Origin of the sequence: Moorella sp. E308F (genome assembly GCF_006538365.1) — a bacterium.
Lineage (GTDB): Bacteria > Bacillota > DSM-521 > Neomoorellales > Neomoorellaceae > Neomoorella.
The window spans coordinates 604,982-718,011 of record NZ_BJKN01000001.1 but is presented as its reverse complement, the minus strand read 5'-3'; the positions used below and the strand labels follow the sequence as shown (position 1 = coordinate 718,011).

135 protein-coding genes, 4 tRNA genes and 3 other annotated features (2 of these 142 running past the window's edge) are annotated in these 113,030 nt (G+C 54.9%); of the genes, 132 read left to right on the top strand and 7 right to left on the bottom strand.

Features of this window, described 5'->3' with window-relative positions:
• From jag to E308F_RS03510, 8 genes are all read left to right on the top strand, one after another.
• Positions 1–386 carry the 3' portion of an RNA-binding cell elongation regulator Jag/EloR gene (gene jag, locus E308F_RS03545; protein ID WP_141263576.1) on the top strand. It extends 235 nt beyond the left edge of the window, so 386 of the gene's 621 nt are visible here — the last part of the coding sequence; its start codon lies beyond the left edge, outside the window; its stop codon occupies positions 384–386.
• A 94-nt stretch (positions 387–480) separates the two neighbouring features.
• On the top strand, positions 481–1,857 hold the full coding sequence (mnmE, locus tag E308F_RS03540) for a tRNA uridine-5-carboxymethylaminomethyl(34) synthesis GTPase MnmE (protein WP_141263575.1): 1,377 nt from the start codon (positions 481–483) through the stop codon (positions 1,855–1,857).
• Positions 1,858–2,004: 147 nt separating this feature from the next.
• A complete protein-coding gene (gene mnmG, locus E308F_RS03535) occupies positions 2,005–3,897 on the top strand; it encodes a tRNA uridine-5-carboxymethylaminomethyl(34) synthesis enzyme MnmG (protein WP_141263574.1) in 1,893 nt (630 codons plus the stop codon).
• Complete coding sequence (gene rsmG, locus E308F_RS03530) at positions 3,887–4,609, top strand: 16S rRNA (guanine(527)-N(7))-methyltransferase RsmG (RefSeq protein ID WP_141263573.1); 723 nt, start codon at positions 3,887–3,889, stop codon at positions 4,607–4,609. Before mnmG ends, rsmG begins: the two co-directional genes overlap by 11 nt.
• A gap of 79 nt (positions 4,610–4,688) precedes the next feature.
• A complete protein-coding gene (locus tag E308F_RS03525) occupies positions 4,689–5,450 on the top strand; it encodes a ParA family protein (protein ID WP_141263572.1) in 762 nt (253 codons plus the stop codon).
• Positions 5,443–6,327, top strand: a complete 885-nt coding sequence (locus E308F_RS03520) for a ParB/RepB/Spo0J family partition protein (RefSeq protein WP_141263571.1) — start codon at positions 5,443–5,445, stop codon at positions 6,325–6,327. Before E308F_RS03525 ends, E308F_RS03520 begins: the two co-directional genes overlap by 8 nt.
• Before the next feature lie 129 nt (positions 6,328–6,456).
• The gene (locus E308F_RS03515) at positions 6,457–7,011 is read left to right on the top strand and encodes a pyruvate kinase alpha/beta domain-containing protein (protein ID WP_141263570.1); all 555 of its coding nucleotides are present in this window, start codon (positions 6,457–6,459) and stop codon (positions 7,009–7,011) included.
• A gap of 33 nt (positions 7,012–7,044) precedes the next feature.
• On the top strand, positions 7,045–7,734 hold the full coding sequence (locus tag E308F_RS03510) for a DUF554 domain-containing protein (protein WP_253256425.1): 690 nt from the start codon (positions 7,045–7,047) through the stop codon (positions 7,732–7,734).
• Positions 7,735–7,782: 48 nt separating this feature from the next.
• On the opposite strand, the gene larC is transcribed toward E308F_RS03510, so the two are convergent.
• Both larC and larE read right to left on the bottom strand, forming a co-directional pair.
• Complete coding sequence (larC, locus tag E308F_RS03505; protein WP_141263568.1) at positions 7,783–8,973, bottom strand: nickel pincer cofactor biosynthesis protein LarC; 1,191 nt, start codon at positions 8,971–8,973, stop codon at positions 7,783–7,785.
• 15 nt (positions 8,974–8,988) lie between these two features.
• The gene (larE, locus tag E308F_RS03500) at positions 8,989–9,831 is read right to left on the bottom strand and encodes an ATP-dependent sacrificial sulfur transferase LarE (protein ID WP_141263567.1); all 843 of its coding nucleotides are present in this window, start codon (positions 9,829–9,831) and stop codon (positions 8,989–8,991) included.
• 200 nt (positions 9,832–10,031) lie between these two features.
• Between larE and E308F_RS03495 the strand changes: the two genes are divergently transcribed.
• The 4 genes from E308F_RS03495 (at position 10,032) to E308F_RS03480 (ending at position 12,605) form a co-directional block, all read left to right on the top strand.
• A complete protein-coding gene (locus tag E308F_RS03495) occupies positions 10,032–10,550 on the top strand; it encodes a DUF4446 family protein (protein WP_141263566.1) in 519 nt (172 codons plus the stop codon).
• A gap of 12 nt (positions 10,551–10,562) precedes the next feature.
• Positions 10,563–11,489, top strand: coding sequence for a M23 family metallopeptidase (locus tag E308F_RS03490; protein ID WP_141263565.1), 927 nt, complete (start codon positions 10,563–10,565; stop codon positions 11,487–11,489).
• Complete coding sequence (locus E308F_RS03485) at positions 11,461–11,829, top strand: bactofilin family protein (RefSeq protein WP_172613478.1); 369 nt, start codon at positions 11,461–11,463, stop codon at positions 11,827–11,829. Before E308F_RS03490 ends, E308F_RS03485 begins: the two co-directional genes overlap by 29 nt.
• Positions 11,830–11,963: 134 nt before the next feature.
• Positions 11,964–12,605: a phosphoribosyltransferase gene (locus E308F_RS03480; RefSeq protein WP_141263563.1), complete on the top strand. Its 642-nt coding sequence runs from the start codon at positions 11,964–11,966 to the stop codon at positions 12,603–12,605.
• Positions 12,606–12,607: 2 nt separating this feature from the next.
• On the opposite strand, the gene yyaC is transcribed toward E308F_RS03480, so the two are convergent.
• Entirely contained in the window at positions 12,608–13,237 is a 630-nt protein-coding gene (yyaC, locus tag E308F_RS03475; protein WP_141263562.1) for a spore protease YyaC, read from the bottom strand.
• A gap of 113 nt (positions 13,238–13,350) precedes the next feature.
• Between yyaC and E308F_RS03470 the strand changes: the two genes are divergently transcribed.
• Positions 13,351–14,370, top strand: a complete 1,020-nt coding sequence (locus E308F_RS03470) for a YkvI family membrane protein (RefSeq protein ID WP_141263561.1) — start codon at positions 13,351–13,353, stop codon at positions 14,368–14,370.
• A gap of 75 nt (positions 14,371–14,445) precedes the next feature.
• Positions 14,446–15,468: a GerMN domain-containing protein gene (locus E308F_RS03465; protein WP_141263560.1), complete on the top strand. Its 1,023-nt coding sequence runs from the start codon at positions 14,446–14,448 to the stop codon at positions 15,466–15,468.
• On the opposite strand, the gene E308F_RS03460 is transcribed toward E308F_RS03465, so the two are convergent.
• Complete coding sequence (locus E308F_RS03460; protein ID WP_141263559.1) at positions 15,465–15,881, bottom strand: Hsp20/alpha crystallin family protein; 417 nt, start codon at positions 15,879–15,881, stop codon at positions 15,465–15,467. The genes E308F_RS03465 and E308F_RS03460 overlap by 4 nt on opposite strands.
• Positions 15,882–16,093: 212 nt before the next feature.
• Here E308F_RS03460 and selA point away from each other — a divergent pair, with 212 nt between their 5' ends.
• The 12 genes from selA (at position 16,094) to pnpS (ending at position 28,085) form a co-directional block, all read left to right on the top strand.
• Positions 16,094–17,512 carry an L-seryl-tRNA(Sec) selenium transferase gene (selA, locus tag E308F_RS03455; protein ID WP_141264085.1) on the top strand — a complete coding sequence of 473 codons (1,419 nt, stop codon included), beginning with the start codon at positions 16,094–16,096 and terminating at the stop codon, positions 17,510–17,512.
• Between the two features lie 257 nt (positions 17,513–17,769).
• A complete protein-coding gene (gene selB / locus E308F_RS03450) occupies positions 17,770–19,674 on the top strand; it encodes a selenocysteine-specific translation elongation factor (protein ID WP_141264084.1) in 1,905 nt (634 codons plus the stop codon).
• A gap of 77 nt (positions 19,675–19,751) precedes the next feature.
• Entirely contained in the window at positions 19,752–20,951 is a 1,200-nt protein-coding gene (locus tag E308F_RS03445) for an ABC transporter substrate-binding protein (RefSeq protein WP_141263558.1), read from the top strand.
• Positions 20,952–21,044: 93 nt separating this feature from the next.
• Positions 21,045–21,938: a branched-chain amino acid ABC transporter permease gene (locus tag E308F_RS03440; RefSeq protein ID WP_172613479.1), complete on the top strand. Its 894-nt coding sequence runs from the start codon at positions 21,045–21,047 to the stop codon at positions 21,936–21,938.
• Positions 21,939–22,901: a branched-chain amino acid ABC transporter permease gene (locus E308F_RS03435; protein ID WP_277997548.1), complete on the top strand. Its 963-nt coding sequence runs from the start codon at positions 21,939–21,941 to the stop codon at positions 22,899–22,901. It begins immediately after the preceding gene.
• Positions 22,882–23,676, top strand: a complete 795-nt coding sequence (locus E308F_RS03430; protein WP_141263555.1) for an ABC transporter ATP-binding protein — start codon at positions 22,882–22,884, stop codon at positions 23,674–23,676. The genes E308F_RS03435 and E308F_RS03430 overlap by 20 nt, the downstream gene beginning before the upstream one ends.
• Positions 23,651–24,358, top strand: coding sequence for an ABC transporter ATP-binding protein (locus E308F_RS03425; protein ID WP_141264083.1), 708 nt, complete (start codon positions 23,651–23,653; stop codon positions 24,356–24,358). Before E308F_RS03430 ends, E308F_RS03425 begins: the two co-directional genes overlap by 26 nt.
• 56 nt (positions 24,359–24,414) lie before the next feature.
• Positions 24,415–24,514, top strand: a tRNA-Sec gene (locus E308F_RS15705).
• Positions 24,515–24,603: 89 nt separating this feature from the next.
• On the top strand, positions 24,604–24,918 hold the full coding sequence (locus E308F_RS03420) for an MTH1187 family thiamine-binding protein (RefSeq protein WP_141263554.1): 315 nt from the start codon (positions 24,604–24,606) through the stop codon (positions 24,916–24,918).
• Positions 24,919–25,127: 209 nt separating this feature from the next.
• Complete coding sequence (locus E308F_RS03415; RefSeq protein WP_172613693.1) at positions 25,128–25,322, top strand: DUF1858 domain-containing protein; 195 nt, start codon at positions 25,128–25,130, stop codon at positions 25,320–25,322.
• 72 nt (positions 25,323–25,394) lie between these two features.
• Positions 25,395–26,597 carry an HD-GYP domain-containing protein gene (locus E308F_RS03410; protein ID WP_141263552.1) on the top strand — a complete coding sequence of 401 codons (1,203 nt, stop codon included), beginning with the start codon at positions 25,395–25,397 and terminating at the stop codon, positions 26,595–26,597.
• A gap of 3 nt (positions 26,598–26,600) precedes the next feature.
• Entirely contained in the window at positions 26,601–28,085 is a 1,485-nt protein-coding gene (pnpS, locus tag E308F_RS03405; RefSeq protein WP_216364436.1) for a two-component system histidine kinase PnpS, read from the top strand.
• A 211-nt stretch (positions 28,086–28,296) separates the two neighbouring features.
• Here pnpS and E308F_RS03400 read toward each other — a convergent pair whose 3' ends face one another.
• Complete coding sequence (locus tag E308F_RS03400) at positions 28,297–28,503, bottom strand: hypothetical protein (RefSeq protein ID WP_141263550.1); 207 nt, start codon at positions 28,501–28,503, stop codon at positions 28,297–28,299.
• A 334-nt stretch (positions 28,504–28,837) separates the two neighbouring features.
• Between E308F_RS03400 and E308F_RS03395 the strand changes: the two genes are divergently transcribed.
• The 17 genes from E308F_RS03395 to ychF all read left to right on the top strand — a co-directional run bounded on the left by E308F_RS03395 (position 28,838) and on the right by ychF (position 40,974).
• Positions 28,838–29,623, top strand: coding sequence for a phosphatase (locus tag E308F_RS03395; RefSeq protein WP_141263549.1), 786 nt, complete (start codon positions 28,838–28,840; stop codon positions 29,621–29,623).
• A 21-nt stretch (positions 29,624–29,644) separates the two neighbouring features.
• Complete coding sequence (gene radA, locus E308F_RS03390; RefSeq protein WP_141264082.1) at positions 29,645–31,003, top strand: DNA repair protein RadA; 1,359 nt, start codon at positions 29,645–29,647, stop codon at positions 31,001–31,003.
• Between the two features lie 54 nt (positions 31,004–31,057).
• A complete protein-coding gene (locus E308F_RS03385) occupies positions 31,058–31,540 on the top strand; it encodes a CarD family transcriptional regulator (protein WP_141263548.1) in 483 nt (160 codons plus the stop codon).
• Between the two features lie 71 nt (positions 31,541–31,611).
• Positions 31,612–32,763, top strand: a complete 1,152-nt coding sequence (locus E308F_RS03380) for a PIN/TRAM domain-containing protein (protein ID WP_141263547.1) — start codon at positions 31,612–31,614, stop codon at positions 32,761–32,763.
• Complete coding sequence (gene ispD, locus E308F_RS03375; RefSeq protein ID WP_141263546.1) at positions 32,751–33,440, top strand: 2-C-methyl-D-erythritol 4-phosphate cytidylyltransferase; 690 nt, start codon at positions 32,751–32,753, stop codon at positions 33,438–33,440. Before E308F_RS03380 ends, ispD begins: the two co-directional genes overlap by 13 nt.
• A complete protein-coding gene (gene ispF, locus E308F_RS03370; RefSeq protein ID WP_141263545.1) occupies positions 33,440–33,931 on the top strand; it encodes a 2-C-methyl-D-erythritol 2,4-cyclodiphosphate synthase in 492 nt (163 codons plus the stop codon). Before ispD ends, ispF begins: the two co-directional genes overlap by 1 nt.
• A 41-nt stretch (positions 33,932–33,972) precedes the next feature.
• Positions 33,973–34,203, top strand: a binding site (T-box leader).
• Between the two features lie 42 nt (positions 34,204–34,245).
• Positions 34,246–34,962, top strand: a complete 717-nt coding sequence (gene cysE, locus E308F_RS03365; RefSeq protein WP_216363856.1) for a serine O-acetyltransferase — start codon at positions 34,246–34,248, stop codon at positions 34,960–34,962.
• Positions 34,910–36,340: a cysteine--tRNA ligase gene (cysS, locus tag E308F_RS03360; protein ID WP_141264081.1), complete on the top strand. Its 1,431-nt coding sequence runs from the start codon at positions 34,910–34,912 to the stop codon at positions 36,338–36,340. Before cysE ends, cysS begins: the two co-directional genes overlap by 53 nt.
• A 12-nt stretch (positions 36,341–36,352) precedes the next feature.
• Positions 36,353–36,733: a Mini-ribonuclease 3 gene (locus E308F_RS03355; RefSeq protein WP_141263542.1), complete on the top strand. Its 381-nt coding sequence runs from the start codon at positions 36,353–36,355 to the stop codon at positions 36,731–36,733.
• Positions 36,734–36,749: 16 nt separating this feature from the next.
• Positions 36,750–37,433, top strand: a complete 684-nt coding sequence (gene thyX, locus E308F_RS03350; RefSeq protein WP_141263540.1) for an FAD-dependent thymidylate synthase — start codon at positions 36,750–36,752, stop codon at positions 37,431–37,433.
• Complete coding sequence (gene rlmB, locus E308F_RS03345) at positions 37,433–38,173, top strand: 23S rRNA (guanosine(2251)-2'-O)-methyltransferase RlmB (RefSeq protein ID WP_141263538.1); 741 nt, start codon at positions 37,433–37,435, stop codon at positions 38,171–38,173. The genes thyX and rlmB overlap by 1 nt, the downstream gene beginning before the upstream one ends.
• A gap of 14 nt (positions 38,174–38,187) precedes the next feature.
• Positions 38,188–38,694 (top strand): NYN domain-containing protein, encoded by a 507-nt coding sequence (locus E308F_RS03340; protein WP_172613483.1) that lies wholly within the window; start codon positions 38,188–38,190, stop codon positions 38,692–38,694.
• A gap of 119 nt (positions 38,695–38,813) precedes the next feature.
• Entirely contained in the window at positions 38,814–39,464 is a 651-nt protein-coding gene (gene sigH / locus E308F_RS03335; protein WP_062280853.1) for an RNA polymerase sporulation sigma factor SigH, read from the top strand.
• A gap of 72 nt (positions 39,465–39,536) precedes the next feature.
• Positions 39,537–39,622 (top strand) — tRNA-Tyr (locus tag E308F_RS03330).
• A gap of 10 nt (positions 39,623–39,632) precedes the next feature.
• Positions 39,633–39,708, top strand: a tRNA-Met gene (locus tag E308F_RS03325).
• A gap of 1 nt (position 39,709) precedes the next feature.
• Positions 39,710–39,785 (top strand) — tRNA-Thr (locus E308F_RS03320).
• 115 nt (positions 39,786–39,900) lie between these two features.
• On the top strand, positions 39,901–40,974 hold the full coding sequence (gene ychF, locus E308F_RS03315; protein WP_141263534.1) for a redox-regulated ATPase YchF: 1,074 nt from the start codon (positions 39,901–39,903) through the stop codon (positions 40,972–40,974).
• 822 nt (positions 40,975–41,796) lie between these two features.
• Here ychF and E308F_RS03310 read toward each other — a convergent pair.
• Positions 41,797–42,423, bottom strand: a complete 627-nt coding sequence (locus E308F_RS03310) for an NUDIX hydrolase (RefSeq protein WP_141263532.1) — start codon at positions 42,421–42,423, stop codon at positions 41,797–41,799.
• A gap of 83 nt (positions 42,424–42,506) precedes the next feature.
• Complete coding sequence (locus E308F_RS03305; protein WP_141263530.1) at positions 42,507–42,860, bottom strand: SMR family transporter; 354 nt, start codon at positions 42,858–42,860, stop codon at positions 42,507–42,509.
• Positions 42,861–43,106: 246 nt separating this feature from the next.
• On the opposite strand from E308F_RS03305, the gene tuf (E308F_RS03300) reads away from it, so the two are divergent.
• From tuf (E308F_RS03300) to wecB, 89 genes are all read left to right on the top strand, one after another.
• On the top strand, positions 43,107–44,309 hold the full coding sequence (gene tuf, locus E308F_RS03300) for an elongation factor Tu (protein WP_141263504.1): 1,203 nt from the start codon (positions 43,107–43,109) through the stop codon (positions 44,307–44,309).
• A 184-nt stretch (positions 44,310–44,493) separates the two neighbouring features.
• Positions 44,494–44,643: a 50S ribosomal protein L33 gene (gene rpmG, locus E308F_RS03295; protein ID WP_141263528.1), complete on the top strand. Its 150-nt coding sequence runs from the start codon at positions 44,494–44,496 to the stop codon at positions 44,641–44,643.
• Between the two features lie 14 nt (positions 44,644–44,657).
• Positions 44,658–44,891, top strand: a complete 234-nt coding sequence (gene secE / locus E308F_RS03290; protein ID WP_141263526.1) for a preprotein translocase subunit SecE — start codon at positions 44,658–44,660, stop codon at positions 44,889–44,891.
• A gap of 8 nt (positions 44,892–44,899) precedes the next feature.
• A complete protein-coding gene (gene nusG / locus E308F_RS03285) occupies positions 44,900–45,427 on the top strand; it encodes a transcription termination/antitermination protein NusG (protein WP_141263524.1) in 528 nt (175 codons plus the stop codon).
• A gap of 14 nt (positions 45,428–45,441) precedes the next feature.
• Positions 45,442–45,876: a 50S ribosomal protein L11 gene (rplK, locus tag E308F_RS03280; protein WP_141263522.1), complete on the top strand. Its 435-nt coding sequence runs from the start codon at positions 45,442–45,444 to the stop codon at positions 45,874–45,876.
• 53 nt (positions 45,877–45,929) lie between these two features.
• Positions 45,930–46,625 (top strand): 50S ribosomal protein L1, encoded by a 696-nt coding sequence (rplA, locus tag E308F_RS03275; protein ID WP_141263520.1) that lies wholly within the window; start codon positions 45,930–45,932, stop codon positions 46,623–46,625.
• 19 nt (positions 46,626–46,644) lie between these two features.
• Positions 46,645–46,779, top strand: a sequence feature (ribosomal protein L10 leader region).
• Between the two features lie 15 nt (positions 46,780–46,794).
• A complete protein-coding gene (rplJ, locus tag E308F_RS03270; protein ID WP_141263518.1) occupies positions 46,795–47,325 on the top strand; it encodes a 50S ribosomal protein L10 in 531 nt (176 codons plus the stop codon).
• A 30-nt stretch (positions 47,326–47,355) separates the two neighbouring features.
• Complete coding sequence (rplL, locus tag E308F_RS03265) at positions 47,356–47,736, top strand: 50S ribosomal protein L7/L12 (protein WP_054938433.1); 381 nt, start codon at positions 47,356–47,358, stop codon at positions 47,734–47,736.
• A gap of 216 nt (positions 47,737–47,952) precedes the next feature.
• Positions 47,953–51,405 (top strand): DNA-directed RNA polymerase subunit beta, encoded by a 3,453-nt coding sequence (gene rpoB / locus E308F_RS03260; protein ID WP_141263516.1) that lies wholly within the window; start codon positions 47,953–47,955, stop codon positions 51,403–51,405.
• 29 nt (positions 51,406–51,434) lie between these two features.
• The gene (gene rpoC, locus E308F_RS03255; protein ID WP_141263514.1) at positions 51,435–54,938 is read left to right on the top strand and encodes a DNA-directed RNA polymerase subunit beta'; all 3,504 of its coding nucleotides are present in this window, start codon (positions 51,435–51,437) and stop codon (positions 54,936–54,938) included.
• A 38-nt stretch (positions 54,939–54,976) separates the two neighbouring features.
• Positions 54,977–55,228 carry a ribosomal L7Ae/L30e/S12e/Gadd45 family protein gene (locus E308F_RS03250; RefSeq protein ID WP_141263512.1) on the top strand — a complete coding sequence of 84 codons (252 nt, stop codon included), beginning with the start codon at positions 54,977–54,979 and terminating at the stop codon, positions 55,226–55,228.
• A 21-nt stretch (positions 55,229–55,249) separates the two neighbouring features.
• Complete coding sequence (gene rpsL, locus E308F_RS03245) at positions 55,250–55,624, top strand: 30S ribosomal protein S12 (RefSeq protein WP_141263510.1); 375 nt, start codon at positions 55,250–55,252, stop codon at positions 55,622–55,624.
• A gap of 20 nt (positions 55,625–55,644) precedes the next feature.
• Positions 55,645–56,115 carry a 30S ribosomal protein S7 gene (rpsG, locus tag E308F_RS03240; protein ID WP_141263508.1) on the top strand — a complete coding sequence of 157 codons (471 nt, stop codon included), beginning with the start codon at positions 55,645–55,647 and terminating at the stop codon, positions 56,113–56,115.
• Positions 56,116–56,205: 90 nt separating this feature from the next.
• Positions 56,206–58,284, top strand: a complete 2,079-nt coding sequence (gene fusA / locus E308F_RS03235; RefSeq protein ID WP_141263506.1) for an elongation factor G — start codon at positions 56,206–56,208, stop codon at positions 58,282–58,284.
• A 218-nt stretch (positions 58,285–58,502) separates the two neighbouring features.
• Positions 58,503–59,705, top strand: a complete 1,203-nt coding sequence (tuf, locus tag E308F_RS03230) for an elongation factor Tu (protein WP_141263504.1) — start codon at positions 58,503–58,505, stop codon at positions 59,703–59,705.
• 62 nt (positions 59,706–59,767) lie between these two features.
• A complete protein-coding gene (gene rpsJ / locus E308F_RS03225; protein WP_141263502.1) occupies positions 59,768–60,076 on the top strand; it encodes a 30S ribosomal protein S10 in 309 nt (102 codons plus the stop codon).
• Positions 60,077–60,090: 14 nt separating this feature from the next.
• Positions 60,091–60,720: a 50S ribosomal protein L3 gene (gene rplC / locus E308F_RS03220; protein ID WP_141263500.1), complete on the top strand. Its 630-nt coding sequence runs from the start codon at positions 60,091–60,093 to the stop codon at positions 60,718–60,720.
• Between the two features lie 6 nt (positions 60,721–60,726).
• Positions 60,727–61,383, top strand: a complete 657-nt coding sequence (gene rplD / locus E308F_RS03215) for a 50S ribosomal protein L4 (RefSeq protein ID WP_141263498.1) — start codon at positions 60,727–60,729, stop codon at positions 61,381–61,383.
• Positions 61,384–61,437: 54 nt separating this feature from the next.
• Positions 61,438–61,728 carry a 50S ribosomal protein L23 gene (gene rplW / locus E308F_RS03210; protein WP_141263496.1) on the top strand — a complete coding sequence of 97 codons (291 nt, stop codon included), beginning with the start codon at positions 61,438–61,440 and terminating at the stop codon, positions 61,726–61,728.
• Between the two features lie 24 nt (positions 61,729–61,752).
• Positions 61,753–62,583 (top strand): 50S ribosomal protein L2, encoded by an 831-nt coding sequence (rplB, locus tag E308F_RS03205; protein WP_141263494.1) that lies wholly within the window; start codon positions 61,753–61,755, stop codon positions 62,581–62,583.
• A gap of 24 nt (positions 62,584–62,607) precedes the next feature.
• Positions 62,608–62,892 carry a 30S ribosomal protein S19 gene (gene rpsS / locus E308F_RS03200; protein ID WP_106006341.1) on the top strand — a complete coding sequence of 95 codons (285 nt, stop codon included), beginning with the start codon at positions 62,608–62,610 and terminating at the stop codon, positions 62,890–62,892.
• 11 nt (positions 62,893–62,903) lie between these two features.
• Complete coding sequence (gene rplV, locus E308F_RS03195) at positions 62,904–63,242, top strand: 50S ribosomal protein L22 (RefSeq protein WP_141263491.1); 339 nt, start codon at positions 62,904–62,906, stop codon at positions 63,240–63,242.
• Between the two features lie 4 nt (positions 63,243–63,246).
• Entirely contained in the window at positions 63,247–63,906 is a 660-nt protein-coding gene (gene rpsC, locus E308F_RS03190) for a 30S ribosomal protein S3 (protein ID WP_141263489.1), read from the top strand.
• Positions 63,906–64,340, top strand: coding sequence for a 50S ribosomal protein L16 (gene rplP / locus E308F_RS03185; protein WP_141263487.1), 435 nt, complete (start codon positions 63,906–63,908; stop codon positions 64,338–64,340). The genes rpsC and rplP overlap by 1 nt, the downstream gene beginning before the upstream one ends.
• Positions 64,330–64,533, top strand: a complete 204-nt coding sequence (rpmC, locus tag E308F_RS03180) for a 50S ribosomal protein L29 (RefSeq protein ID WP_141263485.1) — start codon at positions 64,330–64,332, stop codon at positions 64,531–64,533. Before rplP ends, rpmC begins: the two co-directional genes overlap by 11 nt.
• A 33-nt stretch (positions 64,534–64,566) precedes the next feature.
• Complete coding sequence (gene rpsQ, locus E308F_RS03175) at positions 64,567–64,821, top strand: 30S ribosomal protein S17 (protein WP_141263483.1); 255 nt, start codon at positions 64,567–64,569, stop codon at positions 64,819–64,821.
• A gap of 30 nt (positions 64,822–64,851) precedes the next feature.
• On the top strand, positions 64,852–65,220 hold the full coding sequence (gene rplN, locus E308F_RS03170) for a 50S ribosomal protein L14 (RefSeq protein ID WP_106006335.1): 369 nt from the start codon (positions 64,852–64,854) through the stop codon (positions 65,218–65,220).
• Between the two features lie 21 nt (positions 65,221–65,241).
• On the top strand, positions 65,242–65,568 hold the full coding sequence (gene rplX / locus E308F_RS03165; protein WP_141263481.1) for a 50S ribosomal protein L24: 327 nt from the start codon (positions 65,242–65,244) through the stop codon (positions 65,566–65,568).
• 23 nt (positions 65,569–65,591) lie between these two features.
• Positions 65,592–66,134 carry a 50S ribosomal protein L5 gene (rplE, locus tag E308F_RS03160; RefSeq protein ID WP_141263479.1) on the top strand — a complete coding sequence of 181 codons (543 nt, stop codon included), beginning with the start codon at positions 65,592–65,594 and terminating at the stop codon, positions 66,132–66,134.
• 15 nt (positions 66,135–66,149) lie between these two features.
• On the top strand, positions 66,150–66,335 hold the full coding sequence (locus E308F_RS03155) for a type Z 30S ribosomal protein S14 (RefSeq protein WP_141263477.1): 186 nt from the start codon (positions 66,150–66,152) through the stop codon (positions 66,333–66,335).
• A 35-nt stretch (positions 66,336–66,370) separates the two neighbouring features.
• Positions 66,371–66,763, top strand: coding sequence for a 30S ribosomal protein S8 (rpsH, locus tag E308F_RS03150; RefSeq protein WP_141263475.1), 393 nt, complete (start codon positions 66,371–66,373; stop codon positions 66,761–66,763).
• Positions 66,764–66,779: 16 nt separating this feature from the next.
• Positions 66,780–67,331 carry a 50S ribosomal protein L6 gene (gene rplF / locus E308F_RS03145; protein ID WP_141263473.1) on the top strand — a complete coding sequence of 184 codons (552 nt, stop codon included), beginning with the start codon at positions 66,780–66,782 and terminating at the stop codon, positions 67,329–67,331.
• Positions 67,332–67,342: 11 nt separating this feature from the next.
• Positions 67,343–67,708: a 50S ribosomal protein L18 gene (gene rplR, locus E308F_RS03140; RefSeq protein WP_141263471.1), complete on the top strand. Its 366-nt coding sequence runs from the start codon at positions 67,343–67,345 to the stop codon at positions 67,706–67,708.
• A gap of 18 nt (positions 67,709–67,726) precedes the next feature.
• The gene (rpsE, locus tag E308F_RS03135; protein ID WP_141263469.1) at positions 67,727–68,227 is read left to right on the top strand and encodes a 30S ribosomal protein S5; all 501 of its coding nucleotides are present in this window, start codon (positions 67,727–67,729) and stop codon (positions 68,225–68,227) included.
• Between the two features lie 12 nt (positions 68,228–68,239).
• Positions 68,240–68,422 carry a 50S ribosomal protein L30 gene (rpmD, locus tag E308F_RS03130; protein WP_141263467.1) on the top strand — a complete coding sequence of 61 codons (183 nt, stop codon included), beginning with the start codon at positions 68,240–68,242 and terminating at the stop codon, positions 68,420–68,422.
• Positions 68,423–68,434: 12 nt separating this feature from the next.
• On the top strand, positions 68,435–68,875 hold the full coding sequence (rplO, locus tag E308F_RS03125) for a 50S ribosomal protein L15 (protein WP_141263465.1): 441 nt from the start codon (positions 68,435–68,437) through the stop codon (positions 68,873–68,875).
• A complete protein-coding gene (secY, locus tag E308F_RS03120; RefSeq protein WP_141263463.1) occupies positions 68,876–70,138 on the top strand; it encodes a preprotein translocase subunit SecY in 1,263 nt (420 codons plus the stop codon).
• A gap of 21 nt (positions 70,139–70,159) precedes the next feature.
• Positions 70,160–70,813 (top strand): adenylate kinase, encoded by a 654-nt coding sequence (locus E308F_RS03115; protein ID WP_141263461.1) that lies wholly within the window; start codon positions 70,160–70,162, stop codon positions 70,811–70,813.
• Positions 70,810–71,556 carry a type I methionyl aminopeptidase gene (gene map, locus E308F_RS03110; protein ID WP_141263459.1) on the top strand — a complete coding sequence of 249 codons (747 nt, stop codon included), beginning with the start codon at positions 70,810–70,812 and terminating at the stop codon, positions 71,554–71,556. Before E308F_RS03115 ends, map begins: the two co-directional genes overlap by 4 nt.
• A 22-nt stretch (positions 71,557–71,578) precedes the next feature.
• A complete protein-coding gene (locus E308F_RS03105) occupies positions 71,579–71,863 on the top strand; it encodes a KOW domain-containing RNA-binding protein (protein ID WP_141263457.1) in 285 nt (94 codons plus the stop codon).
• Positions 71,864–71,878: 15 nt separating this feature from the next.
• Positions 71,879–72,097 carry a translation initiation factor IF-1 gene (infA, locus tag E308F_RS03100; protein WP_141263455.1) on the top strand — a complete coding sequence of 73 codons (219 nt, stop codon included), beginning with the start codon at positions 71,879–71,881 and terminating at the stop codon, positions 72,095–72,097.
• 16 nt (positions 72,098–72,113) lie between these two features.
• Entirely contained in the window at positions 72,114–72,227 is a 114-nt protein-coding gene (rpmJ, locus tag E308F_RS03095; RefSeq protein WP_141263453.1) for a 50S ribosomal protein L36, read from the top strand.
• Between the two features lie 18 nt (positions 72,228–72,245).
• Positions 72,246–72,617: a 30S ribosomal protein S13 gene (rpsM, locus tag E308F_RS03090; RefSeq protein ID WP_141263451.1), complete on the top strand. Its 372-nt coding sequence runs from the start codon at positions 72,246–72,248 to the stop codon at positions 72,615–72,617.
• 12 nt (positions 72,618–72,629) lie between these two features.
• Entirely contained in the window at positions 72,630–73,019 is a 390-nt protein-coding gene (rpsK, locus tag E308F_RS03085) for a 30S ribosomal protein S11 (protein ID WP_141263449.1), read from the top strand.
• 70 nt (positions 73,020–73,089) lie between these two features.
• Positions 73,090–73,716, top strand: a complete 627-nt coding sequence (gene rpsD, locus E308F_RS03080) for a 30S ribosomal protein S4 (RefSeq protein ID WP_141263446.1) — start codon at positions 73,090–73,092, stop codon at positions 73,714–73,716.
• A 38-nt stretch (positions 73,717–73,754) separates the two neighbouring features.
• Positions 73,755–74,696, top strand: coding sequence for a DNA-directed RNA polymerase subunit alpha (locus tag E308F_RS03075; protein WP_141263444.1), 942 nt, complete (start codon positions 73,755–73,757; stop codon positions 74,694–74,696).
• A gap of 15 nt (positions 74,697–74,711) precedes the next feature.
• The gene (gene rplQ / locus E308F_RS03070) at positions 74,712–75,050 is read left to right on the top strand and encodes a 50S ribosomal protein L17 (protein WP_141263442.1); all 339 of its coding nucleotides are present in this window, start codon (positions 74,712–74,714) and stop codon (positions 75,048–75,050) included.
• A 3-nt stretch (positions 75,051–75,053) separates the two neighbouring features.
• On the top strand, positions 75,054–75,884 hold the full coding sequence (locus E308F_RS03065) for an energy-coupling factor transporter ATPase (RefSeq protein WP_141263440.1): 831 nt from the start codon (positions 75,054–75,056) through the stop codon (positions 75,882–75,884).
• Positions 75,860–76,711, top strand: coding sequence for an energy-coupling factor transporter ATPase (locus E308F_RS03060; RefSeq protein WP_141263437.1), 852 nt, complete (start codon positions 75,860–75,862; stop codon positions 76,709–76,711). The genes E308F_RS03065 and E308F_RS03060 overlap by 25 nt, the downstream gene beginning before the upstream one ends.
• Positions 76,712–76,715: 4 nt before the next feature.
• Positions 76,716–77,504 carry an energy-coupling factor transporter transmembrane component T family protein gene (locus tag E308F_RS03055; protein ID WP_141263435.1) on the top strand — a complete coding sequence of 263 codons (789 nt, stop codon included), beginning with the start codon at positions 76,716–76,718 and terminating at the stop codon, positions 77,502–77,504.
• A 97-nt stretch (positions 77,505–77,601) separates the two neighbouring features.
• Positions 77,602–78,342: a tRNA pseudouridine(38-40) synthase TruA gene (truA, locus tag E308F_RS03050; RefSeq protein WP_141263433.1), complete on the top strand. Its 741-nt coding sequence runs from the start codon at positions 77,602–77,604 to the stop codon at positions 78,340–78,342.
• A 63-nt stretch (positions 78,343–78,405) separates the two neighbouring features.
• Positions 78,406–78,840, top strand: coding sequence for a 50S ribosomal protein L13 (gene rplM / locus E308F_RS03045; protein WP_141263431.1), 435 nt, complete (start codon positions 78,406–78,408; stop codon positions 78,838–78,840).
• An 18-nt stretch (positions 78,841–78,858) separates the two neighbouring features.
• The gene (gene rpsI / locus E308F_RS03040) at positions 78,859–79,251 is read left to right on the top strand and encodes a 30S ribosomal protein S9 (protein WP_141263429.1); all 393 of its coding nucleotides are present in this window, start codon (positions 78,859–78,861) and stop codon (positions 79,249–79,251) included.
• 15 nt (positions 79,252–79,266) lie between these two features.
• The gene (scfA, locus tag E308F_RS03035) at positions 79,267–79,413 is read left to right on the top strand and encodes a six-cysteine ranthipeptide SCIFF (RefSeq protein ID WP_141263427.1); all 147 of its coding nucleotides are present in this window, start codon (positions 79,267–79,269) and stop codon (positions 79,411–79,413) included.
• Positions 79,414–79,467: 54 nt separating this feature from the next.
• Entirely contained in the window at positions 79,468–80,883 is a 1,416-nt protein-coding gene (gene scfB, locus E308F_RS03030; RefSeq protein ID WP_253260381.1) for a thioether cross-link-forming SCIFF peptide maturase, read from the top strand.
• Between the two features lie 157 nt (positions 80,884–81,040).
• On the top strand, positions 81,041–82,468 hold the full coding sequence (locus E308F_RS03025; protein ID WP_141263423.1) for a M23 family metallopeptidase: 1,428 nt from the start codon (positions 81,041–81,043) through the stop codon (positions 82,466–82,468).
• A gap of 322 nt (positions 82,469–82,790) precedes the next feature.
• Positions 82,791–83,705 (top strand): thioredoxin-disulfide reductase, encoded by a 915-nt coding sequence (gene trxB, locus E308F_RS03020; RefSeq protein ID WP_141263421.1) that lies wholly within the window; start codon positions 82,791–82,793, stop codon positions 83,703–83,705.
• 93 nt (positions 83,706–83,798) lie between these two features.
• On the top strand, positions 83,799–84,005 hold the full coding sequence (gene copZ / locus E308F_RS03015) for a copper chaperone CopZ (protein WP_141263419.1): 207 nt from the start codon (positions 83,799–83,801) through the stop codon (positions 84,003–84,005).
• A gap of 139 nt (positions 84,006–84,144) precedes the next feature.
• Entirely contained in the window at positions 84,145–85,017 is an 873-nt protein-coding gene (locus E308F_RS03010; protein WP_141263417.1) for a peptidase MA family metallohydrolase, read from the top strand.
• Between the two features lie 331 nt (positions 85,018–85,348).
• The gene (locus tag E308F_RS03005; protein ID WP_172613811.1) at positions 85,349–86,488 is read left to right on the top strand and encodes a S1C family serine protease; all 1,140 of its coding nucleotides are present in this window, start codon (positions 85,349–85,351) and stop codon (positions 86,486–86,488) included.
• Positions 86,489–86,494: 6 nt separating this feature from the next.
• A complete protein-coding gene (gene rlmH / locus E308F_RS03000; protein ID WP_141263413.1) occupies positions 86,495–86,977 on the top strand; it encodes a 23S rRNA (pseudouridine(1915)-N(3))-methyltransferase RlmH in 483 nt (160 codons plus the stop codon).
• A gap of 216 nt (positions 86,978–87,193) precedes the next feature.
• Positions 87,194–88,504, top strand: coding sequence for a putative manganese-dependent inorganic diphosphatase (locus E308F_RS02995; protein ID WP_141263411.1), 1,311 nt, complete (start codon positions 87,194–87,196; stop codon positions 88,502–88,504).
• 155 nt (positions 88,505–88,659) lie between these two features.
• Positions 88,660–90,000 (top strand): MFS transporter, encoded by a 1,341-nt coding sequence (locus E308F_RS02990; protein WP_141263409.1) that lies wholly within the window; start codon positions 88,660–88,662, stop codon positions 89,998–90,000.
• Positions 90,001–90,047: 47 nt separating this feature from the next.
• Positions 90,048–90,326 (top strand) — a binding site (T-box leader).
• Positions 90,327–90,430: 104 nt separating this feature from the next.
• Positions 90,431–91,495, top strand: a complete 1,065-nt coding sequence (gene aroF, locus E308F_RS02985; protein ID WP_141263407.1) for a 3-deoxy-7-phosphoheptulonate synthase — start codon at positions 90,431–90,433, stop codon at positions 91,493–91,495.
• A 171-nt stretch (positions 91,496–91,666) separates the two neighbouring features.
• Positions 91,667–92,110, top strand: coding sequence for a DUF1934 domain-containing protein (locus E308F_RS02980; protein ID WP_373995945.1), 444 nt, complete (start codon positions 91,667–91,669; stop codon positions 92,108–92,110).
• 43 nt (positions 92,111–92,153) lie between these two features.
• Positions 92,154–93,836 carry an arginine--tRNA ligase gene (argS, locus tag E308F_RS02975; protein ID WP_141263403.1) on the top strand — a complete coding sequence of 561 codons (1,683 nt, stop codon included), beginning with the start codon at positions 92,154–92,156 and terminating at the stop codon, positions 93,834–93,836.
• A gap of 32 nt (positions 93,837–93,868) precedes the next feature.
• On the top strand, positions 93,869–95,482 hold the full coding sequence (locus E308F_RS02970; RefSeq protein WP_141263401.1) for a CTP synthase: 1,614 nt from the start codon (positions 93,869–93,871) through the stop codon (positions 95,480–95,482).
• A complete protein-coding gene (locus E308F_RS02965) occupies positions 95,479–96,567 on the top strand; it encodes a lipid II:glycine glycyltransferase FemX (protein ID WP_141263399.1) in 1,089 nt (362 codons plus the stop codon). Before E308F_RS02970 ends, E308F_RS02965 begins: the two co-directional genes overlap by 4 nt.
• Before the next feature lie 36 nt (positions 96,568–96,603).
• Positions 96,604–97,842: an alanine racemase gene (gene alr, locus E308F_RS02960; RefSeq protein WP_141263397.1), complete on the top strand. Its 1,239-nt coding sequence runs from the start codon at positions 96,604–96,606 to the stop codon at positions 97,840–97,842.
• 114 nt (positions 97,843–97,956) lie between these two features.
• Positions 97,957–98,307: a response regulator gene (locus tag E308F_RS02955; protein WP_141263395.1), complete on the top strand. Its 351-nt coding sequence runs from the start codon at positions 97,957–97,959 to the stop codon at positions 98,305–98,307.
• 149 nt (positions 98,308–98,456) lie between these two features.
• Positions 98,457–99,131, top strand: a complete 675-nt coding sequence (locus tag E308F_RS02950; protein ID WP_141263393.1) for a hypothetical protein — start codon at positions 98,457–98,459, stop codon at positions 99,129–99,131.
• Positions 99,132–99,174: 43 nt separating this feature from the next.
• Positions 99,175–100,047, top strand: a complete 873-nt coding sequence (locus E308F_RS02945; RefSeq protein ID WP_141263391.1) for a class II fructose-1,6-bisphosphate aldolase — start codon at positions 99,175–99,177, stop codon at positions 100,045–100,047.
• Between the two features lie 37 nt (positions 100,048–100,084).
• Positions 100,085–100,237, top strand: coding sequence for a DUF1540 domain-containing protein (locus E308F_RS02940; protein WP_141263389.1), 153 nt, complete (start codon positions 100,085–100,087; stop codon positions 100,235–100,237).
• 234 nt (positions 100,238–100,471) lie between these two features.
• Entirely contained in the window at positions 100,472–101,119 is a 648-nt protein-coding gene (gene fsa / locus E308F_RS02935; protein ID WP_141263387.1) for a fructose-6-phosphate aldolase, read from the top strand.
• A 19-nt stretch (positions 101,120–101,138) separates the two neighbouring features.
• Positions 101,139–102,419 (top strand): transcription termination factor Rho, encoded by a 1,281-nt coding sequence (rho, locus tag E308F_RS02930; protein WP_141263385.1) that lies wholly within the window; start codon positions 101,139–101,141, stop codon positions 102,417–102,419.
• 191 nt (positions 102,420–102,610) lie between these two features.
• Complete coding sequence (locus tag E308F_RS02925; RefSeq protein WP_141263383.1) at positions 102,611–103,507, top strand: peptidoglycan DD-metalloendopeptidase family protein; 897 nt, start codon at positions 102,611–102,613, stop codon at positions 103,505–103,507.
• Positions 103,508–103,631: 124 nt separating this feature from the next.
• The gene (rpmE, locus tag E308F_RS02920) at positions 103,632–103,832 is read left to right on the top strand and encodes a 50S ribosomal protein L31 (protein WP_141263381.1); all 201 of its coding nucleotides are present in this window, start codon (positions 103,632–103,634) and stop codon (positions 103,830–103,832) included.
• A complete protein-coding gene (locus E308F_RS02915) occupies positions 103,822–104,763 on the top strand; it encodes a DUF1385 domain-containing protein (protein WP_141263379.1) in 942 nt (313 codons plus the stop codon). Before rpmE ends, E308F_RS02915 begins: the two co-directional genes overlap by 11 nt.
• Before the next feature lie 129 nt (positions 104,764–104,892).
• On the top strand, positions 104,893–105,963 hold the full coding sequence (gene prfA, locus E308F_RS02910; protein ID WP_141263377.1) for a peptide chain release factor 1: 1,071 nt from the start codon (positions 104,893–104,895) through the stop codon (positions 105,961–105,963).
• Between the two features lie 4 nt (positions 105,964–105,967).
• A complete protein-coding gene (gene prmC, locus E308F_RS02905) occupies positions 105,968–106,825 on the top strand; it encodes a peptide chain release factor N(5)-glutamine methyltransferase (protein WP_172613810.1) in 858 nt (285 codons plus the stop codon).
• The gene (locus tag E308F_RS02900; RefSeq protein ID WP_141263375.1) at positions 106,779–107,927 is read left to right on the top strand and encodes an L-threonylcarbamoyladenylate synthase; all 1,149 of its coding nucleotides are present in this window, start codon (positions 106,779–106,781) and stop codon (positions 107,925–107,927) included. Before prmC ends, E308F_RS02900 begins: the two co-directional genes overlap by 47 nt.
• A 14-nt stretch (positions 107,928–107,941) precedes the next feature.
• The gene (locus E308F_RS02895) at positions 107,942–108,526 is read left to right on the top strand and encodes a manganese efflux pump MntP (RefSeq protein ID WP_141263373.1); all 585 of its coding nucleotides are present in this window, start codon (positions 107,942–107,944) and stop codon (positions 108,524–108,526) included.
• Between the two features lie 3 nt (positions 108,527–108,529).
• Positions 108,530–109,093, top strand: coding sequence for a low molecular weight protein arginine phosphatase (locus tag E308F_RS02890; RefSeq protein WP_141263371.1), 564 nt, complete (start codon positions 108,530–108,532; stop codon positions 109,091–109,093).
• Between the two features lie 137 nt (positions 109,094–109,230).
• On the top strand, positions 109,231–109,689 hold the full coding sequence (gene rpiB / locus E308F_RS02885; RefSeq protein ID WP_172613809.1) for a ribose 5-phosphate isomerase B: 459 nt from the start codon (positions 109,231–109,233) through the stop codon (positions 109,687–109,689).
• Between the two features lie 17 nt (positions 109,690–109,706).
• Positions 109,707–110,303 carry a TIGR01440 family protein gene (locus E308F_RS02880; protein WP_141263368.1) on the top strand — a complete coding sequence of 199 codons (597 nt, stop codon included), beginning with the start codon at positions 109,707–109,709 and terminating at the stop codon, positions 110,301–110,303.
• A gap of 199 nt (positions 110,304–110,502) precedes the next feature.
• Positions 110,503–111,753, top strand: a complete 1,251-nt coding sequence (gene glyA, locus E308F_RS02875) for a serine hydroxymethyltransferase (RefSeq protein WP_141263366.1) — start codon at positions 110,503–110,505, stop codon at positions 111,751–111,753.
• A 170-nt stretch (positions 111,754–111,923) separates the two neighbouring features.
• Entirely contained in the window at positions 111,924–112,331 is a 408-nt protein-coding gene (locus tag E308F_RS02870) for a deoxycytidylate deaminase (RefSeq protein ID WP_141263364.1), read from the top strand.
• Between the two features lie 81 nt (positions 112,332–112,412).
• Entirely contained in the window at positions 112,413–112,721 is a 309-nt protein-coding gene (locus E308F_RS02865) for a MazG-like family protein (RefSeq protein WP_141263362.1), read from the top strand.
• Between the two features lie 38 nt (positions 112,722–112,759).
• Positions 112,760–113,030, top strand: the beginning of a protein-coding gene (gene wecB / locus E308F_RS02860) for a non-hydrolyzing UDP-N-acetylglucosamine 2-epimerase (RefSeq protein ID WP_141263360.1). Its footprint extends 887 nt past the window's final position; the window shows 271 of its 1,158 coding nt (coding positions 1–271); the start codon lies at positions 112,760–112,762; the stop codon falls past the right edge of the window.

Sequence of the window (113,030 nt, the reverse complement as noted above, 5' to 3'; positions counted from 1 at the left end):
CAGACATCGAAATCCGGCAGCGGGAAGGATACTTTTTTGTCAGTTTTCATGGTAAAGAGCTGGGTATCTTAATCGGCCGACGGGGCGATAACCTGGATGCCCTGCAGTATCTATGCAACCTGGCTGTAAATCGGGTATTAAAAAATAAAGTTAAGATTATCTTGGATGTAGAAGGTTATCGCAAACGACGGGAGCAAACATTAATCAATCTTGCCCGCCGCTTGTCGGCGCGGGTAAAAGCAACCGGGAAAAGGATTGTCCTTGAACCCATGAATCCCCAGGAGCGGCGCGTCATCCATACCGCACTGCAAAACGATAATGAGATCTTGACCTTTAGCGAAGGGCAGGAACCGAACCGCAAAATTGTTATTGCCTTGCGCCAATAAGTTTTTTGCGTTAAAATAGAATCACTTAGGTATTTATCTGTGGCCCAGTGATACCATAAGTATTACTGGGTCTTATTATGTGGGGAGGAAAGGAATGCTGGCCGACACCATAGCCGCAGTAGCAACCCCGCCGGGTGAAGGCGGCATCGGTATTGTACGCCTGAGCGGCAGCGATGCTGTTGCCATCGCCAGTAAAATATTTAAAACCCGCCAGGGACCGCATTTTTCTGCCAGTCGCAGCCATACCCTGCGGCTGGGAGTGATTATCGATCCCGAAACAGGGGAAACCATTGATGAGGTACTGGCATGCATAATGCGAGCCCCCCACAGTTATACAGCCGAAGATGTAGTGGAAATTAACTGCCATGGTGGTGCCCTGGCAGTAGCCAGAGTTTTACAACTTGCTTTACGCCATGGAGCCAGGCTGGCCGAGCCGGGAGAGTTTACGCGGCGTGCCTTTTTAAACGGCCGTCTCGACCTGGCCCAGGCTGAGGCTGTGCTAGATGTAATTCGCGCCAGGAGCAGCCAGGGACTCTCTGCTGCCATAAGCCAGCTAGAGGGCAAACTGTCACAAAAAATAACGGTGATAAACGATTCCCTTACCGGTGTACTGGCAGCAATTGAAGCCAGCCTGGATTTTACCGAAGAAGTCGGCGAGGTAAGTGCCAGCGAGCTGGAGAAATTGAAACATGCCCGGGAAGAGGTATTAAAACTCTTGGCCACCTGGGAAGAAGGTCGTCTCCTTAATGAGGGCCTGAAAATAGCCATTGTTGGCCGGCCCAATGTCGGCAAGTCCAGCCTTTTAAATGCCTTATTGCGGCAGGAAAGGGCTATTGTCAGTCAGATCCCGGGTACCACCAGAGATACCATAGAAGAAACTTTACTCCTGGGCGGCTTTGCCTGCCGGCTTATCGATACGGCGGGCTTGCGGGAAACTGCCGACACGCTGGAGAGTATCGGTGTGGCGCGGACAAGGCAGGCTGTCAAGGAGGCCGACCTGGTCCTGATGGTCGTCGATCTAAGTACCGGTATCTTGGCTGAAGATAAGCGCATTCTGGAGGAAGTTACAGGTAAAAATGTAATTATTGTCGGTAATAAAGTTGACCTGATAGGTGAAAAAGAGAACGGGCTGAAAACTTTTGCCGCCAGTTACCCCTGGGTGACTATTTCTGCCAGGGAAGGTAAAGGATTGGATGAACTGGCCAGAAAGATAAGGGAGGTCGTTCTCAGCGGTAAGGTGGCAAGGACGGGGGAAGAGCCCATCCTTACCCGGGCCCGCCACCGCGACGCCCTGGAAAAATGCCTGGAGCACCTTAACGCTGCCATAGCCGCCTGGGAGAATGGTATACCCGGCGATTTAATCGCCGTTGACCTCTGGGCGGCCCGCGATTTCCTGGGTGAAATCACAGGAGCCACAGCTCGGGAGGATCTCCTGGACCGGATTTTTAGCGACTTCTGTATTGGTAAATAGATGGCAAGACCCTTATACCGCAAACGCGGTACTATCAAAAGAATGAAAATAAATATACTGGCATTTGTTTGGCGCGAGCTAAAACAATGCCAGCAAGGAGCGAAGTTATTTTCATAGTAGAAATTAAGAAGAAAGAAGGTGAAAAGGATGTACAACGCCGGAGATTACGATGTCATTGTCATTGGCGCCGGTCATGCCGGCTGTGAAGCCGCCCTGGCAACGGCAAAGCTTGGCTGCCGTACCCTGGTGCTGACCATCAGCCTGGATAATATTGCCATGATGCCCTGCAACCCTTCGGTAGGGGGGCCAGCCAAGGGTCACCTGGTACGGGAGATTGACGCTCTGGGCGGCGTCATGGGCTTAAATACCGACCGCAGTCGCATCCAGATCCGCCGTCTCAACGGCGGTAAGGGACCGGCAGTCAGGGCCCTGCGGGCCCAGGCAGATAAAAAGCTTTACCAGCAACTGATGACCCTTAACCTGGAAAGGCAAGAGAATCTCGAAGTTAAGCAGGGTGAAGTCACACGTCTAGTGGTGGAAAATGGCCGTGTCAAAGGTGTCTTGACCAGGACAGGAGCTTTCTTTACCTGTTCTGCTGTTGTTTTAACTACCGGCACTTATCTAAGGGGACGGATAATTATTGGCGATGTTGCCTATTCCGGCGGTCCTAACGGCCAGTTCCCGGCCATTGAACTGGCAGCGAGTTTAAAAGACCTGGGTCTCACCATGGGCCGCTTTAAGACCGGTACACCACCCAGGATCAGCAGCCGTTCCATTAACTGGGACAAGTTGATTGAGCAACCCGGTGACAGGGAGCCCTTAAATTTCTCTTTCTGGGAGGACAACAGCCACCGGCCCAATGTCTCCTGCTGGTTAACCCATACCAATGAGACAACCCATCGGATTATACGGGATAACCTGGACCGAGCGCCGCTGTTTAGCGGAATGATAGAAGGTAAAGGACCGCGCTATTGCCCGTCAATAGAAGACAAAGTGGTACGTTTTGCCGACAAACCGGCGCACCAGATCTTCCTGGAGCCAGAAGGGCTAGGAACGGAGGAGTGGTACGTCCAGGGTCTGTCCACCAGCCTGCCGGAAGACGTCCAGCTGGCCGCCCTGCACAGTATACCGGGGCTTGAAAAAGCAGAATTGATGCGGCCGGGTTATGCCATTGAGTATGATTACCTGGACCCGACCCAGCTCAAGGCAACGCTGGAATGCAAGACTATAAGTGGTTTATTCACTGCCGGACAGATCAACGGTACCTCGGGTTATGAAGAAGCCGCAGCTCAGGGGCTAGTAGCGGGAATAAATGCTGCTCGTCTGGTAAAGGGAAAAGAGCCGTTTATTCTAAGGCGCGATCAGGCCTATATCGGTGTCCTTATCGATGACCTGGTAACCAGGGGTGTGACCGAACCCTACCGCATGCTTACGGCGAGGGCCGAACACCGCTTGCTGCTGCGAGAAGATAACGCCGACCTGCGCCTTGCTGCCCTGGGTTATGAAATAGGGCTTCTGGATGAAGAAAGGTACAGGAAGCTCCAGGCCAAAGAAAAAGCCATCAAAGCAGGAATAGAACTTTTACAAAAGCAGCATGTTGGTAGTAACAATGAAAACATCCAGGAAATACTCCACCGCCGCCGGGAGACGCCGCTGAAGGGAACAGCCAGCCTGGCCGATCTCCTGAAAAGGCCTGGAATAAAATATCAAGATCTAGCAGAAGCCGGCCTGGCGCCAGACCTTCCAAATGACATTGCCGGGGAAATCGAAATGATTCTCAAGTACGAAGGCTATATTGCCAAGGAAAAAGCCCAGGTAGAGCGGATGTTAAAACTGGAGGGACGGCGTTTACCAGATAATCTTAATTACCGGGAAATCCGTGGCTTATCCCGGGAGAGTATCGATCACCTGGAAAGGGTAAGACCACGTTCCCTGGGACAGGCCCTGCGTATACCAGGCGTCACACCGGCAGATATCAGTATCTTGCTAGTCTATCTAGAACAAAAAAGGCGTGAAGGTGTAAATACCTGTGCTGGATAAAAATAAAATCATAAACAACTTAAGTCAAAATACGGGCATAGATATAACGGTTGAACAAGCTGCTGCCATAAAAGCTTATATCGATCTCCTTGTAGAATCTAATCAACAGATGAACCTAACGGCTATTGTTGAGGAGGAAGAAATCTGGCGGAAACACATCCTGGATTCCCTCCTCATTTTTTGTGCCTTGGCAATTCCGACAGGTGCCAGGGTTATCGACGTTGGTACCGGCGCGGGAATACCCGGCTTTATTCTAAAAATATACCGGCCGGACCTGCAGCTTACACTTCTGGAAGCCCAACAAAAAAAGGTTAAATTCCTGGAAAAGGTAGTAAACAAGTTAGAATTAAAAGGAGTTGAATGCCTGTGGAGTCGGGCCGAAGAGGTAGGTCAAAATAAAAATTACCGGGAAAAATATAACCTGGCCGTAGCCAGGGCTGTAGCGCCTTTAAATACCCTGGCGGAATACTGCCTGCCACTGGTAAAGGTAGAAGGTTTTATGGTAGCCTATAAAGGACCGGCTGGGGAGCAAGAATTAAAGGCGGCCGCAGGGGCGATAAACCTCCTAGGAGGTGGTGCGACAAAAATATGGCAGCGTAAGCTTCCAGGGGGGGAAGAAAAACGCCTTCTTGTTATAATCAAAAAGGAAAAGGTCACTCCGCCAGCTTACCCGCGCCGCCCTGGACTGCCCGCCAAACGGCCCCTTAAGTGAAGGAAAATAAACAGGGTCGGCAGGAACCCTAACAAACATGCCGAAATAAAGAAAAAAAGTCAAGGGAGAGGTCAATCCCATGGGCAAGGTTATGGCCATTGCCAATCAAAAGGGAGGGGTTGGTAAAACTACCACAGCCGTCAATTTAAGTGCCTTTTTAGCCCAGGCAGGAAAGCAAGTGCTCCTGGTAGATATTGATCCCCAGGGTAACGCCACCAGCGGTCTGGGTGTTGATCGCCTGCACATCGAGCACTGTATCTATGATGTTATTATTAACAGCGTGCCTATAGCAGGAATCATTATTTCTACAGGAGTACCCCATCTCGACCTGGTGCCGGCAACCATTGAACTGGCAGGTGCTGAAGTTGAACTGGTGACAGCAATTGCCAGGGAGCAGAAATTAAAGAAAGCATTGCAGGACGTCAAAGATAAATATGACTACATAATTATCGACTGCCCGCCATCCCTGGGTTTGCTCACCATCAATGCTCTGACGGCCGCCGAAGGCGTCTTAATACCAATCCAGTGTGAATATTATGCCCTGGAGGGGCTGGGCCAGCTGATGAACACCATCCAGCTGGTTACCCGTCACTTAAACCCCCGCTTGAAAGTAGAAGGGGTTGTTTTGACCATGTTTGATCCACGGACCAATTTATCAATGCAGGTAGTTGATGAAGTAAAAAACCACTTCCCCGAAAAAGTCTTCAAAAGCATTATCCCACGTAATGTGCGGCTAAGTGAAGCGCCAAGCTACGGCCAGCCGATAAGTCTTTATGATCCTCGTTCCCGCGGGGCCGAAGCCTATAAAGAACTGGCCCTGGAGGTGATGAACAATGGTTAAAAGAGGCCTGGGCCGGGGCCTGGAAGCTTTATTGCCTGCAATCGAAGAAAACGAAGTTCTGACCGGAGAAGTAACCCGGGTAGCAGTGGACCGGATTGTCGCCGGGCGACACCAGCCAAGGCGCGATTTTGATGCCACAAAGTTAGAGGAACTGGCACAGTCAATTAAAAGTCACGGCGTTATCCAGCCCATTGTTGTTAAGCCTATTGGAGATGAACGTTATGAACTCATTGCCGGTGAACGCCGCCTGCGGGCCTGTAAAATCGCCGGGTTAAGGGAAATACCAGCAATCATCAAAGACCTGGATGCCAGGGAAACAGCCGAAATAGCTTTGATAGAGAATTTACAGCGAGAAGATCTGAATCCTATGGAAGAAGCTGAAGCTTACCAGGCGCTAATAAACGAACATAATCTTACCCAGGAAGAAATAGCCCGTCGCGTAGGCAAAAGCCGACCGGTAATCGCCAATGCCCTGCGCCTGTTCCAGTTGCCGGAGGAAATCCAGGAAATGCTCCGGAAGAGTGAAATATCAACAGGTCATGCCAGGATAATACTGAGCTTGAAGGATAGAGAACAACAGTTAATGCTGGCAAGAAAAATCAAAGAAGAGGGGCTGGCGGTAAGGGAGACAGAAATAATTGCTAAAAAGTTGCAAGCTTCAATTGATCAACCTACAAAAAAGGAGCGCAAGAACGAAAAGGTTGATTTAGAAGTCAAGCAGCTAGAAGATAGACTACAACACATTTTAAGCACAAAGGTTAAGCTATCTCACGGGAAAAATAAAGGTAAAATAGAAATATATTATTTTGGAACTGAGGACTTAGAAAGAATTATAGCCGTATTAACCAGGAATAATGTTTCACGTGAAACATTTTAAAGTTTGCGCTCGGGCGTCTGCTGGAAAAAAGGGTGACCCGGTCTCAGGTGGAGTTTAAGAGTGGGGGCATGGTCGAGGACGAGAATGTCCGGAGCCGGCCTATGAGGCAAAGATAAGGAGGATGAAGAGATGACAACATACTGGCAAGCGAAAGGAAAGACTAATACAGAAGGTACAATTAAACTGGCCCTGGAACGCGCCAGGCAGCTGGGGCTAAAGGATGTTGTCGTTGCCTCGGCAACGGGCTACAGCGCCTTACTGTGCCTGGGAAATAATGATTTAAATATCGTTTGTGTAACCCACCAGGCCGGTTTTAAAAAACCGGGGGAAATAGAGATGGATGCGGCCACGCGCCGGCGCCTTGAGGAGGGGGGGATTAAAGTTCTGACCACCACCCACCTGATGGCCGGCCTTGACCGTGCCGTGCGTTTCGCCTTCCAGGGTATTTATCCAGCTGAAATTATTGCCAATACCCTGCGCCTCTTCGGCCAGGGCACCAAGGTGGCTGTCGAGGTTGCCGGCATGGCCCTGGATGCCGCCCTCATACCAGCAGGGGTGGATGTCATTGCCCTGGGCGGGAGCAGCGAAGGTGTAGATACGGCCCTGGTTTTACGTCCGGCCCATTCCCAGGACTTTTTCGCTACTAAAATTAAAGAGATAATTTGCAAACCAAGGGAGTTTTAAAGCAAAAGGTACCGAACGTAACCTGAAATCGGGGTGAAGAACTTGTGGGGTACGTGGGTTAATGTCCTGGCCATCCTGGCCGGTTCCCTTCTGGGAACCCTAATTGGCCGGCGTCTTTTTCAGCGCTTGCTGACAACAGTTACCCAGGCCACCGGCCTGGGTATATTGCTGGTTGGGTTGACCATGGCCATCCAGAGCCAAAATATCGTCCTGGTGATTGTCAGCCTGGTAGCCGGTGGCATTAGCGGAGAACTTTTGGATATTGAAGGGCGCCTGGCCGGACTAGGGAAGCGCCTTGAATCACTCCTTTCCCGCGGCGGCAGGGGGGAGATTACCCGAGCCTTTGTAAGCGCCAGCCTTCTCTACTGTGTCGGTGCCATGGCCATTATAGGTTCCATGGATGCAGGTTTACGCGCTAATTACAATACCCTCTATGCCAAAGCTTTACTGGACGGCATCCTGGCCGCTAGCATGAGCACCACCATGGGCTGGGGAGTAGCCCTGTCGTCCCTCCCGGTGCTTGTTTATCAGGGCAGTTTGACCCTGATGGCAACCTGGATGCAAAATTATCTAACCCCGGCTGTAGTGACCGAAATTACGGCCAGCGGTGGTCTGCTGATTATTGCCATTGCCCTAGACGTTTTAAAGATAAAAGAAATTCATGTAGGCAATCTTTTACCGGCTATTTTCTTTGCGGCCATCCTGTCACTATGGTGGCACTAAAAAAACAAACCCCTTGTCCTGTGGCTGCAGGCAAGGGGTTTGTTCAGGTCACCACATCTTTACAGCACGGGCGGCAGCCAGGGCGGCGGCGTAGACTTCCTTCACCGGCACGCCTGCGGCCAGGGCGGCCCGGCGGCAGGATTCATATTCCGGGGCTACGTTAGTGATTGCCCGGCCTTCAGGATCTTTGTAGCGACCCCACTTGACGGTTACCGGGCCGTAAGGCGTTAGCACCTCTGTTTGCTGCCGCTGGCAGACCAGGCGCTGGTCGCGGCGGAAGCGCAGGCCCAGGGTGCTGGAATGGCGGAAAATAGCTGCCGCCACTGCAGCAAGGTTGGTTTCCGGGCAGAGGGCTGTAAAGAGGACGCCGGGCCGGCCCTTTTTCATTTGCACCGGGGTAAAGTAGGCATCAACTGCTCCGGCAGCCAGGACCTGTTCCTGGAGGGCGGGGAAAAACTCGGGGTTCATGTCATCAATGGTCGTCTCAATGACCAGGCTGCTCTCGTCTCCCTCCAGCTGAGTTGAGGTGATTTCTCCCAGGGCCAGGCGCAGGAGATTGGGATGCGCTAAAGACGTCTTTCCGGCGCCAAAGCCGACGCTGATCAAATTCATTGCCGGGAAAGGACCGAAAGTTTCGGCCAGGGTGGTGATGAGGGCTGCACCGGTGGGGGTTACCAGCTCAGCTTTATCTTCGGTGCCGTAAACAGGATAACCCCGGAGCAGGTAAAGGGTGGCCGGTGCCGGTACCGGCAGTTTGCCGTGATGGCATTCGATCCATCCGGAGCCCAGGGGCAGGGGCGAGGATATAATCCGCTCAATACCCAGGAGGTGCAGACCCAGGACGGTGCCTACAATATCGATAATGGCATCGACGGCTCCAACTTCATGGAAGTGTACTTTTTCCGGACTGATGCCGTGAACCTGGCCCTCAGCCCGGGCTAGGTTATGGAAAACGGCTGTTGCTTTTTCCCGCACCGGCAGGGGCAGCGGGCTGTTGTCGATTAGCTCCAGGATATCTTTCAGGTGGCGGTGAGGGTGGCGACCGGTCACCTGCACAGCTACATCTATGGCCGCAATACCATGCTGGCTGGTCTCCCTGATCTTTAATTCCCATCCGTCCAGGGCAAGCTCTTTTAACCGCTCTACCAGTTCATCCTTGGGAAGGCCATTGGCCAGCAGGGCCCCCAGGCACATATCACCGCTGATACCGGAAAAGCAATCAAAGTAGGCAACTTTCATCTTTCTCACCCTGCTCTAATGTTTGTGCCTTACTACCCGTTCCTCCGGGCTAAGAACAGCATTCATGCTGCCGCTGCGGAAGCCTTCTAAATCCAGGGTGATATAGGTAAACCCAAGTTCGTGGAGACGGTTAACCAGCTTTTCCCTGACATTAGCATCAATGAGGAGGGCAAAGGCAGTTGGGTTTACTTCCAGGCGGGCAATGGCACCGTGGTGACGTACCCGGATTTCTCTTAGACCCAGCTGGCGTAAGAATGCTTCGGCAGCAGCTACTTGTTCCAGTTTTTCCGGCGTAATGGCCTGGCCGTAGGGGATACGGGATGAAAGGCAGGCCATTGAAGGCTTATCCCAGTTGGGCAGGTTTAAATGCCTGGCCAGCTGGCGGATCTCCTCTTTGGTCAGTCCTACTTCCTGCAGGGGGCTGCGGACACCGAATTCCCTGGCCGCCCGGCTGCCAGGACGAAAATCGCCGCTATCATCGGCATTGGCGCCATCAACGATTACTTTCAGGCCGTATTCCCGGGCCAGTTCTTGCAGTTTAGCAAAAAGTTCCTTTTTGCAATGATAACAACGTTCCGGCGGGTTAGCAGTAAAGGCGGAATCTTCCATTTCGTTGGTATTTATTACCAAATGCTGAAGCCCAAGTTCCTGCGCCAGCCGGGTAGCGGCGTCTATTTCCACCTGGGGATAAGTGGGCGAAGCGGCCGTAACTGCCAGGACTCTGGCCGGCGTCATACTGGCTACCTTGAGTAAAAGGCTACTGTCGACACCGCCGGAATAAGCCACAAGGACGGCTTCCATGTCCGTTAAATTTTTTTGTAGGAGTTCCAGTTTGGCAGCTAAAGCATCAGGTAACATTGAAATCACCACGCTTTAAATTTTTTAAGATCAAATTTTTCTCCATGGGCCGAGAGAAATCCTGCTGGCTTAATCTTTTTCAGTGCTGAAAAAAATTGCCGGTTTACTAAATTTAGGCGCGCAAATGAAATACGCGCAGGAAAATGGCATTTCATGTGGAAATAAATCTTTTGCTGTAATTTAGTAGGGAGGATTTAACTTTGGCGGTACTGACTTCTTTATTGGCACCCTATAATATCCCTATCCTCCTGGGGCTGGCCCTCCTGCAACTTTTTATTATCTTTTTTCTCTGGTATAACCATGCTGAGGTTAGGCGCCTGGAGGGACGCATCAAGCGTTTGATTGAAACCGGCGAAGGCCACGACCTGACCGCCGTTCTGGAGCGCTTCCACGACGTGGGGCAGATAAAGAAGGCCCTTGACCAGGTGCAGGAAAAGGTAGCCGACCTTCAGGTGGGTTTGGAGAAAAGTTTTAGCCGCATAGGTTTGATCCGCTTTAATGCCTTTCCAGATACGGGTAGTGATTTGAGTTTTGCCCTGGCACTCCTTAACCGGGAAGCCAATGGTTTTATCCTCACCAGTCTTTATGCCCGGGACGAGACCCGTGTCTTTATTAAACCCGTTCACAGCGGGCGTTCTACTTACCGCTTGAGCGAAGAGGAAGAAAAGGCCCTGGCCATGGCCCTGGGCCTGCTATCCCCGGGAGAGGCAGCCAGTTAGGGGGAACTGGGTTTGCAGGGTATCCGGCGTGATCGTTATTTTACGCTGATGCTTGTCCCGGAAGGGCGGAGAATTTATCGCTTTTTTCTCCCGGCGTGGTTTTTCCAGGTCGCAGTCGTACTGGCCATATTGCTTATCATAGCCTTAATTGCAGCTATAGGAGCAGTATACCACCTGCAAAAAAGGGTTGCCGAGCTTAGAGCTGTTGACCAGATCAACGCCAGGCAGGCCGCTCAGATTCTGCAGCTGGAGGAACAGGCCAGGGCTTTGCAGGAAAAGATTCAGGGCATCGACGAACTGGACGCCCGGGTAAGATCCTTGCTTGGCCTGGGCCAGGGTGGCGGGGAGCGCCCCGGCGTAGCTTCCCGGGGCGGTCGTTTAAGACCAGGAGAACAGGAACAAACTTTAAAGCAGGTACGTTTAATCCTTAGCAGCGTCGCCCGGGACACTCCTCGCCAGGAGGTTAAAATAAAAGAACTGGCCCGGGAAATGGAGCAGCACCTGGCTTACCTGGCAGCACTGCCCTCTCACTGGCCGGTACGAGGGCCGGTTTCTTCCCCCTTTGGCTACCGGGATTCCCCCTTTGGCCGGCGAGAAGAATTTCATGACGGTATTGATATTGCCGCTGCCTATGGCGCGGAGGTTCAGGCTGCCGGCAACGGTCGGGTAGTTTTCGCGGGCTGGATGCCAATTTACGGACGTACTATTGTTATTGATCACGGCTATGGTTTAACCAGTATGTATGGTCATAATTCTGAACTCTTAGTTAAAATAGGGGAACAGGTAGCGAGGGGCCAGCCTATTGCCAGGGTGGGCAGCAGCGGCCGCAGTACTGGTCCCCACCTGCACTTTCAAGTGAAACTGAATGACCAGCTACAGGATCCCTTAAAATATCTTACAGGAGGAGAGGGTGCCGGAAGTGCTGGGGAGAAAGAATGACAATGTTGCGGCAACGGTAGACACGGTCATTGGTAAGGGAGCTAAAATAACCGGGAAACTGGTGGCGGAAGGAGCCGTCCGCATCGACGGCGATTTTGAAGGTGAGGTAAGTACCGAGGGTGACCTGGTGGTCGGGGAAAGCGGCCAGGTGGTAGCCACGGTCAGGGCGCGTAACCTGCTGGTGGTAGGAACCATCAAAGGTGATGTGGCCGCCACAGGGCAACTGGAAATTGCCCCGACGGGTAAAGTAGAGGGCGACGTCCAGACGGCGCGGCTAATTGTCGAACCCGGCGGTTTGCTCCAGGGCCACTGCCAGATGCCAGTACCGGCGGATGCCTAGCCTGGAATGAGCTTATCCAGGGTAGGTATGGCCGGCCCCCCTGGAATTGCTGTGCCTCCGGCCAGGAGAATACATAGTCACATATAAATAAGGGAAAAGCTATTACTACTTCTTTTTCCGGGGGTTATAACCGCATGCTCTTTAAAAACCGCCACGATGCCGGTTGCCGGCTGGCCAGGGCCTTGCAGGACTACCGGGGCCGGCAACCCCTGGTGCTGGCTATACCCAGGGGCGGGGTGGTAGTCGCTGCGCCCATGGTCGCGGCCCTGGCAGGAGAACTGGATTTGATTATTTCCCGCAAAGTGGGCTTGCCGGGCAGTCCAGAACTGGCCGTAGCCGCTGTGGCGCCAGATGGTACAGTTTTATATAACGAATCCGTTATGCGTTCTTTAAACCTGGTACCGGCCGATCTTAAATCCTTCATCGAGGGTGAAGTGGCGGAAATCAAACGGCGGCTGGAGGTTTACCGGGGTCACGCCGGTGAACCGGAAATCACAGGAAGAGTTGTTATTGTAGTAGATGACGGGGTCGCCACCGGCCTGACTACCGAGGCGGCCCTGCGGTCGGTTAAGCAGGCCAATCCCGCCAGGCTGGTCCTGGCCGTGCCGGTGGCCCCGCCGGAGACTGCGGAACGCCTGCGGTCTTTAGTAGACGATTTAATCTGCCTGGCAACTCCGGTACCCTTTTACGCCGTTGGCCAGTTCTATGAAGATTTCAGCCAGGTTTCCGACGATGAGGTAAAAAATATTTTAAAGAAATACAAACGTACTTTTTAATTCTACTGCAGGCCCCGGGCAACGGCAATATTGCGATGCTTGTAAACCAGGCACACGCCTTGGTAAATGGAGCTGGCAATTTGCTGGGCCATGCGCATGACAATGGACAGGCGGGTATTCTGGAGGACAAAATATTCCATGTAGCCGCCGACGTTGACGATGCCCGTAAAGTGAATGTCTCCCACAGCAGGGAGATTTTTATTGACCCCGGCGCCTGGTTTTAAAGCCCCCGGGGCCAGGGTAATAGCACCGACATTTTCCGCCTGTCCCAGGCAGGCATCAACGGCGATGATTATGGGATCAGGATGGTTGGTCTTAATATAGGCCAGTTTCTCCGTCAGGTTGCTGGCATGAACTGGTTCATCCAGGGTTCCGTATACGGCAAAGGGTAAATTGGGCATATGCAAAAGATTGGTACCCACCAGAGGGCCCAGGCAGTCACCCGTTGAACGATCAGTTCCGATGCAAACGACGACAAGAGGTTGTTTGCCCTCGGGATTAAGTTCCTGCAGGTGACTGGCCAGAATCTGGCTTAATTTTTCCACCGCCAGGGGGTCCTGGTAGTAATATTTAATTTTCGCAGGCGGCATTGCCTCAGGCTGATTAGAGGTGAAAAAAGGTAATAGAGCCATACCTTACCTCCTGAGAAACCTTGTGCCTAGAGTATATGCCGGTTTCTGCTTTTTTATACTATTAGACGCCCCTCCCGGCATATTAATGTACAAAGGTTGCGGGAAGGGTGGTCGTGATCCTTAAGGATGAACTGGCAGTAGCTATAGCTGTCGTGGGAACTATGGTCGGCGCCGGTTTTGCTTCCGGCCAGGAACTGGTCCAGTTTTTCGTGATGCTGGGGTCGGAGGCCCCGGCGGCCGTAATGTTAATGGGGACGCTATTAATCCTGGCTGCCAGCCAAGTACGCCGCCTGGCGTTGAAATGGCGTACTAATTCTTACCGAGATTTCCTGGTAGTGCTCCTCGGAAAATGGGAAAAACCGGCTGATATGGTCACTGGTGCCTTTCTGTTCGGCGGTCTGGCTATTATGCTGGCCGGGTCCGGGGCCGTAGTCAAAGAGCATTTTGGCCTCGCACCCCTCACCGGAATCATCGCCTGTGGCGTCCTGGCTTTCCTGGCCAGCTTGGGCAAGGGCCACGGTTTCTTGCTTTTAAATGCCCTTATGGTACCGGTTATGATGGTAATTATAATTGTAGCCGCTTTAATTGCCGTTTTCTCCCAGCCGGGGCCATTCCATGTTTCCCCACCTGCATCACCAGGGGGGCTCATCAGCAGTAACTGGATCCTCAACGCTTGCCTTTACGTTACATATAATATGGCAGGAGTTGCGGTTTTACTAACCTCTCTGCCGGCTTCCCGCAAGGGGGTCCTGGGGGCGGGCGTGGGCGGGCTTTTTTTAGGAGGCCTGGCGTACTTACTGGTGAAAGCCCTAAGAGGCTTGAGTCCTGCGGGCCTGCAGGCAGAACTGCCCTTGTTGTACCTGGTGTCCGGCCTGCAACCCGGGCTGGTTCACCTTTATGCCCTGGCCCTCTGGTTGGCAGTAGTGACGACGGCGGCGAGTAATCTTTACGGACTGGCGACAAGGTTGGGTCAAATTCCCGCCCTTCCAACCTGGCGAGCAGCGTTGCTAATGCTTATCCTTGCTTTACCGGTGGCCACCTGTGGTTTTATCAACCTGGTGAGCTGGATTTACCCTTTTTTCGGTTACATAGGCCTGTTTTTGCTGCTCCTTGCCTTGGTATGTCGTCTGTAAAATTCAGGACAGGCAGGATTTTAGCTTTTGTTTGTAGAAAAAATCTCTAAAAACCCCTGGAGGGAGTGAATGATTATGAAGGCAGACCACCCAGGAAACTGGAGCTGGGGGTGGTCGCGCACAGTACTGGTATTATTGCTACTGGTGCTAGCTGTGCTTAACAGTGGTTGTTTCAACAAACCCAAACCTGCTATCCAGGATTTGCCCGGCAAAACTGCCAAAGGAAGACGTCCATTATTAGTTGATAGAGAATTGAGCCAGGTTTTGGTGTATTACCTGACCCAGGATGGTTCTTATCTGGTACCAGTTACGATTACCTTTACCCCCACTCGCGAAGTAGCTAAAGTAGCGGTGGAAAAACTCCTCGCCGGTCCCCAGGTGGATGGTTTAAAAGAAGTAATGCCCGATGGCGTAAAGCTACGGGATATTTATATTTTAGATGACCAGCAGACGGTATATGTAGATTTAACAAAAGAATTTTTGCAGATGGAGGATAATGGACAGGCAGAAAGGGCTATTAAAGCCCTGGTTTTAACTTTGACCAGTCTGGATAATGCTCGCTACGTGCAGGTTCTGATCGAGGGGCAGACTGTACCGGAGGTTGGCGGGGTAAAGCTTGATACACCTCTTGCTCGGCCGGCAACAATTAACAGCCTCTTAAAAAAAGATAACCAGCAGGGCGTTCAGGTCTATTTTAATGATGCCAGCGCCAGATTTCTGGTGCCGGTTACAGTGGCGCTGCCGCCCGGAGCTGCGGGAAACGATCTGCCCCGGGCGGCTGTGCTGGCCCTGCTGGCAGGGCCGCCGCCGGACAGCAACCTGGTACGGACCATCTGGCCCGGGACCAGGCTCCTGGATCTGAAGATTGAGCACGGGTTGGCCACTGTAAATTTCAGTCGCGAAGTAACAGGCTATGGCGGGGGTACGTCGGCCGAAACAGCCCTCCTTGATTCCCTCCTTTTTACCTTAACCCAGTTCCCGGAGATTGACAGGGTGCAGCTGTTGATTGAGGGGCAGAAACGTGAATATTTACCCGAGGGCTCAGCTATTGACAAACCCCTGTCCCGGCCGGAGCAGTTAAATTTTCTTAAATACTAGTGGAGATTGATGGGGATACGCCGCTGCCGCTGGTTTTCCGCCTTGGGCAGGCGGACCTCCAGGATACCGTTTTTATAAGTCGCCGTCGCTTTTTCCGGTTCTACCTTGGCCGGCAGGCTGACGGTCCGGGCAAAGGTACCGTAAAAGCGCTCGGCGCGGTGATAATCCTGTTCCCCTGTTTCTTCGCTGCGGCGAATTTCACCCCGAATGGCAAGGGTATCCTCGGTGGCGGTGATTTCTACATCGTCCCTGGAAGTCAGGCCCGGTAATTCTACTGTGGCTACCACTTCCCTTTCGGTCTGGTAAATGTCAAAGCGGGGGCCGATTTCCCAGAAGCCGGGCATGAAGTTACGGAACAAGGCCTCGCGGATATCGGCCAGTTCGCGCCAGGGGCGCCATGGACCAATACTCATGGAAAAACCTCCTTTGGCAAGTCTTCTTAAGCTATATTTTCTAACCAGCAGCCGGAGTTTATAACCCGGCGTGGGAAAGTGGGAAAACTTTATGCGGAACTGGTACGCTGTACCGGTTCCACATTTTTAGCTTATGGTTATAATAACCTTAGTTTGTTTTTGTAAGAGCGCAGTTTTCTTACATTGCGTTTGGAGGATTGCAGCAAGTAACCATGGAACAGCCCCAAAGCCTTTTGCGGCAATTACCGGCAGTAGACCAGATCCTGCGGCACCCGCTGCTCCGTGAATTATCCCAAACGGACCATAACCTGGTGGTTGCCTGTACTCGCCAGGTCCTGACCAGCTGGCGGGAGAGAGTACTGACCGCAGGAATTGAGCCGCCTGGTCTGGAAGAATTGGCGCGGGAAATAAAGAAAAGGTACGAAGCCAGCAGCCGTAGCAGCTTGCGGGCGGTCATTAATGCTACCGGGGTGGTTTTACACACCAACCTGGGCCGAGCTGTTTTAAGCCAAGCGGCAGCGGAAGCAGCCCTGATGGCGGCCCGGCGCTATACCAATCTGGAATTTAACTTGGAGTCGGGACAACGTGGTAATCGTTATGAACATGTGGCCGGTTTGCTCAAGGAGTTGACCGGTGCCGAAGCAGCCCTGGTGGTTAACAACAACGCTGCTGCCGTATATTTAAGCCTGGCCGCCCTGGCTGCCGGCAAGGAGACCATTATTTCCCGGGGTCAGCTGGTGGAAATCGGCGGTTCCTTCCGGGTACCGGATGTTATGGCCCAGAGCGGTACCAGGCTGGTGGAAGTAGGTACTACCAATAAAACCTACCTGCAGGACTATGAAGCGGCCATGGGACCGGATACAGCTCTGCTTCTCAAGGTTCACCCCAGTAATTATCGCATCCAGGGTTTTACCCATGAAGTGACTACGGCCGAACTGGTTGACCTGGGTCGGCGCCGGCAGGTACCCGTCATGGAGGACCTGGGCAGCGGTTTTCTGGTGGACTTGGAGAACTACGGTATTACCGGCGAACCGAATGTTCAGGCCGAAATTAAACAGGGGGTAGACCTCTTAACCTTCAGCGGGGATAAATTGCTGGGCGGGCCCCAGGCCGGGATTATCCTGGGTCGGCGGGAGCTGGTGGCCACTATTGCCCGCCATCCTTTAACTCGCGCCCTGCGGGTTGATAAAATGACTCTGGCTGCCCTTGAGGCAACCTTGCGGGCTTATCGCAACCCGGACCGGGCCGTCCGGGAGATCCCTACCCTGGCTGCCCTGGTAGCCCGGCCGGAGGACTTGCGGCGCCGGGCGGAACAGCTGCAGGCCTTGCTGGCGGAAGTGCTGGGTTCCCGGGCGCGGGTAGGCATAAAAGCAATCACCTCCCAGGCCGGAGGCGGTTCCCTGCCGTTAACCGAACTGCCGTCCTGGGGCGTAACCGTTGCGCCGGCCCAGGTTACGGTAGAAGAACTGGCCAGGCGCCTGCGGCAAATTGAGCCCCCGGTCCTGGTGCGGGTTCAGGAAGATACCTTAATCCTCGACGTCCGCACCCTCCTGCCCGGTGAAAGTGAAGAACTGGCTCGCGCCCTGGTAGAGGCCCTCGATGGGATTAACGACCCCACCGGGGAAACCTGAAAAAGTGGGCCAGAGCTATGCGCTGGAGGGTACAGGCGGAAGGCGACTTGGTTCGAGGCGATAGCAAACTCAGCGAAGCCGAAGAGAGGCGGCGGTGAACGGGAGGGGTATCGTAACGCAGCTTTAGGAACGAGAAGTATCACGCTCCGCCACCCCCGCCGCCGAGCAAGGCTGAGCGTCAAGTTTGCTAGCCGAGAACCACGAGCCAGCTAATAATCGCCTAATTTTGTAGATCCCTTTGGAGGAGCGTATGTTTGGTGGAATATATTATTGTCGGGACAGCCGGTCATGTCGACCACGGCAAGACGGTACTGGTCAAGGCCTTAACCGGCGTTGATACAGACCGGCTCAAAGAAGAAAAGGAACGCGGCATATCCATTGAGCTGGGGTTTGCTCCCCTGACTTTACCCAGCGGGCGCCAGTTAGGCCTGGTGGATGTACCCGGCCATGAACGCTTTATTCGCCAGATGCTGGCCGGTGTCGGCGGTATGGACCTGGTCATGCTGGTGGTGGCGGCCGACGAAGGGGTGATGCCCCAGACCAGGGAACACCTGGCCATTATTGACCTGCTGCAGATCAAGCAGGGTATCATCGTGGTTACGAAAATCGACCTGGTGGATGCCGAGTGGCTGGAACTGGTCCGGGAAGAAGTGCGCCAGGTCGTTCAGGGGACGGTGCTGGCTGAGGCCCCCATCATCCCTGTGTCCGCTCTGACCGGCGAAGGGATACCAGAGCTCCTGGCCCGGCTGGATGCCCTGGCGGCAGCAACGCCAACCCGGCCGGCACAAGGAAGGGTAAGGCTCCCCATCGATCGGGTTTTTTCCATTACCGGTTTTGGCACAGTAGTTACCGGCACCCTCTGGTCGGGAACCATCCGCGTAGGAGACGATCTGGAGGTCCAGCCGGAAGGTATAAAAACTAAGGTCCGCAATCTCCAGGTTCATGGTAAGAATGTTAAAGAAGCCCTGGCCGGCCAGCGAGTAGCCGTAAATTTAGCCGGCATAGAAAAGGAAGCCGTTAGCCGGGGCAGCTCCCTTCTAACTCCAGGCTTTTTACGTCCAACCTATCGCCTGGATGCCAGTTTTAAGCTTCTGGCAGGCGCCCGTACCCTGGCCAACCGCAGCCGCATCCGTTTTTACCTGGGCACGGCCGAGGTTTTAGGGAGAATTATCCTCCTTGATCGAAACGAATTAAAGGGCGGGGAAAAGGCCTTTGTCCAGCTGCTCATGGAGGAGCCGGTGGTGGCTACGCGGGCCGATCGCTTTATCTTGCGCAGCTATTCGCCTATGCAAACCATTGGCGGCGGGCTGATCATTGACCCGGCGCCCCCCCGGCATCGCCGCTTTGAGCCATCCGTCCTGGCTTCCTTAGAGAAACGCCTGGAAGGTTCGCCCCAAGAAATCCTGGCGCAGGTTGTCCAGGAGCACCGGGATGGCCTGGACTGGCAGGAAGCGGCAGCCAGGGCGGCTTTAACGCCGCAAGAAACCAGGAAATTGTTGCATGAAATGGCTGCTGCGGGACAGCTCACCTTGCTTGCTGCTGATAACGACCTGTACGCAGTAAACAATGAGCGCATGACTGCGTGGTGGCAGGCGGCGGTACGGGCCCTGGCTGATTTTCACCGCCAGTATCCCCTGCGCCCCGGCCTGGGGAGGGAAGAATTGCGTTCCCGTTATTTCTCCCACCTGCCGGCGCGGGTTTTTCAAGCCTTGCTGGAACGATGGTCCCAGGAAGGCCGTATTCAGCTGACGGCAAGTAACGTGGCCCTGTCTGATTTTAAGCCCGAGATTAGCCCCCGGCAAAGAGAACTTTTACAGGCCCTGGCAGAGTGTTATCGGTCGGCTCGCTGGCAGCCGCCGGGTTTTAATGAAGTAGCAGCTGCTTATAACCTGGCCCCGGCAGAGCTGGAAGAGCTCCTTCACTACCTGACGCGGGAAGGAGTTTTGGTTAAAATCAACGACGAATTTTACTGGCACCGGGAGGCCTTTGAAGAGGCCGTGGCGGTAGTGAAAAAATTAAGCCTCGCCGGCCCCTTCGGCCTGGCTGAAGTAAGGGACGCCCTGGGCAGCTCCCGCAAATATGTACTGCCCTTTTTAGAGTACCTGGACCGGATAAAACTTACCCGGCGTCAGGGGGACAGGCGAATGGTTATTGCCAATTGACAGTTATTCAAAGGCAGGTTTATAATAAATTCAAATGTGCCTGTCAACGGCAAAAAAATTGGAGGAGGTCCTTTAAAGTGGGGAGGATTAAAAAAGTTGCCCTGTTTACCGTGGCCTTGCTCTTGGCAGCGGCAATAATCGCCGGTTGCGGCCAGCAAAAATCAGGGGCGGAAAAACAGGGGGCTTCCGGCGGCGATACCATTAATATCGGCGTCAACTATGAACTCTCAGGCGATGTAGCTACTTATGGTACTAATTCTAAGGACGCCATCCTGCTGGCCTTTGAAGAAATCAACCAGAACGGCGGTGTCCTGGGTGGCAAGAAGTTCAACCCTATCGTGCTGGACAATGGCGGTAAAAGAGAAGAAGCCATGAGTGCGGCTGCGAAATTGATTACGGAGAATAAAGTCGTCGCCCTCCTGGGCCCGGCTACTTCCGGTGCCACCATGGCGGCGGCGACCATGGCTACTAAATATAAAGTACCTATTATTAGTCCCTCAGCGACGAATCCAGATGTAACTGTCGATCCCCAGACCAAGAAAGTGCGCGACTACGTGTTCCGTGTCTGCTTTATCGATCCCACCCAGGCCATTGTGGGCGCGGAATTCGCCATCAAAGATCTTGGAGCTAAAAAGGCTGCCATTATTTACAGCAACTCTGATGAGTACAGCAAGGGTTTATATAAGGTATTTAAAGAGGAATTCGTTAAAAACGGCGGCCAGGTTGTGGCGGAAGAGAGCTTTAATTCCGGCGATCAGGATTTCCGTCCCGCCCTTACCAGGATTAAGGATGCCGGTGTCGACCTGATTTATGTTCCGGCCTATTACGGTGACGTGGGCAAGATTGTTAACCAGGCGCGGGAACTGGAAATAAAGGTTCCCATGCTGGGTGCTGACGGGTGGGATTCTCCCAAACTGGCTGAGTACGCCGGCGGGGCAGCGAACCTGAATAATACTTACTTTACCAACCATTACGCTGCCAGTGATCCCAACCCGCGACTTCAGGCCTTTATTAAAGCTTTTAAGGCCAAATACAACAGGGAACCGGACGCCTTTGCTGCCCTCGCTTATGATACAGCTTACCTGCTGGCCGATGCTATCAATCGGGCCGGGTCGGCCGATCCGGAGGCCATCCGCAATGCCCTGGCCAGTACGAAGAATTTTGACGGCATTACCAGTAAGATTACCATTGATGAAAACCACAACCCGGTTAAAGATGTAGCCATTATTGCCATGGTAGACGGCAAGCAAACGCTAAAGAAAAAGATTACCCATTAAAATCCTGGCCTAAAAAGGTGCCAGACCAACCAATGGGGGGGTTCTAACCCCCTCATTGGAGTTTATTTTAGGGCAGAGTTGGGAGTTGGCAGCATGGCCGTATTTCTCCAGCAGATAATCAACGGGCTGTCCCTGGGCAGCATCTATGCCCTCATTGCCTTGGGCTATACCATGGTTTATGGTATCATCCAGTTGATTAATTTTGCCCATGGCGACATTTTAATGGTGGGCGCTTATATTGCCTTTTTTGTGGTAGTTTATCTCAAATTAAATATCTGGCTGGCCTTTATCATTTCCATGATCGGTACTGCTATCCTGGGGGTTCTCATTGAGCGGGTCGCCTATAGACCTTTACGTAACGCTGGCCGCCTGGCACCCTTGATTACAGCAATCGGCGTGTCCCTATTTCTGGAGAACGGGGGCCTGATGGTCCTGGGAACCGAAATTCGTTCCTATCCGGCGGGGCTGATCACCAGCGCCCAACTGCCTTTGGCGATATTTGGCATAAAACTGACAGCCACCACCCTGCAGCTTTTAATTCTAGCCATTACAATCGCAATGATGGTCATATTGCAGTATATTGTCCATTATACCTGGGCCGGTAAAGCCATGCGGGCCGTCTCCTACGACCCGGATGCTGCCAGGCTCATGGGAATTAATGTTGATAACACTATTTCCCTGACCTTCGCCATAGGGTCGACCTTTGCGGCCGTGGCCGGGGTCCTGCTGGGGCTCTATTACAACACCATTCAGCCCTTAATGGGTATTATGCCCGGTTTAAAGGCCTTCGTGGCGGCGGTTATTGGCGGCATCGGCCTGATTCCCGGCGCCATGGTGGGGGGCTTTGCCCTGGGTATTTTTGAAACCATGGTCAGCGGTTACTGGAGCAGTAAATTACGGGACCCCATTGTGTTTCTCCTCCTTATCTTAATCCTGCTGGTCAAGCCGTCCGGCCTGCTGGGAAAGAACAATACTGAAAAGGTGTAGGTGAAACAGGTGCGATTTAGCAAAAAAAATCTAATCTCCCTGGCCGGCGCAATCCTAATTTATTTTTTGGTATACTGGCTGCAAGCAGCGGGTGTAATCAGTGCCTTCCAGGAGATTAATTTAATGATGATGGGGATCAATATTATCCTGGCAGTCAGCCTTAATCTCATTGTGGGCTTTACCGGCCAGTTGGCCCTTGGCCATGCAGGCTTTATGGCCGTGGGTGCCTATGTGTCCGCTATTCTGACTACCAACTTGGGCCAGCCTTTTCCGGTGGCTATCCTGGCCGGAGCCTGCGCGGCGGCCGTTGCCGGGATTATCATCGGGTTGCCCACCTTGCGCTTGCGGGGAGATTACCTGGCTATCGCCACTCTGGGGTTTGGAGAAATTATCCGGGGAGCAGCCAACAATATTAACTATATCGGCGGCGCCGCCGGGATGATTGGTATTCCCCAATTGACCAATTGGACCTGGCTTTACCTGATGATGGTCCTGACCATCCTGGTTATTGTCAATTTCCTTAATTCTACCCACGGGCGGGCCTGTGTGGCTATCCGGGAAAATGAGATTGCCGCCGAAACCATGGGCATCAACACCACTTACTATAAAGTCCTGGCCTTTGCCATAGGCGCCTTTTTTGCCGGGATTGCTGGGGCCCTTTATGCCCATTATTTTTACCTCATCCAGCCGACCACTTTTACCTTTTTCCGTTCCTTTGACATTCTGGTCATGGTAGTTTTTGGCGGTCTGGGAAGCGTCACCGGCTCCATCATTGCTGCGGCAGCCATCACCCTTATTAACGCCGCCCTCCAGGACCTGGCCGTTTTAAGGATGGTTATCTACGCCGTACTATTGATTGTCATCATGGTTTTCCGCCCCCAGGGTTTAATGGGTAACAAGGAACTTACCCTGGACCGCTGGGTGCCGAAACGAGGTGAAGCCAGTGGCTCTGCTGGAAACTAAGGAATTGACAATTTCCTTTGGCGGCCTGATGGCGGTAGCCAATGTGAACCTGCGTTTACAGCAGGGAGAACTGGTAGGCCTGATCGGCCCCAACGGAGCGGGAAAAACGACGATTTTCAACCTGCTGACCGGTGTTTACCGCCCCACCAGGGGAGAGATTATTTTTAACGGCCGCAGTCTGGTAGGACTGAAACCCTATCAAATTACCCAGCAAGGGATTGCCAGAACTTTCCAGAATATCCGCCTTTTCGGCAATCTGAGTGTCCTTGACAATATCCGGATAGCTTACCACTGGCACAGCCGTTATGGCGTACTTGACGCCATTCTACGCCTGCCTTCCTATCACCGGGGCGAGGCGGAGGTACTGGCACGGAGCCAGGAACTGCTGCGGATATTTAAACTGGAACCCTATCAAAATGAAAAAGCCAAAAATCTGCCTTACGGCGAGCAGCGCCGGCTGGAGATTGCCCGCGCCCTGGCGGCACGCCCTAAACTCCTTTTGCTCGACGAGCCGGCAGCCGGGATGAACCCTCAGGAAACAAAGGGATTAATGACTTTGATCAACTGGATACGACAGGAGTTTGACCTGACGATTTTATTAATCGAGCACGACATGTCCCTGGTGATGGGTATTTGTGAGCGCATCTATGTCTTGGATTACGGCCAGGTTATTGCCGAGGGACCGCCGGAGGCCATTCGCAACAACGAGCGGGTTATTGAAGCTTACCTGGGACGGGAGGTGAACGGTGTTGCTCCTCAAGGTGGAAAATCTTAATGTCTATTACGGCGCCATCCATGCCCTGAAGGGTATTTCCCTGGAAGTAAATGAAGGCGAAATTGTAACCCTGATCGGGGCTAATGGTGCCGGTAAAAGTACTACCTTGAAAACAATTTCTGGTCTTTTACGGCCCCAGAGCGGTACCATTACCTACCAGGGCCAGAATATTAACGGCTTGCCGGCCCAGGCCATAGTAAAGATGGGCATTTCCCAGGTGCCGGAAGGCCGGAGGATTTTCCCCAATCTCACAGTAAGGGAAAATTTGGAGCTAGGTGCCTACCTGCACCGGGACCGGGAAGGAATAAATAAAAGTATACAGGAAGTTTTCCGGCGCTTTCCCCGTCTCAAGGAACGCCAGAAACAATTGGCCGGTACCTTAAGCGGCGGTGAACAGCAGATGCTGGCCATCGGCCGGGCGCTGATGTCCAGGCCAAAACTTATGCTACTGGATGAGCCGTCCATGGGCCTGGCACCTATCCTGGTGCAGGAAATCTTTAATATCATCAGGGAGATTAACGAGCAGGGAACGACGATTTTACTGGTAGAGCAGAACGCCAACATAGCCTTGAGCGTGGCCCACCGCGGTTATGTTTTAGAGACGGGACGGATAACCCTGACAGGCAACGCCGCCGATCTGGCCAGCAGTGAAGCCGTCAAAAAGGCCTACCTGGGCGGCTAAATTTGCATGCCATGCAGGTTGCTTGACTTAGCCAGCCGGCGGTCGTATAATAGCGTGGGAGTGGATCGGGCCTGGTGGCCTGCCTGGACTTCAAATCCAGCCGGCGCGCGGGTGAGGCCCGGGCGCGGTGGGTTCGATTCCCACACACTCCCGCCAGAAGTGGAGATTTAACTAGGGTCGTACTATTCGCGCCATTTATGTCGCGGGCCGGGTTTTGCTTAAAAACAGGGAAGGAGGTTCAAACTGTGGCTGTTCTGGAAGTAGTCATAGCCCCCGTGGGAACAGGCAGCACCAGCATCAGCCAGTATGTGGCCGATGCCCACAGGGTCCTGCAGGAAACACCGGGAATCAAGTACCAATTAACACCTATGGGCACTATTGTCGAAGGAGAACTAGAAGTATTATTTCCCCTGCTGGCGCGGCTGCATGAGGTACCTTTCGAAAAGGGCGCCCGGCGTTCTATGACCATTATCCGCATTGACGACCGGCGCGATAAGGAATTGACTATGGAAGGAAAAGTTAAATCGGTAGAAGAAAAACTGAAGCAGGTAAAAGATTAATTCCTCTATAATGTGCTGAGGCCGGACCTTTATTCTTTTTGCTATTATCTGTTGGAAGGAAAAGGGTTTAATATAGAGAAAAAGATGGTATTCCGCTGGCTTTTGTGCTATTTTCTTTACAAACCCCCTTTAACCGATTATAATGATAAACATGATGGGTATTAGACCTTTTTTAGGAGGTGAATCCTGTGGCCACCATTACCAAGGAAATGAGCATTACAGAAGTAGTCAGCAAGTACCCGCAGACTGTGCCGGTTTTTATGGAGCATGGGATGGGTTGCCTGGGCTGCGCGGCGGCACGTTTTGAAAATATCGAGCAAGGAGCCATGGCCCACGGTATTGATGTTGATAACCTTGTTGCCGACCTGAATAAGGTAGTAAACAAAGAGGCTAAGGAAGGCTAAAGTAGATTTTCGGGTAAATCGCTCTTTATAACCCATAAAGAGCGATTTTTTTATAAAGGGGGGAGAGGCGCGGTGGGGTGCCCGACGGATCGTTCTTTCTGTGAGCTGGTGGTGGCCCTATCGACCATTCTGGATGTCGAAGAAGAAACCAAACTGTACCATGCCTGGCGGGTAGCCCTCGTGGCCAGGGAGCTGGCACAAAAAGTTTTGCCCGGCCAGGCAACGCCGGTTTTTTATGCCGGCCTGCTCCACGACATCGGTGGTATGGGTCTGGACGACCACCTGGTCCACCTTGTTCTTAAGGCTGGGGCCCGGCAAAACCCGGAAATCAGGGCTCACCCTGCTAGAGGGGCGGCCATGGTAGCGGCTATTCCCGGCCTGGGCGAGGAAGTGGCCGCCATGATCCGGGACCACCATGAGCGCTGGGACGGATCCGGCTATCCCCGGGGCCTGAAGGGTGAGGCCATCGTTCCCGGTGCCCTGCTGCTGGGGCTGGCCGATGAATTTGATCTAACCTTGCGCGCTTACCCGGGTGGCGACTGGCCAACCGTAAGGAAGGCTCTGGCTCGAAAGGCCCGGAGGGCCTTTCCCCCGGAATTGTTAGCAGTGCTCGATAGCTTAATGGCGGGTTCGCTATTTACGGAAGTAGCCACCAATACTTCCCTCGAGTTAAAGATGTTCCGGATAATTTTGGACCTGCCACCTGTAAATTTTCATGTTGATGAACCGATGAAAATTACTATCAACCTTTTTGCCCAGATAATCGATGCCAAACATGCTTATACGGCCGGCCATTCCCGGCGGGTGGCCAGCTATGCCATGCGGCTGGCCCGCTGCCTGGGCTTTAGTGAAGAGGCAATCCAGCGTCTGGAAATTGCCGGGCTCCTCCACGACTTTGGCAAAATTGCCGTTCCCCGGGCTATTTTAGATAAACCGGGGCGACTCGATGCCAGGGAATTAAAGATAGTACGCCAGCATCCGGTACGGACGATAGATTTATTGACCAGTGTTACAAGTTTGAAAGATATAGCCCATGACGCCGGACTGCATCACGAACGTTATGATGGCAAGGGTTATCCATATGGCCTGCATGATGGGGAAATTCCCCTGGGGGCCCGCATCATAGCCCTGGCCGATGCCTTTGATGCTATGACTTCCTTAAGACCCTACCAGCCAACCCGGACTCCTGAAGAAGCACTGGCTATTTTAAACCGGGGTAGTGGCAGCCAGTTTGACCCGGCAGTTGTGGCCGTAGCCCCATGTTTGCTTACATAACTGATGATGGTGGTGATGGCCATGCGTTCTTTAAGCTGGAAGATCGCCTTAAATTTTTTAGTCCTGCTCTTTTTGACCCTGACGGCTGCTTATCTTTTCCTGCGTCAGGCCATCCTTAACGCCCTGGGCCTGCCATGGCTGCCGCCCTTTCGAGCCGGTATCCTGGTGGCCAGACTGGAAGGGCAACTCTTGCTGGCTATGATGGCGGTCATGGTAGTAATGACTGCTGGGACCTTTATTCTGTCCCGAGGGATTATCATGCCCCTGAGGGCTTTGCTACCCCTGACGCAAAAAATTGCCAGCGGCGACCTGGAGCAGCGTATAGAAATTCAAAGTAATGACGAAATAGGACTGTTGAGCCACCACCTCAATGTCATGGTGGAAACATTAAGAAATAATTTTCGGGAAATGGCTGAAGAAAGAAATAAAATGCAGGCAATTCTTGCCAGTATGAGCGATGCCCTGCTAACTGTAGACCAGGTTGGCAGGGTAATGCTCTTAAATCCGGCGGCGGAGGCCATGTTTGGTAAAAAAGGAGGAGAAGTCGAGCACAAATATTTATTAGAAGTAATCCGGAATTATGAGATCGATAAACTGGTCAAAGAAATCCTGGCCAGCGGCATGCCCCTGGAAATAGAAACCCGCCTTTTTCCTACAACCAACCAGATTTTTAAAATTTATGGGGCACCCATTATCAGTGCTCAAAAGCGGGTTGTAGGGGTGGCCCTGACCATCCGGGATATAACAAACATCCGCCGCCTGGAACAAATGCGAACGGAATTTGTGGCCAATGTTTCCCACGAACTGCGCACGCCTTTGACGTCTATCCGGGGTTTTGTAGAGACTCTGCTGGAAGGTGCCCTGGAAGACCCACAGGTGAGCCGCCGTTTTCTAGGTATTATCAATAAGGAGGCTCAGCGCCTGCAGCAGTTAATTGAAGATCTCCTTGCTCTTTCGAAGCTGGAAAATAATCCTAGGGGGATTCGCGCCGGCCGGGCCCAGCTCATGTCTGTCCTGGATGGGGTTTTGGCCACTGTCAATCCCCTGGCCCGGGAAAAGGGTGTTAGCCTGGAAGTAGAAATACCGGAAGGCCTGCCGCTCCTGGCCATTGGCGAGAATTATCTAAGCCAGGTTTTGCTAAATTTAATTGACAATGGCATTAAGTATACCCCTGCCGGTGGCAGGGTAACGGTACGGGCCAGGCTGGAGGATAAGGGCCTCCGGGTGGAAGTAGAAGATACCGGTATTGGCATACCAGCAGAAAGCCTGCCCCGGGTTTTCGAACGTTTTTACCGGGTTGACAAGGCTCGCTCCAGGGAAATGGGTGGAACCGGCCTGGGCCTGGCCATTGTCAAGCATATTATTGAAGCCTACGGTGGTAATGTTGGCGTCGCCAGCCAGCCGGGGCAGGGCAGTCGTTTCTTTTTTACCTTACCGGTAGTAACGGAAGGGGAGATAGAGACGAAGAGTAAAAAAGGCCAGAATTAATCTAAACTTAACAAGGCCATTATTGATTCTTAACAGGAATGAGTTATAATATCATTAAACTTGATACTCGATTACTTCCAAATTAAGTGTCCTCTGACCTCCTTTAATATATACATTCTTGTAAGCCCAGGTTTTCTGGGCCACTTTTTTAGGTAAAAATGAAGGCCACTCCATTAAGGAGGGCCTTCATTTTAAAGAGCCGGCCAGAACCTTAACTCCGGCTACTGCAGCTACCTGCATAGCCGGCGACAACCTTCCGGCTGCCACAGACCATTACGGCAACTACAATAACCTTTGCTCGACGACCATAGCTACCTGCGAAGCCCATAAAGATCTCTCGACCTTTAGGAACCTCCGGCTTTTTGGTGAGGAAAAGCCTTGCGGCAACTATGGTCATCTTAGCTCGACCAGCAACCATCCTTACCGACCTGCCATTAATCCTTCGGACTAACGGCAAGCCGTGATGAACAGCTGCTGATCTGCCCGCCGGCCGGCCAGCAAGCCTTTTGACCTGCTGGCAACCTTTGGCCGAAAATAACCGAGCCCGTCATTGGGACCCGATAATTTTCTTGGCTCGGCCCTGGCCGACCCCGCTGATAGTATTATACCCCAGCTGGCAGCTAGTATGTATTCTTAAGCCCCGAATTTTTTGCCATTATATGGAATAAAACGGAAGATAAAGCAATTCTAATGTGCCTTTAATAATTTTTTGGTAAGCTAAAAGGAGTTAAAAATAAAAAGGAGTGAGGCAAGTGCATCTGGAAGCGGATCTCCACACCCACACCATCGCCAGCGGTCACGGTTACAGTACTGTTAAAGAACTGGCTGAAGCTGCTGAAAAACGGGGACTGAAGATGATTGCCATTACCGATCATGGCCTTAAAATGCCTGGCGGTCCCCATGAATATCACTTTGAAAATCTGGTAGCCCTGCCCCGCAAGATTGGCAATGTAGAAATTCTACGGGGTGTGGAAGCCAATATTTTGGATGCAGAGGGACACCTGGATGTGCCAGATCGCCTGCTTGACCAGTTAGACATTGTCTTGGCGGGTTTCCACACGGGTACAGGTTTTGATAACCGATCCGAGGAAGAATATACCCGCGCCGCCCTGGCGGCCGTAAGGAATCCGCGGGTACATATTATCGTCCACCCCGGCAATCCCGAATTTCCCCTAAATATAGAAAAGCTGGTGCAGGCAGCTGCTGCCGAGCATAAAGCCCTGGAGATCAATAACAATTCCTTTAGCGTGAGCCGGCCTGGCAGCCTGCCCCGCTGCCAGCTCCTGGCCAGGCTGGCCCAGAAATATAAAGTCTGGGTCGCATTAAATAGCGACGCCCATGTTTTCACGGCAGTTGGTAATTTTGCCCGGGCCTGGCAGGTAGCACGCAGCGCCGGTATTGACGAAGATCAGGTGTTGAATTTGACTGCCAACCGGGTTAAAGAGTACCTGGGATGGCATCGCCGCCGCCCCCAGTCAATCCAGGAAGAAAAGACCTCGGTTGGTAGGACTTCCCAATCCCGGGCGGTTGGTGTATAATGCCTGGGGGAGGTGATCTTCCTGGCGAAAACAAAAGAGCGCTTTGTCTGCCAGCAATGCGGGTATGAAAGCTTAAGTTTTTTGGGCCGCTGCCCTGGTTGCGGCAGCTGGAACAGCCTGGTGGCAGAGGTTTCGCCCTCGGAAGGAATAAGCCGCCCGGCAGGATTGAAGGCATCCCCGGCCTTGCTGGCAAGGATTTCCGATATTACCGGTGAGCGCCTGATAAGTACATTAAGCGAGTGGGACCGGGTGCTGGGGGGTGGCCTGGTGCCGGGTTCTCTAATCCTGGTCGGCGGGGCGCCGGGCATTGGCAAGTCGACATTACTCCTTCAGGTGGCCCATAGGCTTGCCGCCAGGTATGGCAAGATCCTTTATGTCTCCGGCGAAGAATCTCCCGGGCAGGTCAGGCTCAGGGCACAGCGCCTGGAGGCCCTTAATGGCGAGATTTATTTCCTGGGCGAGACGGATGTAGAAGCCATCCTGGCCGGGATAGAAAGCTTAAGACCGGTGGCGGTTATTGTAGACTCCATTCAAACCATGTTCCTGCCGACTATCCAGGCGGCGCCGGGGAGCGTATCCCAGGTGCGGGAATGTGCGGCGCGTTTCTTGCGCCTGGCCAAAGATGGCGGTCCGGCCGTAATCCTGGTCGGCCACGTCACCAAAGAAGGGTTCCTGGCCGGTCCCCGGGTTCTGGAACATCTGGTGGACACCGTACTCTACCTGGAAGGGGAGCGTTACCAGGCTTACCGGATCCTGCGTGCTGCCAAAAATCGTTTTGGTTCCACCAATGAAATCGGGATTTTTGAGATGGTTAGCGGGGGGCTTAAGGAAGTAGCCAACCCATCGGAGTTGCTCCTGGCCGAACGCCCGGCCGGTGTTGCCGGCTCCAGTGTGGTAGCCTGCCTGGAAGGGACCCGTCCCTTACTCCTGGAGATCCAGGCCCTGGTAAGCCCGACCACCTTTGGCAACCCGCGGCGGCTGGCTACAGGGGTCGATTTTAACCGCGCCCTGTTGCTTACGGCAGTACTGGAAAAAAGGGCGGGATTACACCTGGGCGGTTATGATATTTACCTGAACGTCGCCGGCGGCATTGCCATCAATGAACCGGCAGCTGATCTGGGGATTTGCCTGGCCATAGCCTCCGGCCTTAAAGACCGACCGGTAGAGGCTGAAACTTTAGTTTTAGGCGAGGTCGGCCTGGCAGGGGAAGTCCGGGCCGTAAGCCAGGTTGAAAGGCGTATAGAAGAAGCAGTCAGGCTGGGTTTCAGGCGTTTTCTTATCCCGACGGGGAATAAGAACCGTCTTATAAGCCAGAATGATTGCGAAATCTATGCTGTACGGTCAGTGGTTGAGGCCCTGGAACTCGGTTTGACTGCTTAAATCATGTTATAATTTTAATAAGCACGGCTTTGCCGGAATGGAGGGGAGCAAAGGATGTTTCAAGTTGGCGATAAAGTAGTTTATCCTATGCACGGGGCGGGAATTATTGAGGCCATTGAGGAACGGGAGGTGCTGGGGCAAAAGAAGAAGTACTATATTATGCGCTTTCCCCTGGGAGACGTGAAGGTGATGTTACCCTTGGAAAGTGAAAAGGCTGCAGGTTTAAGGGAAGTGGTGGACGAAGAGGGTGTCCAGGAAGTAATCAAGATTCTCAAAGAGAAAAAAGCCAGCGGCAATACCGGCAACAATTGGAATCACCGCTACCGGGCCAACCTGGAGAAATTGCGCAGCGGAAACATTTGCCAAGTAGCGGAAGTAGTGAGCATTCTGGCCAGGCGGGAGCACGATAAGGGGCTGTCTACCGGTGAACGCAAAATGTTGGAAAATGCCCGTCAGATTTTAATTAGCGAGCTGATCCTAGCCCGTAACTATGAAAAAAAGCAGGTAGAGGCCATGCTGGAAAAACTTTTAGCCTGATGGTTCCCATGGTATAAGATGGGGCGGGGTGAGGAAAAATTGAAAAGAAAGAGAGTAAAGAAGGTGAAAGCATGTTATACCGGATATTACGAGCTGCCATAGCCCTGGTGGCGGCAGCGGCGGGCTTTTATGCAGCCCAATCGGGGCTGGCCATCTGGCAGCAGAGCTGGGGGGCCAGACCTCTACCGGGCCTGCGCTTGACCCTACTGGCCCTGGTGACCTTGATTGCAGCTTTAACTGGCTATAGCCTGGCGCAGCGCCTGATTAATTTTGTCACCCAATCGACGCGCTGGTTGGAAGGAAGGTTGCAGCGGATACCGGCCCAGGAAATAATCAGCGGATCCTTGGGACTTATTTTTGGACTTATAATTGCTAATTTATTGGGGGCCTCTTTTTTTCACCTGCCCCTCGTTGGACCCTACATTCCTATGGCCGGCAGCCTTTTCTTTGGTTATCTGGGCTGGAGCCTGGGTACCAAGCGCAAGGATGAAGTCTGGGGGGTGTTTAACCTCATTCCCCGCCTGGGTGGCAAGGACCGGGAAAAAGGCAAGATTGATAGCGGGAAACCGGGAGCCAAAATCCTGGATACCAGCGTTATCATCGACGGCCGTATCGCCGATATAATTAAAAGCGGTTTTATTGAAGGTACCATGGTGATACCCTCCTTTGTCCTGGAAGAATTGCGGCACATAGCTGATTCCTCTGACCTGTTAAAACGTAACCGCGGCCGGCGGGGCCTCGATATCCTCAATAAAATTCGCAAGGAAATGGGTGTGAACGTCAAGGTCCTGGAAGTGGATTTTGAAGACCTGACGGAGGTGGATAGCAAACTAGTCCGTCTGGCTCAGAAACTGGCTGCTCCAATCCTGACCAATGACTTCAATTTGAATAAGGTGGCTGAACTCCAGGGCGTGCGGGTATTGAACATCAATGAGCTGGCCAATGCCGTCAAACCCGTTGTCCTTCCGGGGGAAGAAATGACTGTCCAGGTCATCAAGGATGGCAAAGAGATTGGCCAGGGTGTAGCCTACCTGGACGACGGCACCATGATTGTGGTCGAAAATGGGCGCCGTTACATTGGCCAGACCATTGCCGTCCTGGTAACAAGCGTCCTGCAAACAGCAGCCGGACGGATGATCTTTGCCCGGCCCAAAGGGCCAGAACGTAAAATAAGTTCCAACCACCAGGCCCTGGAGCGGGGTGAATACCAGTGCCTTTCTTGAGCCTGATTGTGGCCGCCGCCGGCCAGGGCCGGCGGCTGGGGGCCGGCAGTAATAAGGTTTTTTTGCCTCTGGGAGACAAACCTATCCTGGCTCACACCCTGGCGGTAGCCGAGGCCTCTCCCATGGTAGATGAAGTCATCGTCGTTACCCGGCCGGAAGATATCCCAATGTGCCATCAGGTGGTTACTGCAGGTCCTTACCGGAAGGTAAGGCAAATAGTCGCCGGAGGCAAGGAAAGGCAGGATTCCATTGCTGCCGGCCTTAAGGCCGTAGCACCGGTAGCAGAATGGGTGGCCGTGCATGATGGTGCACGGCCTTTTTTGAGTCCGGTCCTGCTGGAGCGGGTAATTGCCGCGGCCCGGGATACCGGGGCGGCTATTGCGGCCCTGCCGATCAAGGAAACCATTAAGAGGGGGAATACCGAAGATATGGTTACTGCCACTCTGGAACGCCGGGGCCTCTGGGCGGCGCAGACGCCCCAGGTTTTCCGCCGGGACTGGCTGGCAGCGGCCTACCGGGAGGCCGAAATTAACGGCTGGCAGGCTACCGATGATGCGGCCCTGGTGGAAAGGGCGGGTTACCCGGTGAAATTAGTTCCAGGAGAAGAAGTAAATATAAAAATTACCACCCCGGGCGACCTCGCCCTGGCCCGGGCCCTTATGGCAGGTGATAGTTAATGCGCATTGGCTGCGGTTTTGATGTCCACCGGCTGGTTCCTCACCGGCGCCTGGTCCTGGGTGGGGTCGAAATCCCCTATTCCCTCGGCCTGGCCGGCCATTCCGATGCCGATGTTTTGCTTCACGCCCTGGCCGATGCCCTGCTGGGTGCGGCGGCCCTGGGGGATATCGGCAGGCATTTTCCCCCCGGCGATCCCCGTTATAAAGACGCCGACAGCCTCGTTTTACTGCAAGAGGTTTATCGTATGGTCAGGCAGGCGGGATACCGCCTGGGCAATGCCGATACCATTATCATTGCCGAGCAACCCAAGCTTGCCCCTTTTATTGACAGCATGCGGGAACGAATAGCCCGGGCGCTGGAGGTTCAAAAGGATCAGATCAGCATCAAAGCTACAACGACCGAGGGTCTGGGTTTTACCGGGCGGGGCGAGGGCATTGCCGCCCAGGCAAGCGTCCTGTTACTTGACAGTGATGAACGCCCGGGTTTATAATGTTTCTGGTTTATAATGATTCTGACTTAAAGTTTATAGTGCCAATGGCTATGAGCAGGGAGAGTAGGCGCACCAGGGGTCACCAGAGAGGGACCACCATTGGCTGGAAGTGGACCCGGATACCGGGCGCTGAAGTGCTCCTGGGAGCTGCAGGACTGAAAGTGAAGTAGGTTCTGCCGGCGGGCCCCGTTATTGGCCTGGGCGTTATATTGCCCGCTGAGAGGGAGAGCAATTCTCCAAGCAGGGTGGAACCGCGGCCTTTCGTCCCTGACGGGATGAAAGGTTTTTATATTATAGGGAGGAGGTTGTTAGCTTTGTGGCGGCAACTAAGAAGGGATATTGAAGTTATTTTCCAGCGTGATCCGGCAGCCAGGAGCATCCTGGAGGTCATCCTGTGTTATCCCGGTTTTCATGCCCTGCTCCTCCACCGCATCGCCCATTTCTTTTACAGCCATGGAATGAAGCTGCTGGCAAGGTTTATTTCCCAGATCAACCGCTTCCTGACCGGAATTGAAATCCATCCCGGGGCTAAACTGGGGGAAGGCATTTTCATCGATCACGGCATGGGAGTGGTTATCGGCGAGACAACGGAAATAGGTAATAATGTTACCCTGTACCAGGGCGTAACCCTGGGGGGTACGGGCAAGGAAAAGGGGAAGCGCCACCCTACCATTGGCAACAACGTCGTCATCAGCGCCGGGGCCAAGGTTCTGGGGAATATTACTATTGGCGATAATGTCAAAATAGGCGCTGGTTCCGTAGTTTTACGTGATGTACCCGCCAACTGCACGGTGGTAGGCGTACCGGGCAAGGTAGTTGTGCGTAACGGTCGCAAAATTGCTGATGCCGAAGTCAGCGAAATCGACCTCCGCCACGACGAACTGCCGGATCCGGTTGCCGAAATGCTCCTCTGCCTGCAACGCCAGATCCAGCGTCTGGAACAAAGGATCGAAGAACTGGAGGCCAGCAAGGATGAGCATCTACCTGTACAATACGCTGACGGGCCGAAAGGAAGAGTTCACTCCGTCTGAGACGGGCCGGGTGCGGATGTATGTCTGCGGGCCAACTACTTATAACTATATCCATCTGGGTAACGCCCGGCCCCTGGTGGTCTTTGACGCCCTCCGGCGTTACCTGGAATACCGGAATTATGACGTCTTTTATGTCCAGAATTTCACCGACATCGACGACAAGGTCATCAACAGGGCCCGGGAAGAAGGAGTACCGGCATTAAGTTTAGCTGAACGTTATATTGAGGAGTTTTTCCGCGACGCCGATGCCTTAAATGTGAAGCGGGCCTCCCTTTATCCCCGGGTCAGCCAGCATATAGGAGATATTATCGCCGCCATCGAGGAGCTTATACGGCGCGGTTTTGCCTATGAAGCCGGGGGCGACGTTTACTTTGAAGTAGAAAAGTTCCCCGCCTATGGTCGCCTGTCCAGGCGTACCCCCGGTGAAATGCGAGCCGGAGCCCGGGTGGAAGTCAACACCGCCAAGCGCAACCCCCTGGATTTTGCCCTCTGGAAGGCAGCCTGCCCCGGCGAACCGGCCTGGGATAGCCCCTGGGGGCCTGGCCGGCCCGGCTGGCATATTGAGTGCTCCACCATGGCCTTGAAATACCTGGGGCCGGGGTTCGATATCCACGGCGGCGGCGCCGATCTCATTTTCCCCCATCACGAGAACGAGATTGCCCAGGCAGAAGCCGGAACAGGCTGCCCCTTTGCTCGTTTCTGGCTGCACAACGGCTTTATCACCGTCAACCAGGAGAAGATGTCCAAGTCAAAAGGCAATTTTTTCCTTGTGAGGGACATCACCAGCCGTTTCCGGCCCCTGGCCGTGCGCCTGTTTTTACTTTCAACCCATTACCGCAGCCCCATTGACTTTGACGACGCCGGGCTCCTGGCTGCCGAGAAGGGCCTGGAACGGCTGGAAAACACCCGCCGTCTTTTAAACGAGGCCCGCTGCTATCTGGCGGGTGACGGTAGGGGAACGGCCAGCAGCGAAGAGGGTGCTGCCCTGGCCGGCCGGGTTGAAGAACTGCGCCAGGAATTTATGGCCGCCCTGGATGATGACTTCAATACGGCGCGGGCCCTGGCGGCCCTTTATGACCTGGCCCGGGAGATCAATAGTTACTTTGCTGGGACGGCCCGGCCGGACACCGGGGCTGTTATCAAGGCAGCTACAGTTTTTGAGGATCTGGGCGAAAATGTCCTGGGTCTCTTTGGCCGGCCGCATCAGCAGGTGGATGATGCCCTTCTGGAAGGTCTCATGGACATCATTTTAAGTATCCGCCAGGAAGCACGACAGCGCAAAGACTGGGCCACGGCCGACGCCATTCGCGACCGTCTCAAGGGCTTGGGAATAATCCTGGAGGACACCCCCCGCGGGCCCCGCTGGAAGAAAAGCTAAGGAGTGGAGGCAGTGGATCCTGTTGCCGGCCTTTCGCCCCTGGTTCTCGCCTACGTCGGTGACGCCGTATACGAACTGCTGGTCCGCACTCACCTGGTGCGCCGCGGCCCCGCCAGGCTGGAGCAATTGCACCGGGAAGCCGTGCGTTTTGTCCGGGCCGCCAGCCAGGCCAGGTTAGTCCCGGCCCTGGAGGCCCATTTGACGGCTGTGGAAAAGGATATCCTGCGCCGGGGGCGAAATGCCCGGCCGGGGCACCTGCCCCGCAGCGCCGTCCCGGAGGAGTACCATTTCAGTACAGCCCTGGAAAGCCTCTTCGGTTACCTGTACCTGAAGGGCGAGTGGCAGAGGCTGGACGAGCTTACCCGGCTCATTTTTGAACTGGCGGAAGTATAACAGGGAGAGGAATAAAATGCAAGTTGAACTCATCAGCCATACCCCGGATCCAGAGCGTTTGGTCGCAGCAGCTGCTCGCCTTTGTTACTCGCCCCGTGGGGCAAGCAGGCTGATGGCCGAAATGGACAAAGACGAAGTGGCAAGGCTGCTGCGCCTGCTTATATCCCTGGGTCATGAATCCCCCCTGGAGCATATCACCTTTACCTTTGCCATAGAAGGGGTCAGCCGCGTCCTTTCCCACCAGCTGGTCAGGCACCGTATAGCTTCCTATTCCCAGAAATCCCAGCGCTACGTCAACGAAGATGATTTTACCTACATTATCCCTCCCAGCATCGCCGCTGTACCGGAAGCTCTGGCTCGCTATCAAGAATGTATGCGGGCCTTACAAAAGGCATATCATGAAATACAGGAGCTGGTCCCCCGGGAAGATGCCCGCTACCTGTTACCAAATGCCTGCGAAACCAAGCTGGTCTGTACCTTTAACGCCCGCAGTTTGTTTAATTTTTTCCGCCTGCGTTGCTGTAACCGGGCCCAGTGGGAAATCCGGGAGCTGGCCTTAAAAATGAGGGAGCAGGTGAGAAAGGTAGCACCTCTCATTTTTTGCCATGCCGGGCCCACCTGCGAAACGGAGGGCGTCTGCCGCGAAGGTGCCCGGAGTTGTGGGCGGGCGCCAGTGGTTCGTGCCAGGGAGGAAATTTGATGGACGATATTCTTGCCGGCCGCAACCCGGTCCGGGAAGCCCTGCGGGCCGGACGGCCTTTGCATAAGATTTTAATGGCTTTCCCGCTTGAAGGCAGGGCTATTAGCGAGATACTCGCCCTGGCCCGGAGCCAGGGCGTCCCTGTCCAGCGGGTGGACAGGTCGGTCCTGGATAGAGTGGCAGGTGCCCGGCACCAGGGAGTGGTAGCCCTGGCGGCGGCCAGGAGTTATGTCGAGCTTGAGGATCTCTTATCCCTGGCGCGGGAAAAGGGCGAGCCCCCTTTTTTAATCATGCTGGATCAGGTGGAAGATCCCCATAACCTGGGGGCCATTTTACGCTCCGCTGAAGCTGCCGGCGCCCATGGCATCATTATTCCCCGGCGGCGTACGGCAGGGTTGACACCAGCCGTGGCCCGGGCTGCTGCCGGGGCCCTGGAGTATCTCCCTGTAGCCAGGGTAACCAACCTGTCCCAGGCCATAGTTAAACTAAAGAAGGAAGGCCTCTGGGTTATTGGCGCCGAGGGCGATGGTACAAAGGATGCCTTTACCAGCGATTTTACTGTACCCCTGGTCCTGGTCTTGGGCAGCGAGGGCCGGGGTCTTTCTTCCCTGGTCAGATCCCACTGTGATTTTATCGTGAGACTGCCCATGCGCGGGAGAATTAATTCTTTAAATGTGGCTGCCGCAGCTACGGTTTTAATGTATGAGGTAGTGCGCCAGAGGTATTGCTGCCAGGTATGAAGCGGGGTGAACCTGTGCCTGATGTGCTCATTGTTGACGGCTATAACTTTTTATATAGCTGGCCGGAATTAGTTAGGCTCAAAGAAGAGTCAAGTTTTGCCCATGCCCGCGATAAACTAATAGCAGAGTTGATTAATTACCAGGCCTACTGGGGAGGGCAGGTAATAGTTGTTTTTGACGCCCATCGGGTTTCCGGGTCAGGCGAAAAAAAGGAAAAAATTGGCGGGGTAGAGATAATTTATAGCCAGGAAGGAGAAACGGCTGATGCCGTCATCGAGAAACTTGTTAGGAACCTTAATACCCAGGGCCAGGTTTACGTAGCTACCTCCGATGCGGCTGAGCAGCGTATGATCCTGGGAGGCGGGGCTCTCCGTCTGCCGGTAGCCGAATTAAAGGCTTACATTGAAAACGCCCGCCGGGAGATGGCCAGGGAGGGGCAGAAGGGTATCCAGAGAAACTCCATCGACGGGCGCCTCCGGGGAGAAACCCTTAAAGTTCTGGAAAACTGGCGGCGCCGGTAGGCAGTAGTTAACTCTTGCGGTTGAGATAGGTTTCTTGTATAATTATTGATGTTATTGGACAAGATATAGGGCCTCCTTTTGTTACTATGGTCTTGGAAATCCAGGGTGGAGGCGTTGGCATGAGCGTCAATGTACAGCAGGAACCGTGGCAACCCTATGAAGTTCTTGGGGATGAAGACATTGTTTACCTGGCCCAGGAAGGTGATGAAGTAGCTCAGGAATATTTGATTAATAAGTACCGTAATTTTGTCCGGGCGAAAGCGCGTTCCTATTTCCTCATTGGCGCTGACCGGGAGGACATTGTGCAGGAAGGGATGATTGGCCTTTACAAGGCCATTCGCGATTTTCGCGGCGATAAGTTGTCCTCCTTCCGGGCCTTTGCCGAGCTGTGCATTACCCGGCAGATTATCACGGCCATCAAAACAGCTACCCGGCAAAAGCACATCCCCCTGAACTCTTATGTCTCCCTCAATAAGCCCATTTATGACGAAGATTCCGATCGCACCCTGCTGGACATTATTTCTGGTTCCAAGATTACCGACCCGGAAGAACTAATCATCAGCCAGGAAGAATTCGTTGATATCGAAGAAAAAATGGGCGAGATTTTAAGCTCCCTGGAGTGGAAAGTTTTAATGTCCTACCTGGAAGGGAAATCCTACCAGGAGATTGCCGTGGATCTGAAACGCCATGTTAAATCCATCGATAATGCCCTCCAGCGCGTAAAGCGCAAGCTGGAACGTTACCTGGAACGGCGGGATAACAACCAATAATTGCCTGGAAAAAGGGCTTGACGCCATCAAAGCATGATGTTATAATTACAGTTGCGTCTGAAAAGGAAATATGGAGGGGTTCCCGAGTTGGCCAAAGGGGGCAGACTGTAAATCTGCTGGCGCAGCCTTCGCTGGTTCAAATCCAGCCCCCTCCACCATAAATAATGTTGCGGGGTGGAGCAGCTGGTAGCTCGTCGGGCTCATAACCCGAAGGTCGATGGTTCAAATCCATCCCCCGCAACCATGCCCATATAGCTCAGTTGGTAGAGCGTCGCCTTGGTAAGGCGGAGGTCACCGGTTCAATCCCGGTTATGGGCTCCAGAAAATTTTTAAGAGGAGCAGTAGAGCTCCTTTTTTTATTGCCCAGGAAAAATAATAAGCCCCGGGCTTTCCTTTTGTCACCAGAGTTGTTATACTGTAGCCGAGGTGAAGAGAATTGGCCCTTACCTGTGGCATTATCGGCCTGCCCCTGGTAGGCAAAACGACGTTATTCAACCTTTTAACCCAAGCTGAGGCGGAGACCTCGGCCTTTGCTGGCCGGACAAAAACCAATATCAGGACTGCGCCCATTCCCGACCCCCGCCTGGATTTTCTAGCTTCCCTTTACCACCCGCGTAAAGTTACCCCGGCCACCCTGGAGATTATCGATGTACCGGGATTGACCCGCGGTACCGGGGCGGCTTTCCTCGCTGCCGTCCGGGAGGTTGATGCCCTGATTCATGTCGTCCGGACCTTTCAACGGGAGGACGTGCTCCATGTAGAGGGAAGCCTCAATCCGGTGCGCGACCTGGAGATGATCAATGCCGAACTCCTGCTGGCGGACCTGCAGCTGGTGGAAACCAGGCTGGAACGCATTGCTGCCAGCAAGAAAGTGAAGGGCGATCTGCTGGCCGAACAAAGCGCCTTGCGCCGCTGCCAGGAAGCCCTGGAAGCGGAAAAGCCTTTACTGGAAGCTGGTCTTACGCCCGACGAATGGCAGGCTTTACGCCACATGGGGTTTTTAACCACTAAGCCCATGATCATTGTGGTCAATATTGACGAGGAGCAGCTCAGGGAAGGCCATTATGAGGGGCAGGAAGAGGTTGAGGCTTATGCCGCCGCCAGAGGCATTCCGGTTTTAAACCTTTGTGCGGCATTGGAAGCCGAAATAGCCCGCCTGGAACCTGCCGATCGGGAAGTTTTTCTAAAAGAAATGGGTATTACCGAACCTGGCATTGACCGTCTGGCCCGGGCTATCTACCGCCGCCTGGGGTTAATCTCCTTCCTCACGGCGGGGGAAGATGAGGTCCGCGCCTGGACCATCAAAGAAGGGACAACTGCGCGGGCCGCCGCTGGCAAGATTCACAGCGATATTGAGCGGGGTTTTATTCGTGCGGAGGTGGTAAGTTTTAGTGACCTGGCAAGGCTCGGGGACATGAATAAAGTGAAGGAAAATGGCCTGGCCCGCCTGGAGGGCAAGGAATATATCGTCCAGGATGGCGATATTATCAACTTTCGCTTTAATGTTTAATCATAAATTAGCGGTCCAATCCCCCCCCGTGGGGGGATTTTTTATTGGGTAACCACCGGCGTAAGCAATACATAAACTACCAAGAGGGACCTAAAAGCATTGGTTAAAGGGCCGGCATCTTTTTCAGAGGGGGTGGCATCATGGCTGAAGTCCAGATCCAGCCTGAAGCCCAGGTACGGGATATTTTGGCCGATGGCGGTCTGGTGTTTCTTTTTCTGTTCCTGTTGATCGCTTTATTTATCTTTGTTTAGCCCGGGTAAGCTGCCGGGCGTTTTTCCTGGAGTGTAACCTTATGGCAGGCAATGGCATAAGTTAAAGTAAAACTTGGAGAAATTGGAAGGGGGGACCACATGATGGCAGACGGATTTGTTTTTGGCAACTGGGCTTTTATCCTCTTCCTGGTACTGATTCTGCTGTTCTTCGGTAATTAACCGCCTATAACTACCGGAGAAAGGGGGAATAACCATGGGCGGCTTCTTCGGACCAGGTCCATTTGGCAGCTGGGCCTTAATTCTGTTTCTGATCCTTATCCTGCTCTTCTTTGGCAACTAATCCTGGTTAGGTATTATAGAAAGGGGGAATAATCATGGGCGGCTTCTTCGGACCAGGTTTCTCCGGCAGCTGGGCCTTGATCCTGTTCCTGGTTCTCATCCTGCTGTTCTTCGGTAACTAGCAATTGAGTAGGAGGGGGCGACTAGCTCCCTCCTCATATACTAACTGGCAGGGTATTCGTTATACGGATACCCTTCGATACGCTAGCGAATCCCTGGTTACGCCAACAAGCAAGAGCACGACTTCTAGCCTGAGTTCAAATTTCCCGGGTTATCTGATAATACTAAGAAAATGGTGCAGGATCCGAGCGGTCAGCCCCCAGATAATCCAACCTTCAAACTCGTAGAACAGCTCAGGCCAGGTGGCCCGGCGCCAGGGGTATTGCCGGCCATAGGGAATCTTATGGAAGGGGAAATCTGCCGGTGGTTGTACCTGTAGCGTAATTTCGTGATACTCAGGGGTAAGCCTCAGGAGCCGGTCCAGCGGTGCCGTAAAGACTTTCTCTACCTCCAGGGGGTTGGGGTTGATGCTTTGGGGCTCTCGCAAGAGGCCGACAAAGGGGTGGATGACCTGCTGGAAGGGAGTAACCAGGATGTCCAGGCCGCCCCAGATTGCAATAGAATCCGCGACCAGCCCTAGTTCCTCACAGGTTTCCCTTAAGGCTGCATCTTTCTCACCCCTGTCGCCGGGTTGAAGACGCCCGCCGGGGAAACAAATCTCTCCTGGCTGGGTTTTTAAATTGCGGGAACGTATTTCAAAAAGGAGCGAGAGGGAACCGTCATTTTCTTTTAGCAGGGGTAAAAGGACGGCGGATTGAGCATACAGGCGGGCGTCCAGGAGCCCGCTTTGGTGTTGTTTTACTTTAGCCTTTATATCTGCCAAACGAAAATCCCGCATTTAAGTATCACCTGCCTGCTATTTTTCCAGTCAAAGTGGTCCGCAAAGCCCTGTAACGGATTTTATCCTAAAAACAGTAAAAATTAGCTCCAGGCAATAAGAAGGATGCCGCTGATAATCAAGGCCAATCCTACGATACGTAAGACCGGCAGGCTTTCCCCCAGGTATAACCAGGAGAGCAAGAAGACAAAGACATAACCCAGGCTGACCATAGGATAGGCATAACTTAAAGGGACTGAGGCCAGGATTTTCAACCAGAGGAGGAAACTGGTGGCAAAGGCTGCCAGGCCTCCTATGATGTAAGGGCTGAAAAGCAAGCTGGTGATCCCTGGAATATTAAACTTAAGGCTATCCAGCTGCAGGACACCGACTTTAAATAATACCTGAGCACCGGCTCCCAGGAAGACGGATAAAAAGATTAAGAAAAGGACGGGCATGGATTAGGCCTTCTCCCCAATAATTGAAGTTTAGACGCAAGTCTATTATATCCTTGTTTTTGGCAAAAGCAACCTGTTACCGGAATTATTTTACAGCATCGGGGTAATAATATACAGGGTACAAGCAGGAAAAGGCTAACTAATGTAGAAATATCTTTTGCGAATAGCCACGCCCGGCTACGTGAAAGAGGCGCGGCGCAAGGGATACGAATAGGAATGCTATTTTAGGAGGAGGCAAAACGACACATGGCCAAACAAAAATTTGAACGCAAGAAACCCCACGTCAACGTAGGGACCATAGGACACGTAGACCACGGCAAGACGACGCTGACGGCAGCCATCACCTTCTGCCTGTCCAAAGCCGGGGGGGCGGTACCCACGGCCTACGACCAGATCGACAAAGCGCCGGAAGAGAGGGAACGCGGCATCACCATAGCGACGGCCCACGTCGAGTACGAGACGGAAAAGCGGCACTACGCCCACGTTGACTGCCCGGGGCACGCCGACTACGTGAAGAACATGATCACAGGTGCAGCGCAGATGGACGGCGCCATATTAGTAGTATCGGCGGCAGACGGCCCCATGCCGCAGACGCGGGAACATATACTGTTAGCGCGGCAGGTAGGGGTACCGTACATTGTCGTTTTCATGAACAAGGTTGACCAGGTAGACGACCCCGAGCTGTTAGAACTGGTAGAGATGGAAGTACGGGAACTGTTGAGCGAATACGAATTTCCGGGTGACGAGATACCGATCGTCAAAGGCAGTGCACTGAAAGCCATGGAATGCGGCTGCGGCAAACGGGAATGCGAATGGTGCAGCAAAGTATGGGAACTGATGGACGCGGTAGACAGTTACATTCCCACGCCGGAACGGGATGTTGACAAACCCTTCCTGATGCCCGTGGAAGACGTGTTTACGATTACGGGCCGGGGCACGGTGACCACCGGCAGGGTAGAGCGCGGCAAAGTTAAGGTAGGGGATGAAGTAGAGATAATAGGCTTAAGGGACCAGATAAGGAAGACGGTAGTGACGGGTGTAGAGATGTTCAGGAAGATATTAGACGAAGCGGTAGCGGGGGACAACATCGGCACGCTTTTGAGGGGAGTAGAGCGCAAAGAAGTAGAACGGGGCATGGTGCTGGCCAAGCCCGGGTCCATCAAACCGCACACCAAATTCAACGCGGAAGTATACGTACTGACGAAAGAAGAAGGAGGGCGGCACACACCCTTCTTCAACGGGTACCGGCCGCAGTTCTACTTCCGGACGACGGATGTGACCGGGGTAGTGAAACTCCCGGAAGGGGTAGAGATGGTGATGCCCGGGGACAACATCCGCATGAGCATCGAGCTCATTACGCCCATAGCCATTGAAGAAGGCTTACGGTTTGCCATCCGTGAAGGCGGCCGCACTGTGGGCGCCGGCGTCGTGACCGGGATTATTGAATAAATAGATATTGACAGGGCTTTATATTTATGGCAAACTAATTAAAGTGTTTAGCCGTACAGGGAAAATCTAGGGCGGTAAAGAAAGGTTTTGTAAGTAGGGAAATTAAAAGAAGTGGGAAGGCGGGAATTGCCATGGTGGCAATTTTCCACCTCCCCACTTTGATCATAAATGGAGGTGGCCGGCAGTGCGGGTGGGGATTACCCTGGCATGTACTGAATGCAAGCGCCGTAATTATACTTCCAGCAAAAATAAAAAGAATGACCCCGATCGCCTGGAACTGAAAAAGTACTGCAGTAACTGCGGCAGGCACACTGTGCACAAAGAAACGAAATAGGGCAGGTTTTTTAAATGGCAACCAAGACTGTAGCCAGAACCGTTAACAACAAAACCAGTTTTAAAGAACAGGCCAGCAAATTTTTCCGGGGATCGTGGGCTGAGTTAAAAAAGGTCCACTGGCCATCCCGCAAGGAACTGGTAACCTATACTGCCGTGGTACTGGTTTCGGTATTCATTGTGGCGGCCTTATTATGGCTCTTTGATTCTGTCTTTAGTTTTCTTCTAGGCAAATTGATTTTGCGGTAGAGGTTAACATGGAAAAGGCCTGGTTTGTCATTCACACTTATTCTGGCTACGAAAATAAGGTCAAGGCCAACCTGGAAAAGCGCGTCGAATCTATGAACATGGGCGATAAAATCTTTCGGGTAGTAGTGCCCATGGAAGATGAGATCCAGGTTAAGGACGGCAAGCGCAAAATCGTCAAACGGAAAATATACCCCGGTTATGTTCTGGTCGAAATGATTTTGACCGACGCTTCCTGGTATGTAGTGCGCAACACACCGGGGGTCACCGGTTTTGTGGGTACAGGTAATAAGCCCATACCCCTCCGGGAAGAAGAGGCTCAGCAAATCCTGCAACAGATGGGTGTCGAAGAGCCGCGGCCACGGATCGATGTAGCCGTGGGGGAAAATGTACGCGTAACCAGCGGCCCCTTTGAAAACTTTATTGGTTCGATAGAAGAGATCCAGCCCGATAAGGGTAAGATAAAGGTTATGGTTTCCATGTTCGGACGGGAAACGCCCATTGAGCTGGATATCAACCAGATCGAGAAAATCGTTTAAAGGAGGTGTTAAAATTGGCACCCAAAGCCAAGAAAGTAACAGCAGTGGTTAAACTTCAGGTCCCGGCAGGCAAGGCGACGCCGGCACCGCCGGTAGGACCGGCCCTGGGCCAGCACGGGGTTAACATTATGGCCTTCGTCAAAGAGTTTAACGACCGGACAGCCAACCAGGCGGGCCTGATTATCCCGGTAGAGATAACTGTTTACGAAGATCGTTCCTTTACCTTTATTACCAAAACGCCTCCGGCAGCCGTTTTGCTAAAAAAAGCGTTGGGCATAGAGACGGCTTCCGGAGAGCCCAACCGTAAAAAAGTCGGTAAGGTTTCCCGGGAAAAGATCCGGGAGATTGCCGAGCTCAAGATGAAGGATCTTAATGCCGCCAGTATTGAAGCTGCCATGCGCATGATTGAAGGCACTGCCCGCAGCATGGGTGTGGAAGTAGAGGCTTAAACATAGGCTGGTGGGAGGAGTAATCCGCTGGAACCACAAGGAGGAATGCCCAAATGCCCAAGCATGGTAAAAGGTACCGCGAAATTAGTAAACTGGTAGACAGGCAGCAGCTTTACGAACCCGGCGAAGCTATAGCCCTGGTCAAGAAAACGGCCAGCGCCAAATTCGATGAAACTATTGAAGTGGCTGTAAGACTGGGGGTTGACCCCCGCCATGCCGACCAACAGGTACGTGGGACGGTAGTCCTGCCCAATGGTACCGGTAAAACCCGGCGGGTGCTGGTGTTTGCCAAGGGAGAAAAGGCCAGGGAAGCCGAGGAAGCCGGGGCCGACTTTGTGGGCGCCGAAGACCTGGTAGAAAAAATTCAGGGCGGCTGGCTCGACTTTGATGTGGCCATTGCCACCCCTGATATGATGGGTACGGTTGGCAAGCTGGGCCGTATTTTAGGTCCCCGGGGACTTATGCCCAATCCCAAGTCGGGAACAGTGACCATGGACCTGGCCCGGGCCATCAAGGAAGTCAAGGCCGGTAAAATTGAATTCCGGGTAGATAAGACGGCCATTGTCCATGCCCCCATAGGCAAAGCCAGTTTTGAGGAAGGTAAGCTTAAAGAAAACTTCCAGGCCCTAATAGAGGCTCTGGTAAGGGCCAAACCGGCAGCGGCCAAGGGCCAGTATTTAAAGAGCATAAGTATTTCTTCGACCATGGGTCCGGGGATAAAAGTTAATCCTCTGCGGGCCACAAAGTAAATAAATAAGTACAGTTAAAACTTCATACCGGTATTTACCGTAGACAGCAGGTGCCTTTAAGGCTTAATATTTCCTGCCGAGGTAGTATAAAATTGTCTGTTATTTATTTTGCCATTTGCCCTCGCTTGTCTGCGGGGGCTTTTATTTTTGGCAGAACGGAGGTGGGAAAATGAACAAGCAGCGGGAAGCCAAGGCGGCGGTAGTGGCCGAAATAAAGGAAAAGCTGAGTAACTCTATAGTAACCATCCTGGCCGACTACCGGGGAATGAATGTAGCTGAAATGACCAGGCTGCGCCGTCAGTTACGGGAAGCCGGAGTGGAATTTAAAGTAGTGAAAAATACCCTCACACGCAGGGCCGCGCAGGAATTGGGGCTGGATGGCCTTGAACCTTTCCTGGAAGGGCCAACTGCCGCGGCCTTTAGCTTAAACGACCCTGCGGCACCTGCTAAAATTTTATCGGAAGTAATGCGCAACAGCAAAACCTTCCAGATCAAGGCGGGCGTTTTGCAGGGGAGGGTTATTGGCCTGGACGAAATCAAAGCCCTGGCTGACCTGCCCTCCCGTGAACAACTCCTGGCCAAAGTGGTGGGCGGTTTCCAGGCCCCCCTGGCCGGGCTGGTCAACGTCCTGGCCGGCAATACCCGCAATTTGGTCTACGTCCTGGAGGCCATCCGCAAAAAGAAGGAAGAAGCAGCTTAAGAATTATTTTTAAAGGAGTGAGTCTCAATCATGAGCAAAGTTCAAGAAATTATCGATGCCGTCAAAGGTTTGACGGTGCTGGAGCTCGCCGAACTGGTTAAGGCCCTGGAAGAAGAATTTGGCGTCAGTGCTGCCGCGCCGGTAGCCATGGCCGTAGCCCCGGGAGCAGCTGCCCCGGCGGAAGCCCCGGCAGAAGAGCAGACTGAATTTGACGTCATCCTGAAGTCCGCCGGCGACAAGAAGATTAACGTCATCAAGGTAGTACGCGAAATTACCGCTCTGGGCCTCAAAGAAGCCAAAGACCTGGTGGACAACGCTCCCAAGCCGGTTAAAGAGAAGGTTAGCAAAGAGGAAGCCGAAAGCATCAAGGCCAAGCTGGAAGAAGCCGGCGCCACTGTGGAAATCAAATAGTTGCCTGCTGCCAGAAGCCGGGGACTGCCCCTCCCCGGCTATGATTTTTTCCTTGACAGCAATCGTTATTTATGCTAACATATCAAAATGCCATTAAATTGCTGCCGCATGATTAAGTCTTTCCTTGGACGGCAATAATAGGTAGCAGGAACTTTAAAGGTCAAAAGCGAGGTTGTCATCACCTTGCTTTTGAATTTCTTGTGGGGGGGACTCAAGTTGGCTTATCCGGTCAAAGTCGGGACCAGGGAACGTTGGACCTTTGCCAAAATCAAGGAAACCCTGGGGTTACCAAACCTGATTGAAATTCAACGTAACTCCTATCAGTGGTTCATTGACGAAGGTTTACGGGAAATTTTGCATGACATTTCACCAATCCAGGATTTTACCGGCAACCTGGTCCTGGAGTTTGTTGATTATTCCCTGGGTGAGCCCAAGTACTCCCAGGAAGAATGCAAAGAACGGGATATGACCTATGCTGCCCCCCTGCGGGTCAAGGTTCGTCTAATTAATAGAGAAACAGGCGAGGTTAAAGAGCAGGAAGTCTTTATGGGGGATTTCCCTCTCATGACGGAAAAGGGCACCTTTATCATTAATGGTGCCGAGAGGGTTATTGTCAGCCAGTTGGTCCGTTCACCAGGGGCCTACTATACGGAAAGTATTGATGCCAGCGGGGCGAAAGTATACGGCGCCACTCTTATTCCCAACAGGGGTGCTTGGTTGGAGTTCGAAACCGATAATACCGAAAGCATCTATGTCCGTATTGACCGTACGCGGAAGATCCCGGTCACCGTCCTGCTGCGCGCCCTGGGGTATACCACCAATGCCCGCATCCTCGAACTCTTTGACTATGACACGCGTATCCAGAATACCCTGGAAAAGGATAACACCGATTCCGAAGAGGAAGCCCTGGTAGAGATCTATAAACGCCTGCGTCCTGGTGAGCCTCCAACTGTCGAGAGTGCCAGGAACCTCCTGGAATCCCTGTTCTTTGATCCCAAGCGCTACGATCTGGGTAATGTCGGTCGCTACAAGCTGAACAAAAAGTTAGGTCATGGCATTTTGACCCAGGAAGTTAACGGCCGGCAGGAATATATTCGTTGCCTTACAAAAGAGGATATTATCCACGCCATCAAATACCTCCTGCGCCTTATGGATGGCGAGGTTAAACCTGACGATATTGACCACCTTGGTAACCGCCGCCTGCGTTCCGTCGGCGAGCTCCTCCAGAACCAGTTCCGCATTGGCCTCGCCCGCATGGAGCGGGTGGTGCGGGAGCGGATGACCATTCAGGATGTAGACGTCATCACTCCCCAGGTGTTGATTAACATCCGGCCGGTAGTTGCGGCCATCAAGGAATTCTTTGGTTCCAGCCAGCTGTCCCAATTTATGGACCAGACTAACCCCCTGGCCGAGTTAACCCATAAACGGCGCCTTTCGGCCCTGGGTCCCGGCGGCCTGTCCCGGGAACGGGCCGGCTTTGAAGTGCGGGACGTGCATACTTCCCACTACGGCCGCATGTGTCCCATTGAGACCCCTGAAGGCCCGAACATTGGCCTGATTGGTTCTTTAAGTACCTATGCCCGCATTAATGAGTTTGGTTTTATTGAAACCCCCTACCGCCGGGTAGATAAAGAAAAGGGCGTCGTCACCAACGAAATTCATTACCTGACTGCCGATGAAGAGGACAAGTACGTCATCGCCCAGGCCAACGCTCCCCTTGATGAAGAAGGCCGCTTCCTAGAGAAGCGGGTTAATGCCCGTCATGCCGGGGAAATCGTAGTTGTGCCGGCCGACCGGGTTGATTATATGGACGTATCTCCCAAGCAGATGGTGAGTGTGGCCACGGCCCTCATCCCTTTCCTGGAGCATGATGATGCCAACCGGGCCCTCATGGGAGCCAACATGCAGCGCCAGGCCGTACCTCTTTTACGGACTGAGGCGCCGGTGGTAGGTACCGGTATGGAATGGCGGGCGGCTCGCGATTCCGGGGCAGTTGTCCTGGCCAGAAACAGCGGCATTGTTGAAAGGGTAACGGCTCGCGAGATTGTCATTCGTAGCGATGACGGTACTCTGGATACCTACCGCCTGCAAAAATTCGCCCGTTCCAACCAGGGCACCTGCATTAACCAGAAACCCATCGTTCGTAAAGGGGAGCGGGTAACGGCCGGCCAACCCATAGCCGACGGACCTTCCACCAATCAGGGCGAGCTGGCCCTGGGCCGCAATATCCTGGTGGCCTTCATGACCTGGGAAGGGTACAACTATGAGGACGCCATCCTCATTAGCGAGAAGCTGGTCAAGGAAGACATTTTTACCTCTATTCACATTGAAGAATATGAATGCGACGCCCGGGATACCAAACTGGGCCCGGAAGAGATCACCCGCGATATTCCCAACGTCAGTGAAGACGTTTTAAAAGACCTGGACGAGCGGGGCATCATCCGGATCGGGGCCGAGGTACGCCCGGGTGACATCCTGGTAGGAAAAGTCACTCCCAAGGGCGAGACGGAGCTGACTGCCGAAGAGCGTTTGCTCAGGGCTATTTTTGGCGAAAAGGCCCGGGAAGTAAGGGATACCTCTTTAAGGGTGCCCCACGGGGAATCTGGTATTGTCGTCGATGTCAAGGTCTTTTCCCGGGAGAATGGCGATGAACTGGCGCCCGGGGTCAATGAGCTGGTCCGGGTTTACGTCGCCCAGAAAAGGAAGATTTCCGTAGGTGACAAGATGGCCGGGCGCCACGGGAACAAGGGCGTTATCTCCCGCATTCTACCTGAGGAGGATATGCCTTTCCTTCCCGACGGTACGCCTATTGAGATTGTTTTAAATCCCCTGGGCGTGCCTTCGCGAATGAATTTGGGCCAGATCCTCGAAACCCACCTGGGCTGGGCGGCCAAAACCTTGGGGATCCATGTAGCCACTCCGGTTTTCGACGGGGCTTCAGAAGAGGAAATTAAGGAAAAACTGCGAGAAGCCGGCCTGCCTGAAGACGGCAAGACCATACTTTATGACGGCCGTACCGGCGAGCCCTTTGACCGTCCCATTACCGTTGGTTATATGTACATGCTGAAACTGGCTCACCTGGTGGATGACAAGATCCACGCCCGGTCTACCGGCCCCTATTCCCTGGTTACCCAGCAACCCCTGGGCGGTAAAGCCCAGTTTGGTGGCCAGCGTTTCGGGGAAATGGAGGTCTGGGCCCTGGAGGCCTATGGTGCAGCCTATACCCTCCAGGAGATCCTGACGGTAAAATCCGATGACGTCGTCGGCCGCGTCAAGACATACGAGGCCATCGTGAAAGGAGAAAATGTCCCTGAGCCGGGGGTGCCGGAATCCTTTAAGGTATTAATTAAGGAACTTCAGAGCCTGGGGCTGGATGTCAAAGTCCTATCCGAAGAAAACGAAGAGATCGAGATTAAGGAAGACGAGGATGATGGTGTTGAAGCGGCCCAGGATCTGGGCCTGGATATCCAGGGGCAGCCTGAAGCCGAACCGGGAGAAGCCGCCAGGGAGGCCGAAGAAGATGAGGAAGAAGACCTGGATTTTGAACCTGCCGACCTCGAACCTGAAGCGCTGGAACTTGAGGTCGACGGCGATGATTTCGACAGTGATTTTTCGGTCATCAAACCACGGGCCAGGGTAGTCCCGGGCGATAAATATGAAGAAGAATAAATCGAGTTCTTCGAGGGGGGGCAGGAATAATGCTGGATGTAAGCAACTTTGAGCGCATGCGCATTGGCCTGGCTTCACCGGAACAGATCCGGGCCTGGTCCAGCGGTGAGGTAAAGAAACCGGAAACCATCAATTACCGCACCCTGAAGCCGGAGCGCGATGGTCTATTCTGCGAGCGCATCTTTGGCCCGACCAAAGACTGGGAGTGTCACTGTGGCAAATACAAACGCGTGCGTTACAAGGGGATTGTCTGCGATCGCTGCGGGGTGGAGGTAACCCGTTCCAAGGTGCGCCGGGAGCGCATGGGGCACATCGAGCTGGCAGCCCCCGTTTCCCACATCTGGTACTTTAAAGGCATCCCCAGCCGCATGGGCCTCATTCTCGACATGTCGCCCCGTGCCCTGGAGAAGGTCCTTTATTTCGTGTCCTACGTGGTAATTGATCCTGGCGATACCCCCCTCTTGAAGAAACAGCTGCTCACCGAGGCGGAATACCGGGAATACCGGGACAAGTACGGCAACAGTTTCCGGGCGGCCATGGGTGCCGAGGCCATCAAGGAGCTCCTCCAGGAGATCGATCTCGACCAGCTGGCCGCCGAACTACGCCAGGAACTGAAGGAAAGCAGCGGCCAGCGGAAGATCCGGGCCATCCGCCGCCTGGAAGTGGTAGAAGCCTTCCGTGCCTCCGGCAACCGTCCCGAATGGATGATTTTAGACGTCATTCCGGTGATTCCCCCGGAGCTCCGGCCCATGGTGCAGCTGGACGGCGGTCGTTTTGCCACTTCCGATTTAAACGACCTCTACCGCCGGGTGATCAACCGCAACAACCGGCTGAAGAGGCTCCTCGATTTAGGCGCACCGGACATCATCGTCCGCAACGAAAAGCGCATGCTCCAGGAAGCCGTGGACGCCCTAATTGACAACGGCCGCCGCGGCCGGCCGGTGACCGGACCCGGCAACCGACCCCTGAAGTCTTTAAGCGACATGCTCAAAGGCAAGCAGGGGCGCTTCCGCCAAAACCTTTTAGGCAAGCGCGTCGACTACTCGGGCCGGTCGGTAATCGTCGTCGGGCCGGAGCTGAAGATCCACCAGTGCGGCCTGCCCAAAGAAATGGCCCTCGAACTCTTCAAGCCCTTTGTAATGAAACGGCTGGTGGATAAAGGGCTGGCCCACAATATAAAAAGCGCCAAGCGCATGGTGGAACGGGTAAAGAATGAAGTCTGGGACGTGCTGGAGGAGGTCATCGCCGAGCACCCGGTACTTTTAAACCGGGCGCCGACCCTGCACCGCTTAGGGATACAAGCCTTTGAACCGGTGCTGGTGGAAGGCCGGGCCATCCAGATCCACCCCCTGGTCTGCACGGCCTACAACGCCGACTTCGACGGCGACCAGATGGCCGTCCACGTGCCCCTATCGGCCGAAGCCCAGGCCGAGGCGCGCCTTTTAATGATGGCCGCCCATCACATTCTAAACCCCAAGGACGGCAAGCCCGTCGTCTCGCCCACCCAGGATATGGTGCTGGGTTCCTACTATCTTACCACCGTCAGCCCCGGCGCCAAGGGCGAGGGCAAGGCCTTCACCAGCTACGAAGAGGCCTATATGGCCTATCTCAACAAAGATATCGACGTCCACGCCCTGATCAAGGTGCGCATGGAGGACGGCAAGCTTTTAGAGACGACCATCGGCCGTCTGATTTTCAACCGGGAAATCCCCATCCCCAAAGAGCTGGGTTACTACAACTGCGAAGTCGACAAGAAGAAGCTAACGGAGATCATCGACCGCTGCTATAAACTTTTAGGGACGGAAGCCACCGCCACATTGTTGGACGGCATTAAAAAAGTAGGCTTCCATTACTCCACCCTGGCCGGCTTTACCATCGGCATCAACGACATTGTCGTACCCCCGGAAAAGAAAGAAATAATAGCCGAGACCGAGACGGCGGTGGAGAAAATCGATCAGCAGTACCGCAAAGGTTTAATCAGCGAGGAAGAGCGTTACCAGAAGGTCATCGGTCTCTGGAATAAGGCCACCGACACCCTGACCAAAAAGCTCATGGCCGGCATGGACAAATTCAACCCCGTCTTCATGATGGCCAACTCCGGCGCCCGGGGTAACGTTCAGCAGATCCGCCAGCTGGCCGGGATGCGGGGCCTTATGGCCGACCCGGCCGGCCGGATTATCGACTTGCCCATCAAGGCCAACTTCCGCGAAGGCCTGACGGTGCTAGAATACTTTATTTCCACCCACGGCGCCCGTAAGGGTTTGGCCGATACGGCCTTACGCACGGCAGACTCCGGTTACCTCACCCGCCGCCTGGTGGACGTGGCCCAGGATGTCATTGTCCGGGAAGACGACTGCGGCACCACGGCCGGCATTGAAGTGGAGGAGATCCACGAGGGCAATCAGATAATCGAAAAGATGGAAGAGCGCCTGACCGGGCGCTATGCCCTGGAGGATGTCTACCACCCGGAAACCGGAGAACTCCTGGTCGCCGCCGACACCATGATCAGTGAAGAGGCGGCCCGGGCCATTGTGGCTGCCGGCATTAAAAAGGTAAAGATCCGATCCGTCCTTACCTGTCGCACCCGCTACGGCGTCTGCCGCAAATGCTACGGTCAGGACCTGTCCACGGGTAAGGATGTAGAAATCGGCGAAGCGGTTGGCATCATCGCCGCCCAGTCCATTGGTGAGCCCGGTACCCAGCTGACCATGCGCACCTTCCATACAGGAGGTGTGGCCGGAGAAGACATCACCCAGGGTCTGCCCCGGGTAGAAGAGCTCTTTGAAGCCCGCAAACCCAAAGGCCAGGCCATCATCGCCGAGGTCAGCGGCACCATCACCGCCATCAACGAAGTCCGCGGCCGGCGGGGGCGGGAGATTGAAATTACCGACGCCAATGGGGAAAAGTTTACCTATAATGTTCCCTATGGCTCCCGCCTGAAGGTTAACGAAGGCGACCATGTGGAAGCCGGTGATGAGTTAACGGAAGGGTCCGTTAACCCCCACGACCTGTTAAAGGTAAAGGGCGTCCGGGGCGTCCAGCTCTATCTCCTCCGGGAAGTGCAGCGGGTTTACCGCCTGCAGGGGGTGGACATCAACGACAAGCATATCGAAGTGATGATCCGCCAGATGCTGCGTAAAGTCAAGGTAGAAGATGAAGGCGATACCGACCTCCTGCCCGGCACCCTGGTGGACGCCTTTGAATTTGAAGACGTCAACCTGAAAGTCCAGGCCAGGGGCGGCAAGCCGGCAACGGCGCGGCCGGTGCTGCTGGGTATTACCAAGGCGTCTTTAGCGACGGATTCCTTCCTGTCGGCGGCCTCCTTCCAGGAAACGACACGGGTGCTGACGGAAGCGGCCATCAAGGGACGGATGGACCCCCTGCTGGGCCTGAAGGAAAACGTCATTATCGGCAAGCTTATCCCGGCCGGTACCGGTATGAGCCGTTACCGGCAGCTCCGGGTTATAACCCCGGAAGCAGAAGCCCAAGAAGAGGCCGCTCTAGAATCTGTTGACACGGCTACCGGAAAATGATACTATAAGAAAGTGTGACTGCCCAGGGGGGTTGAACTATGTCCTATGAACGTTTGCGGGTGGCCAAAAAACGAGCAGTAGGCACCAAGCAGGTCACCAAAGCGGTAATGAAGGGGACAGCCCGGGTGGTCTATATAGCTAAGGATGCCGAACCCCATGTAACCGGGCCATTAATTCAGCTTTGCCGCGCACGGGGTGTAGAAATAATTGAGGTAGACTCAATGAAAGAGCTGGGGCGGGCCTGCGGCATCGAAGTGGGCTCGGCCTCAGCCGTTATCCTGGAAGAATAGCCGGGGAAGGAGGTGGAAGGAATGCCGACAATCCAGCAGCTGGTACGCGAGGCGCGGGAAAAGGTCGTCAAAAAGTCGACGGCGCCAGCCCTGAAGGAATGCCCCCAGAAGCGGGGTGTCTGCACCCGTGTATATACAACTACGCCTAAAAAGCCCAATTCCGCCCTGCGCAAGGTAGCCCGGGTACGCCTCACCAATGGCATTGAGGTAACCGCCTATATCCCCGGTATTGGCCATAATTTGCAGGAACACTCAGTGGTTCTGGTAAGAGGGGGCAGGGTTAAGGATTTGCCGGGTGTCAGGTATCATATTATCAGGGGTGCCCTCGATTCTGCCGGCGTCCAGAACCGCAACCAGGGCCGCTCCAAGTACGGGGCCAAGCGGCCCAAAAAGTAGTGGTAAGGGGGGGATAAGGGTTGCCACGGCGAGGCAGTGTTCCCCGGCGGGAGGTATTGCCGGACCCGCTTTACGGGAGCACCAAGGTTACTAAATTGATTAACCAGGTCATGCTCAACGGTAAGAAATCGTTGGCTCAGCGGATTTGTTATGAAGCCTTTGACACCATCAGGAAAAAAACCGGCAAGGACCCGGTAGAGGTTTTTGAACAGGCTCTCAAAAATGTAATGCCTCTGCTGGAAGTTAAGGCCCGCCGCGTAGGTGGTGCCAACTACCAGGTGCCGGTAGAAGTGCGGCCGGAAAGGCGGCAAACCCTGGGTATCCGCTGGCTGGTAAACTACGCCCGGGCGCGTAGCGGGAAGAGTATGGCCGAAAAACTTGCTGCCGAGTTGATGGATGCCGCCAATAACACCGGCGGTGCCGTCAAGAAACGCGAAGATACCCATAAGATGGCTGAAGCCAACAAAGCCTTTGCTCATTACCGGTGGTAGGTGTGGGGGTCAGGGGCCCAGGAACTGGGGGTCTCACCTCACAGCGACCTCCGGTACCTGAAACCTGATTACAAGAAGGGATGAAACTTTATGGCTCGACAATACCCACTGGAAAAAACCAGGAATATCGGCATCATGGCCCACATCGATGCCGGTAAAACAACTACCACCGAGAGGATACTTTTTTATACCGGCCGCGTGCATCGTTTGGGCGAAGTGCATGATGGTAATGCAACGATGGACTGGATGGTCCAGGAACAAGAACGGGGTATTACCATTACCTCGGCTGCTACAACCTGCTTCTGGCGTGATCATCGCATCAACATTATCGACACGCCAGGCCACGTGGACTTCACGGTGGAGGTAGAACGCTCATTGCGCGTTCTGGATGGGGCTATAGCCGTCTTCTGTTCTGTGGGCGGGGTAGAGCCCCAGTCGGAAACTGTCTGGCGCCAGGCGGATAAGTACGGCGTGCCCAGGATCGCCTACATCAATAAAATGGACCGCGTCGGTGCTGATTTTTACCGGGGCGTCAAGATGATTGCCGACCGCCTGGGGGCCAATCCGGTGCCCATCCAGTTGCCCATTGGCGCCGAAGATAATTTCCGCGGCCTGGTAGATCTGATCCGGCTGAAGGCCATTTACTATACTGATGATTTAGGAACAACTATTGAAGAAGGACCTGTTCCGGCCGATATGGAAGACCTAGTGCTTGAATACCGGGAGAAGTTGCTTGAGGCTGTGGCCGAAAGCGATGAAGAGTTAATGCTCAAGTACCTGGAAGGGGAAGAGCTAACTGAAGAGGAGATCAAGGCCGGTATTCGCAAGGCGACTATTGCCGTGAAAATGGTGCCGGTACTTTGCGGTTCTTCCTTTAAAAACAAAGGCGTCCAGCCGCTTCTGGATGCGGTGGTAGATTTCTTGCCTGCGCCAACTGACGTGCCGGCCATCCAGGGCATTGACCCGGAAACAGGCTCCGAGGACGAGCGCCACTCCAGCGATAACGAGCCCTTTGCCGCCCTGGCCTTTAAAATCATGGCCGACCCTTACGTGGGCAAGTTGACCTTTTTCCGGGTTTATTCCGGGACCATAAAATCCGGCTCTTATGTTTATAATTCTACCAAGGGTCGCCGGGAACGGATCGGCCGAATTTTACGCATGCACGCCAATCACCGGGAGGAAGTTGACGAGGCCTATGCCGGTGATATTGCGGCGGCGGTGGGCTTGAAGGAAACGACCACCGGCGATACTCTTTGTGACGAACAGCATCCTATTGTCCTGGAGGCCATGGAATTTCCCGAGCCGGTTATTTCTGTAGCCATTGAGCCCAAAACTAAAGCCGACCAGGAAAAGATGAGTCTGGCCCTCCAGAAACTGGCTGAAGAGGATCCAACCTTTAAGATGCATACCGACCCTGAAACCGGCCAGACCATTATCTCCGGCATGGGTGAATTGCACCTGGAGATTATTGTCGATCGCCTGCTGCGGGAGTTTAAAGTGGGGGCCAAGGTCGGCCGGCCTCAGGTCGCCTACAAAGAAACCATTCGCCGGCCGGTCAAGGCCGAAGGCAAGTTTATCCGTCAGACGGGCGGCCGCGGCCAGTACGGCCATGTGGTTATTGAAGTAGAACCTCAGGAGCCCGGCAAGGGTTATGAGTTCGTCAACAAGATTGTCGGCGGGGTCGTACCCAAAGAGTATGTACCGGCAGTTGACGCCGGCGTCCAGGAAGCCATGAGCAACGGCGTCCTGGCCGGCTACCCGGTAGTAGATGTCAGGGTATCCCTGGTAGACGGTTCCTACCACGAGGTCGACTCTTCAGAAATGGCCTTTAAGATTGCCGGCTCATTGGCTTTCAAGGATGCCGCCAAAAAGGCCGGACCGGTTCTGTTGGAACCGGTCATGAAGGTCGAGGTTGTGGTGCCGGATGAATATATGGGCGATGTGATTGGCGACCTGAATGCCCGCCGCGGCCGAGTGGAGGGGATGGAACCACGGGCCGGTGCCCAGGTCATACGCGCCTTTGTCCCCCTGGCCGAGATGTTCGGTTATGCCACCGACCTGCGGTCGCGGACTCAGGGCCGGGGCACCTATGTGATGCAGTTTGATCATTACGAAGAGGTGCCCCAGAATATTGCCGCCGAGATTATAGCTAAACGCCAGGGAGCATAAATAACTGATTGCACAGGGGATAACCCAAGGAATTTTAACCTATCAGGGCAATGCAAAAAGGGAAGCAGTCCCTTTGGGCACCACACCTGGCAATCAGAAAGGGAGAATGAGGTGGAAATAAAAAATAAAACCGGGAACTGGCATCAGCCAGTTCCGACGCAAACCCACCTCTAACCTCCCGCTTCTTACATCTCATACCAGAGGAGGCAAAACGACACATGGCCAAACAAAAATTTGAGCGCAAGAAACCCCACGTGAACGTAGGGACCATAGGACACGTAGACCACGGCAAGACGACGCTGACGGCAGCCATCACCTTCTGCCTGTCCAAAGCCGGGGGGGCGGTACCCACGGCCTACGACCAGATCGACAAAGCGCCGGAAGAGAGGGAACGCGGCATCACCATAGCGACGGCCCACGTCGAGTACGAGACGGAAAAGCGGCACTACGCCCACGTTGACTGCCCGGGGCACGCCGACTACGTGAAGAACATGATCACAGGTGCAGCGCAGATGGACGGCGCCATATTAGTAGTATCGGCGGCAGACGGCCCCATGCCGCAGACGCGGGAACATATACTGTTAGCGCGGCAGGTAGGGGTACCGTACATTGTCGTTTTCATGAACAAGGTTGACCAGGTAGACGACCCCGAGCTGTTAGAACTGGTAGAGATGGAAGTACGGGAACTGTTGAGCGAATACGAATTTCCGGGTGACGAGATACCGATCGTCAAAGGCAGTGCACTGAAAGCCATGGAATGCGGCTGCGGCAAACGGGAATGCGAATGGTGCAGCAAAGTATGGGAACTGATGGACGCGGTAGACAGTTACATTCCCACGCCGGAACGGGATGTTGACAAACCCTTCCTGATGCCCGTGGAAGACGTGTTTACGATTACGGGCCGGGGCACGGTGACCACCGGCAGGGTAGAGCGCGGCAAAGTTAAGGTAGGGGATGAAGTAGAGATAATAGGCTTAAGGGACCAGATAAGGAAGACGGTAGTGACGGGTGTAGAGATGTTCAGGAAGATATTAGACGAAGCGGTAGCGGGGGACAACATCGGCACGCTTTTGAGGGGAGTAGAGCGCAAAGAAGTAGAACGGGGCATGGTGCTGGCCAAGCCCGGGTCCATCAAACCGCACACCAAATTCAACGCGGAAGTATACGTACTGACGAAAGAAGAAGGAGGGCGGCACACACCCTTCTTCAACGGGTACCGGCCGCAGTTCTACTTCCGGACGACGGATGTGACCGGGGTAGTGAAACTCCCGGAAGGGGTAGAGATGGTGATGCCCGGGGACAACATCCGCATGAGCATCGAGCTCATTACGCCCATAGCCATTGAAGAAGGCTTACGGTTTGCCATCCGTGAAGGCGGCCGCACTGTGGGCGCCGGCGTCGTGACCGGGATTATTGAATAATTACCAGGCCAGGGATCAGGCTTTATGCCTGATCCCGTGCCATGAAGGAGGGTAAATAACCCATGGCCAGGCAGAAGATCCGCATCCGTCTTAAGGCCTTTGATCACCGCCTGTTAGACCAGTCATCCCAGAAAATTGTCGAGACTGCCAGGCGCACCGGGGCAGTAGTATCCGGCCCCATCCCGCTGCCGACGGAGAAAAATATCTTTACGATTTTACGTTCACCCCATGTGAATAAAGATTCCCGGGAGCAGTTTGAAATGCGTACCCATAAGCGTTTGATCGACATTCACGAGCCAACGTCCAAGACGGTAGACGCATTGATGCGCCTGGATCTCCCGGCAGGGGTTGACATTGAGATCAAGCTGTAGGGGGTAGTATCAGGGTGCGCAAGGGTATTTTAGGAAAAAAGATAGGCATGACCCAGATATTTGATGACACCGGCCGGGCCATTCCAGTAACAGTAGTCCAGGCCGGGCCCTGTGTCGTCATTCAGAAAAAAACTGTCGCTACCGATGGTTATGAAGCCCTGCAGGTAGGTTTTGAACCTATCAAAGAAAAGAAGGTTAACAAACCCTTGCGGGGACATTTTAGCAAGGCCGGAGTAACCCCTTTTCGTTATGTCCGGGAATTGCGTTTAGAGGATATCCAGGATTATCAAGTGGGGCAGGAAATTAAAGCCGATATTTTTAGCCCCGGCGAAAAGGTCGATGTTACCGGTATATCCAAAGGTAAAGGTTTTGCCGGCGGCATTAAACGTCACGGTTTTCACCGCGGCCCCATGGAGCACGGTTCCAAGTATCACCGCCGTCCCGGGTCCCTGGCGGCCAAAGGACCGGCCCGCGTCTTTAAAGGGCGCCGCCTGCCCGGCCACATGGGTGCCGAAAGGGTTACGGTACTGGGCCTGGAGGTTATCAAGAACGACCCCGGGCGTAATCTTCTGTTGATCAAGGGTTCCGTTCCGGGCCCGCGCCAGGGGCTGCTGGTAATTAAGAATTCGGTAAAGGGAGGCTAACAGGCAATGCCCAGAGTAGCCGTGTACAATATACAGGGCCAGCAAGTAGGGGAAATGGACCTGGACGAGCGCATCTTCGGCGGCGAGGTTAACGAAGCCGTCCTCCACCAGGCTGTGGTCATGCAGCTGGCCAGCCGGCGACGTGGCACGGCAGCGACCCGCACCTGGGCCGAAGTTAGCGGCGGCGGCCGCAAACCCTGGCGGCAAAAGGGAACCGGCCGGGCCCGGGCGGGTAGTATCCGCTCGCCCCTATGGCGTGGTGGGGCAGTAATTTTTGGTCCTCAGCCCCGTGATTATGGCTTCAAGCTGCCCAAAAAAGTGCGCCGTTTAGCTCTACGTTCGGCCCTGGCGAGCAAAGTACGTGAGGGCAATATAATTGTCCTGGATGAGTTAAAGCTGGCCAGGCCGCGGACGAAGGATATGGTGGCCGTTCTCAGGGCTCTGCATGTCGAAGATAAAGCCCTCGTAGTCACCGCGGGCAAAGAACCCAATGTTGAGTTGTCGGCCCGTAATCTACCGGGAGTGACGTGTTTAACCTCTGCGGGACTGAACGTCTATGATCTCCTTGCCCATGACAAGCTGGTCATTACTAAAGAGGCGATATCCCTGATTGAGGAATCCCTTATGCCAGCTGAGAAACCGGCAATTGCCCAGGAAGCATAAATAAGAAAGTGACGCTTCTGGCCTCTGACTTCAAAATAAGGAGGTGCTGGCTTAATGCGGGCTCCCGAAGAAATAATTATCCAGCCCCTGGTAACGGAAAAGTCTACCGGCCTGATGGCGGAAAATAAATATACTTTTATAGTTGACCGCGGGGCCAATAAGATTGAAATCAAAAATGCCGTCGAGAAACTTTTTAACGTCAAAGTGTTGAAGGTCAATACCCTGATGGACCGCGGCAAAATGCGCCGGGTGGGTCGTTTCCAGGGGCGACAACCAGATCGGAAAAAAGCTATTGTTACCTTAAGACCTGGCGATAAAATAAAGGTCTTTGAAGGGTTGGAGTAGCTTAAAATCAAGGAGAGAAGCAAGATGGCCATTAAGAAGTTTAAACCCACTTCTCCCGGCCGGCGGCAGATGACAGTATCTACCTTTGCCGAGGTTACCGTTGCGGAACCTTATAAACCCCTGGTGGCCCCTTTAAAGAAAACCGGGGGACGCAATAACCAGGGTCGGCTTACTGTCCGGCACCGGGGCGGGGGACACAAGCGCCTGTACCGGATAATCGATTTTAAACGTGATAAAGATGGCATTCCCGGCCGCGTGGCAACCATTGAGTATGATCCCAACCGTTCGGCCAATATCGCCCTGATTAATTATGCCGACGGGGAGAAGCGTTATATCCTGGCACCGGAAAACCTGCAGGTTGGTGACCAGATTATCAGCGGCCCCGGGGCTGACATAAAAATCGGTAACGCGCTGCCTTTAAGCCAGATACCGGTTGGTACCATGGTGCACAATATTGAGCTTAAACCCGGGAAAGGCGGCCAGATGGTCCGGGCAGCCGGGACCAGCGCCCAGCTGATGGCCAAAGAAAACGGTTATGCTCTCCTGCGCCTGCCTTCCGGCGAATTACGCAAGGTGCAGGAAGAATGCCGGGCAACTATTGGCCAGGTTGGCAACCTCGACTGGGAAAACATCACCATTGGTAAAGCCGGGCGCAGTCGCTGGCTGGGCATCCGGCCGACGGTGCGCGGTGTGGTCATGAATCCGGTGGACCATCCCCATGGTGGCGGTGAAGGAAAAGCTCCGGTAGGCCGCAAGCACCCGGTGACACCGTGGGGTAAACCGGCCCTGGGCGTTAAAACACGTAAAAAGCGGAAACCCAGCGATAAGCTCATTGTCAAGCGCCGGAATGAATAAAGGGGTGAAAGGAGGTTCCTTTTTATGGGCCGCTCCCTGAAAAAAGGGCCGTATTGTGATGAAAAGCTGCTCAAGAAAATTATTGAAATGAACGAGAAGGGTACTAAACGGGTGATTAAAACCTGGTCCCGCCGTTCAACTATCTTTCCGGAGATGGTAGGACATACCATAGCCGTTCACGACGGCCGCAAGCACGTACCAATTTATATTACCGAAGATATGGTCGGACACAAGCTGGGCGAATTTGCTCCCACCCGCGTCTTTCGGGGGCATGGCGCCCATACGGAGCGTTCCACAGCGCTGAAGTAGGGGGTAAACAGATGGAAGCAAGGGCGGTAGCTAAATATATCCGGATTTCCCCGCGGCGCGTCCGCCAGGTAGTTGATTTGATACGCGGCAAAGGAGTGCGGGAGGCTGAGGCCATTCTGATGGTCACGCCCAAACGGGGGGCCCGGGCGGTAGCCAAGGTATTAAAATCGGCTGTCGCCAATGCTGAGCATAATTACGATATGGATGCCAGCAAGCTGGTGGTCACCCGCGCTTATGTTGACGAAGGGCCGACCCTGAAACGCTACCAGCCGCGGGCCATGGGCAGGGCCAATATCCGGCGGAAACGTACCAGCCATATAACTGTGGTGGTTGGGGAAAAGGAGGACTGATTTCGTGGGTCAAAAAGTTCACCCCAAGGGATTACGTCTCGGCATTATCCGCGATTGGGATTCCCGCTGGTATGCGGGCAAGGAATATAAAACCTTGCTCCACGAAGACTTGAAAATACGCGAGTTCATAAAAAAGCGTCTCTACCAGGCGGGTATTGCCAATGTGGAGATTGAACGGGCGGCCAATCGCGTCAAGGTGATAATCAATACTGCCAGGCCGGGAGTTATTATCGGCCGGGGTGGTGCTGAAGTTGAGGCCCTGCGGAAAGAACTGGAGCGTTTAACCGGTAAACAGGTAAGCCTCAACATCGTCGAGATTAAAAAACCGGAACTTAATGCCCAGCTGGTGGCTGAAAATATTGCCGCCCAGCTGGAAAAAAGGGTTGCTTTCCGGCGGGCCATGAAGCAGGCTGTAAGCCGCGCCATGCGTTTGGGGGCTTTAGGCATTAAAATAGCCTGTGGCGGCCGCCTGGCAGGGGCCGAAATCGCCCGTACCGAGTGGTACAGCGAGGGCAAGGTACCCCTGCATACCTTGAGGGCGGATATCGATTATGGTTTTGCCGAGGCCAGTACCACCTATGGTAAAATAGGCGTTAAGGTATGGATTTATAAAGGTGAAGTATTACCTGAACGGGCCAGGGTCCAGGAAGGGGGCCGCAAATAATGTTAATGCCCAAAAGGGTAAAATACCGCAAACCACACCGCCCGGGTACTCGGGGCAAGGCAACCCGGGGGAATGAGATTCACTTCGGGGAATACGGGTTGCAGGCCCTGGAACCGGCCTGGATCACCAGCCGTCAGATTGAGGCTGCCCGTATAGCTATGACCCGTTATATTAAACGCGGCGGCAAGGTATGGATCAAGATTTTTCCCGACACCCCCATTACCGCAAAGCCGGCTGAGACCCGGATGGGCAGCGGCAAGGGAGCGCCGGAGTACTGGGTAGCCGTTGTTAAACCGGGGCGGATCCTTTTTGAGATGGCCGGAGTTACCGAAGAAGTAGCCCGCGAGGCAATGCGCCTGGCCTCCCACAAGCTGCCCATTAAAACCAAGTTCGTAAAACGGTCGGAAGTGGGTGGTGAGGTCAATGAAAGCTAAAGAAATCCGCGAGTTGACCACGGAAGAGCTGCTGCAAAAGGTGGGCGAGCTGAAGCAGGAACTCTTTAACCTGCGTTTCCAGCTGGCCACCGGTCAGATAGATAATCCCATGCGCCTGCGGGAAGTCCGCCGGAGCATAGCCCGGGCCAAGACAATATTACGGGAACGGGAACTGAAACGGGAACAAGCATAAAGACAGTCACGGTACAGAAAGGGGGCAGGCCTTTTGGAAAGGAATCACCGTAAAACGCGGATTGGCAGCGTAGTAAGCGATAAAATGGACAAAACCGTGGTAGTGGCGGTAGAAAACCGGGTGCGCCACCCGTTACTCGGTAAAATTATCCGCAAAACCAAGAAATTCAAGGCCCATGATGAAAAAAATGAATGCCGCATCGGCGATAAAGTCAAGATTATGGAAACCCGACCTTTAAGTAAAGAAAAGCGCTGGCGGGTAGTTGAGATCCTGGAGAAGGCCAAGTAGCCTTATTTTTCGCCGGGAAGGAGGTAAAGCATGATCCAGCAACAGACGATCCTCAAAGTCGGCGACAATACCGGCGCCAGGAAACTGATGTGCATACGCGTCCTCGGCGGTTCCAAAAGGCGTTATGCCAGTGTGGGAGATGTGATTATTGCCTCCGTAAAAGAGGCAACGCCGGGGGGCGTGGTTAAGAAGGGGGATGTCGTCCGGGCGGTAGTGGTACGGACGACAAAGGCTATAAAACGTGAAGACGGGTCCTATATCCGCTTCAATGAAAATGCAGCGGTAATTATCAACGAACAAAACAACCCGCGGGGTACGCGTATCTTTGGACCGGTAGCCAGGGAACTGCGGGAAAAAGATTTCATGAAGATCATTTCCCTGGCCCCGGAAGTCCTGTAGGAAAAGGGAGGTGGCTTGGAATTGACCCCAGTTAAGGTACACGTTAAAAAAGGTGACCTGGTCATGGTAATTAGCGGTAAAGATGCCGGCAAAAAAGGCAAAGTATTGAGCGTCGACCGCGCTAAAGGCCGGGTCATCGTCGAAGGGGTAAACATTGTTAAACGGCACACCCGTCCCACCCCCAAGATGCCCCAAGGCGGGATTATTGAAAAGGAGGCTCCGGTGGCCAGCAGCAATGTTATGCTGTTTTGCAATAAATGTAACCGACCTACTCGAATCGGGAAACAATTTCTGGCCGATGGAACCAAGACCCGGGTGTGTAAAAAGTGCGGCGAAGTAATTGATTAAGCCCAGGTAAAGGAGGGCTGGCTTTGGCTAGACTGAAGGAAAAATACCTGACAGAGATACGTAAGCTCTTACAGGAAAAATTTGGTTACAAAAATGTCATGGAGATCCCCAAACTGGAAAAAATCGTTGTCAACATGGGTGTTGGCGAGGCAACCCAGAATCCCAAGGCCATTGATGGTGCCGTCCAGGACCTGATGGCCATTACCGGGCAAAAACCTATTGTTACCAGGGCCAAAAAATCTATTGCTGCCTTTAAACTGCGCCAGGGAAACAGTATTGGCTGCAAGGTAACCCTGCGGGGAAACAGGATGTACGAGTTTCTGGACCGCCTGATCAATGTGGCCCTGCCCCGGGTCAGGGATTTCCAGGGCGTGTCGCCCAATTCCTTTGATGGCCGCGGTAACTATTCCCTGGGCCTGAAAGAACAGCTGATTTTTCCGGAGATTGAATATGACAAGATCGACAAAACCCGGGGTCTGGAAATAACTATGGTGACTACGGCAAAAAGCGATGAGGAAGCCCGGGAACTCCTGCGCGCTTTTGGCATGCCGTTCCGGGAACAATGATGAAGGAGGAAATCCATGGCCAAGAAATCTTTACGTGTTAAACAAGCACGTCCCCAGAAGTTTAAGGTTCGCGCGTATAACCGTTGCCTGCGCTGTGGCCGTCCCCATGCTTATATGCGGAAGTTCGGCCTGTGCCGTATCTGTTTCCGCGAGCTGGCCTACAAGGGAGAGCTTCCTGGTATAGTGAAAGCCAGCTGGTAAGTGCGGGACGAGAAGGAAGGGGGTAGTTCAAATTGATGACCGATCCCATTGCTGATTTCCTGACCCGCATTCGTAACGCCAACATGGTCTACCAGGAGAAGGTGGAAGTACCGGCTTCCAAAATGAAGCGGGCTATAGCTGAAATCATGAAGAACGAAGGATATATCAAGAACTACGAGTATATTGAAGACGACAAGCAGGGCACCTTGAGGATTTATCTCAAGTATGGGCCCAACAAGGAAAAGGTTATTACCGGCATAAAGCGCATCAGCCGCCCGGGGCTAAGGATTTATGCCAGGAAGGGCGAAATCCCTAAAGTTCTGGGAGGCCTGGGAGTGGCTATAATTTCTACCAGCAAAGGGATACTCACGGATAAACAGGCTCGCCGGGAAGGCGTCGGCGGCGAAGTTATCTGTTACATCTGGTAAGGCTGGAGGTGTTTAAGTGTCACGTATAGGCAGAAAGCCGGTGCAGGTACCGGCAGGGGTAGAAGTAAACATTGACGGCAATACGGTAACGGTAAAGGGCCCCAGGGGAAAACTTACCCGCCAGTTCCCAGCCGAGATTACCATTAGCCGGGAAGGGGATGTATTGCAGGTCAACCGTCCCTCGGATGCCAAACCCCACCGCGCCCTGCATGGTCTTTCCCGGGCCCTGTTGCAAAATATGGTTGATGGTGTCACCAAGGGCTTTCAAAAAAGCCTGGAACTGGTGGGGGTAGGCTACCGTGCCGCCAAGCAGGGGAACAAACTGGTGCTGACGGTAGGCTATTCCCATCCAGTAGAAATAGTGCCGGGAGAAGGGCTGGAGATTGAAGTGCCGGCCCCCAACAAAATAATTGTTAAAGGCATTGACAAAGAAGCGGTAGGGGCACTGGCGGCCAATATTCGCGACGTCCGTCCCCCGGAGCCCTACAAGGGTAAAGGTATTAAGTATGAAGATGAGTATATCCGGCGCAAAGTTGGTAAGACTGGCGCCAAGGGCGGTAAAAAATAGGGGGTAAAGGAATGTTCAAGAAGATAGACCGCAAACTCACGCGGCAGCGGAAGCACCTGCGGGTGCGGCGGCGTATAATGGGCACTCCTGAACGGCCCCGTTTGAGTGTCTACCGCAGCCTGCGCCATATCTACGCCCAGGTGGTAGACGATACCCGGGGTATAACCCTGGTGGCTGCTTCAACCCTTGACCCGGCATTAAAAGACCTGGAAGCTACCGGGAATAAAGCTGCCGCCAGGAAGGTGGGCGAACTTATCGCTCAGAAAGCCCTGGCTAAAGGGATTAAAAAAGTTGTTTTTGACCGGGGCGGCAATATTTACCATGGCCGTATAGCTGCCCTGGCCGAAGGCGCCCGAGAAGCAGGGCTGGAATTTTAAAAGGGAAGGAGGGGAAAAATGGCGCGCGTTGAAAACAAGGACCTGGAGTTAACGGAAAAAGTCGTCCATATCAACCGTGTAGCTAAAGTCGTAAAGGGTGGCCGGCGCTTTAGTTTTTCTGCCCTGGTAGTTGTTGGTGACGGTAAAGGCCATGTAGGTGCGGGCCTGGGCAAGGCCAGTGAAGTGCCGGAAGCCATCCGTAAGGGTATTGAAGATGCCAAAAAGAATCTCATTAAAGTACCGATGGTGGGCACGACCATTCCCCACGAAATTATAGGCCATTTTGGTGCGGGGAAAGTTTTGCTTAAACCTGCAGCCCCCGGTACCGGAGTTATTGCCGGGGGACCGGTACGGGCGGTCCTGGAAGCTGCCGGAATCAGGGATATTTTGACCAAGAGCCTGGGATCGGCCAACCCCAATAACGTCGTCTATGCCGCCCTAGAAGGTTTAAAGGGTCTTAAGAGAGCTGAAGACGTAGCCCGCCTCCGGGGTAAAACTGTGGCCGAGCTGCTTGGCTAGGAGGAGTTGGCATTGGCAAATTTGAAGATTACCCTGGTAAAAAGCTTAATTGGTCGACCGGAAACGGAAAGGAAGACGGCCCGCGCACTGGGTCTTAAGAAACTACATGCGGAAATTATCCGCCCTGATACACCGGCTGTCAGGGGCCAGATAAAAAAGCTGGCACACCTGGTTAAGTGCGAGGAAGTAGAATAGGAGGTGACAGGGGTGCGCCTGCATGAGTTACATCCAGCACCTGGCTCCAGGTTTAAACCTACCCGGGTAGGACGGGGTATCGGGTCCGGCTTGGGCAAAACTTCCGGCCGTGGCCATAAAGGGCAAAAAGCCCGCTCCGGGGGCGGTGTCCGCCGGGGCTTTGAAGGTGGCCAGATGCCCTTAAGCCGCCGTCTTCCCAAAAGGGGCTTCACCAATAAATTTGCCCGCGAGTTAACGGTCATTAATGTCGGCGAACTGGAACGCTTTGAACCGGATACTGTAGTGACGCCGGAGGTCCTGGCCCGGGCCGGCCTGGTCAAGCAGGCCAGGAACGGCGTCAAAATCCTGGGCGATGGTGAAATAACCAAGCCCCTGACCGTCAGGGTTCAGGCTGCCAGCCGCCAGGCCATTGCCAAAATTGAGGCTGCCGGCGGCAAAGTTGAGGTGATGTAAGTGTTAAACACCCTGGCCAGCGCCTGGAAGCTGGAAGACCTGCGGAAGAAGATATTTTTTACCCTGATGATGTTTATCGTCTTCCGCCTTGGCGCCCATGTGCCCCTCCCTGGAATCAATAATGCCGTCCTGCAGGAATTAGTTCGGGGCGGTACGATATTGGGTTTTTTTGACGTTATTTCCGGCGGGGCCTTTAAGCGATTTACCGTGTTTGCCATGGGCATTATGCCCTATATCAATGCCTCGATTATCATGCAGCTCCTGACGGTGGTCATTCCAGCCCTGGAACGGCTGGCCAAAGAGGATATCGAAGGGCGCAAAAAGATCGTCCAGTATACCCGTTACGGGACGGTTATTTTAGGCCTCCTTCAGGCCCTGGGTATGGCCCTGTATCTCGCGCGCTCGGGGGCTTTCTTAAGACCAGGCCTGCACAATTACCTGGTGGTAGCGGTAATGCTTACAGCAGGTACGGCCTTCCTCATGTGGCTGGGGGAATTAATTACGGAAAAGGGTATTGGTAACGGCATTTCCCTGATTATCTTCGCCGGGATTGTTTCCCGCCTGCCGGCTGGTGCTGTTAGTCTCTACCAGTACCTCACTTCCGGAGAGGTAAGTATCATTTCGTTAATCCTCTTTGCCATTATTGCCGTGGTAATCATTGCCGCAGTAGTGGCCATGCAACAAGGGGAACGCCGGATTACCGTGCAGTATGCCAAGAGGGTGGTGGGCCGGCGGATTTACGGCGGCCAGAGTACCCACATCCCGTTAAAGGTCAACCAGGCCGGGGTTATTCCTGTGATCTTCGCCATGTCTATCCTGCTCTTTCCCAGCACCCTGGCTTCCTGGTTTCCCCACAGCAGCCTGGCCCAGGCTATAGTAAGGTTTTTTGACCCGCGGTCGGCTTTCTATATGATCCTTTATGCGTTGCTGATCATCTTCTTCACCTATTTCTATACGGCTGTGACCTTTAACCCGCAGGATGTGGCCGATAACATGAAAAAGTACGGCGGCTTCATCCCGGGCTTGAGACCCGGCCGGCCGACTGCTGAATATATTGAACGGATCTTAACCCGGATAACCCTGGCAGGGGCGATTTTCCTGGCCTTTATCGCCGTGCTGCCCAATATCCTGATGGCCGCTACCGGCATTAACGTATATTTCGGGGGCACTTCCCTCCTGATTGTAGTCGGTGTGGCCCTGGAAACCATGAAACAGCTGGAGTCCCACCTGTTGTTGCGGCACTATCAGGGCTTTATGAAGTAAATACCGGGGGGGCTAAAGAGGATGCGTTTGGTATTGCTGGGGCCACCTGGGGCTGGTAAGGGTACCCAGGCCGCGTTAATCTGCAAACACTTGGGTATACCCCATATTTCCACCGGGGATATGTTCCGCCAGGCCATCAAAGAAGGTACCGAACTGGGACGCCAGGCAGAAAAGTACCTGCAAAGCGGGGGCCTGGTGCCCGATGACGTAACTATTGGCCTGATCCAGGAACGCCTGAGCCATTCCGACTGCCGGCAGGGTTTTTTACTGGACGGTTTTCCGCGGACGGTAGCCCAGGCCGAAGCCCTGGATGCCTGGCTGGCCGGGAGAAAGGAAAAGCTCGATGCGGTTATTGATATTGAGGTGCCGCGGGAGGAACTCATGGCGCGCCTGACAGGACGCCGGGTCTGCCGCCAGTGCGGGGCCACCTACCACCTCCAGTACAATCCACCGGCTGAGGCGGGCAAATGCGATGTTTGCGGCGGGGAGCTCATCCAGCGAGCGGACGACACCGCAGCAACTGTCGGCAAACGGTTGGATGTATACAACGAGCAAACGGCGCCCCTCATTACCTATTACCGTCAGCGCGGTCTTTTAAAGGAAATTGACGGCAGCGGGGATATTGCGGCCGTAAGCCGGGCCATTGGTGCGGCCCTGGGAAGAGACTGGCAATGATTATTTTAAAGTCACGCCGGGAAATAGCCCTGATGCGTGAAGCGGGACGGATCGTGGCCCGGACCCTGGCTAAACTTAAAGACCATATCGCCCCCGGGGTAACTACTGCGGAACTGGACCGCATAGCCGAGGATTATATTCGGGAAAATGGTGCCGTGCCGGCCTTTAAGGGCTATCAGGGCTTTCCGGCCAGTATTTGTGTTTCCGTTAATGAGGAAGTCGTCCACGGTATACCAGGTTTAAAGCAACTGGCTGAAGGGGATATTATTAGTATTGACATCGGTGCGGTAAAAAATGGATATGTTGGTGACGCCGCGGTTACTTTTCCAGTTGGCGCTATTGATGCCGAGAAGCAGCATTTGCTGGCCGTAACCGAAGCCGCCCTTTACGAAGGCATCAAACATGCAGTCGCAGGCAACCGGCTGACTGATATATCCCACGCTATCCAGACCTATGTCGAAAAAAATGGCCTTTCGGTAGTCCGTGATTATGTGGGCCACGGTATTGGCCGGGCGATGCATGAAGACCCCCAGGTACCGAACTTTGGTCCCCCGGGTTATGGCCCCCGCCTCCGGGCGGGGATGGTCCTGGCCATTGAACCCATGGTAAATGCCGGTACCCATGAGGTTTATACCCTGGCCAATGGCTGGACAGTAGTGACCAGGGATAAGAAACCTTCGGCGCACTTTGAGCATACGGTAGCTTTGACGGATAACGGACCGGAGATCCTGACGTTACTCTAACTGGCAGGTGGAGGCGAAGGTTATGCCGGCAGGTGAACTAAAGGTGGGGCAACTGGTATATTCCCGGGCTGGGCGCGACCGGGGGCGACCTTTTCTGGTCTGGCAGCTGGCCGGGCCCAGCCGGGTTTATCTTGTTGACGGCCGTTTACGACGTACCAGTAAACCTAAACTGAAAAACGTCCTCCATGTCCAGGCGGTTAACCGGGTAGCGACGGCTATTGCTGACCGGTTAAAACAGGGAGAAGTAGTTACCGATGCCGAAGTACGACGGGCTATTGCCCAGCTCTTAGAGACTGAGCAGGCTTGATAAGGAGGGGTTTATTTGGCCAAAGAGGATGTCATTGAAGTTGAAGGCACGGTGATCGAACCCCTGCCCAATGCCATGTTTCGGGTAGAGCTGGCCAATGGGCACCGGGTGCTGGCCCATGTCTCCGGTAAGATCCGGATGAACTTTATCCGTATTTTGCCGGGCGACCGGGTAATGGTGGAATTGTCACCCTATGATCTCAACCGGGGACGCATCGTTTACCGCTATAAATAATCTGGGAGGGTTTAGTTTGAAAGTCAAGCCTTCAGTGCGGCCTATTTGTGAAAAATGCAAGATCATAAAACGCAAGGGTAGAATTATGGTTATTTGCGAAAATCCCAAGCACAAGCAAAAACAGGGATAGACAGGGGGTAAGGCGTAAATGGCAAGGATTGCCGGGGTAGACCTTCCCCGGGATAAGCGGGTGGAAATTGCCCTGACTTATATTTATGGCATTGGCCGGCCAACGGCAAATAAAATCCTGGCTGCGACAGCCGTTAACCCTGATACCAGGGTAAGGGATCTAACGGAAGAAGAAGTAAGCCGGCTACGCGAATATATAGATAAAAATTTAACGGTCGAAGGGGATTTGCGCCGGGAGGTAGCGTTAAATATCAAGCGATTGATGGAAATAGGTTGCTACCGTGGCCTGCGTCATCGTCGGGGGCTGCCGGTACGCGGCCAGCGCACCAAAACCAATGCCCGTACGCGTAAAGGACCCCGCAAGACTGTGGGCGTGCGGCGCAAGAAGTAAGGGGGAGAAGCTATGCCAAGGAAAACTACCCGGCCACGCCGGCGCGAACGTAAAAATATTGAAAGCGGCGTGGCCCATATTAAATCAACCTTTAACAATACCCTGGTAACCATCACCGATAAAAATGGTAACACTATTGCCTGGGCCAGTGCCGGTACCGTGGGGTTTAAAGGTTCCCGCAAGAGCACACCTTTTGCCGCTCAAATGGCGGCCGAAGCAGCTGCCAGGCAGGCTATGGAACATGGCATGCGCGAAGTAGAGTGCTACGTAAAAGGTCCGGGAGCCGGCCGGGAAGCTGCCATTCGTTCCCTGCAGGCCGCTGGGCTTGAGGTTAGCGTAATTAAAGATGTAACCCCGATTCCCCACAACGGCTGCCGGCCTCCCAAGCGGCGGCGAGTGTAACAGGAGCTTTTAAAGGTCGCAAGAACACGTCGTCGTTAAGAAGCATGCGACTTGCAGAGGAGGTAATACTTTGGCAAGGTATAAAGATGCTACCTGTCGCCTGTGCCGGCGGGAAGGCATGAAGCTTTTCCTGAAAGGCGATCGCTGCTATTCTGATAAATGTGCTGTGGCCCGGCGGTCCTATGCCCCCGGCCAGCACGGCCAGACCAGGAAAAAGCTTTCCGAATACGGCCTGCAGCTAAGGGAAAAGCAGAAGGCCCGCCGCATTTACGGCGTCCTGGAACGCCAGTTCAGCAACTACTTTGAGAAGGCCGAGCGCATGAAAGGCGTTACCGGTGAAAACCTGCTTATCCTGCTGGAGAGGCGCCTGGACAATGTTGTTTATCGCCTGGGTTTTGCCGATTCCCGTGCCCAGGCGAGGCAATTAGTCCGGCACGGCCATTTTACGGTAAATGGCCAGAAGGTGAGTATCCCTTCCTACCTGGTCCGGCCTGGTGATATCATTGCCGTCCGGGAAAAGAGCAAGGAGAGTCCCCTTTTCAAAGAGATTGCCGCGGCGGCAGCCCACCGGACGGTCCCGGCCTGGCTTAAAGCTGACCCGGCAGCTTTAGAAGGGCACGTCCTCTCCCTGCCGACGCGGGAACAGATTGATGTGCCGGTGCAAGAACACCTCATCGTTGAGCTTTACTCCAAGTAAGATGCAGGCTGGATGAGCTCACGAGAAGGAGGGGAACAATGCTCGAAATTGAAAGGCCCAGGATTGAGTGCCTGGAAATGTCCAATAAGTACGGGCGGTTTGTAGTCGAGCCCCTGGAGCGGGGTTATGGAATCACTCTGGGTAATTCCCTGCGGCGGATTCTTCTCTCCTCACTGCCCGGTGCTGCTGTAACCACGGTCAAAATTGAAGGGGTCCTCCATGAGTTTTCCACCATTCCCGGTGTCGTCGAGGATACCACAGAGATTATTTTAAACCTCAAGTCCCTGGCCCTGAAGCTCCACAGCGATGAACCCAAGGTAATAAGAATTGAGGCTGAGGGCGAAGGCGAGGTTACAGCTGCCGATATTATTACTGATGCTGACGTTGAGGTCTTAAACCCCGACCTGCACATTGCCACCATAGAAAAAGGCGGCCGCCTGTTTATTGAAATGACGGTAGAAAAAGGGCGGGGTTATGTCAGTGCGGAAAAAAATAAAAAAGAGGACCAGCCCATCGGGATTATTCCCGTCGATTCCCTCTTTTCGCCAGTCCATAAAGTGAACTATCAGGTGGAAAACACCCGGGTAGGACAGGTTACTGACTACGATAAACTTACCCTGGAGGTATGGACTGACGGTACTATTGCCCCCGATGAGGCAGTGAGCTCGGCAGCCAAAATTCTTATCGAACACATGCGTCTCTTTTTAGGTTTAACGGAGCGCGTCAGCGACGAAGTAACCATGGTTGAGAAAGAAGAAGAAAGCCGGGATCGCCTCATGGACATGTCCATTGAGGAACTTGATCTATCGGTGCGTTCTTACAACTGCCTGAAGCGGGCGGGCATTAATACCGTTGGCGAGCTTTTGCAGCGTACCGAAGAAGATATGATGAAGGTACGCAACCTGGGCAAAAAATCCCTGGAAGAAGTTACGCAAAAGCTCGCGGAACTGGGCCTGTCCCTGCGACAGAGTGATGGGTAAAGGGGTGACATTTAGATGGGTTACCGGAAATTAGGTCGCCTGTCCGGCCACCGGAAAATGATGCTGCGCAATATCGTCACTTCCTTTTTGCGGGAAGGTAAAATAGAAACTACAGAAATGCGGGCTAAAGAACTAAAAAGCCTGGCCGAGAAAATGATTACCCTGGGCAAAAGGGGCGACCTCCATGCCCGGCGCCAGGCCCTGGCCTACCTGCTGGATGAAGACGTGGTTACCAAATTATTTAAAGAAATCGGCCCGCGCTATCAGGATAAAAACGGCGGCTATACCCGGATAATTAAGACCGGCTTCCGGCGGGGTGACGGCGCGCCCATGGTCCGCATTGAACTGGTTTAAGCGATGATCGAGGTCCGGGGCGTCACTTTTTTCTACCCGGGAACTACCGAACCGGTCCTGGAAAATATAAGTTTAACCATCAAGCCGGGGGAATTTGTGGCCGTCACTGGCCCCAACGGTTCCGGCAAATCAACCCTGGCCCGGCTATTAAACGGCCTGCTCCGCCCCGGGGAAGGCCGTGTCCTGGTAGACGGGCTGGACACCGGTGACGAAGCTTCCCTGGTAGAGATTCGCCGCCGGGTAGGGATGGTTTTCCAGGACCCTGACAACCAGCTGGTGGCCGCTACCGTCGAAGATGATGTGGCCTTCGGGCTGGAAAATCTGGGCCTGCCACCGGCTGTAATCAGGCAGCGGGTTGCGGCCGCCCTGGAGGCCGTGGAGCTGGCAGATTTAAGGACCAGGCCCCCCCACCACCTATCCGGAGGGCAGAAACAGCGCCTGGCCCTGGCCGGCGTCCTGGCCATGGAACCGTGTTATCTGGTGCTGGACGAGGCTACGGCCATGCTGGACCCGGTAGCCCGGGAGGAAGTGCTCAAGAAAGTACTGGATTTACGCCGGGAAAAAGGGCTGGCCGTTATCCTTATAACCCACCTTATGGAAGAGGCGGCCCTGGCAGAACGGATGCTGGTCCTGAATGCCGGGCGCATACTTTTGGCCGGCCCGCCTGCAGAAGTGCTGCAGCAGGAGGAGAGGCTGGCGGCAGCAGGGCTAAAGGCGCCGGTAACTGTTGCCCTGGGCAAGAGCTTAAGGCAGGCAGGGCTAAAATTACCGGCCAATTTAGTCACAGTGGAGGAGATGGCCCGGGCCCTATGGAAATTGGCCTCCAGGAAGTAAGTTTTGCCTACAGAGTAGCCGGCAGGCAGTTACCGGTGTTGGAAAACATCAATATCAAAGTCTCCCCGGGTGATTTCCTGGCGATTACCGGGGCCGGGGGTTCGGGGAAATCAACCCTGGCCATGCTTATGGCCGGCCTGCTGGAACCGACGGCAGGCCGGGTTACCCTGGACGGGCGACCGGTCCGGGGGCGGGGTAAAGGGAAAGATACCTTATCCTGGCAGAGGGTGGGCATGGTCTTTCAACAGCCGGAGCAGCAACTTTTTGCCGAAACGGTGGCTGAAGATGTAGCCTTTGGCCCCAGGAACATGGGCCTTAACGGTACCGGGCTCGAAGCCAGGGTCAAGGCGGCCCTCCGTGCTGTAGGCTTGGAGCCGCAAAGGGTGAGTGGGCGTTCCCCCTTTAGCTTAAGCGGGGGACAGCAACGGCGGGTAGCCATTGCCGGGATCCTGGCCATGGAGCCGGAGGTTCTAATCCTAGATGAGCCGACGGCCGGTCTGGACCCGGCCGGCCGGGAACAGATACTCAATGTAATCAGGGCCTTTTACCGCCGGCCCGGGAAGGCAGTAGTCCTTATCTCTCATAATATGGCCGAAGTGGCCGAACTGGCCCGGCAGGTTATAGTATTACACCGGGGGCGGGTGGCTCTCCAGGGTACGCCGCGGGAAATTTTCCGCCAGGGCGAAGCCTTAAGATCCTATGGTCTTATCCCTCCGCCCCTCACCCGCCTGATGCAGGAGCTGCGTCGCCAGGGAGCCCCGGTCACCATGGAAGTCCTAACGTTGACCGAGGCCCGGGAAGCCATCTTGGCCTGGCTGGGGGCTTAGCCTTATGGTTATTGAAGTGGGTCAATATGTCCCGGGGACAAGCAGCATCCATAACATGGATCCCCGGGCCAAACTGCTAGGCTTGCTCCTTTACGGAATAGCTCTTCTAACCGCGCCAACTGGTATAGCAGCGAGCCTTACCGGGGCAGCTATATTACCGGTAATAATCTTGGCCGGCCTGGCACCGGCCTTTATATGGCGCCAGCTGAGGCCGCTTATTGTTTTCCTGGTAATTATCTTTATCCTTCAGGCAGCCTTTACCCCGGGGGAAATAATGGCTGTGGTGGGGCCGGTGAGGATTACCCGGGAGGGGCTCAACTACGGCTTATTGGCCCTGGCCAGGGTGTTTTTCCTGGTCCTGGCCGCGGCTGTACTCATGGCTACGACCGATCCCCTGGCCCTGGCCGACGGCCTGGAGCGGCTGCTGCGACCGGGGCAGAAACTGGGCCTGCCGGCCGCTGAACTGGCCCTGATGCTGACCATGGCCCTCAGGTTTGTGCCCACCCTGCTGGAAGAGGCCGAGCGGATTATGCGGGCGCAGGTTGCCCGGGGAGCGACCTTCCGGGGCAGCCACATCAAAAACCTGATGCCTCTGGTCATCCCGCTCTTTATCAGTGCCTTTCGCCGGGCCGAAGGCCTGGCCGAAGCTATGGAAGCCCGGGCCTATCAGGGTGGTAAAGGCCGTACCCGGATGCGGGAGCTGCATTTTAAGGCGGCTGACTATATCTTCCTCCTGCTGGCCGGCCTTCTGGCCGCCGGGTCGGCCTATTTCCGGCTAAGAGTCGGAAGTTAGGATTGAAGACGCCGCTAAGGAAAGGGGGAGGAGGCGCTTATGTTTTTGCGTCTCCGGGACATATCCCTCCCATATGTTAGGAGGCTAACTTCCGCCCATGCCGCACCTGAAAATTACCCTGGCCTATGACGGCACCAATTACGCCGGCTGGCAGGTGCAGCCGGTGGCCCACGGGCCTACCATCCAGGGTGTCGTAGCCGCAGCCTTAAACCGGCTGACAGGGGAAAGGATCTGCCCGGTAGCTGCGGGGCGGACGGACGCCGGGGTCCATGCCCGCGGCCAGGTAATCAGCTTCTGCACTTCCAGCCGCATACCGGTGGAGCGCTGGCCCCTGGCCTTGAACAGCCTGCTGCCGGAAGATATTGCGGCATTAGACGCTGAGGTAGTATCACCTGAATTTCATGCCCGTTACAGTGCCCGGTGGAAATGGTACCGCTATACCATTTACAACCACAGCCTGCCTGACGTCTTCAGTCGCCGTTACAGCTGGCAGGTACGTTACCCGCTGGACTTTGCCGCCATGGCCAGGGGTGCAAGTTACTTTACAGGCCGCCATGATTTTCGTTCCTTTTGCGCCGCCGGCAGCCCGGTGCGCCAATTTGAACGCGAGGTAGTTAAGGCGCACTTGCACCGCCAGGGTCACTTCATTTTTTTTGATGTGGTGGCCAACGGTTTTCTTTATCATATGGTAAGAATTATGGTCGGCACCTTGGTAGAAATCGGCAGGGGCCGACTGCTGCCGGAGGATGTTCCGGTTATACTTGCCGCCCGTTCCCGGGCAAAGGCCGGCCCGACGGCCCCGCCCCAGGGACTGTGTCTGGAGAGGGTAGCATACTAATTTTCTTGACTTGCCGTAGTTAATTGCTTAAAATAGTCTCGTGATAGGAACAGGAGGGAGAAAATGTCCACCTTTATGGCCAAACCACATGAGGTGGAGCGAAAGTGGTATATCATTGACGCGGCCGGTAAAACGCTGGGTCGCGTAGCCACCGAAGCTGCCCGCCTCCTCAGAGGCAAGCATAAACCCATCTTTACCCCCCATGTGGATTGTGGCGATCACGTTATTGTCATTAACGCAGAAAAAGTACGGCTCACCGGTAAAAAGCTCCTGCAGAAGAAATATATTCGCCACAGCGGTTACCCCGGTGGCTTAAAGGTTATGAACTATGCCCAGCTCTTAAAGACTTTTCCCGAGCGAGCCATTGAGAAGGCCGTGAAAGGGATGATCCCGCATAATCGCCTGGGCCGGCAGATGGTCAAGAAGCTCAAGGTCTACCGCGGCGATAGCCATCCCCACGCGGCCCAGCGGCCGGAAGTCTGGGAGATCAAGGATTAATCGAAGGAGGGGAAAATTTTGGCCCAGGTTCAATTTTACGGCACGGGAAGGCGAAAAAATGCCGTGGCCCGGGTGTACCTGGTTCCCGGCGAGGGCCGGGTGTTAGTTAACGACCGCCCCCTCGATGAATATTTTGGCCAGCAGATCCTGGCTATGCAGGTACGCCAGCCCCTGGAAGTAACCAACAACACGGGCCGCTTTGATGTTCTGGCTAAAGTTAGGGGCGGCGGGATCAGCGGCCAGGCCGGTGCCATCAGGATGGGCATTGCCAGGGCCCTGTTACAGGCTGACGCCGACCTGCGCCCGGTTTTGAAAAGCCATGGTTTCCTTACCCGTGATCCAAGGATGAAGGAAAGAAGGAAGTACGGCTTAAAGAAAGCCCGTAAGGCGCCACAATTCTCCAAGCGATAAGAAGGGGTGTTTCATATGCACATCAAGACGGTTTTTACGCCCCGCCTACAGGAGAGTATCAGGCAGGGCGGCTGCGGCAACTGCCATGTTTCCTGCCAGTCGGCCTGCAAAACATCCATTACCGTCAGCAATCAGCCCTGCGAACGTGAAGAAAAGAAGTAACCACCAAGGCCCGACTTTTCCGGTCGGGCTTTTATTGTTAGGAGGAGACCAATATTGCCATCCCTAAATCTCCAAAATGTTGACTGGCAGGGGGATGTCCACTGGTTCGACTTTGAAGACCTCTGCCTGCTTCTGGACGTCAATAGTGGCGCTCTCCATATAATCGACGCTCCTGCCCGGGCCGTTTTGGAAGAATTGCGGTCCGGGGATGAGCGCGGTACCTTCACCGAAGCCGACTGGCCTGCGCTCCTGCCCCGGTCTGTCCGGGAGTGGGGTGCCGGCACAGTCCTGGAAGTCTGCCGGGAACTGGCTGCCAAACAGGCCGAAGGGACTCTCTTTACCGTCGATGAGGTTGGCCGCAGTTACCAGCCGCCGGCACCCAGCCTCCAGGCCCTCTGCCTCCACGTTGCCCATGACTGTAATATGCGCTGCCGTTACTGCTTTGCCGGCGGGGGCCCTTTTGGCGGCGAGCGGGGCTTAATGAGCCGGGAGACGGGGTACCAGGCCCTGGACTTGCTTTTTAAAGAATCCGGCAACCGCCCCCGGGTGGAGGTCGACTTCTTCGGCGGCGAGCCGCTGCTCAATTTCAGCGTCGTACAGGACCTGGTAGCTTACGGCCGGGAAAAGGCTGCGGCGGCCGGGAAAAAAATCAGCTTTACCCTGACCACCAACGGCCTGGGCTTGACGCCGGCCATCGAGGAGTACCTCATTGAGAACCAGATCAGTGTTATTTTGAGCCTTGACGGTCGCCCGGAAATTCATGACCTAAACCGGAGGACCCGCACCGGCCAGGGCACTTATCACTTAGTGGTCCCCAGGGAGCAGCATTTTGTCGCTGCGTATGAGCACGTGGACTACTGGGTGCGGGGAACCTACACGCGCCAGAATCTCGATTTTACCAGGGATATCCTGCATATGGTAGAATTAGGATTTCGCTACCTGTCCCTGGAACCGGTAGTAGCGGCTCCGGAGGCTGAATATGCTATTAGGGAGGAAGATCTGGACCTGCTGGCGGCACAATATCGCCACCTGGCCCGGGCCTACCTGGAAGCGAGGGCTAAAGGTACACCCTTTAACTTTTTCCACTTCAACATTGACGCTAGTGCCGGCCCCTGCCTTACCAAAAGGCTTACCGGTTGCGGTGCGGGCACCAGTTACCTGGCAGTCACCCCCGGCGGCGACCTTTATCCCTGCCACCAGCTAGTGGGGAGAAAGGAGTACTGCCTCGGCAACGTCCGGGAAGGGATCTTGCGTCCTGAAATACGAGAAGATTTTCGCCAGGCCCATGTATATAACCAGCCGGCCTGCAGCCGTTGCTGGGCACGCTTCTACTGTAGCGGCGGCTGCCATGCGGCCAACCTGGCCGCTACCGGGAATTTGCGGCAACCGGCGCCTGTACCCTGCGCCATCCAGAAGATGCGCCTGGAAGCGGCTCTTTATGTGCAGGTCAAGGAAGCCATTGGAGCCTGATTTTACCCGGATTTACAGCGCGCCGGGCCTCCAGGGTTAAAAAAGGGCAAAAAATTTCTAAATGGGGAGGAATCCTGGCTTCAAAGGTAGAATAATAGGAAGGTAAAGGGCAGGAAGAAGCAGTTCCTGCCGTATTTTCGGGGAGAGGAGGCATGCCATGCCGCCGCCGGGTAAGCTGCCGGATGTGGCGGCCATAGCGGGTCGCCTTTTAAAGGATTGGCCGGCACGGTGGAAAGAAGCACCCAGGAATAAAAAAATTTTTTTCATAATAAGCGGTATCCTGGCCGGGGGATTATTGTTGCTGGCCGGATGGTACCGGCTAACTGTTCCCAATGCCTGGGCAGTGATGGTCAACGGTCGCCAGGTGGCTGTAGTTAGCCGTCAGGTAGATATCAATCAGGCCATCCAGGATATTCTCAAGGAAAGCGGGTCAGGCAACTACCAGGGCCTAAAGATTACCGATCAGATTGATTATAAAAAAGTCCGGGTCAACCCGCGGGAAATTATAGATGGCCAGCAATTAAAAAATATTCTCCAGGAGACGCTGCATTTTGTTGCGGCAGCGACAGTAATAACCATTAACGGTCAACCCGAACTTGTGGTGCGGGATGATAGTGTGGCGGATGCGGTCCTGGCCCAATTAAAACAATCCTATCTGCCACCGCCGGGGAGCGGGGAGGTCCAGGAGGTCAAATTCCTGGAGGAGGTAGCCTATGAGCACCGGTCGGTCCGGCCAGAAGAAATTTTAAACCCGGAGGCGGCCCTGGCCAGGCTCAAGGGGACTACGACGGCGAGCCAGGAGTATGTAGTTAAAGAAGGGGACTCTCTGTGGACCATAGCCCGGGAACACGGGTTGCTAGTTGACGATATTAGAGCCGCCAATCCGGAACTCCAGGGCGAACGCCTGGACATCGGCCAGCGCTTAAGACTCACGACAGCGAAGCCACTCCTCCAGGTAATGGTCGTCTATAGACAGGAAGTGAAAGAACCTGTTCCCTATGAAGTGAAAATAGAAACGAATACCGACCTCTTACGGGGCCAGGAAAGGGTAAAGCAGGCTGGGTCAGAGGGCGAACGGCTGGTTACCTACCAGGTAGTGACTAAAAACGGCGTCCAGGTTGAGAAGAAAGTTATTCAGCAGCAGGTGCTGAAAGAACCTGTAACTAAAATAGTGGAACGAGGGACGCGGGTAGTTCTGGCTTCCCGCGGCGGCGGTTCCGGCCGGCTGGCCTGGCCCATCCGGGGAATTATTACTTCCCCCTATGGTTACCGTGGCCGGGAGTTCCACTCAGGTATGGATATTGACGGCTACGTTGGACAGCCGGTAGGGGCCGCCGAGGACGGAACGGTGACCTTTGCCGGTTACGACGGCGGCTACGGCCGAATGATTACCATTGATCACGGCGGGGGCCTGGTAACCCGATATGCCCATCTATCGGGCTTTAACGTCCGCGTAGGCCAGCGGGTGAACCGGGGACAGGTCATCGGCTATGTAGGGGTTAGTGGGCGTACTACCGGACCGCACCTGCACTTTGAAGTTTTGGTCAATGGCAGTTTCCGTAACCCGTCGGGATTTTTAAATTAGATTATTATCGCCATCCCTGAGGACAAGCCTCAGGGATATTTTTCTTGCCCGACCTTGCCTAATTAAAAGCGAGAGCGTATAATAACTATAGTTTAAACCGAAAAGGGCATGACGGACTGGAAGCAGGCGCATAATATAGCCAAAGTGGACCCATTGAATTGAAATCAAGCGATACTATGAAAATGCCGTGAGGCCTTGGTCCGGGAGAGAACTTTTGCCTGATCGGTGAAGCTGATCGAAGCGGGGGCGCTCCGCAAGGGCCAGGGAACGAACGGTACAATGCAAGCCTGTGACAAGGTTATTTCCGAAGGAGGTAGGCAAGATGCCCCATGATTTGCTTATTATTGGTGGTGGGCCGGCCGGGCTGACAGCGGCTCTTTACGGTGCCCGGGGCGGGCTGGATACCGTGGTGCTGGAGATGGGTGCTCCCGGTGGACAGGCCGGGCTGACAGACAGGATTGAAAATTACCCCGGCTTTCCCGAAGGCATTAATGGTATGGAACTTGCCATGAAATTTGCCGAACAGGCCAGGCGCTTCGGTGCCAGGATAGAAATGACCACAGTCCAGGGAGTGGAGCTTAACGGGGAGATAAAAAAAGCCTTTACCGGGAGCGGTGAGTTTACTGCGAGGGCAGTAATCATCGCCAGCGGGGCTCATCCGCGGCCCCTGGGAGTACCAGGGGAAGAAGAATTTCGCGGCCGGGGTGTTTCCTATTGCGCTACCTGCGACGGCGCCTTCTTCCGGGACAAAAAGGTCGCTGTAGTCGGCGGTGGCGATTCGGCTGTGGAAGAAGCCCTCTTTCTAACCCGTTTTGCCAGCCAGGTGACCATTATCCACCGTCGTGACGCTTTGAGGGCGACGAAAGTGCTTCAGGAACGGGCCCGGGACAACCCTAAAATTTCTTTCTGCTGGAATACGGTTGTAACGAGGATAAAGGGCAAGGAAAAAGTCGGCAGCTTGGAGTTAAAAGATGTAAACAGTGGAGCCACCAGGGAAGAAGCCTTCGACGGGGTCTTTATCTTTATCGGCCTGGAGCCCAACACTGGTTTTCTGAAGGGGACCCTGACCCTGGATTCCCAGGGGTATATTGTTACCCGCGAAAATCTGGCCACTTCCATCCCCGGGGTCTTTGCCGCTGGCGACGTCCGGGCCAAGGATTTCCGCCAGGTGAGTACGGCTGTAGGCGACGGGGCAGTGGCGGCCATGGCGGCTGAGCGCTATCTGGCCGGCCTGTGAAAAAGGAAGGTCCGGGAGCGACATGTTTGACACTTGTTTTCCGGTAGATTATAATACCTATATACCCGTACCGGGTAGGAAGGAGGTGACGGTATGGCGGAAGTTGTCCTGCAGGTCGAGGGGATGACCTGTAATCACTGTAAAATGAGCGTGGAAAAGGCCCTGGGGGGCCTGGAAGGCGTCACGGCAGTAGCAGTCGACCTGGCGGCCAAGACGGCCCGCGTTACTTATGATCCTGCTAAGGTAAACCTGGAAGCTATGAAAAAGGCTGTAACTGAGGCAGGTTATGAAGTAAAATAGACAGGATATTACCAAGCAAACTTTTTTACAAAATCCGGAGCCAAGCCTGCTCCGGATTTTTTACACTCATTACCAGTGAAGCTGCCGCCAGCAATATAGTATAATCGAAACGGGAGAGCCCCTGGGGGAGGGGAGAAACTTGTTACAACACTGGTGGCAGGTAATTATTGTTAGCTGCCTGGCTGTGCTGGCAGTTGCAGTAGTTATCCTGGCGCGTACTACAGCTTTACCGCGTACCTTAAGCTATAGCCTGGTCCGCCAGATAGTGGCAGCACATACCGCCTGGCAGACCCGTAATTGGCAGGAGATAGATAGCTCCCATTTCCGCCTTCGCTACCGGCAGGAGGATGCCGCTATCGCCCCCCTGGTCCTGGCAACCGCCGAGGAGGCTTACGGGCCGGTGGGTGCGATGTTACAACATGCACCCCATGGTAAAACTTTAATTATACTTTACCCTGACCGGGAGAGTCTTGCGCGCCAGTTTGGTTGGGCAGCCAGCGAAAGTGCCATGGGGGTTTACTGGGGCGGGGTTATCCGTGTCCTTTCGCCCTTTGACTGGGTGGCCGGCCGGGACCTGAAAGAGATTGCCCATATTTTTGCTGTTTCAGGACCCGTAGCCCATGAATTGACCCACCTTATGGTGGACGAGAAGGCGCGGGGTAACTACCCGCGCTGGCTGACGGAAGGTATTGCCCAGTATATAGAAAAGGAACTTACCGGCTTTACTATGCCGGGTTCGCCGGATGCTACTGGCTGGTATCCATTAAAGGCCATGGATTATGGATTTGATAGCCTGCCTGATCAGGCCCTGGCGTACCGCCAGTCGTTTTTAATGGTTGCCTACCTGGTAGAAAAGTGGGGCTTACCGGCCTTACGCCAGGTCCTGGAACGCCTCGGCCGGGGGGCTCCCCTGGAAAGAGCCTTCCAGGAAGTCCTTGGCGTCAGCACTGTTACCTTTGAGGAAGCCTTTTCCCGGGAATTTCCGGTAAGCAGGTTTTCACAAAGCCTTTAACTTTTCTTCACAAAAATATCACATCTGCGGGTTATATTAAAACCAAACAGATACCCTATAAGGGTATTCTTCGAAATGGAGGTGCGATTTACATGCTCAGGCTCAAGAGGTACTTCTTGCGCCCGGTGGCCCACTGTTCCGGCGGTCACAGTAGGTAGTCCTGGGCATGACGTTAAACTGCCCAACCATCCTCCCTTATAGCTTTTTCCTTAGCTCCTGGAATGGCTTCCGGGAGCTTTTTTTATCTTTAAATTATAAAATAGTGGTCGGCAGGTAATATTAGAACTGAAGGAGAGCAAGCAGTCTTCATTTGGAGCAAGGAGGCATTATTTTGCGTTATCCTTTTCCCGGCAGCTTAAAGTACGTGCGGATCGTGGCAATAATCCTGCTGTTTTTTTTCGGTGCGGTCCTCGGTGCCGGGACGGCCATTGTCATGGCCCCCCGCCTGATGCAGCGGCCCCTGGCGCCGGCACCTGGATCTACGGCCCCCTTAACTCCACCAGCGGGACAACCGGTCCAGTTTACGGACAGTTCACCGGTAGTTACCATTGCCAGGCAGGTTGGCCCGACCGTCGTTGGGGTGGCGGCCATGACGGGCCGCAGCTTTACGGGTGAAGGCGGGATAAAACAGGGTTCGGGCGTTATTTTTGACGGTGCTAACGGCTATATCGTCACTAATAACCATGTCATTGCCGGCGCTGAGAGGGTCACCGTCAGCCTCGATCATGACCATGTTTACCCGGCCACCGTCGTGGGAGTCGATGAGCGAAGCGACCTGGCAGTTTTGCAGATCAAGGGAACCAATTTACCCCAGGCCCGCCTGGGAGATTCGGGCGCTGTCCAGGTGGGAGAGACGGTAGTGGCTATTGGCAACCCCCTGGGTCGGGCATTTGCCCGTTCGGTAACGGTGGGGGTCATCAGTGCCTTGAACCGGGAAGTGACCGTGCCCGGGCCCCACGGAGCAGAGATCACCCTGCGGACCCTGCAGACCGACGCTCCCATTAACCCCGGCAACAGCGGCGGTGCCCTGGTAAATTTAAGGGGAGAAATTATCGGCATTAACAGCGTTAAAATAGCCGCCAGCGGGGTAGAGGGGATGGGTTTTGCCATCCCCATCAACGATGCGCGTCCTATTATCGACCAGATCTTAACCCGGGGCTATGTTACCCATCCTTTTCTAGGCGTTTATAACCTCCGGGAGATTACCCCGGAAATGGCTCGGTGGTATAATATACCGGAGGGGGTATATATCGGCGGCATCTTTAATGATGGCCCGGCGGCTAGGGCCGGGCTACAGGTAGGCGATGTCATTATCGCTGTGGACAACAATAAAGTGACGAGCTATGCCGATATCCAGAGCTTGATTAATAAAAAATTACCGGGGGATAAGGTAACTTTAACTGCTGTGCGCCTAGCCGGCAAAAAGCAGCTTAATTTTACAGTAACCCTCGGTGAGTTGCCGTCGAAATAAGGAAGCATGCAGCATATTGATATTGTAGCCGTGGGCCGTGTACGGGAGCAATACCTGCGTGCCGGGATAAACGAATACTTAAAGCGCCTGCAGCCCTATGCCCGGGTGCGCATCCTGGAAGGCCCCGAAAGCAAGGTCCCGGAGCCTTTGAATCCGGCCCGGGTCGAGCAGATCCTGGCCGCTGAAGGAGAAGGACTGAAGCGTCTCCTGCGGCCGGGCGCTTATACCATCGCCCTGGATCGGGAAGGCTTGATGCTATCTTCAGAAGAGCTAGCAACGCGGCTTGCCGATTTAGCCCTGGCCGGGCGCAATAACCTGGCCTTTGTTATTGGCGGTACCCTGGGCCTGGCTCGAGACCTCCTGGAAGCTGCCGACCTGCGCCTCTCTTTTTCCCGCTTTACTTTCCCGCACCAGCTCATGCGGTTAATCCTGCTCGAACAGCTCTACCGTGCCTATAAAATCCAGCGCGGAGAAACCTATCACCGCTAAAGATCCCATCCTCAATTCCATAAACGCCAGCCCCGCATGTGCACGCCTTTGCGGATGGTGGCTGACCGCCAGGGGTGGCACCTTCCCGAGCCCTTGTCTTTTCTTGCTTCTTACAATAGAATTTAGTGAGGTTATATAAGTTCAGCGTAAAATGTGGAGGGTAAGCTGCCTTGAGAACGAAGTCGTAAGCAGTTCTTTTGAAAGGGGATCAAGACTATGGGGAAAGAGATCCTGGTAATTGGGCACCAGCGACCGGATACGGATTCTATTGCCGCGGCCATTGGTTATGCCGCTTTAAAGAATGAACTGCACCAGGGGGGGTTCCAGGCCGCCAGGTGCGGCAAACTCAATCGGGAAACGGAGTTTGTCCTATCTTATTTCGATGTCACTGCCCCGCCTTTAGTTAACGATGTCCGTACCCGGGTAAAGGATGTCCTGGACGGCGGGCTCCTCTTCATCCATCCGGAAGCTACAGTGCGCCAGGCAGGTATTTTTATGCGCCAGCATGGCGTTAAAACCCTGGCTGTTGTCGATAACGACCGGCGTTTATTGGGTCTTTTTACTATGGGGGACCTGGCACGGTTACTCCTGGAAGCCTGGGATACGGGCAACGTGCCTATGGACGAACCCGTTCAGCAGGTGATGCAAAGGGATAACCTGGTGGTTTTTCACCAGGACGACCTTATCACGGAAGTCCGCCAGACCATGCTGGACACGCGTTACCGCAATTACCCGGTAGTCGACGATGACCACTGCCTGGTGGGTTTAATTGCTCGCTATCACCTCCTGGCCATGCGGGGCAAAAGGGTTATCTTGGTCGACCATAATGAAAAGAGCCAGGCCGTGCCCGGCATTGAAGAAGCGAAGATCCTGGAGGTCGTCGATCACCATCGCCTGGCTGATATCGAAACGGCCGAGCCCGTGATGGTTCGCAATGAACCGGTAGGGAGCACGGCAACAGTTGTCAGCAAGATGTACCGCGAACAGGGCCTTGAACCCGATAAAGGCATTGCCGGCGTCCTGTGCGCGGCCATCCTATCCGACACCCTGCTTTTTAAATCACCAACAAGCACTTTAACCGATAAAGAGCAGGCAGGGTGGCTGGCCGGGATAGCAGGGATAGACGTTAATGATTTTGGCCGGGATATGTTCCGGGCCGCTTCTTCCCTGGTCGGCCGCTCGGGACGGGAAATTATCCTGGAGGACTTTAAAAACTTCAACTTTGGCGGTACCACCGTCGGCATTGGCCAGATTGAGATTATCGATTCCGGCACCCTGCCGGTTGGCCGCCAGGAACTCATGGCCGAACTGGAAAAGCTTCAGGTAGAAAGAAATTATGATTTAATTGTCCTGATGGTCACCGATTTGATGCGTAACGGTACGGAGCTGCTGTTTACCGGGCCCCAGGCACGGGCCGTGGAACGGGCCTTTAATGTTGCTGCAGGAGCGGGCAGCGTCTTTTTGCCCGGGGTCATGTCCCGCAAAAAACAGGTGGTACCGCCTTTACAGCGCCTGTTGCAGAAGTAAAAGATAATGGCGCCTCCAGAGGGGTGAAAGGAGGCGCCATTGCTTTTATAACATGTTTTACCACTATATCTTTACACATAATATTTACATCTGTCTTGACATATGATAAGATAGTGATGCCGCCAGTTTGGTGAGGTTAAGGAGGGAGACGTTCTTTGAGTATTGCCCGTCGTTTAGAAGGACTACCCTTAGGGGGCTTTCATTACCGGCTGCTCTTTATCTGCGGCATCGGCTGGCTTTTCGACGCTATGGACGTGGGCCTGGTCGCCTTTGTCCTGCCGGCAGTGGGTAAAGAATGGCATCTTTCTGCCGCCCAGTTGGGGGCCCTGGGCAGTATTGGCCTTTTGGGGATGGGCCTGGGCGCAGTTGTGGGTGGAACTTTAAGTGACCTCCTGGGCCGCAAAAGGGTCTTTACTTATACCCTGATTTTTTACGGTGTAGCTACTTTCCTGGCAGCACTGGCAGTTAATTACCCCTGGCTGATGTTTTGGCGCTTCCTGGTGGGCCTGGGTCTAGGGGCAGAGGTGCCGGTAGCCTTTACCCTAATGAGCGAATTTTCACCAGCCCGGTACCGAGGTCGAATGGCGGTCTTGCTGGAAAGCTTCTGGGCCTTTGGGTGGATTGCTGCAGCACTGATAGGCTACCTGGCCGTACCCCGGTGGGGCTGGCGCCTGGCCTTTTTTATCGGTGCCCTGCCGGCCTTGTATGCTGCCGTTTTACGCCGGGCTCTACCGGAATCCCCCCGCTATCTGGAGAAAACAGGTAAAGTTGAAGCGGCTGAAGCAATAGTGGCCATGGTGGAGAAAAGCAGCGGCGGCCCTGCGGGAGAAACACCACCTGGCCAGGAAGGGGAAGGAGAGACTGCAGCCAGGGTAACCGTAAGGGATCTCTGGTCGCGGCGCTATTTCCGGCGCACCCTCTGCCTGTGGCTTTTATGGTTCGGGATTAACTTTTCTTATTATGGCATTGTCACCTGGTTGCCTTCCCTGATGGTGGGCAGGGGTTTTACCATCATCAAGAGCTTTGAATACGTTTTAATCATGACCCTGGGCCAGGTACCGGGCTATTTCAGTGCCGCCTACCTGGTGGAGAAGATCGGCCGTAAAGCCACGCTGGTGACTTATCTGGCCCTGAGCGGGGCAGCGGCCTACATGTTCTCCCTGAGCACCACCACCGGCCAGCTTATTCTCTGGGGCCTGGCAGTCTACTTCTTCAACCTGGGAGCATGGGGTGTCCTTTACGCCTATACGCCGGAACTTTACCCCACGGCCATCCGGGCTACCGGTTCCGGCTGGGCCTCCTTCTGCGGCCGCATTGGCGCCATCCTCGCTCCCCTGATAGTAGGGCAGATGCTGGTTCTTATGGGCCAGGCGGCCGCCTACCCGGTGATCTTCCTCCTCTTTACCGCTGTCTTTGTCGTCACGGCTCTGGGAATGCTTATCTTGGGGATTGAAACAAGGGGTAAAACCCTGGAGGAACTTTCTTTTACCCCTTGACGCCGGCCGCGTCCATCTGTTAAATTATCCTTACACAACCAGGTAAAATAAATCCCATGAAGGGGAAAAGTAGGCTTTAGCGGCCTGCCCAGCGAGCCGGTGGCGGTGGGAGACCGGCCGGGAAGCTAGAGCTGAAGTTCGCCCCGGAGGAGCAGGCTGAAGGCCGGCAACAGCCGGCTGGGTAGGCCGGGCCGGAGCTCCCGCCGTTAAAAGGGAGGGGGTATCGGAAGGGACCCCTGGTGATGCCTTTCCCGTACCCTTTAATGAGCGGGCTGCTTTGGCAGCCAAATAGGGTGGTACCGCGGGTATAACTCCTCGTCCCTAGGACGGGGAGTTTTTATTTTGCCGTTATTTCCAGAAGCTCCTTATAAGGCGTTAAGCCCCGTCAAAATAACACAATCCTATTTTCGCAGGATGGGAGGAACGGACTGTGATCATCGTTATGAAACCGGGAGCAACCCGGGAGCAGATCGAGGCTGTGAGCGAGCGCCTGGTGGAACTGGGCTTTAAGACTCACCCCATTTACGGCCAGGAAAAGACTGTTATCGGCGCCATTGGCGATAAGAAAGCCCTGAGTTCGGAAGCCATCATCAACCTGCCCGGCGTAGAAAAAATCGTTCCCATTATGAAGCCCTACAAGCTGGTCAGCCGGGAACTGAAGGAGACACCGTCCATAGTGCGGGTCGGCGGGGTGCCGGTGGGCGGCCGCGGTCTGGTGGTTATGGCCGGGCCTTGTGCCGTGGAAAGCGAGGAACAGCTTTTGAGCACGGCCCGGGCCGTCAAGGCCGCTGGTGCCCAGATCCTGCGCGGCGGCGCCTTTAAACCGCGGACTTCTCCCTATGCCTTCCAGGGCCTGGAAGAAGAAGGCATCAAAATGCTGGCCCGGGTGCGCGAGGAGGCAGGATTGCCCTTTGTCACCGAAGTTGTAGACACCCGGGATGTAGCCCTGGTAGCCGAATATGCCGACGCCATTCAGATTGGCGCCCGCAATATGCAGAACTTCCGTCTCCTGAAGGAAGCCGGGGCTACCGGTAAACCCATCCTCCTGAAGCGGGGCCTGGCGGCGACCATCGAAGAGTGGCTCATGGCGGCCGAGTACATCCTGGACAGCGGCAACCCCAACGTGATTTTATGCGAGCGGGGGATCCGTACCTTTGAGACGGCCACCCGTTTCACCCTGGACCTGGCCGCCGTAGCTGTGGTAAAGGAAAACTCCCACCTGCCGGTGATCGTTGATCCGAGCCACGGCACGGGCAGCTGGCGCCTGGTCCTGCCCATGGCCCGGGCTGCGGTGGCCGCCGGCGCCGACGGGCTAATCATCGAGGTGCACCCCGATCCGGCCCGGGCCCTGTGCGATGGTCCCCAGTCCCTGCACCCGGAAACCTTTGACCGCCTGATGGGCGAACTGGCGCCGGTAGCCCTGGCCGTCGGCCGCGGCCTGGCCCCCACAGGGCTATTTCTAGAAAAGGCTGCCTCCCTTACGGTCGATAAGTAACCACAGTTTATATAAGCTCTCAGCCAGGAGCTTTCTTTTTTGACCAGGTGATAATTGTTATAGCAGGGTATAATTAACAACAAGAATTGTTAAATTATCATTAAAAATAAAAAGGAGATCGTTCTTTTCTGGAGAATTATAACTTGAGGACCCAAAAAATCCCGAAGGGATGTGCGTAGCTTGAAGAAGGACGTACTGGTCAAGGTTAAGGGCACCCAGACCAACGAGCTGGGGGAAAAGGATTCCATCGAGCTGGTTACCGAAGGTCGCTTCTTCATCCGGGATCAACACTACTACATCCTTTATAATGAAACCTGCCTATCGGGAATGGAGGGTACCACTACCACTTTAAAGGTCGAACCCCGGCGGGTAACCTTGAACCGCATGGGTACGGCCGAGCAGAAAACAACCTTTGAAGCAGGTATTTTAAATGCCGGTTTCTATGTAACTCCTTATGGTACTATGAAGATTACAGTTTTACCTTCGAAAGTAGAAGTTGACTTGACAGAACGGGGCGGAAGTATTAATCTAGAGTATGAATTGCAGGTCGGCCAGGAGAAAATCAGTGACAACCAGTTGGAAATCACCGTTGAGCACCTGGAAAACTATGCTTAAGCATGGAGAGAAGCTACGGGGTAAAAAGGAGTACAGGTAAGGCGTGAATATAGTACAGGAAACTAAAAGGCGGCTGGCAGCGGCACTGCGTGATGCCGCTGCCGCCGCCCGGGCAGCCGGTGATATAAGCTTTGAGGCGCTGCCTGATTTTGTAATTGAGGCGCCGCGGGATAAATCTCACGGCGACTTTGCTGCTAACCTGGCCTTGCTGCTGGCCAGGCAGGCCCGCCAGTCACCCAGGAACGTAGCGGAAATTTTAGTGCGACACCTGGAAATACCCCAACCCGGCGTGGCCAGGATCGAGGTGGCCGGACCGGGCTTTATTAATTTTACCCTGGACAACCAGTGGCTCTTGCCGGTATTGCCGGCCGTCCTGGCCGAAGACGAACATTACGGCTGGTCCAATATCGGCCAGGGGGTTAAAGTCCAGGTGGAGTTTGTCAGCGCCAATCCTACCGGGCTCTTGCATATGGGCAATGCCCGGGGGGCGGCCCTGGGGGATAGCATTGCCAACCTCCTTACAGCCGTGGGCTACGACGTTACGCGGGAATTCTATATAAACGATGCCGGCAACCAGATAGAGAATTTCGGCCTTTCCCTGGAAGCCCGCTACCTGCAGGCCCTGGGCTTTGATGCGACCCTTCCCCCCGACGGTTACCACGGGGAAGACCTGGTGGAGACGGTGCGCCATTTTATCGACCAGTACGGAGACAAGTACCTGGACGCCGACCCGGCATTACGCCGGGAAATGCTGGTCCGCTTTGCCCTGGAGGAAAAGCTGGCCGCCATCCGCCAGGTGCTGGAGGATTTTGGCGTTACCTATGATGTCTGGTTCAGTGAACAGTCCCTGCATGATTCCGGGGCTGTTGCCCGGGCCATAGCCGACCTGGACAGGGCTGGCTATATTTATGAAAAGGACGGCGCCCTGTGGTTTAAAGCCACCCGTTTTGGCGCCGAAAAGGATGAGGTGGTGGTGCGCAAGAATGGCCTGCCTACCTATTTTGCGGCCGATATCGCCTACCACCGCAATAAATTTGAACGGGGCTTTGAACGGGTCATCAATATCTGGGGCGCCGATCACCACGGTCATGTGGCCCGCCTGAAAGGGGCCCTCCAGGCCCTCGGTTATGACCCGGGACGCCTGGAAGTGGTTCTCATGCAGCTCGTCCGTCTTTACCAGGGCGGCGAGGTTTTACGCATGTCCAAGCGTACCGGCCGTTACGTAACGTTGAATGAGTTAATTGAAGAGGTGGGCCGGGACGCCGCCCGTTATTTCTTTGTCATGCTGAAGAGCGACAGCCACCTGGAATTTGACCTCGACCTGGCCCGGTCGCAGACGGCCGACAACCCCGTTTTTTACGTCCAGTACGCCCATGCCCGTATTTGCAGTATCCTGCGCCTGGCGAAGGAAAGGGGCCTGGAAGTCCCCCCGGCCCGGGAGGCCCGCCTGGATCTTTTAAAAGAACCGGCCGAAATGGAGTTAATCAAGCAGATTGCCACTTTACCGGAAACGGTGGCCGGGGCGGCCCAGGCTTTGGAGCCCCACAGGCTCACCCGTTTTGCCCATGACCTGGCCAGCCTGTTCCACAGTTTTTATACCAGCTGCCGCGTCCTGGCCGACGACCCGGAGTTAAGGAAGGCGCGCCTGGTACTGGTGGAAGCTACGCGTATAACGTTGCGCAACGTCCTGCACCTCCTTGGGGTCAGCGCCCCGGAAAGGATGTAGGCTGAAGCAAAGAGTCTCTTACGGAGGAAATTATGCCTGCGAAATTTATTTTTGTTACCGGCGGTGTCACCTCTTCTTTAGGGAAGGGGATAACCGCCGCTTCTTTAGGTAGACTTTTAAAGAGCCGCGGCCTGAAAGTCGCCATCCAGAAATTTGACCCCTATATCAACATTGACCCCGGCACCATGAGCCCCTACCAGCACGGTGAGGTTTTTGTCACCGATGACGGCGCTGAGACCGATCTGGACCTGGGTCACTACGAACGTTTTATCGATATTAACCTGACCCGGGCCAGTAACGTCACTGCCGGCAAGATTTACTGGTCGGTCATCACCAAAGAACGCCGGGGCGACTACCTGGGGGGAACTGTCCAGGTAATACCCCACATTACCAATGAGATTAAAGAACAGCTTTACCGGGTGGTCGAAGAAAGCGACCCGGATGTGGTTATCACCGAGATCGGCGGTACGGTGGGCGACATTGAGTCCCTGCCTTTCCTGGAAGCCATCCGCCAGATGAAAAGCGACATCGGTCGCGACCGCGTCCTCTATATCCACGTCACCCTTGTTCCCTACCTGCAGGCTGCCAGGGAAGCCAAAACCAAACCCACCCAGCACAGCGTCAAAGAATTGCGCAGTATCGGCATCCAGCCCGATATCATCGTCTGCCGGACGGAACGTCCCTTTTCCCGGGAAATGGAGGAAAAAATAGCCCTCTTCTGCGACATTGATCCCGATGCCGTCATCCAGGCCTGGGATGTCGATTCCATCTATGAAGTCCCCTTGTTGATGGAAAAGGAAGGCCTGGACAGCATTGTGGTGGAACGCCTGAAGTTACAGTGCGGGCCCGCGCAAATGGATGACTGGCGCGCCATGGTAGAGCGCATGAAGAGCATTACCCGCCACCTGGAGATTGCCCTGGTGGGTAAATACGTAACCCTGCCCGACGCTTATTTAAGCGTCGTTGAGGCTTTGCGCCACGCCGGTTTCTATCACGGCGTCCAGGTGGATATCCGCTGGATCTACTCTGGTGAGCTGGAACGGAGCGGGCTGGAACAGCTGGAAGGAGTCGCCGGCATCCTGGTGCCGGGGGGCTTCGGTGACCGGGGCACCGAAGGCAAGATTTTAGCAGCCCGGTATGCCCGGGAAAAAAGGGTGCCTTACCTGGGTATCTGCCTGGGCATGCAGCTGGCGGTGGTCGAGTTTGCCCGCCATGTCTGCGGGCTTAAAGAAGCCCACAGCGCGGAATTCAACCCGGAAACCCCCCAACCGGTCATTGATTTATTACCGGAACAGAAGAATATAGCCGAGAAGGGCGGTACCATGCGCCTGGGGTTGTACCCCTGCCGGCTGCAGCCGGGAACGAAGGCCTACCAGGCCTACGGCGAGGAAGTAATCTACGAGCGCCACCGCCATCGCTACGAATTCAATAACAGCTACCGGGCGGAACTCACGGCCAGAGGTATGATCATCAGCGGGACTTCCCCCGACAACCGCCTGGTGGAGATTATCGAACTGGCCGACCATCCCTGGTTTGTCGCCAGCCAGTTTCACCCGGAATTCAAATCGCGGCCCAACCGGCCCCATCCCCTGTTCCGGGACTTTATCGGGGCGGCCCTGGCTTATCAAGGAGGGACAGGGGCATGAACCGCCGGGCGAGGCTCATCGGCCCTGAAGAGGAAAAACGCTTTGACGCCTTTATTGCCGGCCACCCCAAGGGCCATTTTCTCCAGTCCTACGGCTGGGGCGAGGTGAAGGCTACTACCGGGTGGCGACCTTTAAGGCTCGTCCTGGAGGAAGGGGGCAGCATCGTGGCTGCCGCCAGCCTTCTGAAAAGGCAGCTCCCTTACGTTGGCAAATCTATCCTCTATGCCCCCCGGGGACCGGTGGTGGACTTCCATGATCCTGCCCTCTTCAGCGAGCTCCTGGCTGCCATCGACAATGTGGCGCGGCAGGAAGGGGCTATCTTACTGAAGATCGACCCCGACATCCCGGAAGACGATACGGCCGTAAAGGAAATGCTGCGGGCAAAGGGTTTCCGCCTGGCCAACAAAGGGGCGGGTTTTGAAGGCGTCCAGCCACGCCATGTCTTCCGCCTCGACTTAACCCCTTCCCCGGAAGAGCTCCTGGCCGGCATGCACAGCAAAACCCGCTATAATATCCGCCTGGCGCAAAAAAAAGGCGTAGTTATCAAAAGGGACTGCACCCTGGATGACCTGCCAGTTTTTTACGAGATTTTAAAAGAAACCACCCTCAGGGACCGTTTTCTGGTGCGCTCCTACAGTTATTTTGAAACAATGTGGCGGGAAATGGTGGAGCGCGGCTACGCTAAACTCTTCCTGGCTTACTACCGGGGGGAAGCCATTGCCGGTACCCTGGCTTTTATCATGGGCGACAAAGCCTGGTACCTCTACGGCGCCTCCAGCAACCGCCACCGCAACGTTATGCCCAACTACCTCCTCCAGTGGACCATGATCCTGTGGGCCAGGGAACAGGGGTGCACCATGTACGACTTCCGCGGCGTGCCGGGTGACCTGGACGAAAAGAACCCCCTCTACGGCCTCTATCGTTTTAAGAAAGGCTTCAACGGTACCTTTACCGAGTTTATCGGCGAATACGACCGGGTTTACTCCCCCTTTTACTACTGGCTCTGGCAGTCGGTCCTCCCCCTCTATTCTCGTGGTTTCCGCCGCCTGCTTTTCTGGAAGAAAAAGGCTGCCACGGTGGAATGAAATTACTCTTTCAAGATAGGGTGGTGCCAATCCCCTGTGGACTTAGCAGAGCTAACCCGGCTGGTCGGCCCCCGCTGGATTGAGATCGAAGCTACAGCCATGGAGCATAACCTGTGCGCCGTCAAAAGCCTGCTCCAACCCCCGACCCGGCTGCTGGCCGTCATCAAGGCCGATGCCTACGGTGCCGGCGCCGTCGAGGCAGCCCGGATTTTTACGGCAGCAGGAGCAGACTACCTGGGGGTTACTACCCTGGCCGAAGGGCTGGAGTTACGCCGGGCCGGCATTACGGCTCCCATCCTGTTAATGAGCCCCCTGCTGCCGGAGGAACTGCCGCAGGCCCTGCACAATGACCTCACCCTGACCATCAGCAGCCGCAGCGGGGCTGAAGCGGCAGCGGCTGCCGCGGCGGCGATGGGCCGGCAGGCCCGGGTGCACCTGAAGGTAGAGACCGGCCTGCAGCGCACCGGCCTGGAACCGGGAGAAGTGGTCCCCCTGGCAAAGGAAATGCAGTGCTGGCCCGGGGTGCAACTGGAAGGACTCTACAGCCATCTAGCCGAAGCGGCCCGCCCGGGGGCAGCCCGCAGGCAGCTGCAATGTTTCCAAAAAGTTATTATGGACCTGGAAGGGCAGCAAATATCCCTGCCTTTAAAGCATATCTGCAACAGCACCGGCCTGCTGCTCCATCCGGAAATGCACCTTGATATGGTGCGGGCCGGCACCCTTTTGTACGGCCAGTTCCCTTACCGGGCTCCCCGTCGGGGCCTGGAATTAAAGAATCCCTGGCAGTTTAAAGCCCGCATTCTCTTTATCCATGATGTGGCGGCCGGTACTCCCGTTGGCTATGGTGGCGATTATGTAGTCAAAAAGGCCACCCGGCTGGCCGTCATCCCTGTGGGTTATGCCGATGGCTTTGCTTTAACGGCCGTGAGCCGCCCCAAAAATCTAAACGACCTGGCCCGCCACCTGGCGAAGACCGTCCTGGCCTACCTGGGCCGTGGTGGCGGGGAGGGGACGGCAGTTACCATTGCCGGGCGGAGGGCGCCGGTGATAGGCCGGGTGGGCATGCAGCTCTCCATAGTCGACGTAGGTCACCTTACGGAGGTAGAGGTTGGGCAGGAAGTAGAGGTGGATATCCGGCGACCGACGGCCAACGCCCGCTTGCCCCGGGTCTATTGCCGGGAGGGACAACCCTACCTGGTGCGGATGACCTCCGGGGAGATGGTGCCGGTAGGTTCCTCCGCCGCCCAAAGTTTAGCTCCTGAAGCAGGAATTTAGCGATTTATAGCTAAATATTGGATGATATAGAGGAGCTTGAGCGAAGTGCTGAAGAAAGGGGGGCTTTGGGACCGCCGCGGTTGGAGGTGAGCTGGTCTGATAGACAAAAAGGTAATGGTAATTGACGACCAGCCGGGTGTACGTCGTTTAATTTGCGAAGCCTTGAGACAGCTTGGTTATAGCTTATGTGTAGCCAGTGAAGGTAGGGAGGCCCTCGAAAAAATTGCCAGCGAAGCGCCAGACCTGGTGATCCTGGATATAAAGATGCCAGGCATGAATGGAGTGGAGTTTTTGAAGGAATTGCGGAAACTTTCTGTTGCCACACCGGTGATAATCATCACGGCGTATAATGAGCTGGATCTGGTAGAACAAGCGAGTGAATTCGGTGCCCGGTATGTCCTGCAGAAACCCTTTGATATCAAGCAGCTATACCGGTTGGTGCAGGCGGCTTTGCAGCCGGAATAATGCCGGATCCAGGTAGCGGAAACAGTTGTAAAGTTGTTGTTACGAAAGGTAAGGGGGCCCTGCTGCTGGCAGGCCCTTTTAAATTTACCCTGGAGCAGGAATTTCTCCGGCTGCGGCGAATATGGAGGGGTGAGGAGGATTAAATAAAAGTGATTATCCACACCCTGAATGTTGTGGTTTTACGCTGTCCATCCTGCGGTCGCCTGGAGTTCCGCGGTTTTTCCCTCTTTAATTTTGCCGGCGGCCGGACATGGCAGGTAGAGTGCAGTTGCGGTACCCCCCTGCTAACCATCAGCAGGAAAAAAGGGAAAAGCTTCTGGCTCCAGTATCGCTGCGGCATGTGTGACAGCCTCCATATCAGCCGCCATACCCGCAAGGAACTGTGGTCGCGGGAGCTCCTGACCCTGACCTGTAAGGAGACAGAGCTGGAGGTAGGCTTCATCGGTCCCCGGGAAAAGGTGCAGCGCGCGGTGCAGCGTCATGACCGCACCCTGGCCCAGGTAGCCCGAGACCTTGGTTTCAGCGATTATTTTGAGGAACCGGACGTCATGTATCAACTGCTGTCCCTTATTTACCAGCTGGCCGAAGAAGGCCGGGTGAGCTGCGGCTGTGGCAGCGAAAACATAGAAATTGAAATTTTTCCCGGCCATTTGCAGCTGCGCTGCCAGGCCTGCCGGGCGGAAAAAAACCTACCCGCCGCTACCATGGCCGACCTGGAGCAGGTAGAAAACTTGCAGGAAATCCGCCTGCCCGGTCACCTGGTAAGTAGAAATGAAACTCTTTCCAAGCAGCGTTATCGCCGCCGCCAGAAATCGCGGGTATAATGAACGGAAGTTAGAGGCACAATTTTTAAAAGGAGCTGAGCCTATGCCTTTAGTTACCCTGGCCGAGGTTCTCAAAGACGCTGATGCTAAGGGGTACGCCGTCGGCGCCTTTAACTGTAATAATATGGAAATTGTTCAGGCCATTATCAATGCCGCCGAGGCGGAAGGGGCACCGGTCATCATCCAGGCCAGCCAGGGAGCGATTAAATATGCCGGCCTGGAGTATATAACAGCCCTGGTGCGGGCGGCGGCTGCAGGGACCTCAGTCCCGGTGGTCCTGCACCTTGACCATGGCACTGACTTCAACCAGGTCCTGCGCTGCCTGCGGGCCGGTTTCACCTCGGTCATGATCGACGGTTCCAAATACCCTCTGGAAGAAAACATCGCCCTGACCAGGCGCGTTGTAGAGATTGCCCATGCCATGGGCGCTTCTGTCGAGGGGGAACTGGGTAGAATCGGTGGCACCGAGGACCACATCAGCGTGTCCGAGCGTGAGGCGACCATGACCGACCCCGAAGAAGCCAGGCGTTTTGTCGCCGAGACGGGCGTCGACGCCCTGGCTATTGCTATCGGTACGGCTCATGGCCGTTATAAGGGTACGCCCAAATTGGATTTTAACCGCCTGGCCGCCATTGACCGCCTGATCCCCACCCCCATAGTCCTCCACGGTTCTTCCGGCGTTCCCGATGCCGATATCCGCCGCGCTGTGGAACTGGGCGTCCGCAAGATCAACATCGATACCGATATTCGTATCGCCTTTGTCGAAGCTGCCCGCCAGGCCCTGGCAGCCAACCCCGACGAAATCGACCCCCGCAAAGTGCTGGGACCGGCACGGGAAGCTGCCACCGGTATTATCCGCCATAAAATGCAGGTCTTTGGCTGTGCCGGCCGCGTGCATATTTCTCCCCGGAGGTGAGAACCCTATAGGTAAACACCCTGAGGAGGTAGAGAAAATGGCGGGCATAAAATGTGGCGTAGAAGAGTGTCATTTCTGGGATAACATGGCCTGTACTGCTGATTCCATTGAAGTCAGGTCCAGTGGCGACCGCCAAGTCACCACTTCTGATGGGACAGCCTGCCATACTTTCCGCCCCAAGAAGAGATAACTTCAGCGGGCTTTAAAATAAGAGCCCCGCGGCCCTGCCGCCGGGCTCTTATCCTTAATCTAGACTTTTTCCAATCGCCAGCAGGATTCTGGCATTACATGGTGAATGATTTACTAAGGTATTACCCTTCTTTTTTTGCCAGATAACTTTCGTTTTTTATAGCCCTTCACCTATAAGTATCCAACCTCTCACTTCCCACATCTTACATCCATTTTACGGAGGTGCCCCTGAGAAGTGCGTATTTTCATCGATTCCGCCAATATTGAAGAGATTAAAGCAGCCAGTGATCTGGGTATAATTTCAGGTGTAACAACCAATCCTTCCCTGATTGCCAGGGAAGGGCGTAATTTTCGCCAGGTCGTGGAAGAGATCGCCGCTATTGTTGACGGCCCTATCAGTGCAGAAGTAATCAGTACGGAAGCCGAGGCCATGATAGCCGAAGCCCAGGAACTGGCAGCCATATCCCCCAACATTGTCATCAAGATCCCCATGATAGCCGAAGGCCTTAAAGCCGTCAAAAAACTGGCGGCTCAAGGTATTAAAACCAACGTTACCCTGGTATTTTCCGCCAACCAGGCGCTTCTCGCCGCCCTGGCCGGCGCAACCTATGTGAGTCCCTTTGTTGGGCGCCTCGATGATATCAACCACGACGGTATGCAGGTCATTGCCGATATTGTTCCCATTTATGCCCAGTACGGCCTGGAAACCCAGATTATTGCCGCCAGTATCCGCCATCCCCTCCATGTGCTCCAGGCCGCCCGCCTGGGTGCTGATATTGCCACCGTTCCCTATAAAGTTATCATGCAGATGGTAAAGCACCCCCTGACAGATGCCGGCCTGGCTAAATTTCTCGCCGATTGGGAGAAAGTAAAGGATAAGTAATTATGGAGGTTATTACCATTTGAATACTGCCGAGTTAGAAAGCAAGACCATGGTTGAGCTTTACCGGATAGCCAGGGAGCTCAATTTAAGCGGCTACTACCGCCTGCGCAAGAAAGAGCTGGTCTTTGAAATTGCCAAGGCCCTGGCCCAGAAGGAGCAGCAGGAACAGGAAAAGGAAGAGCAGCTGCAGGCCCAGGGCATCCTGGAGATCCTGCCGGATGGCTACGGCTTCTTACGACCCTTCGGCTACATACCCAGCGGCGACGATATCTATATCTCCCCTTCCCAGATCCGCCGCTTTGACCTGCGCACTGGAGACAAGGTAGCCGGGCTGGTCCGCCCTCCGAAGGATAACGAGCGTTTTTTCGCCCTGCTGCGGGTAGAGAAGGTCAACGGGGAAAACCCGGAGACATCACCGGAACGGCTGCACTTTGATGCCCTGACGCCCATTTATCCTTACGAACGTTATACCCTGGAGACGGAGAATGGCGATCCCTCCACCCGGATTATCGACCTGATTGCTCCTCTGGGCAAAGGCCAACGCGCCCTGATCGTTTCCCCTCCCAAGGCCGGCAAGACCGTGCTGCTGAAAAAAATCGCCAATGCCATCACTACCAACTATCCCGACGTTGAGCTGATAATTTTATTAATCGACGAACGACCCGAAGAAGTCACCGACATCGAACGCTCGGTGCGGGGCGAGGTGGTGAGCTCCACCTTTGACGAGCTGCCGGAGAACCACGTCAAGGTGGCCGATATGGTCCTGGAACGGGCCAAACGCCTGGTGGAGCATAAGAAAGACGTCGTCGTCCTCCTGGACAGCATCACCCGCCTGGCCCGGGCCCACAACCTGGTCGTCCCTCCCAGCGGCCGCACCCTTTCCGGCGGCGTTGATCCAACCGCCCTTTACAAACCCAAACGCTTCTTCGGCGCTGCCCGCAAGGTCGAAGAGGGCGGGAGTCTCACCATTGTGGCGACAGCCCTGATTGAAACCGGCAGCCGCATGGATGAAGTTATCTTTGAAGAATTCAAAGGAACGGGCAATATGGAACTCATCCTGGACCGGAAGATGGCCGAACGCCGCATCTTCCCGGCCATTGACGTCAAGCGCTCCGGCACGAGGCGGGAGGAATTGTTGTTAAGCCCCGAGGAGCTGGAGCTGGTCTGGAATTTCCGGCGGGTCACCAGCGGTATGGGACCGGTGGAAGTGGCCGAGGTTTTAATTGAGTCCATGCAAAAGACCAAAAGCAACAAAGACCTCCTGCGCGCCCTCCCGGCCATGTTCCCCCGGGAGCATTAGTGAGGCTAGCAACCCCGTTAGCAAAATGCTAAAAATAGTATAAACTAAGCCCAGCCAAAATCGGCAGTTGGCAATTGCAAGACTAACCCCGTCCAGAACGGGGTATATTTTTGTTCACGTATGGCTAAAATAAAGGCTAAATGGGAAGAAAGGCAACTTATACCATAATGGTAAAGAACAGGAGTGAAAAAATGCTGTACAAAAAGATGGCGGTAAGCCTGGCCCTGGGGTTGGCCCTGCTGGTTAACAGCTTTTTCGCCCTCCCGGCGCAAGGGGCCGTCATCGAGGATTTGCAGCAGGTGGCCACTGTCCTCGCCCCGGAAACCTACCAGGAATTGGCCGCCCGGGTTAATAACTATACCCGCATCTACCGGGTAGAAGAGGGCGATACCCTGGAACGCATTGCCCGCCGCTACCAGACAGACCCCGAACTGGTGGCGGTGATGAACTACCTGGAACCTGATGCCGCCCTGGTACCGGGACAGTTCCTGGTGTTGCCTCACGAAGCAGAGCAGAGCTATACGGTAGCTGCCGGGGACACCCTCTGGGATATTGCGCGGCGTTTTGACACCAGCGTGGAAAACCTGGCCGCCGCCAACGGTATTGTCGATGCCAGGCGGCTGCGAATTGGTATGGTCCTTACCATCCCCGGTTCACCGGGTGGGGTACCGGTCACCAGGGTAGAGGCGGTACCTGCTTCCCGTAGCTTAAGGCTGATTTCCTTTCTCTGGCCCCTCATCGGTGCCATTACCTCCGGCTTTGGCTGGCGGGATAATGAGTTCCACCACGGCCTGGATATAGCAGGTAAGGTCGGAGATAAAATCCGGGCTGCCTGGTCCGGGGTGGTAACTTTTTCCGGCTGGGGTAACGGTATCTATGGCAACATGGTTAAACTCGACCATGGCAACGGCCTGGAGACTGTTTATGCCCATAACTCCCGCAACCTGGTCAAGGTTGGCGAGTACGTCCGGGCCGGCGAGCCCGTTGCCGAAGTGGGTGGTACGGGCAATGCCACCGGTCCCCATCTTCATTTTGAAATCAGGGAAAGGGGCAAGGCCGTCAATCCCGAACGTTTCTTAAACAGGTAAAAAGGCCGGTTCGCCGGCCTTTTTTGATGGTAACGGTATTCCGCGCCAATTTTTTTCTTTGCACTGGCGGCTCTTTCATGTTATACTGATATGAGTTTGATTTTTCCGCGGAGGTGAAGATGGCGTGAAACCGGATATTCATCCCAATTACGACAAAGCGCGGATTATATGTGCCTGCGGTAATGTCATTGAGACACGCTCCACAAAAAAAGAGATCCGGGTAGAGATATGCTCCCAGTGCCATCCCTTTTACACCGGTACCCGGCAAAGGGTAGTTGAGCGTGGCGGGCGGATTGAGCGTTTCCGGAAAAAATATGGTCGCTAGGGCAAGAAGGCGGAGCCGCAGGCTCTGCTTTTTCCTATTGCCGGCGGCCCCCGAGGTGCAATACGGCGGCCAGGCCGTCATTGAGGGCGTGATGATGCGGGGGCCGCACAAAACGGCAGTAGCCATCCGTAAAGCCGGCGGCGAGATCCTGGTCGAGGCCGAACCCAACAGTTCCATCACTGCCCGTTACCCTGTTTTAAAACTGCCCCTGCTCCGCGGCGTTGTGGCCTTATTTGAGTCTTTAATCCTGGGTATCCGGTATCTAACCTTTTCGGCCAACCAGGCTATGGAGGGAGAAGAGGAGGAGTTAAGCACCAGGGACCTGGTCCTGACGGTAGCCATTGCCCTGGCGGCAACCGTGGGTTTCTTTGTCCTCCTTCCGGCCGGGGCGGCCCTGCTCCTCCATAACCATTTATCTATCTTCTGGCAGAATGTAGTCGAGGGGCTGCTCAGGATGCTCCTCTTTTTAGGCTACGTGGCGGCCATTGGCCGGGTCAAAGACGTCCAGCGCGTCTTCCAGTATCACGGGGCCGAGCATAAAGTAATTAATGCCCTTGAGGCAGGAGAAGATTTAAGGGTGGAAACGGTGCGGTCCTATCCGACCCTGCACCCCCGGTGCGGTACCAGTTTTCTCCTGCTGGTCCTGGTATTAACTATTGTCTTTTTTTCTATCGTTGGCCGGGGTGGAATTGCCTGGCGCCTGGCCTCCCGCCTGGTGTTGCTACCGGTAGTAGCCGGCCTGGCCTATGAACTGCTCAAATTCACCGGCCGCCATTTAAACGTACCCCTGGTGCGGGCCATAGCCGCCCCGGGACTCTGGCTGCAGAAACTTACTACACGGGAGCCCGACGACGGCATGCTGGAGGTAGCCCTGGCCGCCCTGGAGGCGGTGCGGGAAAAGCCCCATCGGGAAAGTGATGCTTTCGCATAAGCTTTTGACCTGAGCAGCTGCTACTTAAAAGAGTTGAGTGCGGGCGCTCCGCGAGGGCCAGGGGAGCGCAAAAAGGTGCCGGCCTGGAGGGGAGTTGTTTTCTCAGGGTAAGAAAAGAGGTGATGCCATTTGCTGGAGAAGCTAGAACAGATCGAAGCTAAATATGAAGAGCTGGGACGGCTCATGGGCGACCCGGCAGTAATAGCCGACCCGGAGCAATTGCAGAAGCATGCCCGGGCCCACGCGGCCCTGGAAGAAATAGTTATGACCTTTCGCCAGTATCGCCGGGTCATGTCCGACCTGGAAGAAAGCCGCAACCTTCTGGAAGAAGAAAAGGATCCGGAGTTCCGCGACTTCCTTACAGATGAAATAAAACGCCTGGAAGAGGAAAGGGAGAACCTGGAACGGCAGTTAAAGATCCTGCTCCTGCCCAAAGATCCCAACGACGAAAAGAACATCATCATGGAGATCCGGGCCGGAGCCGGCGGCGATGAAGCGGCCCTTTTTGCCGGCGACCTTTTCCGCATGTACCAGCGCTATGCGGAAAAAAAACGCTGGCGGACGGAGATTATGAGCTCCCATCCTACGGAACTGGGAGGCTTCAAGGAGATTATTTTCCTGATTGAAGGCCAGGGAGTGTACAGCCGCCTGAAGTTTGAAAGCGGCGTCCACCGGGTGCAGCGCATCCCTACTACCGAGTCCGGCGGGCGGATTCATACCTCCACAGCAACCGTAGCCGTCCTGCCAGAAGCGGAAGAAGTAGATGTAGAGATAAACCCCGAGGACCTGCGGATTGACATCTTTTGTTCCAGCGGGCCCGGGGGCCAGTCCGTTAACACCACTTACTCGGCGGTACGGATCACCCACCTCCCGACAGGCCTGGTAGTATCCTGCCAGGACGAGAAATCCCAGCTGAAGAATAAGGAGAAGGCACTGAAAGTCCTGCGGGCGCGGCTCCTGGATATGGCCAGGGCTGAACAGGAGGGAGAACTGGCGGCCGAACGGCGCTCCCAGGTGGGTACCGGTGACCGCAGCGAGCGGATCCGCACCTACAATTTTCCCCAGAACCGGGTCACCGACCACCGCATCGGCCTGACCCTGCACCACCTGGATACCATCCTGGATGGCGAGCTGGACGAAATCATCGACGCCCTGGTGACCAGTGATCAGGCCGAAAGGTTAAAGAATATGGAGGCTTAAGGCATTGGCGTTGACCCTCCAGGAAGCCTTAAAAGAAGCAAGCCTGAAATTTGCGGCGGCAGGAATACCCCGGCCTCGCCTGGAGGCGGAAGTACTGCTCGGCTGGGCCGGACGGTATACCCGGCCCCAGCTCCTGGCCCGTCTGGAGGAGGAACTGGAGCCTGCCGTTGCGGCCAGGTTTTGGCCGGCCGTGGAGCGCCGGGTGGCCGGGTACCCCCTCCAGTACCTTACCGGCAGCCAGGAGTTCATGTCTCTGGAGTTTAAAGTTACCCCTGCGGTTTTAATCCCCCGCCGGGATACGGAAGTGGTGGTGGAAGCCGTCTTAGAGCGCCTTGACGCAAGGGGAAGTTCTGTTATTGCCGATTGCGGCACGGGCAGCGGGGCCATAGCTTTAAGCCTGGCCTACTACCTGCCCAACGCCAAAGTTTACGCCACTGATATAAGCCCGGCAGCCCTGGATGTAGCCCGGCAGAATGCCCGCGCTTTAGGCCTGGCAGGCCGGGTTACTTTCCTGCAGGGCGATTTTTTGGCGCCCCTTAAGGGTTTAAAGTTAGACGCCCTGGTGGCCAACCCTCCCTACATACCTGCGGCCGAGCTGGACAGGCTGCCGCCGGAGGTCCGGGCCGAGCCGCGCCTGGCCCTGGACGGCGGCCCCGACGGTTTGCGCGCCTACCATGTCCTGTTACCCGGGGCACCGGAAGTTTTAAAGGCAGGAGGGCTCCTGGCCCTGGAAATAGGGTATAATCAAGGCAGGGCCGTCCTGGAGCTGGCAGCGTCCACCGGGGCTTACCGGGATATGGCGGTGTTACCCGATTATGGCGGCCGCGATCGTTGTTTCCTGGCCTATCGCCGGGAAGAATAATAACTGCGATAAATACATAGAGGTGAAATGGGTGGCTGTGGGTAAGCGAACGAAATACTTAAAAATAGACCCCCGCGTGCCGGAACTCCATAAAATTCGCCTGGTAGCCCGGATTCTTAACCGGGGCGGGGTGGTGGCCTTCCCCACGGAAACGGTCTACGGCCTGGGGGCCAATGCCCTGGACAGCCGAGCGGTGCGGCGTATCTTTCGCGCCAAGGGACGGCCGGCCGACAACCCCCTTATTGTCCATATTGCCAGTTTCCGGGATGTCCAGGACCTGGTGGCCTACCTGCCGCCGCGGGCGACCCTGCTCATGCAGCGCTTCTGGCCCGGGCCCCTGACCCTGGTCCTGCCGCGGGGCGACCTGATCCCGGATATCGTGACCGCCGGCCTGGATACGGTAGGCATCCGCATGCCTGCCCACCCGGTAGCCCAGGCCCTCATCCGGGTCGCCCGCCTGCCCATAGCCGCGCCCAGCGCCAATATCTCCGGACGTCCCAGCCCTACCACCGGCCGGCACGTCCTTAAGGACCTGAGGGGCAAGATCGATGCCGTCGTCGATGGCGGGCCGGCTACCGTGGGGGTAGAATCAACGGTCCTGGACCTGACAACCCCGGTGCCCACCATTTTAAGACCGGGGGGAGTGACCTATGAGGAGCTCAAAGCCGTTCTCGGCGAAGTCGCCATTGACCCGGCCGTCCGTGGCAGCCAGGTAGCGCAGCCGCGCGCCCCGGGAATGAAGTACAAACACTATGCCCCACGGGGCGAAGTTTTTGTCGTTACCGGTGAGCTGGAGCGGGTGACGGCCAAGATCCGCGCCCTGGTGGCAGCGTGGCAGCAAGGGGGGCGCCGGGTGGCCGTCCTGGCAACCCGAGAAACGGCCGCGGCCTACCAGCAGGACCCCCGGCCGGATTACCTGGAGGTCCTGGGCAGCCGCTCCCAGCCGGCTACCATTGCCGCCAATCTCTTCAACGCGCTGCGCAACTGCGACCGCCACCGGGCCGACATCATTCTGGCCGAAGCCATTGCCGAAGAAGGCCTGGGCCTGGCCATTATGAACCGCCTGCGCAAGTCAGCAGCCAACCGCATCATCCATGCTTAAGTGGAGGTATTGACATGGAGCCTTTAGGTCTCATCCTGGTAGCCATGGCCCTGGGGACCGATGCCTTTTCCCTGGCTACCGGCCTGGCCCTGGGAGGCCTCCGGGGCCGGCAGGCCCTGCTCTTCGCCGGGACGGTGGGTGTTTTTCACATCATTATGCCCCTGACGGGGCTCTACCTGGGCCTGCTCCTGGGCCGGATCCTGGGGAAACTGGCGGCCATTATCGGCGCCCTGGTCCTGGCCGGCATAGGCGGGCTGATGCTCTGGGAGGCTGTTGCCTCCCCGAAAGAAGGCGGCGGTCTGGCCGGGCAGGTGCTGCGGGCCGTACCAGGCCAGGAGAGCGTGATCGGCGGCCTGATGGCCGTCCTGCTCATGGCCGGCAGCGTTAGCCTGGATGCCCTCAGCGTCGGCTTTGGCCTCGGCGCCATCAGCGTCAATATCCCTCTGACGGTCCTGACCATGGGCTTTATTGCCGGGACCATGACGGCCTTGGGGCTCCTGGCCGGCCGGCGCCTGGGCGCCTACCTGGGCAGCAGGGCCGAGATTGTCGGCGGCCTGATTCTGGTAGGTATCGGCTTAAAAATGTTGATGGGGGTATAGGATATGCCGGGTATTCTTTTTATTTGTACCGGTAACACCTGCCGCAGCAGCATGGCGGCGGCCATTGCCTCCCGCATAAAGGATGAACGGGGTTTAGATATTGCTATTGCCTCGGCCGGCCTGGCAGCCCGGGAGGGCGACCCGGCGACACCGGAAGCCATCCAGGCACTGGCGGCCATGGGCATTAATCTCCAGGATCACCGCGCCCGGCAGGTTACAGGGGCCTTGGTGGAAGACGCCGACCTGATTTTAACCATGACCAGGTCCCACAAGGAATTTCTCCTGCAGTTTTACCCGGCCGCCAGGGGCAAAACCTTTACCTTGAAGGAGTATGTCCGGAAAGGAGAAGAAAAGCCCTCCCGGGAGGAGCTGCGGGAAGAGGCGGGTGCAAAGGCGGCCGCAGGAGAACAGTCCGCTAGTGTTGATGACGATATTCCCGATCCCTTTGGCCGCCCCCTGGAAATTTACCAGGCTACTGCCAGGGAACTGGCCAGCCTTATAGGACAGGCCCTGGAGAAATATACCCAAGACACCCATGCCGCTAACCCGGCACCATCAGAAGGATGAAAATAACGGGCTGGCATTTGTTTGGAGCGAGCAAAAACAATGCCAGCCTGGAGAGAAGTTATTTGCAGCAGGAATTAGCGTTAACACGGCGAATAATTAAATAGTATTTAATCTTTACGGCAAGAGGTGCAGTTAAATTGCGCGTCGCCCTGGGTAGTGATCACGGCGGTTTTCACCTCAAGGCAGCAATTAAAGAGTACCTGGACCGGCAGGGTATTGCCAATCACGATTTCGGCACCTATGATGCCAGCGCGGTAGATTACCCTGACTATGCCCGTAAGGTGGCCGAAGCTGTGGCCAGCGGTGAATACGATCGGGGCATCCTCTGTTGCGGCACGGGGATCGGCGTCTGCATCGCGGCCAATAAAGTCCCCGGCATTCGCGCCGCCCTTTGCCACGATACCTTTTCAGCCCGGGCGGCGCGGGAACATAATGATGCCAATATCCTGACCATGGGCGAGCGGGTCATCGGTCCCGGCCTGGCCCTGGAAATTGTCGCCACCTGGCTGGCGGCCGGCTTCAGCGGCGGCCGTCATGCCCGCCGGGTGGCCAAAATTAGTGCCATAGAGGCCAGTTACCGCTGCCAGGAAAAGTAGGAGAAAGGACGGATAGAATGGCCGACTTAAGCGCCATTACAGCGGCGGTTAAAGCAGCTGCCATGGAACTTATTGAAGTTGCCGCTCTAAAGCCCGGCCAGATCCTGGTAGCCGGCTGCAGCACCAGTGAGATTACGGGCCAGAGGATTGGCACGGCCTCTTCCCTGGAAATCGGGCAGGCCGTGGTAGCGGGCCTGCTCCAGGCCACCAATGCCGCCCAGGTGTACCTGGCAGCCCAGTGCTGCGAGCATTTAAACAGGGCCCTGGTCATCGAGGCCGGCGCCGCCAGGCTTTACAACCTGCCGGTGGTAACAGTCGTTCCGGCGCCAAAGGCCGGCGGTTCTCTGGCCGCGGCGGCTTTTTCCGCCCTGCACCGGCCGGTGGTGGTCGCCGGGCTCCAGGCCCATGCCGGCCTGGATATCGGCGCCACCCTCATCGGCATGCACCTGCGGCCGGTAGCCGTGCCCGTCCGCCTGCAGGTCAAAACCATCGGCAGCGCCCCCGTAACGGCGGCTCGGACGCGCCCACCCTTGATTGGTGGTGAACGGGCTGTATATAGATTTCAGAGGGAACAAGACCCTCATACCGCTAACCCGGCACCATCAGAAGGATGAAAATAACGGGATGGCATTTGTTTGGAGCGAGCAAAAACAATGCCAGCCTGGAGCGAAGTTATTTTCAGGGTAGTTAAAAGGCAGGAGAAATAACCGGCTGCTGCAGCTTGAGGCGAGATAAGGATGAGGAGCCAGAACCAGGAAGTTAGAAGCTGGTAGAGGAAGAGTTTCCAGCAGCAAAAACAGGAGGGAAATTTTAATGAACTTAGAAACCGTAGCGCGGGTGGACCCGGAACTGGTTGAGGCCGTCAAGGGTGAGTTGCAACGCCAGCGTACCCACCTGGAACTCATCGCCTCGGAGAACTTTGTCAGCCGGGCCGTCATGGAAACCTACAGTTCGGTTCTGACCAATAAGTACGCCGAAGGTTACCCGGGCAAACGGTATTACGGCGGCTGCGAGTGGGTAGATGTGGTCGAAAACCTGGCCCGGGAACGGGCCAAAGTCCTCTTTGGCGCTGAACATGCCAACGTCCAGCCCCATTCCGGCAGCCAGGCCAATACAGCCGTCTACCTCGCTGTCCTAAAGCCGGGCGATAAAGCCCTGGGGATGAACCTGGCCCACGGCGGTCACCTGACTCACGGTAGCCCGGTCAGCATCTCCGGCCGGTATTATAATTTTTCCTTTTACGGCGTCAACCCCGATACCGGGCGGATTGATTACGATGAAGTGGCCCGGATAGCACGGGAAGTAAGGCCCAAGCTAATTGTCGCCGGGGCCAGCGCATACCCGCGGGTAATCGATTTTGCCCGTTTCCGGGAGATAGCCGACGAAGTCGGCGCCCTTCTCATGGTGGACATGGCCCATATTGCCGGCCTGGTGGCCGCCGGCATCCACCCCAGCCCCATACCTTACGCCCATTTTGTGACCACTACCACCCACAAGACCATGCGGGGGCCGCGGGGAGGTATTATTTTCACCACCCGGGAATACGCCAGGGAAATCGACAAGGCGGTCTTTCCAGGCATCCAGGGCGGGCCCCTGATGCACGTCATCGCCGCCAAGGCGGTGGCCTTGAAGGAAGCCATGCAGCCGGAATTCAAGCGCTACCAGGAAAGAATTGTCGCCAACGCCCGTACCCTGGCCGAAGCTTTGCAGGGTTACGGCTTTAACCTGGTATCCGGCGGTACCGACAACCACCTGATCCTCGTGGACCTGCGCAATAAAGGCGTTACCGGTCGCGAGGCCGAGGAAATCCTGGGTTCCGTGCAGATAACCGTCAATAAAAACGCTATCCCCTTCGACCCGGAAAAGCCCAGCGTAACCAGCGGCATCCGCCTGGGCACAGCTGCGCTGACCACCCGGGGTATGGATACCGACGCCATGCGGATGGTAGCCCGGGCTATAGACCTCGCCCTCTCCTACGGCCCTGATGCCAAGAAACTTGATGAAGCGCGAGGCATTGTCGCCGAACTCTGCCAGGCCTATCCCCTGTACCCGGAGCTTGATTGAGCTAAAAGGCCCGCTGGAGGTAAAAGTCCAGCGGGTTTGGTTTTAAAAAACTCTAGTAGCCAGGGAAAAATTATGCTAAAATAAGCCCGGGATACGCGCAATTTAATTTTTAATTTCGGCGGGTACGACCCGCTAAAATTTTACCTGTATTTTACGCCACAGGTGAGTTTATGCGTAAAGACTGGGATGAATACTTCCTGGATATCGCCTTCCAGGTGGCCAGCCGGAGCACCTGCAACCGGCGGGCCGTGGGTGCCCTGGTGGTCAAGGACAAGCGCATCAAAGGTACCGGTTACAACGGCGCCCCCCATGGCCTGCCCCACTGCCTGGATGTCGGCTGCCTCATGGATGGGGAGCACTGCCAGCGGACCATCCACGCCGAAATCAATGCCCTCCTGGAGTGTTCACCGGAAGAAAGGGCCGGGGCGACCATGTATGTGACCGATTATCCCTGCGAGAGGTGCGCCCTGATCATTATCCAGGCCGGGATTAAAAGGATTGTCTATGCCCGGCCCTACCCGGTCGCCCATAATTGGCTGCGGGAAGCCGGGCTGGAAATCGTTCACCTGCCCCGCTAGAGGGCAACAGCCGGCATTGTTTTTCCAGCGGCGAAGGTCGTAGGAGCTTTTAAGGAGCCTCTCCGGTTGGAGGGAAAAATTTTGCAGCAAAAGATTATCGCTTTACCCAAACTGGACAACCTGACACCCACTATGGAATCTACCGCTTTAAAACTTATGGAAGAAGCCGGAGAACTGGCCCAGGCTATCGGCAAGCTCCGGGGTTTAAGCGGCGAGGAGATCAAGATGGACCATAACGCCGTCCTGGCGGCCATTACCCGCGAGCTGCTGGACGTGGCCCAGACGGCCGTTTCCCTCATGTTTGTCCTGGAAGACCAGTACGGCGTCGACATCCAGCAGGCCCTGGAGGAGCACATCAATAAACTCCGGGCGAAAAAGTATCTAAAGTAAAGGAGGCCCTTTTTAAGGGTTTACGGAGGAAACTTTTCATGCCGCCCTTAAAGGTCTTAACTGTCTTTGGCACCCGTCCCGAGGCCATCAAAATGGCCCCGGTCGTAAAAGAACTAAACCGTTATCCGGAAGAATTCAACTGCCAGGTGGCCGTCACGGCCCAGCACCGGGAAATGCTGGATCAGGTCCTCCAACTGTTCCAGATCCAGCCCGGCTATGACCTGGATATCATGCGGCCCCGGCAGACCCTGGAAGAAGTGACTACCAGAGCTTTAAACGGCCTTTCCGGGGTTTTAAAAACCTCCCGAC

What these genes read in the sequence shown, in the direction of transcription:
- mnmE (WP_141263575.1), top strand. Translation starts at nt 481, where the DNA reads ATGCTGGCCGACACCATAGCCGCAGTAGCAACCCCGCCGGGTGAAGGC.
- mnmG (WP_141263574.1), top strand. Translation starts at nt 2,005, where the DNA reads ATGTACAACGCCGGAGATTACGATGTCATTGTCATTGGCGCCGGTCAT.
- E308F_RS03525 (WP_141263572.1), top strand. Translation starts at nt 4,689, where the DNA reads ATGGGCAAGGTTATGGCCATTGCCAATCAAAAGGGAGGGGTTGGTAAA.
- E308F_RS03520 (WP_141263571.1), top strand. Translation starts at nt 5,443, where the DNA reads ATGGTTAAAAGAGGCCTGGGCCGGGGCCTGGAAGCTTTATTGCCTGCA.
- E308F_RS03515 (WP_141263570.1), top strand. Translation starts at nt 6,457, where the DNA reads ATGACAACATACTGGCAAGCGAAAGGAAAGACTAATACAGAAGGTACA.
- larC (WP_141263568.1), bottom strand. Translation starts at nt 8,973, where the DNA reads ATGAAAGTTGCCTACTTTGATTGCTTTTCCGGTATCAGCGGTGATATG.
- larE (WP_141263567.1), bottom strand. Translation starts at nt 9,831, where the DNA reads ATGTTACCTGATGCTTTAGCTGCCAAACTGGAACTCCTACAAAAAAAT.
- E308F_RS03480 (WP_141263563.1), top strand. Translation starts at nt 11,964, where the DNA reads ATGCTCTTTAAAAACCGCCACGATGCCGGTTGCCGGCTGGCCAGGGCC.
- yyaC (WP_141263562.1), bottom strand. Translation starts at nt 13,237, where the DNA reads ATGGCTCTATTACCTTTTTTCACCTCTAATCAGCCTGAGGCAATGCCG.
- E308F_RS03465 (WP_141263560.1), top strand. Translation starts at nt 14,446, where the DNA reads ATGAAGGCAGACCACCCAGGAAACTGGAGCTGGGGGTGGTCGCGCACA.
- E308F_RS03460 (WP_141263559.1), bottom strand. Translation starts at nt 15,881, where the DNA reads ATGAGTATTGGTCCATGGCGCCCCTGGCGCGAACTGGCCGATATCCGC.
- selA (WP_141264085.1), top strand. Translation starts at nt 16,094, where the DNA reads ATGGAACAGCCCCAAAGCCTTTTGCGGCAATTACCGGCAGTAGACCAG.
- E308F_RS03440 (WP_172613479.1), top strand. Translation starts at nt 21,045, where the DNA reads ATGGCCGTATTTCTCCAGCAGATAATCAACGGGCTGTCCCTGGGCAGC.
- E308F_RS03415 (WP_172613693.1), top strand. Translation starts at nt 25,128, where the DNA reads ATGAGCATTACAGAAGTAGTCAGCAAGTACCCGCAGACTGTGCCGGTT.
- pnpS (WP_216364436.1), top strand. Translation starts at nt 26,601, where the DNA reads ATGATGGTGGTGATGGCCATGCGTTCTTTAAGCTGGAAGATCGCCTTA.
- E308F_RS03400 (WP_141263550.1), bottom strand. Translation starts at nt 28,503, where the DNA reads ATGGTTGCTGGTCGAGCTAAGATGACCATAGTTGCCGCAAGGCTTTTC.
- E308F_RS03385 (WP_141263548.1), top strand. Translation starts at nt 31,058, where the DNA reads ATGTTTCAAGTTGGCGATAAAGTAGTTTATCCTATGCACGGGGCGGGA.
- E308F_RS03380 (WP_141263547.1), top strand. Translation starts at nt 31,612, where the DNA reads ATGTTATACCGGATATTACGAGCTGCCATAGCCCTGGTGGCGGCAGCG.
- ispF (WP_141263545.1), top strand. Translation starts at nt 33,440, where the DNA reads ATGCGCATTGGCTGCGGTTTTGATGTCCACCGGCTGGTTCCTCACCGG.
- thyX (WP_141263540.1), top strand. Translation starts at nt 36,750, where the DNA reads ATGCAAGTTGAACTCATCAGCCATACCCCGGATCCAGAGCGTTTGGTC.
- rlmB (WP_141263538.1), top strand. Translation starts at nt 37,433, where the DNA reads ATGGACGATATTCTTGCCGGCCGCAACCCGGTCCGGGAAGCCCTGCGG.
- sigH (WP_062280853.1), top strand. Translation starts at nt 38,814, where the DNA reads ATGAGCGTCAATGTACAGCAGGAACCGTGGCAACCCTATGAAGTTCTT.
- E308F_RS03310 (WP_141263532.1), bottom strand. Translation starts at nt 42,423, where the DNA reads ATGCGGGATTTTCGTTTGGCAGATATAAAGGCTAAAGTAAAACAACAC.
- E308F_RS03305 (WP_141263530.1), bottom strand. Translation starts at nt 42,860, where the DNA reads ATGCCCGTCCTTTTCTTAATCTTTTTATCCGTCTTCCTGGGAGCCGGT.
- tuf (WP_141263504.1), top strand. Translation starts at nt 43,107, where the DNA reads ATGGCCAAACAAAAATTTGAACGCAAGAAACCCCACGTCAACGTAGGG.
- secE (WP_141263526.1), top strand. Translation starts at nt 44,658, where the DNA reads ATGGCAACCAAGACTGTAGCCAGAACCGTTAACAACAAAACCAGTTTT.
- nusG (WP_141263524.1), top strand. Translation starts at nt 44,900, where the DNA reads ATGGAAAAGGCCTGGTTTGTCATTCACACTTATTCTGGCTACGAAAAT.
- rplA (WP_141263520.1), top strand. Translation starts at nt 45,930, where the DNA reads ATGCCCAAGCATGGTAAAAGGTACCGCGAAATTAGTAAACTGGTAGAC.
- rplJ (WP_141263518.1), top strand. Translation starts at nt 46,795, where the DNA reads ATGAACAAGCAGCGGGAAGCCAAGGCGGCGGTAGTGGCCGAAATAAAG.
- rplL (WP_054938433.1), top strand. Translation starts at nt 47,356, where the DNA reads ATGAGCAAAGTTCAAGAAATTATCGATGCCGTCAAAGGTTTGACGGTG.
- rpoC (WP_141263514.1), top strand. Translation starts at nt 51,435, where the DNA reads ATGCTGGATGTAAGCAACTTTGAGCGCATGCGCATTGGCCTGGCTTCA.
- E308F_RS03250 (WP_141263512.1), top strand. Translation starts at nt 54,977, where the DNA reads ATGTCCTATGAACGTTTGCGGGTGGCCAAAAAACGAGCAGTAGGCACC.
- rpsL (WP_141263510.1), top strand. Translation starts at nt 55,250, where the DNA reads ATGCCGACAATCCAGCAGCTGGTACGCGAGGCGCGGGAAAAGGTCGTC.
- fusA (WP_141263506.1), top strand. Translation starts at nt 56,206, where the DNA reads ATGGCTCGACAATACCCACTGGAAAAAACCAGGAATATCGGCATCATG.
- tuf (WP_141263504.1), top strand. Translation starts at nt 58,503, where the DNA reads ATGGCCAAACAAAAATTTGAGCGCAAGAAACCCCACGTGAACGTAGGG.
- rpsJ (WP_141263502.1), top strand. Translation starts at nt 59,768, where the DNA reads ATGGCCAGGCAGAAGATCCGCATCCGTCTTAAGGCCTTTGATCACCGC.
- rplD (WP_141263498.1), top strand. Translation starts at nt 60,727, where the DNA reads ATGCCCAGAGTAGCCGTGTACAATATACAGGGCCAGCAAGTAGGGGAA.
- rplW (WP_141263496.1), top strand. Translation starts at nt 61,438, where the DNA reads ATGCGGGCTCCCGAAGAAATAATTATCCAGCCCCTGGTAACGGAAAAG.
- rplB (WP_141263494.1), top strand. Translation starts at nt 61,753, where the DNA reads ATGGCCATTAAGAAGTTTAAACCCACTTCTCCCGGCCGGCGGCAGATG.
- rpsS (WP_106006341.1), top strand. Translation starts at nt 62,608, where the DNA reads ATGGGCCGCTCCCTGAAAAAAGGGCCGTATTGTGATGAAAAGCTGCTC.
- rplV (WP_141263491.1), top strand. Translation starts at nt 62,904, where the DNA reads ATGGAAGCAAGGGCGGTAGCTAAATATATCCGGATTTCCCCGCGGCGC.
- rplP (WP_141263487.1), top strand. Translation starts at nt 63,906, where the DNA reads ATGTTAATGCCCAAAAGGGTAAAATACCGCAAACCACACCGCCCGGGT.
- rpmC (WP_141263485.1), top strand. Translation starts at nt 64,330, where the DNA reads ATGAAAGCTAAAGAAATCCGCGAGTTGACCACGGAAGAGCTGCTGCAA.
- rplN (WP_106006335.1), top strand. Translation starts at nt 64,852, where the DNA reads ATGATCCAGCAACAGACGATCCTCAAAGTCGGCGACAATACCGGCGCC.
- E308F_RS03155 (WP_141263477.1), top strand. Translation starts at nt 66,150, where the DNA reads ATGGCCAAGAAATCTTTACGTGTTAAACAAGCACGTCCCCAGAAGTTT.
- rpsH (WP_141263475.1), top strand. Translation starts at nt 66,371, where the DNA reads ATGACCGATCCCATTGCTGATTTCCTGACCCGCATTCGTAACGCCAAC.
- rplR (WP_141263471.1), top strand. Translation starts at nt 67,343, where the DNA reads ATGTTCAAGAAGATAGACCGCAAACTCACGCGGCAGCGGAAGCACCTG.
- rpsE (WP_141263469.1), top strand. Translation starts at nt 67,727, where the DNA reads ATGGCGCGCGTTGAAAACAAGGACCTGGAGTTAACGGAAAAAGTCGTC.
- E308F_RS03115 (WP_141263461.1), top strand. Translation starts at nt 70,160, where the DNA reads ATGCGTTTGGTATTGCTGGGGCCACCTGGGGCTGGTAAGGGTACCCAG.
- map (WP_141263459.1), top strand. Translation starts at nt 70,810, where the DNA reads ATGATTATTTTAAAGTCACGCCGGGAAATAGCCCTGATGCGTGAAGCG.
- E308F_RS03105 (WP_141263457.1), top strand. Translation starts at nt 71,579, where the DNA reads ATGCCGGCAGGTGAACTAAAGGTGGGGCAACTGGTATATTCCCGGGCT.
- rpsM (WP_141263451.1), top strand. Translation starts at nt 72,246, where the DNA reads ATGGCAAGGATTGCCGGGGTAGACCTTCCCCGGGATAAGCGGGTGGAA.
- rpsK (WP_141263449.1), top strand. Translation starts at nt 72,630, where the DNA reads ATGCCAAGGAAAACTACCCGGCCACGCCGGCGCGAACGTAAAAATATT.
- E308F_RS03075 (WP_141263444.1), top strand. Translation starts at nt 73,755, where the DNA reads ATGCTCGAAATTGAAAGGCCCAGGATTGAGTGCCTGGAAATGTCCAAT.
- rplQ (WP_141263442.1), top strand. Translation starts at nt 74,712, where the DNA reads ATGGGTTACCGGAAATTAGGTCGCCTGTCCGGCCACCGGAAAATGATG.
- E308F_RS03065 (WP_141263440.1), top strand. Translation starts at nt 75,054, where the DNA reads ATGATCGAGGTCCGGGGCGTCACTTTTTTCTACCCGGGAACTACCGAA.
- E308F_RS03060 (WP_141263437.1), top strand. Translation starts at nt 75,860, where the DNA reads ATGGAAATTGGCCTCCAGGAAGTAAGTTTTGCCTACAGAGTAGCCGGC.
- E308F_RS03055 (WP_141263435.1), top strand. Translation starts at nt 76,716, where the DNA reads ATGGTTATTGAAGTGGGTCAATATGTCCCGGGGACAAGCAGCATCCAT.
- truA (WP_141263433.1), top strand. Translation starts at nt 77,602, where the DNA reads ATGCCGCACCTGAAAATTACCCTGGCCTATGACGGCACCAATTACGCC.
- rplM (WP_141263431.1), top strand. Translation starts at nt 78,406, where the DNA reads ATGTCCACCTTTATGGCCAAACCACATGAGGTGGAGCGAAAGTGGTAT.
- scfA (WP_141263427.1), top strand. Translation starts at nt 79,267, where the DNA reads ATGCACATCAAGACGGTTTTTACGCCCCGCCTACAGGAGAGTATCAGG.
- E308F_RS03025 (WP_141263423.1), top strand. Translation starts at nt 81,041, where the DNA reads ATGCCGCCGCCGGGTAAGCTGCCGGATGTGGCGGCCATAGCGGGTCGC.
- trxB (WP_141263421.1), top strand. Translation starts at nt 82,791, where the DNA reads ATGCCCCATGATTTGCTTATTATTGGTGGTGGGCCGGCCGGGCTGACA.
- copZ (WP_141263419.1), top strand. Translation starts at nt 83,799, where the DNA reads ATGGCGGAAGTTGTCCTGCAGGTCGAGGGGATGACCTGTAATCACTGT.
- rlmH (WP_141263413.1), top strand. Translation starts at nt 86,495, where the DNA reads ATGCAGCATATTGATATTGTAGCCGTGGGCCGTGTACGGGAGCAATAC.
- E308F_RS02995 (WP_141263411.1), top strand. Translation starts at nt 87,194, where the DNA reads ATGGGGAAAGAGATCCTGGTAATTGGGCACCAGCGACCGGATACGGAT.
- E308F_RS02970 (WP_141263401.1), top strand. Translation starts at nt 93,869, where the DNA reads ATGCCTGCGAAATTTATTTTTGTTACCGGCGGTGTCACCTCTTCTTTA.
- E308F_RS02965 (WP_141263399.1), top strand. Translation starts at nt 95,479, where the DNA reads ATGAACCGCCGGGCGAGGCTCATCGGCCCTGAAGAGGAAAAACGCTTT.
- E308F_RS02955 (WP_141263395.1), top strand. Translation starts at nt 97,957, where the DNA reads ATGGTAATTGACGACCAGCCGGGTGTACGTCGTTTAATTTGCGAAGCC.
- E308F_RS02945 (WP_141263391.1), top strand. Translation starts at nt 99,175, where the DNA reads ATGCCTTTAGTTACCCTGGCCGAGGTTCTCAAAGACGCTGATGCTAAG.
- E308F_RS02940 (WP_141263389.1), top strand. Translation starts at nt 100,085, where the DNA reads ATGGCGGGCATAAAATGTGGCGTAGAAGAGTGTCATTTCTGGGATAAC.
- E308F_RS02925 (WP_141263383.1), top strand. Translation starts at nt 102,611, where the DNA reads ATGCTGTACAAAAAGATGGCGGTAAGCCTGGCCCTGGGGTTGGCCCTG.
- E308F_RS02915 (WP_141263379.1), top strand. Translation starts at nt 103,822, where the DNA reads ATGGTCGCTAGGGCAAGAAGGCGGAGCCGCAGGCTCTGCTTTTTCCTA.
- E308F_RS02900 (WP_141263375.1), top strand. Translation starts at nt 106,779, where the DNA reads ATGGCGGCCGCGATCGTTGTTTCCTGGCCTATCGCCGGGAAGAATAAT.
- E308F_RS02895 (WP_141263373.1), top strand. Translation starts at nt 107,942, where the DNA reads ATGGAGCCTTTAGGTCTCATCCTGGTAGCCATGGCCCTGGGGACCGAT.
- E308F_RS02890 (WP_141263371.1), top strand. Translation starts at nt 108,530, where the DNA reads ATGCCGGGTATTCTTTTTATTTGTACCGGTAACACCTGCCGCAGCAGC.
- E308F_RS02880 (WP_141263368.1), top strand. Translation starts at nt 109,707, where the DNA reads ATGGCCGACTTAAGCGCCATTACAGCGGCGGTTAAAGCAGCTGCCATG.
- glyA (WP_141263366.1), top strand. Translation starts at nt 110,503, where the DNA reads ATGAACTTAGAAACCGTAGCGCGGGTGGACCCGGAACTGGTTGAGGCC.
- E308F_RS02870 (WP_141263364.1), top strand. Translation starts at nt 111,924, where the DNA reads ATGCGTAAAGACTGGGATGAATACTTCCTGGATATCGCCTTCCAGGTG.